Source organism: Acaryochloris thomasi RCC1774 (assembly GCF_003231495.1).
GTDB lineage: Bacteria > Cyanobacteriota > Cyanobacteriia > Thermosynechococcales > Thermosynechococcaceae > RCC1774.
Genome location: NZ_PQWO01000008.1, coordinates 115,343 through 226,419 on the forward strand (window position 1 = coordinate 115,343; position 111,077 = coordinate 226,419).

Sequence of the window (111,077 nt, forward strand, 5' to 3'; positions counted from 1 at the left end):
CTTGCTGCTTACCAAGCCGCTTTTTGGCTCTTTTGGCACCTCGGAGATCGGGCAAACGTAAAGTTTCGCCTAGGAAGACTCATGGTTTGCGGCGTCGGCGTTGTTTACGGCTGGAGTACTTTTCTTGGGTAGCAGATGTGCAAAATATTGAGGATAGAATTTCAAAATTTGACGGATTATAGGACAATGGGTTTACAGCACTTTAAAGCAGCTTTAATTGAGGACATCTAGGATGGATTTTCGTTTACTGATCGTTATAGCTCCAGTACTAATCGCCGTTAGCTGGGCCGTTTTCCGAATTTTGCCTGCTGCCCTCAATCAGATACAGGGTATGCTCGATAAGTAGAACTTCGACCCATCACTCCTAACATTTTCGGCTGCCTCAACCTTCAATGGGCAGCCATTTTTTTATGCCTGTGGCCTGGGTGAGGTTTCTTACTGCTCCCTCAAAACCGCAGGTAAGGTAGTAAGTCTTGAATCACTGGCCCCGGTAGAGCTAGGCGCTGCTGCAGGTCAGCGAGGTTTTGATAAGGGCCAGCGGAGATGCGATCGCGAGTCATGGCTTGGGCAACAGCAGTCGTGATAGCAGGAACCTGCTGAAGCTGCTCCACTGAGGCTGTATTAGGATTAATGCGCTGTGGTTCGTAGGCACTTTCAGCATCGTAAAAGCAAAACAGCAGTATCGGGGCTAAAGGCTGCAGTCGTGGGGGCGGCATTCCCAACGCCATCGCCAGATCTTCAATGGCATAAAACTGTACGCCACCTTGAGTCAGCTGCACGAGGGTTCGCGCTTGGTGAATAGAAAGGCCGGGGAGTCGCAGCCAATCATCGATCCCCGCCTTATTAACGTCAATACGGATGCCGAGTTCAGCAGCCAATTGGACTTCTGATAGAGAGCTAAACCGATAGTAGGGATCGATTAACTTCTGCTGCAGACGTTCGGCAGCAGTCGATGTGAAAGAAGAGGAAGAAAGCCGCTTGAGCATGATTGAAAAGTGACGGCAGGATTGTTCAGCAGTTTAACAGAAGGTCACTGGACTGTGGCCCAATACGGAAGCGGGTTCGCTCTACCCTAAAAGCTGCCGCCGCTGCTGTTCAAATTCATAGTCTGTGATCAGTCCTTCCTGTCGCAACCCGTCGAGCTGTCGGAGGGCAGTTGCGATCGCACCTATTTTCTCCGGTTCAGCACTCGACGTTCCGGCAACCGTTTGCCACTCAGGATTAAAGGCGGTATTGAAGCGATCCTCTCCCTGGGCAAAATAGAGCAGCGCATCACAGAGACTGGCAATCCTGACCAATAGGCCAATGGGGAACGTAGCCCATAGCAGTCCCGGGATGAAATACACGAGGCCCCAACGCACCTGCCCCAAGTAAAACTTGTGCAGCCCCGGCAGCATGACCCCAGCCAATGCCAAGATGCAGGCAATCATTCGATTCTTCGGCTGGCTCATAACAAGATCGAGAAAGGGGTGGCTTATTTGTAGCATATCGAGTTTGCTTGCAGTGGGCTGAAGCCCACTGCAAGCAGGGGCAGCATCACTGACTGCCCCTGCAAGGGATTGATTCTCGGCTGAGACAATTGCGATTGACTCTAGAGATTAGGAGCCAGGCGTCTTAGCCGCCGCCAAATTCACATCAGCCTGTGTCGTTAACACAAGTTGGGCCGGATCGAGAATGATCACGCTGTCTGTCGTGGTTGGCGCAGAGCCAGTGGTTCTCAATGATTGAGCACCCTGATTAAGCAAAACATTCGTCAGAATCGAAGTTGGATTCAAGCCCCCGCCCCCCAAGATGGAACCGAGCGCAGTTCTAGCAGCTGTCGTGGTCAAACTGTCTTGCACGGCAGTCGGCGTAACGCTTTGCCGAGCAGCTGGCACCACTGGATTCGAGATGGCACTGATGGGATAGCTGTTAGCGCCAACCTTCAGCGTTTGCGCCACAAACTGCGCCCCCGTTGTTGAATTAACGGTAAACGGAACAATTTGACCAGAGATAGTGCTGCCCTTCGGGATCAAAACAACATTCTGAGCATTGACCACATTGTTTGCCACGCCAAAGCTCACGGGCAGGGTCTCTCCGGGTGCGAGCACGAGCTTCGCTTTATCAGAGCCAATGTACTTGAGATTAATCTTCGTTCCGCTAGCCATCAGTCGTCCAGTCCCCTTCGCGACGGTGGCGGGAGTTGCCTGTGTCTTGGCCGTAGGCGTCGAAAGACCCTTAACAATAAAGCGATTGGCTCTGTCAGCTTTTGCAAGGGGTTCGAGTTGCTTCTGGTTGACCAAAGCCTGATAGACAAAGGCGGCAATGTCAGCACGGGTGGCATTATCGTTGGGGTTGAGAAATTTGACGTTGGGGTTATTAACCACGATTCCGGTTTCAGTGGCCGCGGCAATGCCCGACTTAGCATAGTCAGGAATCTGCGCAGCATCGCTGAAGACGCCCAAGCTCTCTGCAATCTGACCCTGTGGCTCTAGCTGCAGTCCACTGGCTAAAGCCACGAGTGCCTGTACCTTAGGAATTTGCTGTTTCGGCTGGAATTCATTGCCTGGGTATCCAGACAGGAAGCCTGTAGTGTAGGCCTGTGAGATGGCAGGTGTCGCCCAGAAATTAGCGTCAACATCACTGAAGCGATTCCCTCGACGGATTTTAGGTTGATCGAAGGCTTGGCGTACAATCGCAGCAAACTGGGCTCGCGTCACAGGCTCGTTGGGTTTAAATGAACCGTCGGGGAAGCCCTTAATAATATCTTTAGAGGCCAACTCTTCAATAAAGGGGCGCGCCCAGTAGTTGGCATTCACGTCTGAAAATTGGGCAGATGCTGCTGGCTGGTTAGGCTGGGCCACAGTGGTGGATGCGATCGCAAGTACCGAACATCCCAAAGCAGCCCCCACAAAACCGCTGGCAACCTGACGTGAATACTGGAACATGCTCAAACTCCTCTAAAACTTTGAAGTCAGTGAACAAAACTCACTGAACAGGTAGATTAATGCACCCTCAAACTACTACTGAGAGTTTCAGCAAGCCCTGAATCTTGCTGATTATTTAATAATGTCAAGCTTAATAGTGGCAATCAGAGAAAATCTTTATCTAAGAATTGAGCGCAAATGTCTCACTGAGCACCCAGCTTGATAAAGTCACCCCGCACCCAGCCTTGAACCTTAGCAACCGGGAACTTTACCTGATACCAGGTATAGCCCCCTTGCCCCGGCTGACTCTTTAGAATTTGAACCTGATCCCCAGCAATACCGGCATGAATCACATCAGACTGCAAATTATTGGCGGTCCTCACATTAACCTGAGCCTTGGGATCCTTGGTGATCAGCACGGCCTTTCTGGAGCCTGAGGATTTAGCCGTTGCTTTAGGCTGTGGTTTCGCCTGAGGCTGTGGTTTTGCTGCAGTAGGCTGGGGCTTTGGTTGAGGTTTTGGTTGGGGCTTAACAACAGGCTTGGGTTTAGCTATCACGGGTGCAGCAGCGGGCTGTGGAGAAGGCGCTGTCGGCGTCGGCTGTTGAGCACCACCAGACTGTTGCGGGGTTATGGTCGGTGGAGAGGCTGCAGAGGCAGGGGTAGGCAAGTCGATGGGGGTCGGTCGCTTCGAGGGAGGAGCAGCCGCAGTTTCTCCCTCTAGAACCATCACAGATTCTTCTGCAATCCAGTGGTCTCCCACTCTTAACCAGGCTTGCCCCTCAGGATTAAAAAGCCGCAAACGCGGCGATAGAACCACTCCCGCTCGATATTCACCAATGACTTGCGAGTTACTTTCGGGCTGGGTATAGATTTGCGCCCCGCCCCGCTCTACCTGAACCGTTTGCGGAGTTGTCTGAGCATAAAGCACTGGGGCGACAATCAGCTCTGCCCCATCTATCTCAGCAGGAAAAGCTAATTCCTGCTGACGACCTAGCGATACGCTAGCGGCCTTCACCTCGGATTCGATTGCCCTGACTTCAAATGCGGCACCAGCAAGAGCGCTGAGCATCAGACTAGCAATCAGCGTTGAGCGGAGCATGGCCATATCCCTCCTAAAGCCATCATTGGTGTTTGTCTAATCGTCGTTGTTGATGATGCTTTGTTCCCTTTGAAAAGATAGCTATCGTTCTGTAGCATACCGGGCAATCGGCAACAGTTATGAGCAGCGTCAGTCTTTTTTTGGTCCGCGTTAGGCTACCGCACTTTTTCGCAATTCAACCTTGTAGGGTCTGAATCCCTGACTTTTAGCCGCCTCACGCCCAAAGATTTTACCCGCTAGAGAAACCTAATCTTTAAGCTGATATTTCTACAAATTAAGCTGCAAAACGGAGGATAGCAGCAGCTCAGAGGGCACACTAATACTGTTATGGATTTACTTCACACACTTTTACGTAAGAAGCCAGCCGCTCCTAAGGCTCAAACAAGCCTGTGCGATCTGAAACCTGGGATGCTGCTCATCGATCGTTACCGTCTGACAGAAATGGTAGGCCAGGGATCAATGGGCAGTGTTTATCGTGCCGAAGACCAGCTCTTGGGCGGCGTTACTGTAGCCGTTAAGTTTCTGTCACAGACGCTACTCAGCGAAAAAATGGCGCAGCAGTTTGCTCAAGAAGCACGGGCCGGTGCGCTGTTAGGGCATCAAAGCTTACATATTGTTCGGGTACTTGACTATGGCCTGCACGAGGAGCAGATGCCGTTCTATGTGATGGAATGCATTGAAGGCATCAACCTTGAACAACTCTTGCAGGTGAAGTCGCTCTCATTAGCCCGATTTTTGAAATTGATGGGGCAAGTCTGTTCTGGCCTGCACTGTGCCCATCAAGGCATCAATGTAGATGGCAACCTCTATCAAGTCATTCATCGAGACATTAAGCCCAGCAACATTTTCGTCACCCACAACGAGAGCCTCGGGGAGCTGGCAAAACTCCTAGATTTTGGTATTGCTGATTTTCTGAATCAAACCCTTAAAGATGGCCCAACCCAGCCCTTCATGGGCACCCTCGCCTACGGTTCTCCCGAACAGATCTCAGGGCAGCAACCGGACTCACGCTCAGATATTTACAGCCTTGGCGTCACAATGTTTGAGTCGCTGACGGGAGACCTGCCCATCAAAGCAGAGGTGGACACCTTTGATCTATGGCACCGCGCCCATTGCCAGCAGCAGCCTCGCCGCTTTTCTCAGGCAGATCCCCACCTAGAAATTCCTGCGCCCCTAGAAGAAGTGATCATGGCTTGCTTAGCAAAGCAACCTGAGCAGCGTCCCCAGAACGTTGAAGAGATTCGAGAGGTCTTGAGAACAGTCAGTCAATCTGGCATTGCCAAACTGTCTCAACCAACAGATACCATCCCTGAGTTAGTCAAGATTGCAGCGCAGATAGAGCAGCAGCAGCAGTCGCCCGCCCATCAAACCCTGGTCACCTTTGAGTCAGCAGAGGATGTGGCTTGGCACTCAACTTGGCCCGAGAACATACCGCAGGCGAAGATCGCCTTCCCTCAGACGTTGAAGTGTGCACAACAAGATGCCGCAGCTTTATGGGTAATGCTTGCCCCAGAGGAAATTCAGCAGCGGATGCTGAATACTCGTCACTGCCATTTTTTATGTACGTTTGCGCCCCATCCCATGTTGCTGTGGATTACGTCTATCTTCAGCCGTGAGCAGGGGCCCAAATGGATGCCCTGTTATATCGATCTCAAAGATCAGCAGGGACGCTATATGACTCAGCTCTTGAGCTCTGCTGGCTACTATCATCTACTGATGTTTGGGCTGCAGTCACCCAGCCGCCCCGCTAATGTAGCAACGGTCAGTATCCCTGAGCCGCAGCGGAAGCATCTTTCTGATTGGCTGACAATGGCCCACGGCAAAACCTCAACGGGCACACCGGCCCAGAGCAAGCAGTTTTTGCGCGAGAAGTATCAAAGCGTCAAGGCAAAGATTCAGTCAAGGCTCTAGAGCCTTGCTCTTGGCGCTGTTTTTGAGGCCAGTTAGAAAAGCAATTCCTCGGCCAGAATAGCGGCGATCCGTTCTGATGCGCCGCTGCGCCCCATGCGTTGCAGGCCGTTTTCATACCACTGCTGCGGGTCTGCTTGGTCAATCTGCTGGAGAGCCTCAGGTACCTGGTGCGGATGCTCTAGGTTGAAGATGGAGTGGCCCAGCAATCGAGACTGCGCTTCGGCAAAGGCTGCGGTGAACTGCGGTCCTTTACCCGGTAGTGTAATCACAGGGATTCCCAGGCCAACGCATTGCTCAGTGGCGGTGCCAGCGGTTGCGATCGCAACTCCCACTCGCCCCAAACAATCATTAAAATGCTCGGTCAACACCAGCCTTGCCTCTTCCTGAATCCAAATATTCTCAGATAAGCAGTGCCAACCAGACTTCTCTAACATTTCTGCCAGTGGCGCTCGCTCTAACCCTGGCGCGACGGCTGCCAGGAAGAGCCGGTTTTGAAGAAGAGATGTAACAGCCTCTAAGATCAGCTCCCAGTTTTGATAAGCCTCCGGTGGACGAGAACCCGGCAGCAGCAGAATAGCCCGCTGCGGCTGATGCTTCACCGCACTTAAATCAAGCTGACCCGTGGGCTGCAGATTATCCATCATGGGATTGCCAGCATCGAACACCGATATCGGCCATTCTTGAAGGGTCTTAGCCGTTAACGAATCACGGGGGAACACAGCGCAAGCCTGCTGCATCAGCCAGCGCTCCCAAGGCAAATAAACTGAAGCGCTGAGCCACCAGGGATGTCCCACGTTTGGTAAAGGAGTACCTCGTTCATCGCGCAGATAATAATCAGATTTAGCGGTACCGACAAAGGCATAGGGTGCTCCGCTCCACCAAGCGAACAGCAGCGGAACAATGTCGCCCACCGCCAGGATTTTGCCCCCTTGTTTCGCCCACTGTCGGACTTCTCGAAGCTGTCTGCGCGTGAGCTGCCAGAGGCCACCCTGCAAATCACGGAGCGTTTGGCGGCCATCCATGTATATAAACCCACCAGACGGCATTATTTGAACAGCGTCTAACAGTTGAATATGCTGCCGCCGGTAGGCATACCCCTCCCCCACAATCGGCAATGCTTTGATCTCGAGAGAATGAGGGAGCTTTTTCAGAGACTGTACAATGCGAACAGCCACCTGATCCTCACCATGACCATTACTGAGAACCAGCAAATTTGAAGGTGTTCGGCTCAGCATAAAAAACTCATTACAGCAAACGTAGAAAGCACCTCAATCACAATATTGACACCGATCGCATGATTGAGAATCGATTCATCCTACATTGGTTCCGATCCACGATCCGAATCTAATTCATCGCTTGCCCATTAATCCCATGACCCAAGCAAAGAAACAGCATCAGACTCAAGCCCTTCACCCAGAGTCAGCTCACGCTATCGTCATCGGCGGCAGTATTGCAGGACTCCTGGCTGCGCGTGTGCTGACCGACCACTTTGAACGGGTCACTATCGTAGAACGCGATCCGCTCCCCAGTGAACCGCAGGCTCGTCCAGGGGTACCCCAATCTCAACATACCCATATCTTACTAACCCAGGGATATCACTCCTTAGAGACCCTATTCCCAGGAATTGGCGACTCTTTAGTGGCACAGGGGGCAACTCGCATAGATTGGTTAGCAGAGTGTCCCATTATGTTCCCCTCGGGCTGGGCACCTCGGTTTCCCTCTGAGATCAAAGCTCCCCTCTGTAGTCGCACCCTGCTAGAACAGGTAATCCGTCAGCAACTTGAGCGCAACGATCGGATACGCTGGGCAACGCCCTGCACCGTCACTCAATTCATCCCCCATCCGCAACGAGCAGCGCTGCATGCCGTTCAGATCAAAGATGCTCAGGGAAAGATCGCTGAGTTGTCCGCTCAGCTCATCGTTGATGCCAGCGGACGCAATTCTCATGCCCCTCAGTGGTTGCAACATCTCGGCTATGCACCGCCTCAAGAAACCATTATTGACTCTGGCCTCGGCTATGCTAGCCGTTGGTATCGGCGTCCGTGCGAATTCTTTGAAGACTGGAAAAGCATCTATGTCATGGCTCAGGCTCCAAACTATCCTTGTCTAGGAGCGCTATTTCAACTGGAAGACGATCGCTGGCTGGTCACCCTAATGGGCATCAATCACAATTATCCCTCTACAAATGAGGCCGGATTTCTCGACTTTGCCAGTCATCTCAGGAGTCCTGTTATTTATGAGGCCATCAAGGCTGCTGAACCTCTCTCTAAGATTTATTCTTATCGCGGGACAGCCAATCGCCAGCGGCACTATGAGAAGCTAACTCAGTTACCGGAAAATTTCATCAGCATCGGAGACGCCATATGCGCCTTCAACCCTGTTTACGGTCAGGGTGTGACTATTGCCGCAGAAAGCGCCATTGCCCTTGGCCAGTGCCTGCAGCATCAGCACAAACGATACGGCGCAGGCCAATGGACAGGGTTCTCTCGATATTTTCATCAGCAACTGGTCTCTGTGACCCGTACCCCTTGGCTGATGGCAACAGGGGAAGATCTGCGCTGGCCTCAGACCGTGGGGAATCAACCGGACCTCATTACAAAACTGTTGCAGTGGTACATGGATCAAGTGGTAAGTCTAATTAATGAGGAAGGTGATGTCTACCAAGCCTTTTTAGAAGTCGTACACCGACTGAAGGCCCCTACTTCTCTTTTGCATTCTCAGATTCTGAAGAAAGTAATTGCGAAACGAATTAGCCACCCATCAGGGGAAGTCTCCACCTCCTCGGTACGAGGTCAGCTTTAAGCATCATTTGCGTAACCAAAACCTGAGCGTCGTTTTCTATGTCAAAGGTGAGACATATGCGCTATGTCTGATGCAGTTCTCTCAAGCTCTTCAAGACGAGTACGGGCGGCTTGTAAATCGGGAGACTCCAATCCCTCAGTAAATCGGTCGTAAATCTCTGACAAGAACTGGTGTGCGTCTTGAGCTTTGCCTTGGCTTTGCCATAATCGAGTTAATCCCACTGCGGCTCTTAATTCCAGCATCAGAGCATTCTGCGTATGAGAGAGATCTAAAGCTTGCTGGAAAAGACTCTCCGCCTCTTGTAGAGCTGTAGATAGACTTAATGAAAAAGAAAGCTCACCAGCAACGCCTTCGGCTGTCATTGCTTCCGTCATTAGAATCTCAGCATTAAGACGATAAAGCTCTGGTTCCATATGGTGTTCTTGACGACGACTGGCCTCCTGCATCCCCTCATTCAAAATGTCGAGGGCTTCCTCTATGCGACCTGCTGTCCAGAAGGCTTCTGCCATCATCACCATAATGTGAGGCAAAGTGATGGAACTCCCTGTCTTCCGAAATAGAACGACGCCTTCCTCAATTTCTTTGATGCCAGCATCAATTTTCCCCTGGATTGTCAGCGACCAACCGTGATAGATGGCAGCGACTGCAACCCACAACAAGAATCCCTCCTCCCGTGCACTTTTGAGCAAAGCTTCTGTGTTCTCTCGGACCCACTTAGAATCCTGTGCGTAGTGGTAGAAGAAGCAACTTGTCCCTAGAAGCAGGGCACCACTGGCGGGATGGCTCAATTCTGCTGATCGTTTAAATCCAGTCTGGATTTGCGCTTCAGCCTGTTCTGGATATCCTTGCATCCACAGACTTCCTGCTAAAAAGATTCGGAACGCCAGAAAGGAAGCCATTTGAAAGGTGCGGATAATCTCCTGTTCGGTCTCTGGATCATAGAGTGCAAGTCCTTGTTCTGCATGGGCTTGGGCCTGGGAAAAGTTGCCTTGGTAAAAGGCTGTATACCCAAGAGCATGGTGTGCCAGGATCGCTAGCTTGGGGTCACCAGAGGATGTTGCCCTTCGTTGAACATCACGGGCAGTGTTGAGGGCTTTATCAAAGTCACCTCGCATAAAGTAATTTGTCCACAATCCCCAGAGAGCAGTGGCAAGGGTCTCACTATTGCTTAAAGTCTGACTGAGGGTACGGATGCGATCGCAAGTTTGTTCCACCTCTGTTGCCGCCCATCCTCTCGTTGCCATATAAGCCGGTGCGAGATAAATTTGTAGCTCTAGCTCCCGCTGATCACGATCAGGTGTGTATGGCAGCTTCTGCAATAACGTCAATCCCTGAGTGAGGTGACTAATGGCCTCCACGCAGGCAGACCGAAGAACAGCTCTTTTGCCAGCCTGCATGTAGTAGAGAACTGCCGAGTCGTCCCGACCGGCCTCCTCATAATGATGGGCCAATAATTCTAAACGCCCTTCAAGAGCATTCGGCAGCTGAGTTTCTAGCACCTCAGCAATATGGAGATGATAGCTTTGCCTACGACTTTTAAGTAAAGACTGGTAAGCCGCGTCCTGAATCAAAGCGTGCTTGAAGTGATACGACGCCTGAGGCGGTATTCCCTGCTGATAGAGCAAGCCAGCCTGAACCAACTGCTCTAAGCCATGACGTAAAGCACCCAAATCCCAAGAGGACGCCGCTGCAATCAGCTCGTAGTTGAACTCGCGCCCAATTGTTGCCCCTAGTTGGGCAATCTCCTTAACCCGCGAGAGACGATCGAGCCGCGCAATCAGAGAATCCTGTAACGTTGCAGGAATAGCCAACAAAGAACGTTCTGAAACCTCAACTTCACCGCTGTTTTCGCCCGGGAGGAAATTGAACTCTAGGACTGTTTTGGTCAGTTCTTCTAGATAAAGGGGGGTACCATCTGTCTTCGCCACAATTTGATCCACCACCTTGCCCGGCAAAACTTTTGATCCAGCCATCGTGCCCACTAGAGTTCCTGCCTGTACGGAGGTTAAGGGCATCAGAGGGATAGAAACAAGGCGAAGGGAATTCTCCCACGACGGCGTGAATTCAGGCCGAAAGGTAAGCAGGATTAAGATAGAATGCTGTGCTCCTTTATCGATCAGGTGATTCAGCATATTCAAGGTGGAAGCATCCATCCAGTGCAGATCTTCAATCACCAGCAGGACAGGCTGTTGTGCAGCCCGCAACAATAGCACCTGCACCATCAGTTTTATTGTTTCCTGCTTCTGTCGCTCGGGGGTGAGAGCTAAGGGTTCATAACTAGGCTGAAAAGGAACCGAAAGCAGCGAGGCCACTAGAGGAACGCCCTGCTCTAAAGGCAGCCCATACTGGGTCAAAAACCCTTCAATTTTAGCGAGCTTTGCCTGCGTATCTTCCTCTCGCCCAAATCGGAGCACAACCTGCTCTAGCTGCTCAATAATCGAGTAAAAAGAGCTATTGCGATAGTAGGGTAAACCGCGAAGCTCTGAAAGCCATGCATTGGACTCATCTGCGACCTGTTCTTTCAGAGCCCACACCAAGCGAGATTTACCGATCCCTGCATCTCCCCCAAGCTCAACGATACGTGAGTGTCCACGTTTAGCTTGCGCCCAGCAGTCCAATAGAAGTGCCAACTCTTTGTCTCGACCCACCAGCGGAGACAAACCAGATTGTTCAGCCACATCAAGCCGACTTTTAGCCGTACTCTCATGCGTAACTTGGTAGGTACTAATAGGTTTAGAAATTCCCTTCAGAATCGTTTCGCCCAGAAATTGGCACTCAAAGAAGCCCGCAATGAGTTGTTTCGTTGCCTTGCTAATCACCAACGTATTGGACTGAGCAACCTCCTGCAGCCGAGCGGAGATATTAGGCGCTTCTCCCACGATCGCCATAGGCTCGCGTAAATCTCGGTTGCCCATTTCTCCCGCAACAACCAACCCAGTATGAATACCGATCCGAACCGCTAATGTCGCTCCCCATCTATCCTCAAGCCGCCGATTTAACCGTTCAATCGCTTCCAGAATACCTAAGCCGCCTCGAACCGCGCGCTGAGCATCATCTTCATGGGCCTGAGGATAACCAAAATAAATTAAGAGTCCATCCCCCAAAAACTTAGCAATATGGCCCCCGAACAAAGCAGTTACCTTACCAATCGAATCCTGGTAAGCCAGAAAGATCTCACGGAGATCTTCAGGATCAAATTGTTCAGACAGAGACGTTGAATTGACCATGTCACAAAACATGACCGTAAGCTGGCGGCGCTCAGCAGCAGCACTTGGCGAACGCTCAATGGCTGAATAAAGATTCGCCGTCACCGGAACAGGCTGGAGCGACGGATGCACTTTTATCTCAGTCGCTCCAGAGCTATCGGCCTGTCCTTCCCAGATCAGCATGATGCCATCTTTATCCGCAGCAACCTCTAGAACCTGAACCAGCTCAAAGACTAAATCCGCGAGCCAATCATCATCTAGATCAAACTGACGTTTGAGTGCCCGGTAGGAGATTCGTTCTCGACGCTGAAGGAGCGCAAGGGTCTGATCTAATAATTCTTCAAAGGTCATACCGAATTACGCATTCATCCGTAGGGGAGACTATGGAATCACAATCTTCATGATACCGGTCGGATCTTCCCAAGTCTCTTCCCAAGTCAGACCTTTTTGGTAGCCCAGCTGATCGTAGAGACGTAAGGGAGCGAAAATCTTCGGCTCGCAAATATCCCAAATTCGGCAGGGTCTAGCGGTGGAACCTGAGCTCTTTAGAATAGCGTTGACGGCCCGACGGGCAGCCTCATTCGCGCCTTCCATTGTGGCCAAATCTGTATTGGTCTGGACGTAGTCTGAGGCGAGCAAGAGGTTAGGTATCTGCGTTGTAGCTTGAGGACGTAACTTCCACGTATCGACAAGATTGACCAACAGCGGTTCTAGATTGATTTTCAATTGATTTTCAGAGATTGGGAGCAAAAGGTTATAGGTCTTTTTGCCATTGTTATTAATAATCTCTTCAATAAATCCGAGTTCAACCAAAGCATCAAGTTCAGCACTAATTTCCTCTAAGCCCATGTCCGTCGCTTGAGCGATCTCCTCTGCTGTTTTATCTGCTTCAATCCAGCGATAAAGTTCTCGATCTAGATTAGGGCTAGGAAGCTGGCTCTTTTCAGGAAATAGCTCCCCATGAATGTCAACGATATCAGGATCTAGGAAGGTCAAATCATCGAGTAAATGCTCATCCTTAAGAACTTCGTAGCCCCCAACATTGAGACTTTGTTTTAACTGCTCCCAAACTTCTTCCTTAATCTCAGCATCTGTACAGTCTCGAGCGAACTTCTTAATTTTGATACCCTGGCTTTCTCCTCGATTCTCATCGAGGCCAGGGAATGGCCCCCAATCAGAGATATCGACGGAGAGAATTCCCTTGACCCGACCATCACCATATTGGCTAAGGTCAACATCAGGCCAAAATTGCTTTTGCGAAATAGCCGTCAGTGCCCAAGGTGTATCCACTAACAAGATATGGCCTTTAGCAATTCGTACATCTTCACTCAAATAGAACTGAATGCCGTTCATCCAAGCGACGCTCTCCGTTAGCTTAGTAATATTGGCAAGCGCTCTATCGTGTTGACCTAGGTTCGACTTAATGACGAGTTTGGCCATCACCTCCACGGGCAGGGCCGCAATGAAGTAATCAGCCTGCACCTCATATTTTTCGTTGGTCTCAATATCTTTGATCGTGGCGCTTTCGATCTTGCCTGCTGCATAGTTGAGGCTAGTCACCAGGTTATTAAGGTGATAATTCACGCCTAGAGACTGCAAATAACTCAGCCAAGGACTCAGCCATGTCTTGTTAGTTGGGCCCGACAATAAGCGATCAGTCGTGATTGTGGGGTTAGCGAGATCTAACAATAATTCCAGAAGAATATCCCCGACTGTTTTAGTACTCGCTAGTTTGGCTTTGGAAGCAACTAAAGATTCTGTTAGACCTTTGACCAATAGATTGACATACTCAGAGTCAGAAGACGCGAACTTGTCAGCTTCAAGGAAATTCCACCAGTCGATTTTTTCATATTCGGCTAGTCGCCGTTCTTTACAGCTCGTGATAATTTTCCACAGCTTTTGCGTAAAGAATGAAATCTCTTCTTCAGAGATCTGAATTTGAGTTTTGCCTTGGTTTGAGAGCAGTTGCAATAAGACATTCACAAGTAACCGTACATCTGTGAGGCTGGTGACAGACTTAGCAGGCATGACAATGGTCTCCTTGCCCAGCCTGGGAATGGAGATTTGAGTTGCATCAACTAAATTATCAAAGACTGACGACCCATTTATATAGGGAATCCGCTTCATCGTATCGGTCACGTGCTGATAAAAGCCAGGGAAAAAGCGGAACCCATGTTCTCCAGGTAAATCGAGCTTGCCATTTTTACCAGAATCTGGAACTGGGATACTTCTTGCTTTTCCTCCTGGAAGATCGCGGGCGTCATAGACTGCGACATCAAAGCCCCGTTCAGCTAATTCGTGAGCCGCGCTCATACCCGCAACTCCGCCGCCCAAGACAACAACTCTCTTTTTCATAAAAAATTCTGCCCCCAGGATGTGGAAAGTTTAATGCAACAAAGAAGGATTCGTTAGAGTCTTGGCTCATTGTAGAGACCCTGCCACTGAAAATCTACTCTAGGTAACGCTCAACCTTCCTTTGATCAACAGATTTGTCAACAAAGCTCAAAATTCGGCCCTGGTTAAATTTCACCGGCAAAGGCGGCACCAGGACTGTTCGAGAGAAAGGACCATCCATTGCCGTAGGCAACGACAATGAAAGTAAGGGAAATAGATAACAGGATCAGTGTCTGAACGTCTTAGCAAACTTATCAGGGTTCTAAACAAGTTATACGCAGACCTGATCGCTTTCTTTGATCTATGGGCACAATTACGTAGTAACACTACTTCTACAATTAGTGTTTCTAGCTAAGTGCTACCCAGGACTGTCATCAGCCTTCATTAGACAAATGAGCTGCGCTGATGAAGCATCCCCATCTTGCATTGAACCACTTCTTCGAACCGTCAGATCAATCTGTTGAGTGGTTTCCCCAACAAAATTCATCAGCAATCGCCAAAGAAATCCACAAGATTTTTGGCCAGATTTTCGTCTTTTTTCATAAGACATAAGGCACACCAAGTTGGTGCTGACTTCTTGCTGCTTCTGAATACTTACTGAGTCTCATTGAGACCGCATATTTTTTCATTTATTTAGATCGCTTAAATGCGTAGGTAAATTTTCCTATGATTATTCCGCACGTCAATCTCCTCGGTTTTCTAGCATTATGCTGCTATTTCCTAACACTTTTTCCTACGCTGGTTAAGATTATCATTCCTCGTTTCAAGCGAGAAAAACTAGTCCTTCTACTACAAAGATATCGACGACAGGTAGGCATACTTGTCTTCTTGCTATCGGTGGGGCATGGGTTATCTTGGCTGATAATGAACCATAAGGATATTTTTGAACCAAATTTTCTTTGGAATTGTTGGCACGGAATACTGTTATTGGTTATTTTTGGCCTGTTGGCGGCTACATCTAATAACTGGAGCATAAAGATCATGAAGAAAAACTGGAAGCGACTTCATGCATTGACGTATGTCGCGATGTTTGTGATGGGTCTACATGTCTGGGATAAAATGTCCATTCGCTGGAGCGTCTTAACACCATTTTCTTTTTGCCTTGTCTTGGCGAGTATCGGTCTGTTCGGAATACGTGTTTGGATTCAAAGAACAACCAAAAAGCTTAATGTGGATCCGGCCTCTTCCTCATCAGTGTAGTTTTCATTACGCCTTGCTCTCGTTTCCAATTTGGTAACTCCTGAGTAAACAAGATTGAGCGGGCTAGCATGAGGCAACCGAACTGGAACAGAACCATGATTTTTCCTCGCTTGTGCGCCAGCCTGATGGCTATCGCGCTCACTTTCCTATGGATTGCGCCTCCGGCCCAGGCATTCTGTGGATTTTATGTGGCAAAGGCCGATACCAGTCTCTATAACAAAGCTTCACAAGTTGCGATCGCACGTGACAACAACCGCACCGTCGTCACCATGGCCAACGACTTCCAGGGCGACATCCAAGACTTTGCGATCGTGGTGCCGGTGCCCACTGTTCTTCAAGAAGATCAGGTCAATGTGGGCGACCCAAAAATTCTAGAGAAGCTCGATGCCTTTAGCGCGCCTCGTCTTGTGGAGTATTTTGATGACGATCCCTGTCAAATCAGACCTGAGTTCGATGGTCGCTTGAGAGTACCCACTAGCGGCATTCAAGAATCTGCCGTGAGTGGTAATCGTTCAGATAAAAGCTTGGGAGTTACGGTTGAAGCCAAGTTCACGGTAGGTGAATACGACATTGTCGTTCTAGGAGCCAAGGAATCTAGCGGCTTAGAAACTTGGCTGAGGCGCAACGGCTACAAAATTCCGCAGGGCGCTCAGTCTTTATTACGGCCCTATATTCGCCAAAACATGAAGTTCTTTGTGGCGAAGGTCAATCTTGAGGAGTTTGCCAAATCAAAGACCCAATTCCTACGCCCTATCCAGATGGCCTACGAGTCACCGAAGTTCATGCTGCCGATTCGTTTAGGCATGATTAATTCTGAGGGTGAGCAAGACTTAGTGGTCTATATCCTTTCGCCCAAAGGCCAAGCAGAGCTGACCAATTACCGGACGGTTAATATCCCCACAGACAGCGAGATTCCGGTGTACGTCAAGGAAGAATTCAATGACTTCTACCCGGCAATGTTTAAGACGGCCTACGAACGCGAAGGCAAAAAGGTGGTTTTCCGTGAGTATGCCTGGGATATGGCAAACTGCGATCCCTGTTCATCGACACCCTTAACCCGTGAGGAACTGCGGCAGGCCGGTGTTTTCTGGCTCACGGAGCGCTCCCGCAATAGCTTAGTGGTGCCCCCTAGCTCTACCGGCGTGTTTATTACTCGTTTGCACGTTCGCTACAGCCGCAATCAGTTTCCTGAAGATCTGAAGTTTCAAGAGACAGCCAATCGTCAGCTTTTTCAGGGGCGTTATGTTCTGCGTCATCCCTTTGAAGGTGACGTTGATTGTGCTGAAGGACGAAGATATAAACGATCGCTCCCAGCCCGCTTTGAAAAAGAAGCCCAGACCCTGGCAAAGCTCACCGGCTGGAATATCTCTGACATCCGCAGCAAAATGGGCTTTGACCAGCCTCAACCGACCCGCTGGTGGAAAAATCTCTGGAACTTTGTGTTTGATCACCCTGTGGCGTAGTCTCTTCATGCACCTTAGTTTTGGGATTCTACACGCCTCATGCGATCGCAGTTTCTCTCGTCGCTTGGTTCATCGCTGCCAAAAATTGACTTCAACCCGTTAAGGTTGAGGTGAGTGTATTCTGCGTTGTGTCACCATGCGGATTGAGTCGCTAAGCGTCAAAAACTTCAAAGGCTTTGAGGAGCGATCGTTTGAGTTCCCGCATAGCTTCACACTAGTTGTAGGTGAAAATGCTTCTGGTAAGACTTCGATACTAGAAGCAACCACAGTTGCCTTGCAAAATATGTTCACAAAACTGCAAGGTGTTAATGCTTTGTCTGATAGTGAATTTGGTATTTCTGAAGAGCAGGTGCAGATTCGGAAGGAAGTCTATGGAAATTCTATTCGCTTTGAGCCTCAGCACCCTTCTTGGGTAGATGCTACCTTTAGTCATTTAGGGGAAAAACTTCAAAGCTATAGCAGTTTTAATACTACATCTAAGAATGAGTTCGATGTATATTTTAGCTATAACCACTCAGACAAAAAAATTGTTCATGCAATCGCTGAAGACTTAAGGAATAAAGGAGTTTCTGTATGGCTAGATGATTGGGAGATATTACCAGGAAGGCCATGGAAGCAGGCTATTAAAGGTGCAATAAAAACTACTAGAAGTGTTGCGGTTTGCATTGGAGAACGTAGTATTTTAGGATGGCAAGGGGAGGAGCTTCAGTTATTCATAGATGAGTTCTCAAGTCGGAACATACCTATTATTCCAATCTTGTTGCCAAGCGCTTCTGCAAAAGAAATTGATCTACCTTTATTTCTCAGGAACTTTGCTTGGGTAGATATGCGAAAAGAGGGATATACAACTGATATCCTGAGGCGAATTCATTTGGGTATCGTCGGTGAGCTAGACCTTAGAGAAAAGTTGCCATTAGCTGATTATCAGACTCAAAATGGAGAGGTTATCCCTTTAGCTGATATTTTTGAGCGAATAAGTCAGTTTCCCCGCATTCCAATGCCTGTCATCGCTTTCTATAACTCTAATCGTTTACCTCCGAATCAAAAAACTACCCTTTCAGTAAATCGTTCCAAAACAGATCTATCCCGACGCTATGGCTATCAGGATTGTCTGAAGGGTAAATTAGCTATTCCAGACATTTTTTCTTGGTTGCGTGACGAACAGTTTTCTGGCTTGCAAGAAAATACTGAAAGCCTCTTGTTCCAAACAGTGACTTATGCGATGTGTTCATGCATTCCAGGAGCAACGAGCATAGAGTATAGCATTCGGCAGTATGATCTGGTTGTTGAGTTTGATAATGGCGATATCAAGCCCTATGGAAGCCTAAGCGATGGTCAGCGCATTATGCTATCTCTTGTCGCTGATATTGCCTATCGTGCTGCCTGGATGAATCCCCACCTTGAAGATAAAGTGCTGCAGGAAACTGATGGTGTAATACTTATTGATGAACTTGATTTACATCTCCATCCAAAATGGCAGCGTCGTGTAGTTGACGACCTCAAGCGAACCTTTCCAAAAATTCAATTTATTGTCACCAGTCATTCCCCTTTTATCATTCAGTCTCTTGAGCCGGGAGAACTGATTGTCCTAGATGATGAACCGCAAATTGAATATGCTAATCGCGGCGTTGAAGAGATTGCCCGGTTTATCCAGGGAGTTGATCAACCTTATACTAGCCAGCGATATGTGGATCAAAAAGCAGCATCAAAACGTTATTTCTCCCTTCTCCGTGAAGGTCGTTCAGAAGATGACCCTGAACTACTGGAAGCGAAGCGAAAATTAGATGAGCTAACCGCTCATTACCCTGATAATCCTGCCTCCGATGCGTTTCTAGAAATACAGCGTCTAGCAGCACAGGGGAACAATCACAACGAATGAGGCCCGTTGAACGAGGTGATGCCCCTCAAACCTTCAGTGACTATAGAGCAGCTAAACCATTCCTGGTCAACCGTTTGGGAGACTATTGTAGCTATTGTGAACGCCCCATCAAGACAAATCTGGCTGTTGAACACGTTCGCCCCAAAAATCTCTACCCTGAGCTACGAGAAGACTGGGGTAACTTCTTGTTGGGGTGTGTAAACTGCAACTCGACAAAAAGCGATAAGGATGTTTCTCGCGACAAAGTTCTACTGCCCGATCAGGACAACACGTTCTTGGCCTACGTCTATACCCGCGAAGGTCAGGTACTACCTAACCCTCAATTGGGTGACGTGCTTCAAAAAAGGGCTGAAGCAACGCTTGCATTGACGGGTCTGGATAAATTTCCAGATGAGTTTGATACTGATGCTTCGGGTTCCGCTGCATTGGAAAGATGGCAACAGCGATCGCGAGCGTGGCAGGATGCACAGAATTGCTTTCATGCACTCTCTCAAAACGATTCAGAAGAGATACGCAAACTCATCATTGTTGCAGCCCGTAACACGGGTTTCTTTTCGGTATGGATGATCGTTTTCAAGAGTGATCCCATCATGCTTCAAGCCTTTATTCAAGAATTCCCTGGCACGTCACCCAAATGCTTTGACACAACTGGCAGTCCCATCAACCGTCCAGGCGGGCATCTCTAAAATTGCAGTGGAAAAGAGTGTTGCTGAGGAGAAAGTCACTATCCCTCATGAATCAGGCGCAGCAGCTCATCGGTAGAGATCTTGCCGCTCATCTCTGCTCCTTCCAATAAACTATCCGCCAGATCGCGTTTGTGCTGATGGAGATCGACGATTTGCTCTTCAATGGTGCCCTTAGCAACGAGGCGATAAATCGTTACCGGACGCTGTTGCCCAATGCGGTGTGCCCGATCTGATGCCTGATCTTCCACGGCTGGGTTCCACCAGGGGTCCATATGGATCACGTAATCAGCGGCGGTCAAATTTAGCCCGGTGCCCCCTGCTTTGAGGCTGATTAAAAAGACATCTCCCTCCCCGGCCTGGAAGGCATTGACGCGCTCCTGACGTTTTTTTGCGGGTGTACTGCCATCTAAATATTGGTAGGCAATCTTTTGTTTGTCTAAATACTGTCGCAGAATTTGGAGATGATCCACAAACTGGCTGAATACAAGGGCTTTGTGATGGTTGGCCAGCAGCTCTGCTAAGGTTTCGCTGAATAGCTGCAGCTTGGCACTCGGAGGTGGAGCTTTGGGGACAACAAGCTGAGGATTGCAGCAGGCGCGACGCAGCTTCATGATTTCAGCCAAAACCTGAAGATGCTTGGCTCCGGCTTCGGAATCGCTTTCGGTTAGCTTTGCGATCGCATCCCTCCTCAGCGCTTCATACAGCGCCATCTCTTCTTGACTCAGCTCCACCTGTAGCGTAATTTCCGTACGAGAGGGCAGCTCTTCTAAAACCTGATTTTTAGTTCGCCGCAACAAGAACGGCTGGATCAACTTTTTTAAGCGATGGCGAGCCTGGTGATCCTGATATTTCTCAATGGGTGTAGCAAACCGTTGATTGAAGCGATCCAGCGATCCCAATAGACCCGGATTAATAAATCGAAAGAGATTCCATAGCTCCCCGAGATGATTCTCAATCGGCGTGCCCGTGGTCAGAATCTTGAACCCAGCCTGGAGATTCATGGCCGCTTGCGATCGCTTTGTCGCCATATTCTTGATCGCCTGGGCCTCGTCCAGAACAGTGGTTTGCCATTCGACCTTAGCCAGCATCTGAGCCACGTCTTCCTGCTGCAGAAGACCATAGCTACACACCAATAAATCAAAGGGCTGGAGCTGATCCAATAGCTGCTGTCGGTCACTGTTCCCAAACTGCAGCGGCTTCAGCGTAGGCGCAAACCGCTGGGCCTCGCTGAGCCAGTTCATCCCCACAGATGTAGGTGCAATCACTAACGTGGGTCCCTGGGGTGCACGAGTGAGAATCACCGCCAGCGCCTGTAGCGTCTTACCTAAGCCCATATCATCAGCCAAGCAAGCCCCGACGCCCCAGTGAGAGAGTCGCGCTAGCCACTCAAATCCTTCTTCTTGATAATCTCGCAGCTCTGCCTGCAGCGTTGAGGGAAGTTTCGGCTGAAATTTTTTGACATCCTTCAGTTTTTTGACGTGGGCTTTCCAATGCTTGTCTGCCTTGAGTTGGCCCACATCATCGACCATATCCTCAAGAGCCACTGCCGTCAGGGGGTGAAAGCGGAGGCCATCCCCCTGTGTTTCAGAGTAGGCCCGCAGCTCATCGAGGCGCTTGCGAAATTCCTGGGTCAGGGCCACAAACTGGCCGTCGCCAAGGGGGATAAAGCGGCTGGGGGTTTGCTCTAGCAGCTTCAGCAGTGCCTGCATGTCTAGCACCTCATCGTCAGCAAGCTGCAGTTCACCGCTAGCGGCAAACCAGTCCCGCTGACGCTTGATCTGAAGCTGAAACTGACCGACATCGGCTCGGTGGCTGACGCGCAGCTTCTCGCCCTCTGGCCACTCCAGGACGATATGGTCACCTAAATCCTGCAGCTCTAGCAATAGCTCTAGACAGTTCTCGGGCTCTTCTAATAGCCACTCACTCTCTTGGCCCTCGTGTCGAAGCAGCGTCGGGCAGGCCGATATCGCAGTCTTAGACAATTTCCGTTCTTGTTTCAAATCGCGAGTGGTTTGCAGTCGCCGATCGCCAATTTCAGCAATGACGGTTTCGCCACCGCTGCCGGGTCGATAGTAGGGGCCTCCTTCAGGGAACGGGCGTGAAAAAACCGCCACCTTGAGACCTTCTCCAGCGGGCAATAGGTGAACATGGGGCGTTGCTTGAGACGGCACCTCTGTCGCACTAGCCACGCCGCCGCCGATATCAGACTGGACGGTGACCAGATTAGAGACGGCGTTAATGGCCGCGAGCACCTGCTCCTTCGCTCGTTCCGGCACTGTAAGGCGATTCTTCTGGCCCAGAATCGTGGCAATTTGATGATGGTCTGCCTGAATCTTAATCACCTTAAGCCGCGTCGGGGTTTCTTTAATCACTACAATTTCGTCATTTGACTTAAAGTTTGGCGTTAGAGTCAGCGCTAGTTGACCCGCTTTTTCTTTTTGAATCAGCAGTTCAGGTTCCCCTTTAACGACCTCAATAGGGATGGTAGGGGTCTCTTCCCAGAAAACATAGGGATGGCCGATGAGAGTTGCGATCGCACACTCTGCAAACCGATACTCAGTTCCGCTGTGGTAGCCATAGGTGGAGTAGGTTTCAATTTGATTGCAAATCCGCAAATCCTGAGCAGAGAGGTACTCCAACTCACCCGACGGATTCTTATAGAGACGCTTCATGGCAATGGGACGTCCCTTACTCCAGCCTCCCTTTGCACTCAGCTTTTGCTCACGGGGCTGCAGGGACCAGTTTTTGCCATATAGAGTGATAAACCAAGCCATCCTAAAATCTGAGGCTACGGGAGAGACTGGCTCTTGATGGAGCTTGGCCAACGCCTTGAGGCTCATCTCCCAAGGCTCCAGAGTGTGAATAATATTCACGAGCGGTTGAATGCCGCTGCCCTGTCGCAAAATCTCGGATTGGGTCTCATAAGTGGCGTCAGGCTCTAGCTTGGCCAGCAGTGACGCCACCTCCATCGCCACCCAGTGATATCCCGATCGCATGGCCTGTTGATAGAGGGGCATCAGTATGCGGGGCAGTTTTTTCTGGGCACGATCGGCATTGACCCAGTACTGACACAGCGAGCCAAAGAGAATATCTAGGCTATGGTGTCCCTCGTAGGGATGGATGTAGGCTCCTAGTAGAGAGGCTTTTGATGATAAATCACCCTGCTGGAGTTGTAGAAATTGATTGAGCCAGACATAGGTGGTTCGCAGCCAGTAGTGCTTGGGCTGACGAACCATCTGCTGGGTATAGCTCTGGGCTTCCTGGAGTCGTTCTGGAGAGCCGTCCTGGAGCAGCGCCAGAATAAAGAATAAACCACTGATGTTGCCAAAGTAGGCCTTACGTTTCTTTTTGACTGCCCGGAGGTGGGTCAGCGCCCGAGTGTAGTGGGCAATGGCCTTCGAGGTGTCTCCCTGTAAGAACGCCAGCCAGCCCCAATAGGTGGCTGCGCTGTCTTCTGAAAGCTGAGCGAGTGACTCCAGCACCGCAGGAACCTCTTCGACATCGCCACGCAACAGAAGCTGTTCCGCCAGCATCAGCTTTAAAGCCGCGGAACAGCGAGAATTCTCAGCCACAGACTCTTCCAGAAGCATCTCAAAGGCTTCTTCGCAGTTTGCCAACGTCAAGACAGAATGGTCGAAAATACCGTAGAGGCCAAGCTCATAGAAGTTCGGAGACAGCGATTGGAACCATTCAGCATCAAAGGGATTACTGCAAATCGTAGCGATCACCTCTGCCTGAGTCAGTTTGTCCTGAGGGTATTTAGCTTGGTGGTAGTCTTTGATCTGCGCTTCAAAAGAAGCGAAGTCCTGCCGATAAAAGTCAATACGGGCCTCACGAAGGAATTGTGCTTCACTCTTAAATCGCCGAGGAGCATTTTGATGAGGGTAGTAAATTGGGATTGCCTTTTGGACCACCCGGGCGTAGACAGCAAACCGCCCTGCCTTCACAGCATCACGAGTTGCGATCTCTGCAATGAATGGATGACACTGTGGTCCCTGACCACGCTCTTGCAACAATAATCCTGCATCGAGCAGCCCATCAATATACGGCTTCAGATTTTTACTAATAAAGGGGGCTTGATCAAGATCTCGAATCCCCAGCTTGTTAAGGCACTCCATGATGGTGGTGCGATTAACCGGTTCATAAACAACGGCAAGAAGCTGCACAATCTCTTGTGCAACAGCAGGGCAGGCATTGTAAAGATCTTGAAGCTGACTACGTTGCTTATCGATCTTGAGATCGGAATCGAACATGGCAAAGTCTTTGGCTAGCAGCGATGACGCATCTTAAAACCAGTATTGTCCAGAACCTCTATTTAAAGCGAGTTGACAAAAAAAAGCCGAAAGGATTCACGACAGGCACTTCTGGCTGACGACACAAAAAAGTAGAGTGAATCAAGACACCACCCTAAAATCGCCCGTCTAGAGTACAAAATAGAGATGGTTGTCCTGTAGGAGCATCCGAATCTTTGTCCAAGCAACGCCTTGACACTTTACTGGTTGAGCTAAATCTTTGTAATTCTCGTCAGCGTGCCCAGCGCCTGATTCGTGCGGGTGAAGTGAAAGTCAATCAGCAGCTGGTTGATAAACCGGGCACTCAAGTGCCCACTGATGCCAAAGTAACGGTCAAAGAACGGCCTCCTTACGTTTCGCGGGGCGGAGAAAAACTAGTTCAGGCTCTGCAAACGTTTCCAATTCAGGTTAAAGATCGTGTTGCTCTCGATGGCGGTATCTCCACAGGTGGCTTCACGGACTGTCTATTGCAGAACGGCGCCCAACAGGTCTACGGGGTTGATGTCGGCTACGGACAAGTGGCCTGGAAGCTGCGCACAGATCCCCGCGTCATTCTCAAAGAGCGCACGAATATTCGCTATCTGAAGCCGAATGATCTCTATGCTCCTGATGCCCAGGTTCCTGATTTGGGAGTGATGGATGTTTCGTTTATTTCGTTGACGAAGGTGCTGCCTGCTTTTTGGGCGCTGCTGCGGCCGCCCCGTGAAGTGGTGCTGCTGGTCAAGCCTCAGTTTGAGGTGGGTCAGGAGCGGATTGGGAAAAAAGGCGTGGTTAGGGATCCAGTAGCTCAAGGAGATGCGATCGCAACTGTCCTCACAGCAGCCGAGACCCTGGGCTGGCAGTACGCCGGTCTTACCTGGTCTCCCTGTCCTGGTCCTGCGGGCAATATTGAGTTTTTGCTCTGGATGCAGATGCAGCAGCAAGCAGACCGTCCTGAAGCAACAGATCTGATTCAGCTTGCCAAGACCGCACAGCAGCAGTTATTTAAGGCTTCCTAGCGACAATCGTCCGATGGCGCGGGTCGCTAGCCACCGTCACGACGGCTTCAAACCCCGTTGCTTCAAGAGCTGACTCCACATCAAAGGTGTAATAGTCATCACTCCAGGGCTCTGTACTCTTCATCAGAGTAAAAAGTGCGGGCGGTAAATTCTGAATCACGGGTGACTTTGGATTGTTGTCTACCAGGGCAATGCATCCCCCTGAGTTCAGCAGACGATAGACCTCTTGAAAGATCTCTGCGGTGGCCTGTCGTGGCAGCTCATGAATCACAAACTGAAGGGTAACCAAATCAAAGGACTGGCTCTCAAACCCAGTTTCCTCAGCCTTCGCATGTCGCCATTCAGCGATCTCCTGGTGCGTATCTCGAAGTTTCGCCACGCTCAACATATGGGGCGATAAATCGAGACCGATTGTTTTCGCCTGAGGATAAAAGCGTTGAAGCATCAGGGTCGAGACGCCCACAGAGCAACCAATATCAAGGATTCGCTCCACTTGACGAGGTCCATGCTCCGCTAAAACCTGATGGAAACTGGAGCGTAGGCGAGCCTGAGCATCTTCCCAGGTTAAGTCTTCTTGCGGCCACACTCGAAGCGCCATTGAATAGGTGGCAGACTCGGCTTCAAAGGCAGCGGGCCAACAGAGATTTCCCTCAGCGTAGGCATGGAAAGGCACTTGATAGTAGTCAGGATAGGTAACGGGCCGCTCTACGGTCTCCAAAAGCAATTTGACATTGGATGCCTCTAGCTGCTCATAGTTCTGACGCCAGGGGATGCCGTTCGTTTCAGCCGTTTTGATCAGCACCCGACGGGCCTGCTGCTTCATGACTGAATAGATAGGCTTCGTCTGGATTAACAGATTCACAAATCGGGAGAGCCAGTCGCCCCCCGCCCAGTCTGGCTTAATTTTATCGGTTGCGTCTAACGTAGATGTGCCCAAATCGACCTCGAATTGACGTCAATGTTCTCTATTTTAGGAGTTTCTGTATCTTCATTCACTTGTTGGAATGGCACGGGTTAAACAAGGGACAGCAACAACGGTCCCCGTGGCCTCTCCAATTTGAACCTTAAGGCCCGCTCCACCTGCTTTTGTTTTGATATAGCCCAACCCGAGGTAGCCATCAGCCGTCTGAACCTGGCTGGTGAGTATGCCAACTTTCCGATCTTCCAGCAGCAGGGAAGCACCGGGTTCAGCAGATTCTTCAAGCTGGATACCCCAAAGCTGCTGCTTCACGCCGTTGTAAGTGTTAAGACGGGCAATTGTCTCCTGGCCAATGTAGCAGCCTTTATCTAGAGAGATTGCGTGCCAAAGTCCAGCCTCTAGGGGGTTATAGTCTTCTGTGAGCTCGGCATCTGGGGAGGGTCGACCTTGCTGTACTCGAAGCTGCTCCCAGGCTTGAGTGCCCATCGGTACCGCTCCAGCTTGTCTGCACATCTGCCATAGCTCAGCAGCCTGTTCATACGAAACAAGTAGCGTATAACCCGGAGTCGAGAGTCCGCTGCCCACTGCAATCCGCAGAGTAATGTCCTCGACGGTGACGGTCTGATGTTGGTGCAGCTCGGTAGGTAAAGCTAATCCCCATTTCTCTAGCAGAGCCTGGGATTCAGGACCGAGAAGACTAAAGGTAGCTAGGGTATGGGTGAGATCGCAACATTCAACCTTGTCCCCAAAAAAAATATAGCGGTCAAACCACTGCAGCAGCTGCTCTCGGCGGCTAGGAGACACCAATAACAAAATCGAATCTTCAGTGACATAGGCACTCACCAAATCGATCGTGCGGGCTGTAGAGGTCAAAATCACGGTGTCGCAGCCCTGCCCAACCTTCAGAGCCTTCAAATCATTGGTGCTCTGGTTGTGCAAAAAGCTGAGACGGTCTGCTCCTTTGAGTTCTAGAAGACCCCAGTGGGTGCGATCGCAAATCGCTACGCCAGAGCTAGCTGCAATCACGGCCTCCTGATCTTGCCCAAAACTCTTCACCATCGACGGCTCGCCCTCCAACTGAGCGCCGTCTGTCTGCTGACTATCTCGCAACTTCTGAAGCATCATATTCACGGGTCTATTCAACAGTGCCTCAAACATCTTAGACCGACCTACTATTTTCTTGACACTTAAAAATCCGATCTTAGAAAACAAAAAGGGAGCCCATTTTTGTAAAGAAACAAGAAGAAAGATCCATCTGACTTAGCAATTCGTTGCAATTGACAGATGGCAACAAGTTGTATGCGATGATTTATGCGAGAGAAATCTAAAATTTTCACTGTCACCCCTGCTTTGAGACGACTGCGAGGGGCTGTCCGATTTGAGAGGAGAACAACTTCATGACAATGGATATGGTTCAAGCTGGTGGCGATCCCCAGGTGGGAAACCTCGCAACTCCAGTCAATTCTTCAGGTATTGTTAAAACTTTTATCAACAATCTACCTGCTTACCGCAAGGGACTTTCGGCCAACAGCCGCGGCCTAGAAGTGGGTATGGCTCACGGCTATTTTCTCTATGGTCCTTTTGCGATTTTGGGCCCCAACCGGGGTGCTGAGATCGGCGATATCGCAGGTGCTTTAGGGGCGGTTGGGTTAATCAGTGTATTGACCATCGCTTTGTCTCTTTACATCAGTGCGGGCGTCAGCCAACCTGCCGCAACCTGTACAACACCTAATCCTCCTTCAGAGTTAGGTACAAGCGAAGGCTGGAGTTCTTTCTCTAACGGGTTCTGGATTGGCGGCTGTGGCGGCGCTGTTTTTGCCTTCGCCATCTGTCAAATGCCTTTCCTAACTCCACTTCAGGACATCATCCGCGGCATCTGGCCTGCATAGGCTGACAGTCATAGCCCCTTCTCCAAGAGGCCTTCTCTGACTGAATCATGCTCTTCAAAAAAGCGTCCTTGCTGTAGCAGGGGCGCTTTTTTAGGGCCGAATTTCAGATTAAAGCGTTGACGGGCCAATCCCAGCGGCCATCGCTTGATTGCCAATCCCCCTGACTAATCGGTGATGCCTGTCTTTATCCGAGAAAAACTGTACCGTGAAAAGGGAGGCGTCCTGTACAGCCGGTGAGGGTGAGTTTAAGTTTGCGATCGCAAAAGAAACGTAGCCCCGAGCACAGGTATTACTCTGCGGGTCAAGCCTCTAAATCTAATCCACCCATGGAGGTGAACAACGTGAAAGCGCTCATGTTGCCCCTGACAACCTTACTCGCCCTTTCGACATTAGAAGCAGTTCAAGCTTCAGAAGGGCACCTGCTCAACGCATCGTTGAAAGTGCATTCGTCTCAACTTAGGGGGCGACGTCGGCACTCTTCTCCCCAACACTTTCATCGTTTTAGACCACATCCCTTCAAGCAACGTCGGCTGCGCCGAAAGTTCCCATTCAAGCGCAAACGAGTCTTTCTCCAGCCCCATCCAGGAATTCATTACCGGCAATATATTCGTCCATTCCCCTCCCTGAAAAATTCTCACCATTCTCATCGAGAGTTTTATCCACACGATTATCATCCTGTGCGCAGGAAAATTCGCATTCGTCCTGGCCGCGTCACCGTCAACCCAGAAGAAGCCAAGACTCCTCGGCGCATTTACGTTAACTCTGTTCCCGAACTAGAGCCAATCCATACCTTACCGGCTGAGTTTGTGGGGCCAGACGGCCAGTATGACCGGCAAGGATTGGCAAAGCAGATCACGCTCAAAATGGGGCAAGATCCTGAGCTAGAGCCGCTCTTGAAGACATTAGAGATCACTCAACAGGACAGTCGGGTCATCTTTAAAGGCCAGCTCCCCAACCAGACCGTGCTAGATAAGCTTGTCGCTATTTCCAAAGCAACGCGAGGCGTTCAGACTATCGAAACACAGCAAGTCGTTATCCTGGCTACCAACCAAAGCCAGCTAGAATAAAGGCTTTCTTGCGTGCAGGGAAAATTGAAATGCGCCACAATCTCCGGTTGACGGTCCCTTAGAAAAACGTTTTGATAACAACCATCGCCACCCAGAATTTCGGTCCCCGATGCATGTTAAGATACATATCGATTATACAAGCTGTGTTGGAAGGAAAATTCGATGGAAGCAGCCCTGCTGGTGGCAAAATTACCGGAAGCCTACTCCGCATTTTCTCCCGTAGTGGACGTAATGCCAGTCATTCCCGTGTTCTTTTTCTTGTTGGCCTTTGTCTGGCAAGCTGCGGTTGGTTTTAAATAAACCCTTAACCCAACGACCATTTACATTACATATTTCAAAGTTCAGGGAAACAAGCAATGCTTGTTTCCCTATTTAGTCTGTAAATCAACTCAACCAGAGCGGGTTGCTAGGGAAGAAGTACATCCCAACCAACCAACCACCGCTAAACGCTGTACTCGAGATAGATAAAAGAATCACAAGCGTCACGACACGACTAAATCCAGCCGTTTGAAACTCCAATCGGGCAAACAGCTGAGTCAAGACCAAAATGAGAACCTCAACAAACGCTGTTGGAGCAGAAGCCGCCAGAGTCAGCGACAAACTGAAAATGAGCATTGTAATCACACCCCGAGGACCAATCCGCATCATACGGCCCATCAGTCCGCCACCCCACATTAGGGCGATCGTAGAAGCGCAAATGCCAATGAGTGCCCCAACAGACCAGAGAATATTCTGTGCAGACAACTGCCAGCCGAGCAGACCGTAAGCCAAACTCACCGTCAACAGAGAGACCCATAGCGTTGGGCGAACATCAACCGTCATTCCAGATATCAAGCTCCCCAGAGAACCTCAGCTTCAGTGTGCTGGCTTATGTAATAGAAGTCCAGGGTAGCTCTTGCATTAGAATTCATTAGAAGCGGCAAAGCATCGCATAGGGCAATAGAGCACAGACGTGACAGACATTCAACCAGAAGGGTTAGAGACAGATATCGTCCCCCCCAAAGAGATACAGCAACATCAAAAGATGATGCAGCGCTGCCTAGCGCTTGCTCAACAAGCTGCAGGTCGCACCGCCCCCAATCCACTCGTTGGCTGCGTCATTGTTCGTGACGGAGAGATTGTCGGCGAAGGCTTTCATCCTCAAGCCGGAGAGCCCCATGCCGAGGTTTTTGCGCTACGGGCAGCAGGCAAGCAAGCCACTGGAGCCACCGCCTATGTCAGCCTAGAGCCATGCAACCATTTCGGACGCACGCCACCCTGCACCGAAGCTCTCATTAACGCTCAGGTCGCCCGAGTCGTTGTCGGCATGGTCGACCCCGACCCGCGAGTTTCAGGTCGCGGCATTGAACGGCTGCGGTCTGCCAATATCCGAGTGATCGTAGGTGTCGAAGAGCAAGCTTGCCAAGACGTTAACGAAGCATTCATCCACCGCACCCTGCATCAACGTCCTTTCGGTACCCTCAAATACGCCATGACCCTTGATGGTAAGATTGCCACCTCTCAAGGTCACAGCGCCTGGGTGACCCAAGAAGCCGCTCGCACCCACGTTCATCAACTCCGATCAACCTGTGACGCTGTCATTGTGGGCGGCAACACCGTACGCCACGACAACCCTCGCCTCACAAGTCACGTCGGTGGTAATTCCCCCAATCCCTTACGAGTGGTGATGACCCGCTCCCTCCAACTACCGAAAACAGCCCACCTTTGGGATCAAGAGGAAGCAGCGACTCTAGTCTTAACCGAAGGCAATCCCAACCCCCAGTTTCAAACCGAACTCATTGAGCAAGGCGTAGAAGTGGTCAATCTAGAGTCTCTAACTCCGCTTCACGCCATGAACTATCTCAATCAGCGAGACATCCTATCCGTTCTCTGGGAATGTGGAGGAACCCTAGCAGCCCCTGCAATCGCAGATGGTGTTGTACAAAAAGTCCTAGCATTTGTAGCTCCAAAAATTGTAGGCGGCCTCAGTGCTCCTTCTCCCGTTGGCGAGCTAAACCTCAACAAAATGACCAGCGCCATCACTCTAGAAAGAGTTCACTGGCGCACCCTAGGCCCTGATCTTTTGGTAGAAGGGTATCTCTCATCAGATTAGATGGCCCATCTTCAGATTTTCACATCAGACGACAGCACGTCTGATTGCCATACGCCTAAAAGAGGCCTCCAAGTTCATTGGCGTAATCGCCGCGGGCATACTATCAGTGTTCAAATCGTGAAGAAGATCACACATCCATTGACACAAAAATGATAGTGTGATTTCCTGAAGCCCAAGCACCCACCACTTTTGAAGCACAAGCTCCACAAAATCACGTGGCACCAGCTTCCAAAAGCGTCTCTGTTGCCGGCCTGTGCAATCCCACCCTAGACAAAAAACATGAGTTCAGCACTGACCCCGGATGTTTTTCTCACTGGTACAACTCTCCAGCAGGGTAAATACCGTCTAGATAGCATTCTGAGCCAGTCCGACAGCCTAATTATCTATCGTGCGACCCATCGTTGCTTAGACAAAACTGTTACTATTCAGACCCTCCGCAACCGCCCTGAATTAAACCCCAATCAGCCCAGGATAGTACAGCGATTCATCTCTGCGGCTCAGAGAGCGGCGCAAGCATCTCACCCTCATCTCATCCACATCAACGATTTGTTCGTGGAATTAGAGTTACCCTTCCTGGTCATGGATCATCTCGTTGGAGAATCTCTAGGGGAACTTACGGCGAAGCACTCCTTTTCAGAGGAAAAAGCGGTTGAATATATTTTTCAGGTTGCTCCCGCTCTAAGTGCCCTGCACCGGCAAAATTGTCTGCACGGATCTCTACAGCCCGAGCATCTGCTACTGCAGGCAGCAGACAACCGCATCGTTCTTACAGACCTCGGTCTGGAGAAGTCACTGATGTCAGGGTCGCTAAACTCAGGCTCAGCAGGTTACATCGCGCCTGAGCAATACTCCTCCAATCAGGGTTTAAGCCCCGCTACTGACGTCTACGCCCTTGCGGCCACTTTTTACACCCTATTAACCGGCCATCGGCCTGTGTGTGCAACATCAAGGCAGCAAACGTCACTGCCTTCACCTCGTCAATTTTATCCACAACTGAGCCATGCCAGTGAGCAGGCAGTCTTCACTGGCATGGCGCTGAGAGCTTCAGAGCGTCCTCAATCAATTGAGCAGTGGCTGGCGCTGTTGAGGCCAATGCCTCCATCTAAACCACCAAAGATCAAAGCAACCGTTACACACCTTCAGAAGACGACCCAGCTCCAGGGTGCTTCGACCGCAAAGCCCTCCTCTGCCCCCCTAAAGCCCCACAGACAAGTTCCTAACGCAACCGCCGAGGCTGAAGTGGCGGCATCTCTCCTAGTACCGCCGTCTACCCCCCTAAAAGACATGTCTACCCGTTCAAAGCCCCTGACTCATCCAAATCATCCAAAATTTCCGACACGCTTTCTTTGGCTCACTAGCGCCATTGCAGGCGTAATGGGACTAGGCTTCGGCTTTGTACTACGGTTTAACTACCTTTCTCAATTTTCAGCCCCCCAGGCTGTCAGTCCCAAAAGTACAAAAGTTCAAAAAGAATCTTTCCCTCCCAGACCAAAGGCTGAGAGTTCAGACCTTAACCCAACAAATAATGCAGTAGGCAATCTCGCTCCAGAACCAGGCCCTAGACCACAAGATTTTGCAAACGTTGAGGAACCTGTCAAAAGAGAGAACATCACAGGCACAGCAGGCAGACAGACTCTACGCTCAAGTCAGCCTGCCCCCAGAGACTCAATTGTAGAGTCTGAGATCGGTGAAATACCTCATGAGTTGACCCCTGCAGGACTAGCGATTCCTCAAGAAGATAACAGCCCTGCACTGAGTGACTGGGCTGACATCGTCCCCAGCCAGTCAGCTTATCAAACAACATCGCCGGTAGATGAAGAAGCAGACCGCCCCGCAGAGGTCTCACCCCTACCCGAAGACTTCGATCTGTCTGATGCCCCCGACCGCGAGTTTCTAACACCACAAATTTGATGGTTTGAGACAGCCGCCTCTGATAGGTTTGTTTTAAGAGCAGAACTGAGCAGTGCCTGATTGAATTAAGCACTCTTGGAAAACTTGGAGCGTAAGTTAGGTGGGGATAGGGAGCGAGCAAGCTATAATTTTTGTAAAGCCCAACCAAAATATTCCCCATGAGCAATCCTTTAATCCATGCTTTTTTCCTTGGCAGAGCCACGGCAGAAGTTTTCTATGAAGCGGTTGAGCAAACGCTAACAGAAACGGTGAGCAACGCTGGTAAATTTGATGCTGAGCAGCGAGAGCGCCTGCGACAGTTCACCAGCCAAGTTATGGAAAGAGCTCAGGCCGCCGAAGCAACCGCTGGGACTGGAGAAGCAACAACTGTCCATCAACCTGCAGATCTTCAGGAAACGATTGACGATCTACGAGCTGAGATTGCTCAGCTCCGTTCCGCTCTGCAAAAATATCGCAGCCATTCTGAGTAGCCTCAGTGTCAATTTTGTTGGCTTCTTTGGTGACCACGAAAGAACAACGTCACGCCTATCGTTGGAATCGAGAGCGATACTCCCACAGGCGGCGATTCATTGATATCTGGACCTTCGTGCTTCAGTTACTAGCCTCTCGCTGGTGGATGAATCGAAGCTGGAGCTACAGAGGCGAGAACCTCGAAGGGCAGAGGGCTCAGCGGCGTCGAGCTCAAGCCATTTGGATTCGAGAGACGCTGCTAGAGCTTGGCCCCACATTCATCAAGATCGGCCAACTGTTCTCGACCCGGGCCGATTTATTTCCGGCAGAATATGTCGAAGAATTAGCTAAGCTTCAAGACCGGGTCCCCGCCTTCGGGTACGAGCTAGTTGAAAAAATCATCTTGCAGGATTTTGGGAAGACCATTCCCCAACTTTTTAGCTCTTTTGATCCTGTACCGCTTGCCGCAGCTAGTCTAGGACAGGTGCATCGCGCCCAGTTGTCCTCAGGAGAGACAGTTGTTGTTAAGGTGCAACGACCAGGTCTCAAGAGATTGTTTTCGATTGACCTGCAGATCCTGAAGGGCATCACCCATTACTTTCAAAATCATCCTAAATGGGGGCCTGGGCGCGACTGGCTGGGTATCTATGAAGAATGCTGTCGCATTCTCTACGAAGAAATCGATTATCTCAACGAGGGGCGCAACGCTGATACCTTTCGGCGAAACTTTCGTGAATATGCCTGGGTCTATGTACCTCGTGTATTTTGGCGCTATTCCACGCCGCGGGCTTTGACCCTTGAGTATGTTCCTGGCATTAAGATTAGCGATTATGAAGCCCTTGAAGCGGCTGGCCTCGAGCGCAAGGTCATTGCTCAACTAGGGGCTAAAGCTTACTTCCATCAGCTGCTCGATCATGGCTTCTTTCATGCTGATCCCCATCCCGGCAACTTAGCCGTGAGTCCTGAAGGGGCCCTAATTTTTTATGACTTCGGCATGATGGGCCAGGTCGTTTCCGTCACCCGAGAGAAACTCTTAAATGTATTTTTTAGCATCACCAACAAGGACGCCAATCAACTGATCATTGCTCTGATAGACTTAGGGGCACTCTCACCTGTCGATGACATGGGTCCCATCCGCAGATCTATGCAGTATATGCTCAATAACTTCATTGATCAGCCCTTTGAAACCCAATCAGTCGCCCAGATCGGAGATGATCTATTTGAGATTGCCTATGACAAGCCCTTTCGGTTTCCTGCCACCTTCACCTTTGTGATGCGTGCATTTTCTACGATAGAAGGTGTGGGGAAAGGGCTAGACCCTGAATTTAACTTTATGGAGGTTGCACAACCGTTTGCGACAGAGCTTATGACACGTGGAAGCTTTTCTCAAGATCAACAAAGTGGCTTGTTGAACGAATTAAGTCGACAAGCAGCACAGGTCAGCAATACTGCAATCAATTTACCCCGTCGTGTGGAGCAAACCCTCGATAAGCTAGAGCAGGGCGATCTGCGCATGCGAGTCCGTTCTCAAGAAACAGATCGTATTCTTCGACGGCTCAGCTACACCGTGATGGGAACAAACTATGCTCTTCTGATGGGAGCATTCATTCTCTCAGCCACTATTTTATTAGTTAACAAATACCTCTGGTTGGCAGGAATTGCGATATTCTTCTCTGGGGTCATTGGGATTGGCTTTCTACGGATGATGAGACGTATTAACCGCTATGATCGCTACGAACGGATGCTCTAGATTTTGACTGTAGGCCACCACACTATCAATAATTTGATTCGGGTATGAAACGCCAATTTTTTGGATTAAGTGATCAGGGATTGGTGAGATCTGCCAATCAAGACTCTTACTACATAGATGATCCAGAGGGTCGCTTTTTTATCGTTGCTGATGGCATGGGCGGACATGCGGGAGGTGAGGAGGCCAGCCGGATTGCGACGGAGGCGATTCAGGATTACCTCTGTGCTCATTGGAGCACTCAGATTGAACCCACGACATTTCTCAGAGATATGCTTCTAGAAGCTAACCGGCATATCTTGGACAATCAGCAGGCTCATCCAGAACGCTCTGATATGGGCACAACAATTGTTGTCGTTATTTTTCCAGAGGCCGATCCGCCTTGGTGCGTCCATGTTGGCGACTCTCGGCTATATCGCCTTCGAGAGCAACAGCTTGAGCAAATTACAAAAGACCATACCTGGATTTCGCAGGCTGTAGGTTCAGGGTTATTAACGCCGGAGCAAGCCCGCGTCCATCCCTGGCGGCATGTGCTAGCCCAATGCTTGGGCCGTGAAGAACTCAATCAGATTGATATTCAACCTCTCGATGTGCAGCAAGGAGATCGACTGCTTTTATGTAGCGATGGTCTAACCGAAGAGTTATCAGATGACTTGATTTCGCCCTATCTCAGCAAAGACTATTCCTGCAGCCAAGCTGCTGAGGCACTGGTGGAGGCGGCAAAGGAAAAAGGAGGACAGGACAACATCACGGTCGTCATTGTTGAAATGGATGCATCTGTAGACGATTCTCCGTCAGACGAGGGCTAAAGGAACGTCAGTATGAGGGCCGTAATGATCAGAGGCGGGTTACCCCTTCGTTAAATCGTGGCTCGAAGGAGACCTTGATTGAGCTTGCCGCTGCGAAAGCCCTCTAAATCAAGAGTAACGTAGACAAAGCCATAGCTCTGTAGAGCTTGGACCAGAGCAGGTACGTCGGTCCCAGTGACAAAGTCTTGAATCTGCTCTGCCGGTAATTCAATGCGGGCGGTATCGCCATGAGAGCGAACCCGTAGCGTGCAGTGTCCCAAGTTGTGAAGATAGCGCTCTGCTTGCCCAACCCGCTGCAGCTTTTCTGCGGTGATCGTCTCACCATATGGAAATCGAGAGCTGAGACAGGGCTGTGCAGGCTTATCCCACCAAGGTAATTCAAGGAACCGAGCAAGTTGACGGACTTCTAGCTTTGTTAAGCCAACTTCAGCCAAGGGCGATCGCGTTCCTCGTTCCTTGGCTGCCTGGATTCCGGGCCGATAATCCTGCAGATCATCGGCGTTGACGCCATCAACCACATATTGATATCCCAACTGCTGCGCTAGGGGCTTTAGAGTATCGTACAGCTCACTTTTGCAAAAATAGCAGCGGTTGATCGGGTTAGCAGTGTAGTCGGGATTGTCCATTTCGTGGGTCTCGGTGACCCGGTGGAGAATGCCAATAGTTGCAGCCTGTGCTTTAGCGGCTTCAAGGTCTTCGGACAGCAGAGAAGGAGAAACAGCGGTGACGGCTAGAGCGCGGTCTCCCAAAACGTCGTGGGCGACTTTGGCCACTAAAGTACTGTCGATCCCTCCTGAGTATGCGACAAGGGCTCTGTCCATCTGAGAAAATATAGCCTGTAGCGGCTTGAGCTGCTGCATGAAAACGTGATTTTTTGAGCGACGATCCAACTACAGCCTAGCGAACTTTATGGCAGTTCATGTCTCACGGAGGTCTATGATAGAATCGGTGTTTGCAAATTCCACAAATAATCTATGGCACTGCTCCAAGCTCGTAAACAAGAAATCATCGAAGGCTACCAGATTCACGAGACCGATACCGGGTCAGCAGATGTTCAGGTGGCAATGCTGACCGACCGGATCAGCAAGCTCAGTGAACATCTAAAGGTCAATAAGAAGGATCACGCTTCTCGTCGTGGTCTCCTAAAGATGATTGGTAAGCGGAAACGCTTACTGGCCTATATCAACAAGCGCGATGCGGTTCATTATCGTGAACTCATCAAGCGTTTGGGTATTCGAGGATAACGAAGGGAAGGACTTCTCATGGCAGCTAACTCTAAAGACGATGGTAGTTCAGCAGCAGGTTTCGCCACAGATGCTGAGCCAACTGTTGCTGAGAAGAAAAAGAAGCCTCGCCTAGATGCTCCTAAGAAAGCGTCTAAGAAAAAGAAGGAAAAGAAAGCGCCGAGGCGTTTGCCCACGCGTAAAGCAGAAAATGCGCAGTCGGCAATCCCGAAAGTAGTCAGCGATCGCATGGTGAAGCGTGTGCTGGTCATCTCTGGCATCCCTTCTATTTTGGCGTTTGGCGTTTTCCCGTTTAGCTACTACGCATCCTTACAGGGCTGGGTTTCTCTGCCTCCCTTTGTGACACTTGCTGCCAGCGTTACCTGTCTGACGCTGGGGTTGGGTGGCATTAGCTATGGTGTTTTGTCGGCATCTTGGGACGAAGACATTGAAGGCAGTGCTGCGGGTCTGAAAGAATTTAAGCTCAATTTGGGTCGCTTGAAAGATTCACGAAAAGCCCAGAAAGGGTAATCGAGAGCCAGCGGGCGAAAGGATCGAAAAACTCTTAGACTGGGGAAGTAACCCCGAGTCATTGGAGCGATTTTCATGATCATTGTTATGAAATCCGGCACCCCTAAGCCAGAGATTCAACGCATTGACCAAGAAATGAAGGATCGGGGTCTTACGCCTGAGCCGATCATTGGTCGCCATAAAGTGGTGATTGGGTTAGTGGGTGAAACTCGGGAACTCGACCCAGATCATCTGCAGGATTTGAGTCCGTGGATTGAGAAGGTTCTCCGGGTAGAGAAGCCCTATAAGCGTGTCAGTCGTGAGTTTCGACACGGTGAGGCGAGTGAGGTTGCTGTACCGACACCCAACGGAACTGTTTATTTCGGAGAGCAGCACCCGCTGGTTCTGGTGGCGGGTCCCTGCTCGGTGGAAAATGAGGACATGATTGTGGAGGTGGCCCAGCGCGTCAAGGCTGCTGGGGCGTCTTTTCTGCGCGGTGGTGCCTACAAGCCTCGAACCTCTCCCTATTCTTTTCAGGGACATGGTGAGAGTGCGCTGGACCTATTGGCTGCAGCCCGAGAAAAAACGGGCTTAGGAATCATGACTGAGGTGATGGATACGGCCGATCTTGAGGTAGTGGCAGAGGTAGCAGATGTCGTGCAGGTGGGGGCGCGCAATATGCATAACTTTGCGCTGCTGAAAAAGGTCGGGGCACAGGATAAGCCTGTTTTACTGAAGCGGGGAATCTCAGCCACGATTGAGGAGTGGTTGATGGCGGCTGAGTATATTATGGCGGCGGGAAATCCCAATGTTATTCTCTGCGAGCGAGGTATTCGCTCTTTTGATCGTCAGTACACTCGCAATACACTTGATCTGGCGGTGGTACCAGTGTTGCGATCGCAAACCCATCTCCCGATCATGATTGACCCTAGCCACGGAACCGGCTGGGCAGACTTAGTCCCATCAATGGCGAAAGCCGCCATTGCCGCAGGAACAGACTCATTGATGATTGAAGTTCACCCAGACCCGGCAAAAGCATTATCTGATGGCCCTCAGTCCTTAACCCCAGATCAGTTCGACCAGCTAACACAGGAATTGAGCATACTGGGTAAAGTAATGAACCGCTGGCCTCAAGAGGCTATGGTTCAGCAGGCTTAGGCGTCTCGGGTGTCGCCTCTGGCCCACCAAAGTCCTGCTGCTGTTGCTGACGGAAAGCATCAACAGCTTCATTGAAGCTCTCGTTTTGCTCTTCAGCAAACTCACTGGCACTCCGACCACCCGCCTGCTGAAGGCGATTCATGAGATCCAGCAATGACGATCCGGTTGCCCGATCCGAGAACAAATCACTAGCGTCGTCGGAGTCGTTCTGCTCAAAAATCGGCCGCTGGGGCGACTGCAGATCGGTGGAGGTCTGAGCGATGGCCTGAGCGTCGATGACAGCGACCGTACAGCTACAGAATAAAGCGATTGAAAGAGCAGGTTGAAAGCGCATTACGATGTTCTCAAAAAGGTGGGGGTTGGACGATCTGCTGAAGTCAGAAAGCTCAAAGTCTCTATCTGAGGCAGTTCAGCGGTCAGTTCGTTGTCTGCGAGACGATTAGGCATGGAAAATTTGACTTTATTGTAAGCCAAAAAGTTTCTGCTGTTTCTAATCTGCTCGACAAAATGGCAGAGTTGCCCCTCAGATGGGGAGTCCTAAGAATACGGACAATTATCCCTGGGGGACACTATCATTAATGCAGTCACAACAACCTTTCATTCAGGACCCGCCTGTGGCAGATGTGCCTCATCAAGGTCCACGACGTTTTCTCCCTGGATTTGTTCGCCGTTTGTCTTCTTCAACTCAGTTAGAACTTACATCCCGGCAGCCGACACACTTTCGGAGTGACTTTGTCGGCTGTATGGACCTACATGCCAATCCACAAACAGTAGCTGAGTATCTAGATCAGCATCCTGAGTGGTTTGTGCGCTGTGCAGCTCCAATTCAGGCGATTCCTGAAGGTGATAGCGGTTATATTCTTTCGTTAGGGCGCTATGGTTCTTTTGGGTTTGAAGTTGAACCCAAGATTGGCCTTAACCTACTGCCTCAGGATGAGGGCATTTACCGGATTGAGACCATCACGCTACCGGATGAGGCAGAGCAAACCTATCTTGTAGATTTCCAGGCAGCACTGCAGCTCGTCGATACGCCTGAGGTCGCTAGCCCTCAGCAGGGGATTTTGACAAAGGTGGAGTGGGTACTAGATCTAGGGGTAACGCTGTTTTTCCCGCGCTTTATCCATCGACTCCCTGCACAGCTGATTCAGCGCACGGGTGATCGGCTGCTCAACCAGGTCGTCAAGAAGATTTCAACGTCCTTGACAGCCAAGGTTCAAGACGACTTCCATCAGTCCCACGGCATTATTCCTGCAAAGTAGGCAGTAGGCGAATGACTGTATCCCTACGATCTTGACGGCAGCGAGGAGGCTCGAAACGCTGGAGAGTGACAAGCTCTCGCCTCTGTAGGGATCAAGCAGCAGCCATGACCTCAAAGCCGATCTCCCTGTCGCTGCGGTTACGGGAACTTGCCCAGGTTTTTCTGAAGCTGGGAACCCTGGGTTTTGGCGGTCCGCAGGCCCATAGTGCCATGGCTAATGATGAAGCGGTGGTGCGGCGGCAGTGGCTGACAGCGGAGCAGTTCACGGAGGGATTGGCGGTCTGCGAGATTTTGCCGGGTCCGGCTTCGACGCAGATGGGTATCTATATTGGCTACGTACGAGCCGGACAGATAGGAGCTTTTGTGGCCGGTCTTTGCTTCATTGCCCCTGCTTTTCTGATTGTGGTGATGCTTTCCTGGGGCTATTTTCGCTTTCAGGGGGTACTGCAGCTAGATGATTTATTTCTGGGGATCTCCCCAGTGGTGACGGCGATTATTCTGGCTTTTTGCTGGAAGCTGGGTAAAAAGACGATTGAGGATGGTTGGCGGATGGGAGTTGCGATCGCAACTTTCCTGATCACCACCTTCACCTCCATCAACGTCCTGCTACAGTTCATCGGTGCAGGGTTATTGGGCCTGTGGATATTTCACCCTCCTGCACGCTCTCGACTGAGCCTAATCTTGCCACCCATCTGCCTGGAAACCTCGCCCACCACACCCCTTGCGCTCTCAAGCTTTTGGGGACTGGAGCGCATTGACGAATTAAACACCCACTTGGCAGCTCATTTTTGCAGGAGCAGCTCTCGGTCTTCTAGTAGGGATACTGCCCATTCGCTAACGGTCTGTTGGAACGCGCTATGATGCAGCTAAAATCGCTAGAGATTGGATTTTAGGAGCTGAGCGGTGGTCAAAATTGTCAGTCGCAAATCACTAGGGATACAGCCCGTCTACGACCTCGGACTGGCACAAGATCATAATTTTTTAATTGCAGATGGATGGCTAGCCTCTAACTGCTTTAACAAATCTCACTCCACCGCTTACGGCTACGTTACCTATCAGACCGCCTACCTAAAAGCTAATTATCCCGTTGAGTACATGGCAGCGCTGCTCACGGCCAACAGTGGCGATCAGGACAAGGTGCAGCGCTATATTGCCACCTGCATCAATATGGGGATTGAAGTGGAGCCTCCCGATATCAATCGCTCCGGTGTTGACTTCACCCCTCTAGAAAAAAATATCTTGTTCGGTCTTTCTGCCGTTCGCAATGTTGGCCAGGGGGCCATTGAGGCGCTTATTGAATCTCGGGAAGAGGGTGGCCCGTTTGTATCTTTAGCCGATATTTGCGATCGCATCGACTCCCGCGTCGTCAACCGCCGCGCCCTAGAAGCATTAATCCACAGCGGCGGCTTTGATGAACTAGAGCCAAATCGCCATCAGCTCGTCAAAGATTTAGAGCTAATTCTGGAATGGGCCCAGTCCCGCGCCAAGGATCGCGCCATTGGCCAAGGCAATCTGTTTGACGTCATGAGCAGCGTTGCGGAAGCCCCTGCAGCCTACGAATCTGCCCCCAAAGCGCCCCCCATCGAAGACTACCCAGAATCGGACAAGTTGCGCCTAGAGAAAGAAATCCTTGGCTTCTATATCTCAAACCATCCGCTGCGCGAAGTGGAGCGTCCCGCTCGCCTAATGGCCCCCATTAGTCTGGCGAACCTAGAAGAGCAACCCGAAAACACCACCGTCAGCGCCATTGTCCTGCTCACTGAAGTGAAGCCCATTATCACGAAGAAAGGCGATCGGATGGCCATTGTTCAGGCCGAAGACCTGACCGGCAAAGCTGAGGGAGTCGTTTTCCCCAAGAGCTTTGAGCGTATTGGAGAGCATATTGAAACCGACCTACGTCTAATGATTTGGGGTAAAGTAGACCGCCGGGATGACCGCATCCAGTTGATTATCGAAGATGCAGAACCCATTGAAGAAGTTCGGTTTGTGATGGTTGAGATCCCCGCCCAAGATGCAGGTAATATCCAGCGGCAGCAGCAACTACGCGACCTCCTGCGCCAGCAGTCCGGCGAAGGTTTCGGCGGCGCCAAGGTCTCTGTGGTTGCCAAAATTCAAGGACAGCACCAAAGTCAGTTAGTGCGCCTCGGCCCCCAGTTTCGCGTCCAAGATGAGCGAGCTGCCGTCCATGCTCTGTCCCAGGCCGGGTTCCAAGCCCAGTCTTCTGGGCTTCTAAACGCGACCGCATAGACCTGCGTCAAGCGCAGCGGGATAGCAGCAATGACAGCCCCCTAAGCCGGTAGGTATCCCAAGGCGTCTTTCACCTGCCGGAGCGTTTCATCAGCAACCGATTCAGCCTGTTCTTGCCCCTGCTTTAAGACAGTCTTGAGATGGGATTTATCTTGGGTTAGGTCTGCATATCGCTCTTGAATCGGACGGAGAGCCTCAATCGTCGTCTCAGTCAAAAGCGGCTTGAATTGTCCCCAGCCCATTTCAGCGCATTCGGTGGCAACGGTCTCCTTCGTTTGCCCAGAAAGAAGCTGATAGAGGGTCAGCAAGTTGTGACATTCTGGACGTTCCGGGTCATCAAAGGTCAACCCTCGAACCGGATCGGTTTTACATTTTTTGATCTTCTTCTTAATCTCGTCGGGGGAATCGAGCAGGTTGATGCGGCTCAGTTCTGACGGATCTGATTTGGACATTTTACGGGTGCCATCAGTTAGACTCATCACTCGTGCCCCAGAGGTTTGAATCAAGGGCTCTGGCACCTTAAGAATGGGATGATCTTCGCTGCCGTACTGAAAATTGACCCGAGCGGCAATATCTCGCGTCAGCTCTAAATGCTGCTTTTGATCTTCTCCCACCGGCACTAAATCAGCCTGGTAGAGCAGAATATCGGCAGCCTGCAGCACCGGGTAGTCTAAAAGTCCAATGCTGACGTTATCGCCTTGCTTGATCGCTTTTTCTTTGAACTGAATCATGCGCTCTAGCCAGTTGAGAGGCGTAAGGCAGTTCAGGAGCCAAGCTAATTCGGCATGGGCTTTAACGTGGGACTGAACAAAAATATGGGTGTGTTTTGAGTCCAAACCACACGACAAATAAAGCGCAGCCAGAGATTCTGTATTAGCAGCCAATACCTTTGGATCATGAGGAACGGTAATGGCGTGTAGATCAGCAATAAAAAAGAAGTTTTCATACTGCTGCTGTTGGTCGACCCAGTTTGCGATCGCACCTAAATAATTGCCTAAATGTGGCGTACCGGTGGGCTGCACCCCAGAAAGAACCCGTTGCTTACTCATGCCATCCCTAAGTTGCTACGTCAATTTTGAGTGATTAAACACACAGGCTATCTAGTGTAAGCCAGCACGGACAAGCCTTTTGAAGTGAGCCAGATATTTGCAATGGCTGCAACGCTCCGCATTTACACCTAAATAATCCTCTATGTCTACAGCGAACTTCAGCATATCCTCGGTTAAATCTTGCTATTTTGGCCGTTATTGTTGGGTTATTGGGCTGTCATACCCCCCGCATATAGCCCATACTAAGTCCCCGAAAGGGCAACTCGTTCCGAAAGGGCAAGGCGCAAACTAGCAGACCTAAAAACCATCTAGGGGTATGGATGCTGCTAGTTCCGAAGGGACTTTACTTACTACAGCAGTGACCTCTGTTCTACGAGCAGGGGTCATTTTGCTTTGTGGGAACTTTTATAAGTCTCTTCAGGCCTGGGACAGCTTTTGTAAAAAAATTATTAATTACCACCCCAAAACTACTGACCTTTGAGGGAAGAGTATGTTACGTTGTCGGCTAGCGGTGTCTTAATTTATCGAATATTTCACAATTCTCGATAGATCGCTTAAGATGTTGTGATATTTAAGTATTGTTGTGGGGGGAGTCTCTGGAGATTGATGGGTTCATGAGCATAATTAAAAAAACTGGTTCTGTTGCGGCATTGCTTGCCTGCCTTTCATACGGGAGCGTGAACTCAGTTTACGCAGCCCAGCTAGACTTCCAAGATCCTTTTCAAGGTGACGCTTCTGCCCAGCCCAGCCAGGCTGACATAGATGCTGACCTTTGCGAAGAAGATTTTTCGCCTGTGGAGTCAGAGCTAAATTCGTTAAATCTTGGTCCTAACCTTGTAGCGAGCGCAGTCGTATCTGACACCCCCCTCCTCATTGCTCAGGGTCCAATTTGCGACCTAGGCGGAGTAGCCCCTGAGGGTGGTGGTGCACTCGGTGCCGGAATTCCATTGCTTCCCGTCTTAGGTGGACTAGCTGGTGCCGGTGGTATCGCAGCGGTGGCGGCGACGGGTGGCGGTGACGGTGACGGTGACGCTCCGGCTCCTCCTACTCCTGCCGTGCCTGAGCCTGCAGAGCTAGCAACGGCTAGCCTATTTGCAACATTGGGTGTTGCTGGCGTTCTTCTACGCCGCAAGAAAAAGTCTGAAGATGTATAGAGCTGCTCTAAGTATGTAGTTCTAGAGATTCTTCAAGGTTCGATAGTATGCCGGTTCCGTTCACGCGGGGCCGGCATATTTGCTTAGAAAATATTATGTCGCCGTTCCGTAAGTCAGAATATTGCGTTTATGCAGGTCATTTGGATATCTGTAGTAGCTCGAATCCTTGAAAAGCTGCCAGGAGAAGAACTGACGACTCTGGATCAAGTCAGTCTACGATGAGCAGATGCTAAGTTCGTAAAATCGGCTAAAATGCTAGAATATCGCAGTGTTGTTGTGGAAAAAGTCCCTGGAGATTGATGGGTTCATGAGCATAATTAAAAAAACTGGTTCTATTACGGCATTGCTTGCCTGCCTATCATATGGAAGCGTGAATTCAGTTTACGCAGCCCAGCTCGACTTCCAAGATCCTTTTCAAGGTGATGCTTCAGACCAGCCCAGTCAGGCTGACATAGACACCGATCTCTGCGAGGAAGGTTCTTCCCCTGCAGAGTCAGAGCTAAACTCTTTAAATCTTGGTCCTAACCTTGTAGCGAGCACAGTCATATCTGACACACCTCTACTCATCGCTCAGGGTCCAATTTGTGACCTAGGCGGAGTAGCCCCTGAGGGTGGTGGTGCACTCGGTGCCGGAATTCCATTGCTTCCCATCTTAGGTGGACTAGCTGGCGCCGGTGGTATCGCAGCAGTGGCGGCGACGGGTGGTGGTGACGGTGACGCTCCGGCTCCCGCTGTACCTGAGCCTGCAGAGCTAGCAACGGCTAGCCTGTTTGCAACATTGGGTGTTGCTGGCGTTCTTCTACGCCGCAAGAAAAAGTCTGAAGATGTATAGAACTGCTCGAAGTACGTAGTTCTAGAGATTCTCTAAGTTCCAATCAAGATGCCGGTTCCATTTATGAGGGACCGGCATTCTTGTTTAAGACGATGTGCAATTTAATAGCTGAAACCCCTGTATTCTCGTTGTCTCTTGTCAAATAGGGTGATCAAGAAAAACGTAGTATCAAGCCTTTCAGAAAAGTCGCACACGGCCTTGTTTAGGCAAATTTTATCTCGTTATCCTGTAAGCGAGACTGCTTTATGTATGAGTGTAATTTAGATGTCCATAGTGAATCACATCCTCGGCAAGCTTCCGGGCGAATACCTAACAGCTCTAGAGCAAGCTGATCTGAAATGGGCAAATCTAAGGCAGGACTCTTCTCCAACGATTCCTCAGGTGGTCGTCCAAAGTCAGGCCCCGCTCAGCACTATAGCCTGGGACATCATTATTTGTGGGGGCACCCTAGGCATTATTATTGGAGCTGCCCTGGCTCAGCGGGGCTGGCGCGTCGCTTTGCTAGAGCGAGGTATTTTGCGCGGGCGCGACCAAGAGTGGAATGCTTCTCGCGCAGAGGTTAGTACATTAGTCGATCTGGGATTGCTCTCACCTGAACAACTTGAAGAGACAATTTCCACCGAATTCAATCCCCTGCGCCTCCGGTTTCATGGGGGTAAAGAGATTTGGGTCCGCGATGTTCTCAACCTGGGCATCAATCCTGTCATTCTTTTGGAATTTTTGAAGCAGCGATTCCTAGCAACCGGCGGCCGCTTGCTGGAGCAGGTGCCTTTCTCAGGTGTCGTCATCCATCCCGATGGCATTGAGGTAAAAAGACAGCAAGGACAGCCACACCTTACCGCACGCCTGCTGCTAGATGTTATGGGACATGGTTCCCCTATTGCAGCCCAAGCCCGCAACGGCCAGAAACCGGACGGCATTTGCCTCGTCGTTGGCACCTGCGCCCAGGGAATGGCCGAGAACCTTACAGGTGACTTACTAGTCTCCAATAGCCCAATTCAAAACCATAGCCAGTATTTTTGGGAAGCCTTCCCAGCCCGTGACGGTCGCACCACATATCTGTTTACCTATGCCGACCTCCAACCTCAACGCCCTAGCCTCAAACAACTCTTTGCAGACTATTTCCAAGAGTTGCCCAGCTATCAAGAGATTGAGCTCTCTCAACTGCAGATTCAGCGAGCCTTATTCGGCATGTTTCCGAGCTATCGCCAGAGCCCCCTAGCGCTGCCTTGGGACCGTCTCCTAGCTCTTGGAGACAGCAGCGGCAACCAGTCTCCCCTAAGCTTTGGAGGCTTTGGGGCCATGATGCGCCACCTCAGTCGCTTAGATGCGGGCATTCATGAAGCACTGACCTGTGACTGCCTCACCCAAAAAGATCTGGCCCAACTACAGCCCTACCAGCCCAATCTCTCATCGACATGGCTCTTTCAGAAATCAATGCGTGCCCCGATTAACAACATCGGAGACCCTAACGCCATTAATCACCTACTTTCTGTTGTATTTGAAGCGATGGAAGATCTAGGGGAGCCTGTTCTTAAACCATTCCTGCAGGATGTCGTTCAATTTGTGCCGCTCTCACAAGCCCTCCTTCAGGTCTCTGTGCGCCACCCTCAGCTCATACCCACGATCTTGGCACAGCTGGGACCTGTAGCGCTAGCACAGTGGCTACCACACTATCTCAGCTTAGGACTCTACAATGAATTAGATCGCTTACAGCCTTTAATTCGCCGCAGATGCAAGACTCTTTCCCCCCGTAAACAGTACCGCTGGCACCGACGCCTTGATCAATGGGCCTACGGAGCTGGGCATGATCATAGGAGCAACACCTAAGCACTTTTACTCGGAAACTTAATTGCGCCGCTTTATAAAATAAATGTTAAATTTGAGTAACGATATGTTAACGGCTGCTGGTCAGCTATGTCTATAAGCTCTATGCAACTTTTGGAACACCCCTGCATTGCTCACAAAGATTTGCGGTCTAGAAGGTCTCAGCTAACACTTTTTTGTGACCTCGACGGCCCGCTAATTGATGTTTCACAGCGTTACTATCAAACCTACCAAACAGCACTTACTCAGCTCCAGGGGCAGTATCGTAATCGAGGCTGTTCACTATTGTTAACGCCCCTCAGTGCTCGCCAGTTTTGGGAAATGAAGCAAGCACGCATTCCAGATATTGAGATTGCACGGCAGTCGGGCCTGCAGAACAAACAAATTGACGATTTCTTGCAGCATGTTAGGGCTATTGTTAATCATCCTCAAGTGTTAGGGCAAGACCGTGTCCAGCCAGGGGTCAGAGAGGCTCTAGCGCGCCTACATCGTTGGGGCGTTCAGCTCGCGGTCGTCACGCTACGTAGTCATGCTCAGGCGATTCAGATTTTGCATCAGTATGATTTGGCGCACTGGTTTAGCCATATTCAAGGAGCACAGGATCATCTCGCAGCCTATGACAACTATGCGGAGCATAAGCAAGCTTTGCTGGCGAAGACGATGAGCCAACCTGAATTTTCGAATCAAAATGAACGCTGGATGATTGGAGACACCGAAGCAGACATCTTGGCAGCTCAAGCCTTGGGCATGTCCTGTATTGCTGTGACCTGTGGCATGCGAAGTCATGATTATTTACAGCAGCTACAGCCCACGTCTATTCACGGTAGCTTTGCGATCGCAACTTCTTTCTTATTAGGTGTTGAAGCAGCGTAGACAGAGCATCCTGATAGTGACGACACATCGTGTTTGCGGACAACTGCCGATACGTAAAGTTCTTGACCTATTACGCGATTGAATAACCGATTGAGGCATCATTAATCGACTGAAGCTGATATTCTGTCAGTCGTAAACGGCTCTGGCCACACTCTACGAATCACGATGATGCAACAATGGTTCCGCAATCTCTTGTTAACGGTCTGCCTAGCCAGCTTTGCTCAGCCGTTGACTCTGGCACAGCAGCGACCGATTGACCAAAAGATTGCTTGCGAGATTCTAGTCGTAGGGGGAGGATTGTCAGGGGTTGCCACCGCCTATGAAGCGCTATTAGCAGGTCGCCAAGTCTGTCTGACAGAGTTGACCGATTGGATCGGCGGTCAGATCTCGGCGCAGGGGACTTCAGCCCTCGACGAGAAGGAAACGCAGAGAGAGCAACGCTTTTTTCCGCGAGGCTATCTGACGCTGCGGGATCGATTGATAAAGAATGCGAAGCGAGAGCGACCCGGGGATTGTTGGGTCAGCTTGGTTTGTTTTTTGCCTGAAGATGGAAATGAGATTCTGCAAGACATGCTGCAGGAAGCCGCAAAGCAAGGGAAGGGACAGCTCAAGTTTTTCCCGAATACGGTGGTTAAGTCTCTACAGATGGAAGGGCCAAAAGGGGAGATAATCCAGTCGGTGCGGGCCATCCAGCACCAGCCTGCACCTGGTGCACCGCCGCTCAATACGGAACCGCTGTCGCAAACGCTACAAGATAGCTACAGGGAGCAAGATTCAGAACGCTTTAGCAAAACGATACTTAGCTTTGGTCCTCCTGCTTCTGGGCAGTGGTACGTGGTCGAAGCGACGGAAACAGGTGAGCTTTTAGCACTGGCTGATTTGCCCTATCGAGTGGGTGTGGATGCAAGGTCCCATCTCAATCCCTCTTCTTCTAGCACAACGGCCTATCCTTATTGCACTCAGGCTTTTACGTATACGTTTGCAATGGAAGCAACTGAAGAAAAGCAAGAACACGAGCGTCCCTCTTTTTATACACAGATGGAGCCGTTCTATAGCTTTGATCAGCCTCGCTATGCTGAAACACCCAATCTTGTGTTCACCTACCGCAGAATCTTTAGTGCAGAGGAGGGGGCAAATGAGAAGACAGTAAATCCGGGTGATATTTCGATGCAGAACTGGGGAGGCGGCAACGACTATGGACCGGGTACGGCGGTGGACAATTTTATCTATACTCGTGACCAGCTCCGAGCGAATGGTCAACTAGAGCCTGGAGGCTGGCAGGGCGGCTTGAGAACATCTAGTTTGCAGGGTGGAGAACAACTTGCTCAGGGATATTTCTATTGGTGGGTTGCAGGCACAACGGACTCTAAACTAACCCCTGTCAATAAGCAACCCCAGCCCAACGTGAGGTATTTAAGGGGCTTAGAGTCACCAATGGGGACTGTACATGGATTGTCTAAATATCCATATATACGTGAAAGTCGGCGGCTAATTGGGCGGCCTAGCTATGGTTATCCTGAGGGTTTTACAATCCGTGAGACGGATGTATCTCGGCAAGATTTTCGCGATGATTATTACCGGGAAACGCTTACTAGCGGGGAGTATCGAGATTTAATTACGGCTAAGGCGGGGCTGAAGACGTTAGACGTGATCTTAGACCAGGTGCCCGTAGATGAGGTGGAGTTGAGGATGCGATCGCGTATCTATCCCGACAGTGTGGGCATTGGTCACTATCCCGTTGACTTTCACCCTTGCATGGCCGAAAGCCCCCCTGAGAAACCGGGCAATATGGAACGCTCAGGGGAACGTCAGGGGGCTAGCCAAACATTTCCCTATCAAATACCGCTGCGGGCGATGATTCCACCTCGGATTAATAATCTGTTGGTGACGGGCAAGAGTATTGCCACGAGTCACATTAGTGCCGCGACTTACCGAGTACATAGCTTTGAGTGGTCGGCAGGCGCGGCGGCGGGCATGGCAGCAGACTATGCCCTAGAAAAAGATTTAAGCCCCCATCAGCTTGTCGAAGATATGCCCCGCCATAATTCTCATTTGGCGGAGCTACAGAAGCGTCTCAATGCCAAACAGAACCCAACGGCATTTCCAGATACGTCAATCTTTAACCAGGATTGGGAAGATTGGTGAGCTGATTTAAAGAAACGCGTTCTCATATTTTGAGAAAAATTGTTCTTGGAAAGCGAATACTTCTTTGGCTCTACAGAAAGTCAAGCCGCAAGATGCATGGCTCAGAGTGCTGAGCAACGTGCTTGACTCTCTAGTTAACTGGAGAGTTTAGGATAACGGTATTACAGCCGGTAACCCACAATGAAAACAGCTCGCTTATATCTGCAGGGCATGAGTTGTGCGGCCTGCACTCAAACGGTTGAAGAGGTTGCTCGCAAAGTTCCTGGAGTTCTTGACTGTGCGGTCAACTTTGCCGCTGAACAAGCCACCGTTCGGTATACGCCACACGAGACATCGATTCAGGTGATTCAACAGGCGATTATCGATGCGGGCTACGGAGCAGCTCTTGCAGATGAAACCCAGAGAGAAGAACTTGAGGCGAAGGTCCAGCATCAGCTCATTAATCTGCGCCGGAAAGTTGCGGTGGGGCTTTGCCTCAGCAGCCTACTGGTGATTGGGTCACTCCCAGACATGCTAGGTGTAGAGCTGCCAGGGCTACACTGGCTCCATCATGCTTGGGTGCAGTTGCTAGTGACAACACCCGTTCTATTTTGGTGCGGTCAAGCTTTCTTCTTCGGAGCCTGGAAAGCTCTCCAGAGAAGAACGGCTGATATGAATACGCTGGTCGCATTGGGCACAGGTGCGGCTTATTTTTATTCGCTGTTCATAACCCTCTTCCCGAATATTTTGCGGGATCAGGGCTTACAGCCGCAGCTTTACTATGAACCGGCAGCAGTTATTATTTCTCTGATTCTGTTAGGGCGGTGGCTGGAGCGCCGTGCGAGACGGCAGACTTCTGAGGCGATTCGGCAACTGATGGGCCTACAGGCAAAAACGGCGCGGGTCATGCGCGATGGCCGCGAACTGGAATTACCGATTGCTGACGTTTGGGTGGGCGATCGCGTGGCGGTGCGTCCGGGTGAAAAGATTCCGGTGGATGGTGTGGTGGTGTCAGGTCGATCTGCAGTAGATGAGTCGATGGTGACGGGGGAATCAATGCCGGTCACGAAGGGAATGGGCGACTCAGTGATTGGCGCCACGATTAATCAGACGGGATTTTTCGAGTTCCGGGCCGATCGGGTCGGAAAAGATAGTGTGCTGGCCCAGATCGTTCAGCTTGTGGAAGCGGCTCAAAGCTCCAAAGCCCCGATTCAGAAGCTAGCCGATCAGATTACAGGATGGTTTGTGCCGGGGGTACTTGCGATCTCATCCACCACTTTCATCGTCTGGTTCACCCTCACAGGTAACTTTACGCTTTCGATGATCAGCACCATCGGTGTTCTCATCATCGCCTGTCCCTGCGCCTTGGGACTGGCAACCCCCACCTCAATCATGGTGGGCACCGGCAAAGGTGCTGAGCACGGCATTCTGATCAAGGGGGCCGATAGCTTGGAGCTAGCCCACAAAATTGATACCGTTATCCTCGACAAAACCGGAACGCTGACCCAGGGCAAACCCATGGTGACTCATTACGCCACGGTTGCAGGAACGGCTAACAGCCATGAACTGAAGCTGTTGCAGATGGCTGCAGCCCTAGAACGTCAGTCAGAACATCCGTTAGCAGCGGCAGTCGTCCGCTACGCCCACGCGCAAGGCGTTGAGCCAGCACTAGAGGTCGATCAGTTTGAAGCCGTTGCCGGTATGGGTGTGCAGGGAAAGATAGGAGAGCATCACCTCCACATCGGCACTCAGCAATGGATGCACGCTCTCAGTATTGAGACGGATTCATACCAAAACCACCTTCAGGAGACCACACTAACAACAGCCTGGATTGCCGTGGATGGGGAAATCGCGGGAATCATCGGCATTGCCGACGCTCTAAAGGAATCTTCTCCACAAGTCGTGAAGACGCTGCAAAAGATGGGTTTGGAGGTGGTGATGCTCACTGGAGACAATCAGCAGACGGCCATCGCCATTGCAGAGAAGGCGGGTATTGAACACGTTTTGGCAAACGTCCGCCCAGACCAGAAGGCGGCCCAGGTAAAGGCTCTACAGTCGGAGAGGAAAGTCATCGCAATGGTGGGAGATGGCATCAATGATGCGCCTGCGCTCGCTCAAGCTGATGTAGGGATTGCGATTGGGACCGGGACTGACGTTGCGATCGCAGCTAGTGACATCACGTTAATCTCTGGCGACCTCCAGGGAGTGGTCACCGCCATTCAACTCAGTCGCGCCACGATGCAAAACATCCGCCAAAATCTTTTCTTTGCCTTTATCTACAACGTCATTGGAATTCCGATTGCGGCAGGCGTTCTTTATCCAGCATTAGGGTGGTTACTCAATCCGATGATTGCAGGGGGAGCAATGGCTTTGAGTTCTGTCTCAGTGGTGTCGAACGCTCTGCGTCTGCGCCGCTTCCACCCAGCCAATTTTCGATAACAACTCATCCTTGCGACGGGAATAACCGCATAATCTATCCTCTAGTCAAAAGTAGAAGCTTGTCTAAACGCTACTGCCACCCAGATCTAACTTTCAACTGGATCTTCCTAATGCCCTTTCGAATATCACCCATCACCATTTTAGTTCTGAGGATAGCTTGTTCTCTTGGCCTCAGCATTCGTTCATTACGATTGAGATCATAGGAATAGCCAAGGCGTTTAAAATCTTCATCGTATATGTCTTCAACAACTCTCAACAGTTCAGGATCATAGTATTTCTTGTAGCTCTTTACCATGGGTTCTGACTCTTGCTCTGGAGACACCATATATCTGGGCAAGACACAAGTATTGATCTGTAAGCAAGAGCAAAGTTTTGCAAAGTCATCCTCTAAATTTTCAAACCGACCAATAAAATCACAAGTCATGTTTTGCTTCAATTCTCTTCCGAACATCTTAGTGTTGAAATCGGGGATGAATTTAATCTGTGGCAGCGAGTGATATTTATCAAATCCGCTGAGTCTCTTCAGGTCTCTCTCACGCACCAAATAAGCATATTCTTTCAAGCTAAGATTTTTCTCTTTTCGGTAGAAGTAACTTGATTCATCAGTGGAGTACGCTCTGATACTGTGCTTCCAGGCTGAGACAAATCTTTCATAGGGATTCCTAACGAACGTAAATATAAAATAATTCGGATATGCATTGAGCACTGCAACCAGTGCATGCCTTTTGAAAAAGTGCTCTAGTCCCTCTTCAGAATTAGCAGATGAGGCATCAGCATAATCCTTCAGAAAGACTTCCATCGAAGTCCCAGCACATTTAGGAATATGTATGAAAATCGCTTTATGTCTATGAGAGATCATCATGCAAGTTACTGACCAAGCATACGAAGAATGGCTGAGTCTATCGTGCAAATACTACCCCTTTTGGTCCGCTTTTGAATTAATTTAGATTAGCGAATCGTTACTTTAGACAGCAAAAGCATCTCCACAAATTTAGATTTTCTATCCAATTTTCATCCATTGCCAGCTCTAGCCAAGCAGCGCAAAAAACAGCCTGCTTAGAAAGCTGATAGAACCTAATATCCTCAGTCAAAAATTAGCCCCACTTCACACGACCCCAGATTCTCACTGACCGACAAATGGCCAGCGTACTATTGTTCTCACCAGCCCTGCTAACGCCATCTGAGCTTGCTGAGAACAAGCTCTTCAAGAACGACGCAGCCATTTGGGAATGAGACTGATCGACTACGCCTTAACTAGCCAGCTCTAGCTCAGCCAACCGAAATGTGACAATCTTCGTCCAGTTGCCTCCCTCAAAGGTGACCGCTGCGTGACCGTCGGTGATCCGCTGTACCTGACCTTCAAACCCATAGTAGGTATCAGCGGCATTCACCACACGCACGGCGGAACCAGGAAAGATAGTGAGAGCCATAGCAACCTATTACGTACTAAACACCCCTCATCTTACATGAGCCTATTTCCTGCAGCCAACTTAGTCTACCGGCGGCGGTACCGTCTCAGAGGCCTCTTTATCCGGTGGTGCAGTGGGAGACTTCACCTCTTGCGGATGGCTGGGCGGAATGCCGTCTATCGCAATGATTGCCTCAATCACCGCCTTCACAGCTGGCGCTGCAGTGGTGGAACCAAAGGCGTTGGCAGCCGTGGGTTCATCAATGACAGCCAGCACCACATATTGGGGTTTTTCTAACGGGAATAGAGAGACAAAGCTGGTTACCTTGCTATTGCGATAGCGTCCACCGCTCGCCTTCTGAGCTGTACCTGTCTTTCCCCCCAAGCGATAGCCAGGGATACGAGCTGATTTACCGGTGCCGTTGGCGACCACGCTGCCCATCATATTGCGGACCTGGTCGGCTGTTTCTTCAGAAAAGATACGTCGGGGTTGAATGAGATCAAGATTTTTGACAATTTTCCCTGAGTTATCCTCCAGGCCAGCGGTGAGGTGAGGGGTAACAAGCTTGCCACCATTTGCGATCGCACCATGTAGCTGAGCCAGTTGAATTGGGGTCACCGAAAAGCCCTGCCCAAAGGACGTAGTTGCAGGTTCAATGGCATAGTCGACAAACTGCTGCTTCCTTTTGAACTGTCCTGGCGTTTCAAAAGCCAAATCAGTACCGGTGATCTCACCAATGCCCATTTTTTTGAGCGACTCGTAGTAGGTAGAGCGCTGAACCCGCTCCATGATCCGAACCATGCCAACGTTGCTAGAGTTCTCTAGAACCTGGGTCACGCTGAGCACCCCCCGACCCCGACCGTCATAGTTGCCAATCGGCCAGCCACCAATGGAGATCTGGTCTGCATCTTGAACGCGATCGGTGGGCTTGATGGCCTCTGCATCTAAGGCGATGGCCACATTAATCGGCTTAAAGGTTGATCCTGGCTCGTATAAGTCAGACACCGCCCAATTCTTAAAGAGAGAGGAGTCCTTTTCTTCATAAAACCGTGCAGGGTCAAAGCTGGGTTCAGAGGCCAGCGCTCGTAGAGACCCATCCTGCACATCCATGACGATCACGGTGCCGCGACGGGCTCGAAATTTGGTTAACTGCTTCTTCAATGCCGCCCGCGCCGCCCGCTGTAGTCTCAGATCCACTGTGAGCTGGAGAGTGCGATCGCGGCTAGATAAAGGCTGAGCAGGAAAATAATCCGGCAGAAAAGACTGAGCCGCACTGTGAGAGACAATTTCTTCCGGCGGCTTCGCCAACAGCAGCGGCTGCTGACTATACTCAACGCCTGCCTGTCCCTGACCATCCGCATTCACATAGCCGACCAAATTCGAGACCAGATTCTGCTGCGGATAGATGCGCTGCCAGCCTGAGGTCAGCTCCACGCCATCAAGCCAGAGCTTTCGAACTTGAGTGGCCTGCTCCTCCGTGAGACCACGGGCGATCGAAATGCCGCTCTTTTGCTCTTTAAAGCTCTGCTGCAGGTCTGCGGGCGAACGATTGACGATCGGTGAGAGGGCTTTAGCAATCTCTGCGCCTGACTTCTTGAATAGAAAAGGATGGGCAAATAGACGGAAAACCGGTTCATCCTTCGCCAGCACCGTGCCATTGCGGTCAACAATAGGATGCCGACTAATATGAGCCGGCAGCTTCGTCATCTGCTGGGCCTTCGCCTTCGCCTTCAGACGAGGCCCCTGATCAACCTGCAGATAGACAAGACGGGCCGCCAAGCCCAAGATACTGAGCACCAAGACCGTCCAGACACAGAGCAGTCGTGCCTGATGTCGCTGCGGAGGCCGAGGCTGCTCAGACTGAATGCGGCTGTTGATAGCCTGACGGCGGGAGCGGATTTGGGCAGAGGAAGCACGCATGCTTAGTATCCAATCGGGGACATTTGAAGAGGAGCGGACGGCTCTTCATCAACCGGAGCAGCCTGAGGTATATGAGCCGGTTCAGGCTTAACAAAGAGAGTATTGTGCGGCCCCTTCGGCGTCAGACCAACAGGATTTTTTTCGGCATTCTCATTAATGTGATGCTGGCGCGTTTCATGCTGCAGCAATAGGTTGCGCTCATCTCGCTTGAGCTGCTCAAGCTGAGCATAGGTCTGCCCCCAGTTTCGCTGGGTTGAGACAGTCCAGCCGTACAGCGGCAGAATACTGAAGGTCAGCAACAGGACCAGCGGTGTAGAAACCTTACGCAGGGTCAGCAGCAGTAAGAACCAGGGCGAGGCTGACCGAGAGGGTGGCGCAACAACTTCAAGATGGGAGCGGTGCAGTTCTCGCGGTCGCAAAGCGACGGGCTTGCCTGCAGGTCGAGCGGTCACGGATTTCTTTTTAGCAGTCGCCAACATCTTGGAGCACTCCTCAACTTGTGGTTGCAACGGGGATAAACACAAGGAGTCTGCCCTGATTCCCCCTGTAAAATCTGGGCTAAACGTGTGTCACTCTGAACTATCAATGCATAAAAATAGACATTGTGCCAGTTTTCTTAGCCTTTTTTCACGCTATTCGTAGCTCTTTCATAACCCTACAGCGGGGCATTGTCCGATTCATCAGCACCAAGAGGGTCTATGGGTATACGCTGAGCCAACCTCAACTTAGCGGAGCGTGCGCGGGGATTTTCGCGGATTTCTTCTCGCGTGGCCACGATCGGTTTTTTAGTCAAAATCTTCAGGTGGGGTACGGCTCGTAACTGATGCTTGACGATCCGATCTTCGAGGCTATGAAAGCTAATCATGCCGATGATTCCCTCTGGTTTCAGCCAAGTTGGGGCTTGTTGAACAAAGGTTTCGATGCTGTTTAGTTCTTCGTTGACAGCAATGCGAAGAGCCTGAAATACGCGGGTGGCGGGATGAATACGGTGGCGGCGCGACTGCTTGGGCTTGGGCATGGCCCTTGCGATCGCATCTGCCAGTTCCCCCGTGGTACGAAAGGGGCGCTTGGCTACAACTTGGCGCGCAATTCGCCGAGAAAAGCGCTCTTCCCCGTAATGGAAGAACAGATCAGCCAGCGTTTTTTCTGATCGAGTATTGATGATGTCTGCCGCTGTCAGGTCTTGCCGCTGATCCATCCGCATATCGAGGGGCGCATCATAGCGAAAGCTAAACCCGCGCTCAGGGTGATCAAGCTGGGCAGAGCTGACGCCAAAATCAGCAATGATGCCATCAAACCTTGTGGTTCCCGGATCGTATTCCGCAAAGTTTTCTTGCTGGAACTGTACCCGGTCTAAGAATGGTGCTAGCGCCTCTCGGGCCGCAGCCAAAGCATGACTGTCGCGGTCAAGGGCCGTGATCTGTAAGGTGGGTAGTGCCGAGAGCAGCAGAGAACTATGGCCACCGCCGCCCACCGTAGCGTCTAAGTAATGGCCCTCACGGAGCTCAAGTCCCTGTAGCAGCTCTTGGCTGAGGACAGGGATATGGTAGGTCGAAGCATGGGTCACAGGATCATCGCGGGAAAGTTAGTGCAATAGGGAAAGTCGGTTTCCCAATGCTACTGTGTTTTCTCCTCAACGCGTTTGACTCAATTGAGGCGCACAATACTGCGACGATCTTGGTTGGCATTTTTGAAGATGATATTGAGCCGTGGGGACGGGGAAAGCTAGAGATAGGTCTTGAAAGAGTGTCTTATCTGCCGGAATATTGGATATGCCAACGGGAAAAAGGTTATTTCGCCTCAGGAAAAAGGGACAGCGGCACCGATTGAAGCCGCAGCTGTTGATGACGATGGTTGCGATCTCACTGTTACCCTGATCACGCTGCCGGCCTCTATTCAGCCCTCTGTGGCCCAAGTGAGTCCTGGCTGTGGCATACCCGGCAATGACGGCAATGGCACCCTGCTGACGGGAGTGGTCAATACTTACTTCCCCCCTAGCAGCTCAGGTACCCTCAGTCCTGGAGCCACCCAGATGCAGCTCGGACCGTTTGGGAGCGGCAGCAACACTCCTGTACAGACAGGTGATCTGCTCGTCATCATGCAAATGCAGGATGCCGCCATTAACAGCACAAATACAGGCGCTTACGGTGATGGGGTTGCCAACGATCCCGGTAGCGGGGCGAGCAACCTCAACAGTGCCGGACGATACGAATACATTGTGGCGACCAATGCAGTGCCGCTCACGGGTGGAACCCTGCAGTTCCAGGGAACAGGATCAGGTAATGGCTTAGTCAATACCCACACTCAAGCGAACTTTGGTACCCAGGGTCAGAGGCGCTATCAGGTGACTCGGACTCCTCAATATAATGAGGTGAGCTTAGCACCTGGGTTGACGGCTTCTGCATGGAATGGCTCCACGGGCGGTGTTCTAGCTCTGGATGCCAGTGGGCAGATTAATTTTAACGGCAGCACCATCGACGTCAGCGGTCGCGGCTTTCGCGGGGGCGGGGGCCGTCAGCTTACGGGCGGTACCGGGGGCGCAGATACCGACTATCGGAATCTCGCAACCCGAAATTTTCATAGTCCCAAAGCTGAAGGCATTGCGGGAACACCGCAGTTCCTGTACGACGGTAGCACTGCGCTGGTCAATACAGGCGTAGAGGGATATCCCGAAGGTAGTCACTGGCGCGGCGCTCCCGGTAATGCCGGGGGCGGCGGCAGCGACGGCAACATTGTCAGCAACGATCAAAACAGCGGCGGCGGGGGCGGCGGCAACGGCGGTAATGGCGGTCGCGGCGGCAATGCCTGGAATAGCCAAGAACCCTACGGTGGGTTTGGCGGTGCCCTCTTTCCGGGTGCGGCCCAGCAGGTTGTCTTAGGCGGCGGGGGCGGGGCCGGAACACGCAACAACAGCACAGGAATCCAAAGCAGCGGCGGTCGCGGCGGCGGGATTGTGCTGATTCGCGCCAATCGCCTCACGGGTACCGGAACGATTAATGCCAACGGGACGATGGGTCCTGCTCCCGCAAACGATGGGGCAGGCGGTGGCGGGGCGGGCGGCAGTATTGTCGTCACGACACAAGCAGGTGGATTGAGCACCCTCACCACTAATACCCAAGGCGCAGCGGGTGCAGATGCCTGGCCCACAACCACGGCAGAATTGAGTCGTGGTCATGGCTCTGGGGGGGCGGCGGAGGTGGCTTCGTGCTTTACTCAGCCCCCGATAGCGCTCCCATTATCAACGTTCAAGGTGGCGTCAACGGCACCACAACCTTGGGACAATTTCCCTTCGGAGCGCAGCCCGGTGCTGGGGGCCAAAGCCGCACCATTAATCCGGGCGATATTTCAGGAACCCAGCCTGGAGCCGTCTGTGCTGCACCCCAGGTGCTGCTTGTAAAGAGAATTACGGCCATCAATGGCAATCGCTCCGTCAATCCAAACGACAACACGCCGCTCAATACGGTGGTGGATGACAGTAGCCCGAACGATAATCATCCCAACTGGCCGAATGGATTACTCGTGGGTGCCACCGATGCAGGTCGCATCCAGCCCGGTGATGAATTGGAATACACCATTTATGCGCTATCTGCTGGGGGAGGTGCTGCCGGAAGCGTGACGATTTGCGATCGCATCCCCACTGCCCTCACCTTTAGGCCCACAGCTTTCAACACTGAGCCACCCGCCCCCGGCGGCACAGCAGGCGAACGCGGCATCCTGGCGTTTCTAAACCGCCCTGCTGACGCGAACGATAATGGACCGCTCGCCTACACCAACAGCGACGATGGCGATAGCGCTCGCTTCTTCTTAACCGGTGAGAGCTTGCCGTCCGCCTGCCAAGGGGCTAGTGACAATGGTGCGGTGGTCATTAATCTGAGTACAATGCCCAATGCCGTTACTCCAGAAAACCCCACAGACTCCTATGGCTGGGTCCGGTTCCGAGCGATCTCTGATTAACAGAGGCTGCAGACCAAGGGGGGTTTTGTTATAAATTCGAAGGAGATCTGCAGCGCTATCGTTATGAATCCTGAGAACCCTGTTCAAACGCCCCACAGCGGCTATCACTGGGACGGGAGCGATCGCCGTTTCTTCGAGGGCTGGTACTTTCGCATCACACTGCCCGAGCAGCGCCAAACCTTTGCATTTATGTACTCCATTGAAGACCCGGCGGGTGGGCAACCCCACAGTGGCGGTGGCGCTCAAATTCTTGGCCCTGACGATCAGTACCTCTGCCGCACGTTTCCAGACACCCGCTCCTTTTGGGCCTGGGGCGCTCCTAGCGGTATGGGACCGCTGGGCCTCGGCCACTGGGGTAAATCTTCCCTCACACAGCGCCCTGACCTGATCTCTGCCGAATTTTTCAAGAATTACATCAAAGAGGGCTATCAGGGTACAGCCACCCAGCACCAAGGTCGGCTCACCGATCCCAGCACGGGCGAAGTGGCCCAGTGGTATTACGAAACCCAGCCCGTCTATGGCTGGGGAGATGTCGGTCGTCCCCAAAAGTCGACGGCAGGCTTACTCTCATTCTTGCCTGTATTTGAACCGGGCTGGCAGGTGATGATGGCCCACGGACTCTCGACCGGCTGGGTGGATTGGAAGGGGCAACGCTACACCTTCGAGAATGCACCGGCCTACACCGAGAAAAACTGGGGGGGTGCTTTTCCGCAGAAGTGGTTTTGGCTCAACTGTAACTGTTTCGAGAATCAGCCCGATCTAGCACTCACGGCAGCAGCCGGTCAGCGCGGCGTCCTCTGGTGGATGGAGTCGGTGGGCATGATCGGTATTCATCATCAGGGTAAGTTCTATGAGTTTGCTCCCTGGAATTCTGAAATCTCTTGGCAGGTCGCCCCCTGGGGGTATTGGCAGATGGAAGCGCACAATGACCAGTATACGGTGGAGCTGGTGGGAAGATGCGATCGCAAAGGTACCCCACTGCGCGCCCCTACCCAAAACGGCCTCATTTACGTTTGCCGCGATACCATGCACGGCCAGCTTCATCTGCGACTCACCTCACGTCATCAGCAAGGTTCGACCGTCGTGATTGATGCCCACAGCAACCTTTGCGGCCTGGAAGTCGGCGGCGGAGAGCCTTGGGAGACCGCTTGGCAGCAGTCTCCCACACAGGTGGAACAAGCAGAAATGCTGGAGCCAGCGATAGCGTTATGATCTCCTCAATTCAGTCATAAAGATGGCTAGTGGGGGGATCTATGGGTGTATTACCTGCAAACACAAATCTTCGAGTTGTGAGACTGAGACCACAGAGAGCAGCGATCGAAAGTTGAAATAGACATGAATGATTATTCATATCGGCGTATTCTCCTACAGCCACCCCGATAGTTCTTAGTGTGTGGCTTTCGAGCCTCACATTGCTCAATACGATTCCCAGAGCATCTGCTGTCTGTAGATGCTCTTTACCTATACTGGAATTTTCAATAATTAAAGTAAGGCCATAGCTTGGCGTCAATCCAGGCGTGTAGATCAACGCATCAGGGACTATCCAAGGTCTGCATAGATAACACAACAAGGGGCAGGAGATACTTTTAGGAAGCGTAGAAAGTATATCAATAGTGCCATCCCTTGCTTCCCGTATGCGTATTAGGATTAGCTCACAGAGACGTGTATTCACTAGAACAGGGTCCATATCTCTTGAAACCTTTATCACACCTCCATAACACCTATGCTGAAGTCCTGGATGGTTATTGCTGTAGTCACCTTAGTGGTGGCCTTGGCAGCTAATATCTTCAGACCGAAAGACGTCAAATGGTTCAATCGCCAGCAGCGTCCGTCCTGGCTTACATTTGAGAAACTGATTCCCTTGATCTGGATCGTTATTTTCATCTGCGGGGGCTGGTCAGCCTACATCACTTGGGAGCAGAATCCAGGCAGTGGACATTCTTGGCTGCTCATGGCTTTTTACCTACTGCTAGAAGTGGCGACGGTCGCCTATACGCCTGCGACCCTCTGGTTTCAGAACCTTCGAGTAGGCACGTATGTGGGGGGTGTAGGTTTTGTTATGGGATTAATTTTGACTCTGCTTGTGCTGCAAATTTCGGGTTGGGCAGCCCTTTTACTCTTGCCATATCTGTTGTGGTCACCCATCGGCACCTACACCACCTGGACAATGGATCGCCTTAATTGAAAAGCTAAGTCTGTTTATCTTCAAAACCGCAGCGTTCCTCCATTATCGGAGTAAAGCCCCAATCACCGGACTTAGCGAACAAGTAGCGCTCATAGCAATAAGCGATGACTATGACCTACTGCTGCTATAAACGGCAAGGCTTTGCGCTACCCATCAGCGTAGCCCAGTACCATAGGCAACAATTTCGATTGATAGAATGCCTGAATCACCGCTGCGAGAGCCAATTGTGGCAGTTTCTAAGCGGACATTGATGACCTTTTTAGCACCCCACCGAATTGCATCTTCTTTCATTCGCAGCAGCGCTTCACGCCGCCCTCGATCTAAAAGACTCTCGTAGGCAAAAATCTGACCACCAACCAACTTACTCAAACTCGCCAAGAAGGCCTTAAAGTAATCTGACGAGATCACAACACTGCCGACAAAAAGCTGCGCCCCCTCGGCCTCAGGTAGAGGCTGTTTTGCCCCCATGTTGTAGACCGGTACGCTTACGGTTCGACGCTCCCGCTCTTTAATGCTGGCGTAGTGCTTTTGCTCAACAGCATTGCCTGCTAGGTAGCCCAGGGCCAACAAACCGAGAAAAACAAAAAGTTCCATCGTTAGTCCACCCTAACTGCAGTGCCGTAGGCAAATAGCTCAGCCGCGCCTTGGGCCACAGAGGAAGTCGCAAAGCGAACGTTCACGACAGCATTTGCCCCCATTTGCGCGGCCTGCTGCAGCATCCGATCTGTAGCTTCTTGGCGAGCTTCTTGGAGCAGTTCGGTATAGCCATGCAGTTCACCACCCACAAGGTTTTTGAAGCCAGCGGCGATATCACGCCCAATATGCTTGGCTCGAATGGTGCTGCCCTGAACAAGCCCAAAATGCTTCGTAATCGTCTGACCGGGGACGCCTTCGAGGGTCGTCAGAATAATGGAACCGCGCGGGGATGGGTAACGTGTCTGACTCATGACTTTTCCTTTAGCTCAGGTGTAATAACCACAACATTAAGTGTATTGAGTAGAACTTAGCGCGGTACTGATGCTCCGCAGACTATGGCTCTAAATCTATGCCTTCATAATGCCCATGATGTTGCTTCCCAATGCTTTGGGAGATAATTCGCAAGGTTTTTTGTGATCATGGCTGATAGGGACTTAGATTAGAGCAATGCAAGCAGCTTCTCAATCTCGGATTAAACTTTTAGCTATTTCAGGCAGTCTCCGTCAGACGTCTAGCAATACGACGCTGCTGCGGGCGGTTAGGCTTTTGACACCGGAGGATGTTGTGGTTGATATTTATGCTGGCCTCAATCAGCTTCCTCATTTCAATCCAGAGCTAGAAGATGCGGAATGTGCGGCGGTGGCCGATTATTGTAACCAGCTTCAGCAAGCAGATGGTCTGATCATCTCTAGCCCGGAGTACGCGCACGGGGTACCCGGAGTGCTGAAAAATGCTTTGGATTGGGTTGTAGGAAGCGGCGAACTGGTGGGTAAGCCGGTGGCGCTTTTGAACGCTTCACCTAGGGCAACTCATGCTCTAGCTTCACTACATGAAACCTTGACGGTGATGATGGCTAAGATTGTAGAGGAAGCATCGATTACGATTCCTCTAATGGGAACAAAGCTGGATCCAGCAGAAATAGCAGCTCATCCTGATTTCTCTGCGGTGCTCCAAATAGCTCTCACTAAACTCGTACAGGCTATTGATTCTAATAAATAACTCGATGCTGCTCGCTTTCTATGATTCGCAAAATTAGCTTTACCTTGCTCTGGGTCGCCTTTGTGGGCTATGCCTTTTTCTTCGCGCCTGCTGATCAGGGCAATACTCTACCTCTCATTCAGCAGCTCTCTACAGGCCAATGGGCAGGGATTAACCCCCTCATTATTGCTCTCTTCAATCTCATGGGAATTTGGCCCATGATCTACGGCAGCATCCTTTTTGCCGATGGCTGTAGCCAAAAGATTCCAGCATGGCCCTTTGCGGCAGCCTCTTTTGGGCTTGGGGCTTTTGCACTCTTGCCGTATTTGGCCTTGAGAGAGCCTGCACCAGAACTTTCAGGTAACCCGGATCGATTACTGAAGTTTTGGGATTCTCGATGGTTAGCGATCGCATTATCAGGGGGTGCGATCTCGCTTCTTGTATACGGTTTTATACAAGGAGACTGGAGCGATTTTATACAACAATGCCAGATCAACCGATTTATACATGTTATGAGTCTCGACTTCTGCATGCTGAGCCTGCTATTCCCCACCCTCATAGGCGATGACCTTGCTCGCCGCCACATGGATTCGCGCTGGTGGGTGATTTCAGTCGTGCCCTTGCTGGGTGCGATCGCCTATCTAATGCTGCGATCCCCGCTGCCATTCGCTTCTCCCCTAATCACCGAAAGCGAAGCCAATTGACCTTCAGTCAGAATCTTTTCCCAATAAAAAGCCCGCTGCTGACCAGCGGGCTATCGACCTAAAATTAAGTCCTTTATTTATTAGGCTGAGGCGTCATCCGCAGATAGGGCTTAATCTCCGTCACACCCTTCGGAAAGCGCTCTTTGGCTTCTTCGGTTGGAATCGTTGGAGCAACCACAACATCTTCGCCATCCTTCCAATTCACAGGCGTTGCAACGCTGTAGCCATCCGTGAGCTGCAGTGAATCAATCACCCGCAGAATTTCTAAAAAGTTCCGACCTGTGCTGGGAGGATAGGTAAAAGAAGTGCGTAGCTTCTTCGCCGGATCAATAATAAACACAGTGCGAACGGTAACCTTCGCATTGGCATTAGGGTGAATCATGCCGTAAAGATCTGAGACCTTCTTATCGGCATCCGCCAAGATAGGATAGTCAACCGTCGTGCATTGAGTTTCGTTGATATCACCAATCCAGCCTTGGTGAGAGGAACCATCATCAACGCTGAGGGCAATTGTTTTCACATTGCGCTTGTCAAACTCAGAGCGTAGCTTAGCAACTTCACCCAGCTCTGTGGTGCAGACAGGCGTGTAGTCAGCGGGATGGGAAAAAAGCACCACCCAGCTATCACCGGCCCACTCATGGAAGTTAATCGTGCCAGCCGTAGAATCTTGAGTAAAATCAGGGACCGTATCGCCCAGTTGCAAAGACATCGTGTATAGAACTCCTGTGATGAAATTTTGCCGACCCGCAACAGTCAATGCTTGACCTGCAGTGCCGAAGCTTATTATTGACAGCCTAACTGTATCTAGTTGGGCCATTTGCTTCTGCTTTGATCATGACATACCCCGTTCATTGTGAACGTACGGTATTCCGACCGAGATTAGGTTCTTTATATTTCGATAACGATTGCAGCGATGATGACTGTTGCAAGACCACTGCGAGATCAGCTCAACGTCCCTCTTTCAAGACACAAACCAAAGATTACACTAGCAAATACTGGTTATCGGGCCGCACCATGAAGATGCCCAGTAAAATACAGAGGCCACCCCTATCGTGACCGAAAGATCTAAAGCGTGATTCCTCAAGAATTCGTTGGGTTTATTCCCAGTCTGCAGCCCGTCGCGCAGACCATTGAAAACCACCAGCTCACCTACACCTTCACCTGGGAAGTGCAGCGGCGACAAGAGCATCAACAGCACTGCCAATGGTATGCAAAAGTTGCAGAGCAAAACCGCAGAGAGCTAGAGCAGATGAAGGGAGACATTGACATCTTGAGCTGGATCCGCCGCGACCGGCGTTGATTGAACCTTACAAACAGACTACTTATACTGAATTCTTGGATCTAGAAATGCGTAGGACAGATCAACCAGCAAATTGATAACAGTGTAGGTAACCGCCACAAAAATCACCCCGCCTAAAACAATGGGATAGTCACGATCCAAAATCCCCTCATAAATCCACAGCCCCAAACCCGGCCAGGCGAAGATTGTTTCCGTCAAGATTGCGCCACCCAGCAGCGTACCGAACTGTAGCCCCACAATTGTCATCACCGGTAGCAGTGCATTCTTAAGGCCGTGGGTCAAAACGACGCCAGCCTCCGGCACACCCTTAGCCCTAGCTGTCCGCATAAAATCCTGAGACAGCGTGCCGAGCATTGCACTGCGCGTAATCCGAGCCACAATTGCCAATGGAATAGAGCTGAGCGTTAAAGCAGGCAGCAGCAGATGGACTAGGGCACTGAGCAACATCTCTCCATCTAGCTGCACGATTGCATCCAACAGGTAGAATCCCGTCAGCGAGTGCCCAATGCCAATCCCTAGGCGACCACTCGGGGGCAGCCAGCCTAAGTTAACCGAGAACAAATACTTGAGCAATAAACCGAGCCAATAAACTGGCATAGAGACCCCGAGCAGTGAAGCCCCCAAAGTCAGCTTGTCTAGCCAGCGATGCTGACGAACAGCCGCCAAAATTCCTGCCGGGATGCCGAGCAAGAGGGCAATCAGAAGGGCGGCAGCGGCAAGCTCAAAGGTCGCGGGCCAGCGGGCAAAAATTTCCTGCCGCACCGGAACCCCTGAAATGATGCTGCGGCCAAAATCAAACCGTGCGAGCCGGCGCAGCAGCGCCAGATACTGCTGCGGTAGCGGCTGATCGAGTCCAAGCTGAACCTGAAGCGCTGCCACCTGCTCTGGAGAAGCACGCTCCCCTAAGATGGCCTGAGCCGGTCCTCCCGGCAGGTAATGCAAAAAAAGAAAAACCAGCAGCGTGATCCCAAACAGGACGGCGCATAGGCTTAAGAGTCTTTGAATGAGATAGCGCTGCATTAGCGTTCTACTGAATCACTCTCAGACACCTGCTCCAGGGATTCAATACCCAGGGGACTGGGAGACCAGCCCGTGACCGTTGAACGTTTAGCCAATAGCGGCTGGGAATGCACGATGGGAATTCTCACCAGTTCTTGGGACAGAATCTGATCAACTTGTTGATAAATTTGGACTCGTTCGGCAGGTTCTATGGCCCGACGACCTTGATCTAGCAGATCTAAGACCTGGTCATTCTGCCACAGACCTAAATCCGTTGTGGCTCCGGGACCAAAGTGAGGGTAGTAAAAGTTATCTGGATCGCTATAGTCCCCTGTCCAGCCCATCATGAAGGCTTGGAAGCCCGGTTGACGGTTGCGATCGGTCAGATAGGCAGACCAGTCCTTTGTTTTAAGACTCACGCTGATGCCAACTTTGCCCAAGTCAGAGGCAAAGGCTTCAGAGATCGGCTTGGGTGTGGGGTAGTAGGGACGGGAGACGGGCATGTACCACAGCTCTAGATCAAACCCATCGGGATATCCTGCCTCAGCTAGGAGCTGCTTGGCTTGAGCGGGATCATAGTCATAGGTTGCCAGGGTTTGAGCCTGAAACTCTGCTAGGGATGGCGGCGTAAAGTGTTCATCTGTGGTTGCCAGATCTTTCCAGAAGGCTTGAACGATAGCCTCGCGGTCGATGGCGTGGGCAATAGCCTGGCGGACTTGCAGCTTGGCGAGGGGTGAATAGCTAGGGTTTAAGGCGAGATAACCCACGTTAAAAGAGGGACGCAGAATCACGTCTAAAGCAGGATCGGCTTCAACCTCTGCCCGCTGGTCGGGGGATAGGTCAACGGTAAAATCAACGGTTCCGGCCCTGAGTTCAGCGAGGCGGCTGGCCGGTTCATCGATAAAGCGAATCACGAGCTGCTCTATTTTTGGTAAGTTCGGCTGCCAGTACTGGGAATTTCTCTGGAGCAAGATGCGATCGCCCGTCACCCACTCTTGAAAGACAAAGGGTCCGGTCCCCACGGCCATCGAGCCGATCAGCCCATAGTCAGCGCCAGCTTTGGCAACTGCGGCAGGACTGGCCATACCAAAGTATCCAGACGACAGCGCGGCCGGGAACCCCGCAAAGGGCTGCTTGATGATAAATTCCACCGTCAGATCATCAACCACGCTCACCCCCTGCAGCAAGGACGCCTCATCTCCCTTGAAGCCGCCAAACAGATTCGTCCAGATCTCAAAGGTCTTGCCCGCATCACGAAACCCTAGGGCATTTCCAGGATCCCACCAGCGTTCGACATTAACCTTAACGGCTTCAGCATTGAAGGGCGTGTTGTCATGAAATTTGACCCCAGATCGCAGCTTAAAGGTCCATATGAGGCCATCCTCTGAGGCGTTCCATTCAGTGGCAAGACCCGGTACCAAATCTGTTTTGCCCGACTCTACATGAACCAAGCGGTCATAGATTTGTTGCTGCACATAAATAGAGTTACCGTCTGTGATGTTTCCAGGCTCTAAACTCACGGGTTGACCGACTGACGCAAAGACAAGCGTGCCGTCAGGACGAGCCTGCGGGCTGCGTCCGCAGTTGGGTAGTACGACAATCAGTAAGGCAACGATAAACATCATCAGCCAGCGCTGCCGCATTTTGCTGACAGATAAGCAAAGGTCAATCATAGAGATGGGGAACGAGGGGATAGCACCATTCTCCCGATTGAATCAGCTTCTGCCGCTTTTGTCTTGTCCCGCCTTTCTTCAATCTCTAATTGTTTTGATGCCTGATCGGACAGGATTTGTGCTAGTTTAAGATCTGCCTAAACCTGCGGGTGTAGTTTAGTGGTAAAACCTTAGCCTTCCAAGCTAATGATGGGGGTTCGATTCCCCCCACCCGCTCTTTTTCTTAAAGTTGCAGTTTATACGGATGTGCGTTGATAGATTCGCTATGTTGTTCGCATCATCTGTTGCAGCAAGCTGCGGGGCTAAATCCAATGACCAACGTACCCATCTCTATCTGCGGAATGACGTTCTTTCCCGAGAACTTAAATGGTCAAGTGACGAAGGATCTTTTGCCGAGTGCTTCCGACCATCAGAAGGTATCTGCATTAAGAACTGAAAATATACCTATGCGGCCCAAGGCTGCAGCAAAGGCAACAGAGCAGCTCTTCCCGAAGGGTGGGCGCTTCTTAAAGCTAATGTCTCGATTCCCTTTTTATCAAGCTCGGATGCAGTCATTAGACGTTGATGCGCAATCGCAGGGTCAGGGAATAACTCAGGGATGCGTTAGCAATGATCGGATTCAGACGGTGGAGCAGAACCACGAGAGAAAGCTCGGACAATAACATCTAGCCGTTAGCTCTTCTCTTTGAGAGTTATGCAATCCATCAAAGATTCAGCTTATACCTCACAATTTTGCCTGCGATTAACTCCTACTATCTCAGCCTCATGGCTGAGTTTTTTTTGACTGTTCGCACAGATCTAAGCGCATTTCGTTCGATGGGATGAAACCCAGATGCTCATAAACAGGCTGGCCAGAGGGAGAAGCATGGAGAATAGCCCGGGTGCAGTGTTGCGATCGCAAATATTCCACCGCCATCTCAGTCAGCCGCGTCCCAATCCCCTGCCCCCGATAGTCCGGCTCCACATACACGCCCCAAATATAGCCGTATTTACGCTGTGTTTCTGCAAGAATCAACGGGTACAGGCCATCGAAGAGTTGGCAACCGACAGACCCTACCACTCGCCCTTCGACCTCAACCACAAAAGCTCGGTAGTTTAGAGTCTTGCGGGCATTGGCGATGAACTCAACCGTAACGGTTAACCAATCATCAATCAGGCCTTGTTCTGGCACCTGATTGTCACGCCAAAGCTGGTAGAAATGTAGAGCCAGCAGATGATCCTCTTGGGGGATAGCCTCTCGAACCAGCACTTTTAAACCTCCTGCTCAGCCGCCTTGCTCAGCCGCCTTTAGCATGTGGTAAGTCAGCATTAGCTGCGTTAGAGCTAGGGGATAGCTCTGTAGCGTTTCCCCCGTCGTGCCGACCAGCTTACCGATGTCTTCGTTACCCTGAAGGCTACAGAACTGTCCGAGGTAGGGAACTTCGTTGCAGAGGATGTGCTCCAGCTCGACGACCTGTTCCTTAGTGGCATGACCGTCGATTTCTAGTACATCGACAGGCTTACCCATATCTCGCTCAAGGTCTAAGCGAATCGCTTCCCCCAGATGACTCCCCTCAGGATTGAGAATTTCTGTCAGATTGGGATGGGGAATGGTCGGTCTCAGGGTCAATCTGACATTGAGTAACAGATCATTCTGTCCCGAACCTTCTTCAGGAGGGTAAAAGGAGACGATCATGTCAGACCACTGGCGCTGGGGACGAATATAGGCTTCTGAATCAAATTCGCGCATCTTCAGCTGTTCACGAACCTGTTCTTCGGTGTAGCCTCGTTTTCCTGTATCTCGTTTAATTTTCCAGGATGCTCGCAATGACTCTGGCGGTGCAAGGTAGGCCTTCACATCAAAGCTATCCCGAGCCGCACGGGTGGAGTAACCCAACAGCCCTTCCAGAATGACGTATTTCCGAGGTTCAATATATTCGGGCGCATCGAACCCACCCGTGGAGTGGTTGTAAATGGGCTTCAGAATCGGCTGCCCATCCCGCAGGAGCCGGAAGTGCTGCTCCATAATATCGACGTAATTGCACTCTGGCGCTAACGCAGAGATCTTCATCTCTGCTCGCTGCTTGCGATCGTAGCGATGATAGTCATCGGTGCAAATAACCGTGACGTCTTCTTCGCCGAGAATTTTAGCAATACCTCGGGTGAGGGTAGTTTTACCGGCGGCGCTATCCCCTACAATCCCGAGAATGATTGGACGGTTACTCATGAAGTCTCCTTAAAGCTTACAAATGGTCAACAAATTTGAGTGAGGTGCCCCATAGCTTCAGGACAGGGATAGAGCACGGCAATGCTTGAATTTTAAGGCACTGCAGCCCCCTTTATCTATCTCAGGTCTCATTGAGAAGAGGCATGAGTCTCTGGTAGCATCCCTCTAGGATTGGTTTCAGTGGCCGGAATGTCAGCGGGCCGACCATCCATTCACACCTCACGGAGAGCAACGAAAGATGGGACTTTTCGATCAAATTGTAAGCGCCATTGATAACCCCAACCTGCAGGCCAGTACTGGACAACTTGGCGGAATTCTCAACACAGTTCAGAGTTTGAGCAACGCTCAAGGAGCAAATCCTGAGTCAACCCAAACGGCTGTAGGTGTTGTCGGTAAACATGTGCGCTCGGCATTAAAGTCGCAGCCATCGGGTGGGCAGGCGCAAGCACTTGTCGATCAGTACAGCGGGACAGGGACCAACCCTGAGGCCGTAAACACACTGTTCTCTGAAGGACAGCAGCAGCAGATGGTACAGGAAATTTCTCAGAGAACGGGGCTAGATTCGAAGGCCATTGCGGGAATGTTGCCAATGCTAGTGCCCTTAGTCTTGAATCTGCTCAATAGCGGTAGCCAAAGCAAAGATCCACGACAGGGCGGCAATCCTGTTTTGAATAGCTTTTTAGATAGCAATGGCGATGGTGACGTCGATGTCTCTGACGCGATGAGGATGGCGGGTCAGTTTTTGAGTAAGCGCTAGCCCTTGAGCTTCTTGCTCAGCATTTGATTCGTGGCCTTGGGATCAGCTCGACCGCTGGTGCGCTTCATCACCTGCCCCATAAAGAACCCCTGCAGCTTTGTCTTGCCGTTACGGTACTGCTCTAGCTCGTTGGGGTTATCGGCAAGCACTGAATCAATCAGCTCCTCTAGCGCTGCAGTGTCGGTGATTTGGGTTAAACCCTTTTTCTCCACCAGCACTTTTGGGGAGCCTCCTTCCGTCAGCAGTTCCGGCAGGATCTCTTTAGCAATTTTGCCGCTGATGGTTTGGTCTTCGATTAAGCCGATCAGCTCCGCTAGATGCTTTGGCTTGAGGGCAATGTCGTCAATTTTGAGGTTGCCGTTGTTGAGGTAGCCGGTGATGTCTCCCATGAGCCAGTTGGCGGCCTGTTTAGCCGGGGTGGGGGTTGCGATCGCATCTTCAAAAAACCGAGTAATTCCGTGATCATCGGTGAGCACACGGGTATCGTAGGGCGACAAACCTAACTCCGTCTCATAGCGATGGCGCTTCGCCGCAGGCAGCTCCGGCAGTTCTCCTTGCCACTCTTTAAGCCGTTTAGCAGCCACCTCAATCGGCGTCAAATCAGGTTCCGGGAAGTAGCGATAGTCGCTGGCCCCTTCTTTCAAGCGCATACTCACGGTGCGCTGCTTGCCCTCTTCCCAGAGGCGCGTTTCTTGATAAAGCTGACCGCCCGACTCCAATTCATTAATCTGGCGTTCAATCTCGTAGTCAATGGCCCGGTGAATGGCGCTGAATGAGTTCATGTTTTTGATCTCGATCTTGGTGCCAAACTTCTCTTGGCCCACCGGACGCACCGAAATATTAACGTCACAGCGCAGGGAACCTTCCTGCATATTGCCGTCGCTAACGCCCAAATAGCGGACAATTCGACGGATCTCCTGTGCATACTCCGCCGCCTCTTGGCCGGATCGCATATCAGGCTCGGACACAATCTCAACCAGCGGCACACCTGTACGATTGAAGTCCACCAGTGAATGCGTCGAACCCGAGAGGCGCTCGCTGCCACCGTGGACCAGCTTGCCCGCGTCTTCTTCCATATGCAAACGGGTAACGCCAATCTTCTTGCGCGTCACCTCACCCGCTTCAGAAAGCATCTCGATCTCTAACCAGCCGTGCTCAGCAATCGGCAGATCGAACTGCGAAACTTGGTAATTCTTGGGCAGATCCGGGTAGAAATATTGCTTGCGGTCAAACTTGCTGTAGTCTGCGATCTTGCAGTTGAGGGCAAGGCCCGCCTTGACGGCGTATTCTAAAACCGTCTCGTTTAAGACCGGCAGCACACCCGGCATCCCCATGCAAACGGGGCAAACGTTGTGATTGGGGTCTGCGCCAAAGGTAGTGGAACACTTGCAGAAAATTTTTGTAGCTGTACTGAGCTGACAGTGGGTCTCTAGACCAATAACCGCTTCATACTCTGTCTTCACAGGAGCTTTAGTAACCATTCAGACTAGCCTTTGTGCAACGAACCTTGTCCCTATTCTAGGAGGTTTGCGCCCGTTCAGCCGTCTCTTTAAGAAGCCAAAATTGGGGTGGGGGCACCCCAGTCTCATTTAGATAAGCTTCACTGCTTTGAGGATGTAAAACAGCCCCACTGCGTTACCGATAAAGATACTAAGAAATAAGACGTAGGCAAATACACCAGCCATTGAGAGACCTCCAGGTTTAAAACTGCGGGGAATAGATTCCCTCTAAGTAGCTTAGGGGATTGCGATGGCCTTCGACTAGCTTTTTTTGTCGCTGCGGCTCTCTCAAGGGGCGCTTGAGAGCTAACCGTGCTGATCGAGATAGACATTTAAATCTTCAATCAAGCGCGTTAGCTCCACTTCACTCGTTAAGCGAATTTTGTCATCTCGAATCGTAGCCAGGACCTTAGCGGCAAAGGGACTGGGATAGATGTTGGGGTTACAGAAACACTCTAGGAAGATTTCTCCCGTGTACTGGTACTCCATTGGTTTTTGCGGCGTGATCTTACCACCACTCGCCGGTGTCGCTGCCGCTGACGCCTTCAGGGCTTTCATCAGCTCAGCAATGGCGGCTTTCAGATCTTGGGCGGCTTTAGGATCGAAGCTGAAAGTGACCGATCCCTCCGTCAACGTTAGCCGGAGTTGTGCATCAGACATGAATAACTACCAACAGGACAGTGTTTTCAATGGTACCTGCCCAAGGGCCTTCATGAGCAATCCTCACCCCATTAATCGGTACCGGCAGCCCGCCTCACACCTCAGCTTTAGCTACAGACGCTTAGAGAATTCGCTTACCCTGGGCTGCTGAGCGATACCCCGATGCTGGAGAGCGTTGCTCGCCTTGCGGCTTGTCATAGGCTTCCACCATAGGTAGCCTTGACCCAGATCACAGCCAAGGCCCAACAGCAGTCTGCGCTGAGCATCGGTCTCAATCCCTTCTGCGATTAGCTTGAGCTTGAGACCTTGGGCCAGCGAAACGATCGTTTTGATAATTTCCATACTCTGGGGGCTGTATTGCGCTTCATGCACGAAGGATTTATCTATTTTTAGCCCCTCTAACGGTAGACGATGCAAATAACTTAACGAAGAATGGCCGGTGCCGAAGTCATCTAATAGAATTTCAACGCCGCAGTCTTTGAGCTGCTTCAGCACCCTGGCAGTTGCCTCTGGATCCTTCATTAAGATGCTTTCGGTAATCTCAAGCTTCAGATTTTTGCCCGCCACCTGCGTCCTATCTAAGGTTTCCGTGACGGTCTCAACGAGATTGGCAAAAATGAAGTTAGCAGTGGACAGGTTAACGCTCATGGTAAGGTCGAGTTCGGGATGTTGGACTCGCCACTGATGAAGCTGCTGACAGGCGTTCTTCAAGACCCAGCGATCGAGGACAGAGATGATGCCCATTTCTTCGGCAATCGGGATGAAAACCGTGGGTGAGATGAGGCCATGGGTCGGATGCTGCCAGCGGAGCAGTGCTTCAAACCCTCGAATCTCTCCACTGCTGATGGCCACAATCGGCTGGAAAACCAAAAAGAACTCCTGCCGCTCTAAAGCCTGCCTCAGAGAGACCTCTAGCTCCATTCGCTGAAGGGTCGCGTTGGCAATGGATTGTTCAAATACAGCAAACAGGCCTTTTCCCTTTGATTTGGCCTGATACATGGCGATATCCGCATCCTGAATGAGTTTTTCAGGAGAACGCTGCGAGGCTCTGAGCACAATGCCTATGCTGGCACTGGTATTGACAACATGGGTTTCTAAAGTAATTGGCTCTTGAATTTCTCTCTGCAGTCTTTTGCAAAACGCTTCAATATCTTGTGGATGGGCGTTGGCAGCTAAAATCGCAAATTCATCGCCGCCAAACCGAGCAACGGTATCTTCGCTACGCAAGCAGCTCTGTAGTCGCTTGGCAACTTCAATCAGCACTTGGTCTCCAGCCAGGTGTCCGAGGGAATCATTGATGACTTTGAAGCGGTCAACATCAACAAAGGCAATGGCAATAGATTGGGTGGGGTTGCGATCGCAACGTTTAAGCGCCTGCCTCAGACGATCATAGAACAGCGTCCGATTCGGCAGCCCCGTGAGCGAATCGTAGAGCAGTGCCCCCTCTAAAAGCTGCTCTTGTAGCTGTCGAGATTGGGTAATATCTGAAATATTGAGGATGTACCCTAACAGCCTTTCTTGTCGTAGAATCGGGAACTGCTCAATCTGAAAGTATTGCTGAGACGACTTTACCTCTGTTTTTCCTTGAGTTCGTAACGCACTCCAGTCAGAGCCTTGTAAGCAGGTCACCAGTTCCTGTGCCGATACTCCAATCGTATTTTTGGTGCATCCGAGTAGGGCCTCAGCCGCAGCATTAAACTCAATTAATCGATAATCAAGATCTAGGACTAAGATTGAAGCTTTCAAACTGGTAAAAATCTGTTGGTAGGCCAACGGAGAGCGCTGCAAGATTTGGTACTGGGATAGGCCCCAGCAAAATAGCACCGTGCTGATCGCTAACCCAATCGGCGTTAGATCAAAAAACCTTGAAGAGTCATAGAGCGGCGACAGCGTTAGAAAATTCAAAAGAAGCGGAATCAAACCGCAACACAGCAGCAAAATCAAAGACCGCCTCTGCTTCCTGCGGCTTTGCCAGATGGCGCTAAAAAGATAGGCGTGCCCAACGGAAATAAGTGCATAACTGTAGGGCGTATGCACAAAAGTGAACCAAGGCCCCCGCTCATATTGGGCAATGGAAACTCCATATCGCCAGTCTGTCTGAGCAACCGTCCACATTAAAGAGGACCAATCAGGATTCCAGTAAACGATCAGCGTTGCTATTGGAACCAAGAGCAACACGACGGGAGAAGGGAGGCGATTGCCTGTGAGCTGGAGAATAAAGTAAAGCCACAAAACAGGAACAGTCACATAGGGCAGTGTCTGAATCCCGGTCCAAACCCAAAAATCGCCCGTAGTCTCGTTAAGGAAAAAGAGTCCAGATGTTGCACACCACAGCGCCGTCATCAGCGCAAAGAGTCGAAAGCCCCAATCAACCTGAGCAGTTTTCTGCGGTACAAGAAAAGCAACAGCCGTACAAACAACTGCAGCGAGGAAATTGACGCTGATATAGAAAATCAAAAACCACTGCATTAGGAAGCTATCGCCAGAATACTGACCTAGTAAAGAGAAAAATTAATTTCTGCTCCATTATCGGTCAAGTCAGACATCCTCCTCAAAAGGCAGCTAAAAAAATCTGGAAGAATCTGCTGGGCTCCTAAATTCCTCAAAGATAGAGTTTTCTATGCTCATACCTTTCTATCTAGGGAGCAGAAGCATCAATACAGCAGCTGACATCTAAAAATCGCTCGGTATCTCCGGCTCTGTTGCTGAACGGCGAGGGGACCGCAGCTCTGCGTCAAAGAAGGTGATTGTCCGCGCCATTACCTCATCAAACCAGGTTGGGAAATGCCAGAAAGCATGGGGCGCTCTGGGGATTTTGACCACTTCAGAGAAGATCCCAGCCCCTTCGTATCGCTGAGCGAGTTTGACCGACTGTTGATAGGGGACAATATCGTCCGAGTCACTGTGCAACAGCAACAGGGGCGGATCGGTCTGATCCACGTGGGAGATAGGTGAGGCCAAGATCCACGACTTTGGATCCTGCGCAGGAGAAACCGCCAGGAATTTTTGCACCACAGGCCGTTCAGTAAAATCAGTCAATGCGCTGGGGGTTGCCATGCCGACGGCAGCTTGAATTTGACTCGATATCTCTAAGCTTGGATCGGCTCCCTCAAGTTCAGGAATGCCGGAGCTTGTTGCCAGTAGGATCGCCAAGTGCGCGCCTGCCGAACCCCCAATTGCACCCAAAGCCGTGTCGTCAATTCCATACTGCTTAGCGTTGGCGCGCATCCATCGTACTGCCGCTTTGACATCGTGAACGGCAGCCGGGAAGGGCGCCTCTTGGGATGTTCTGTATTCTATGCTGGCGACAGCAAAGCCGTCTTCTGCCAGCCGAGAGGCAATCGGAGCAAAACCTTCTTTATCACCTTGATGCCATCCGCCACCGCGAATCGCAATGATGCCGGGGATGGTTTCTGTAGACCGATCTCGGGGTAGGTAAAGGTCAAGTTTCAGCGTGCGCCCCTGCTCGTGTTGAGCATAGACAAGATCCGAAATCACCTCCACGTTGTTAGTCGGTTCGTAGACAATGCGCGGTCCCCAGCGCTCTGCCTGGGGTGATGTCTGCGCTAATGCTTCCGGCGCTCCGACCAGCATGACGGCTGCGGTCAGTAGGTATATCCCATTAACTTTGAGATCTCTGATTAAATTCCACATCTCTGCTTGAACCTTCACTCCTCTAGCTCTCCTCTATCAATAAGGAGAAAGAAAGATAACAGAAGGATCTTGCTCCCCTCTACCAGTATTGGAAGAGGGGCTGGGGGTGAAGGCCGTGTAAAGCATTTGCCAATCAGCCGGACTAGGTGGGAATGAGTTCTCCAGGGCGCAGACGGGACCACTTACCGCTGTCTGCGGTGAAACTGGCACAGCCCACCACATCCCATTCCATTTCAATTTCATCGCTATGGCTGCGAATGTTGACGTTAATGGTGGGTTCTGTGGGTTCAAAGGTCGGCGTTTCAGTTAAATGCGGCTGTTGATGCTGGCCTTCTACGGCATGGTAGGTGAGGCAGTTATCGACGTAGTGACAGTTGACGCAGATACACATCTTCTGGCTCCTTTGCCACTCTTCGGGCATGAACTCAGGTCGCGCTTGATGCTGATACTCTAACTTATCTGACAAAGTGTCGGACACCATGTTGCCAGAACTTTGCCCTGAATAGATTGATTCAAAAGAGGCGTGTTTTCGCCCAAAGTGTGGAGGGTTTGGACATCTACAGTCCAGTTCTGTTGAGGGTCAAAAAGCACCATCTCTGCGGGCTGGTTAATCTCTAGAGTGGGCGGAGATTGAGCGAGACATTGAGCAGGCTGCTGACTCAGGACGCGCCACAGATCAAGAGCGCTCCAGCGTCCGGTCGCCACAAGTCGCTGCCAGAGCATCGGCAGGACCAGCTCTAAACCAATTGCTCCTGGGGGTGCCTGACCAAAAGAGACGGTTTTTTCCTCAAAGGTGTAGGAATGGTGATCGGTTGCGATCGCATCTAAAATCCCGTCCTGAAGCCCCTGAATCAGCGCCTCTTGATCCTCAGGATTACCCACCGGTGGATCAAGACGCAGACCTGTATCGTAGGACGCCAGATCCTTGCTGTTCCAAAGCAAATGCATCCAGGTGGCGCTAGCGGTGATCGGCAGGCCCGCCGCCTTCGCTGCGGCAATCAGGGCAACGCTCCGAGCCGTTGAGACCCGCATGATGTGGACTGGCGTTGGCACCATCACCACGATCTCTAAGAGTTCTGCCAGAGCTGCCGTTTCCGACACCGTAGGATTCTCCGGCAGTCCTAACCGCAGTGCCTGAATACCTTCACGAATGACGCCTTGATTGGCAAGGGCAGGCTGAACCGGCCATAGGGCAATGGGAACCTGCGAAGGCGACAGATATTCCAGCAGCCGTCGCACGAGGACCGGGTGGGTGAGGGGTGCGCCATCGCTGAAGCCCACAACGCCCGCAGCCTGTAGCTCCGATAGCTCAACGAGGTGCTGGCCTGCTAAATCTTGGGTAATCGCTCCCCAAGCCCGGAACTGCACCGGACTCTCTGGAGGGGCCTGCAGCCGCGTCAGGGCATCGGGGGTATCTAAAGGTGGCTGAGTATCAGGCAGCAGAGTGAGGCGCGTAAAGCCTCCGGCAGCAGCAGCCTCACCCAGGGACTGGAGGGTTTCACGGGCTTCAAATCCGGGAGTACCGGAATGGCAGTAGAGGTCCACTAAACCAGGACCGAGAATCAAACCCGAGCAGTCACGCCGCTGGGTATCGCTAGGCAAGTTCGTGATCGAGTCCTCAATGGCCTTGAGCTGGCCGTCGGAGATCAGGACATCTGAGATGCGATCCTGTTGGCTACTTGGATCTAAAAGGCGGACCTGGTGCAGCAACTCATGCGTCATCGAAAGCCCTCCTCATCAGCGTTTGCGTCATCCCTGGCTATAAAGCCCCGGCTGCAGTTTGATCAAGAACGCCACCAGCTAAGTGGGTGGTCATATTCATCGCCGCCAGCGTCGGCTTCCCGGCAGCGGTATAGTCAATAACGCTCACGGCTCCGTTACCCTGCTTAAAGGACCAAAACTGTTCCGGCCCTAAGCCCGCGAGATGGCACAAAATGACTTTATTGACAGCATCATGCGCAACAACAATTCCCACCTTGCCGCTGCCCAGATGGGCTTTCACGATGGCGTCCCAGGCTGCGATCGCCCGATCCCAAACCTGCTGGAGGTTTTCTCCCTCCGGCATCTGGACCTCTGCAGGGGTTGATTGCCAACGCTCTAGCTCACCGGGATAGCCGCTTTCAATCTCGTTCTCTAGGCATCCTTCCCATTTGCCGTGACTGATTTCTCGCAGTTGATCATCCACCGTCAAAGGCACCTGCGGGTGATGGGCCAAGATCAGTTCAGCCGTTTCTTTGGGACGCAGCATTGAGCTGCTCACGGCAAAGTCGATGTGGATATCTTTCAAAAAGTCAGCGGCCTGCTGTCCCTGCAGACGTCCGTTGTCATTCAGCGGCACGTCGATCTGGCCTTGAAATTTACCCTGCCGGTTCCAGTCTGTTTCACCGTGGCGCACTAAGAGCAGCCGCAGCGCCTCATAATTTTGCCGGGGAGACGAAACCTTTAGTCCTGTGTGATCGGTTAGATTGAGGGACTCTAGCTGCGTGGGCTGTCCTGGCACGAAATTGAGAATACTGATGTTGCAGTTGGCCTGCTGCAGCGAATGGTAGCGCTCAGGCGTCAGCCCCAAAGCGGTTCCTAACAAAGCCCGATTAATACCGCTGTGCCCTACAAGAAGAATGGTTTCTCCCTGATGCTGGGGGAGAAGCTGCTGCCAAACCTGCTGGGCCTGCTCATAGAGTGCAGGCACCGGGTAAAAAGATTCGAGGCCGTTGTCGCCCTCAACTTCCATACAGAGCTTTTCAGGGTAATGGTGCCAGTTTTCATAGCCCTGCGGATCTCGTTCTTTGACTTCAGAGAACAAGATACCTTCCCAAAGCGGCAGGCTGATTTCGATCAGGTTATCCAAAACCCGTGGCTGCACGGTGGTCTCAAGCTGCTGGCAAATATTTTCTGCGGTGTGGCGCGTCCGCATCAAGGGGCTATGGTAGATGGCGTCAAAGGGAATATCTTTTAGCGCTCGCCCCACACTCTGGGCGTCGGCGGTGCCTTGCTCGGTCAAGGTGGATTCGTCGAGATGACCTTGAATGCGACGTTCAACGTTGTAGGTGCTCTCGCCGTGACGAACGAGAATTACACGGGTAGCCAGGGCCTTGTCGTCCATAGGGAGATGCGATCGCAAATAAAGACTAGTTAAGTGGGCACACAGGCCACGAAAATTCTACCCTGTCCAGACAGTAGTTCTCAAACTTCTAGCTAAAGCCGACTCTTTAGAAATCAGGTAAGCAGGATTATGACGGAGGTGATTGCAGGTGTGACTACATATTGCCTTTAAAGTGAAGAATAACTCTCCCGACAGATTCCCTATAGCCACCCCTGAGACACTGCATGATCAAGGATCGCCAGCTTTATAAACTCATCCTCAGTATTCTGACCGTCATTGTGGTCGCCATGATTGGTCTCCAGCTCGTGAGTAGCTGGACACAACCTCAGGCCCAAAGCCAGCTCAATCTCTATGAAAGCGATCTACTGCTGCAGGCTTCGACCTGGCAAGAGACAAATGATGCTGAGCCAGGGACTTCGCCCCTATTAGAAAATCTGTGGGGCGATAGCGATCCGGTGCAGCAGGCGCTCAAGAACTATCAGAAAATTAAGACTTCTGCCACGCTCCAAAGCGGGCCAACAGACGATCCGGAAAAGAGAGCAGCCTCAGAAGCGTTTGTAAATGAATTGGATTTGCGGTTGGGCCTGCTGTACGCACGTTCAGGGCAAGTTGAAGATGCGATCGCAACCTGGACTCCCCTCGCAGAGGCTGCGCCTTCCCCCGGCAATCAGCGCGCTGTGACCGCCGCCATTCTTCAGGGCCTCTGGAGCGATCCGCCCCAGCTAAAGCCCCAGGCACAGCAGCAGTTAGAAAGTCAGCTCAAGGGCTGGTTTCGGTACCAGAGCCTATCACAGCTCTATCAGCTTCAGCAGCGTCAAGAAACCCTCACAACCCTCCGCAGCCAAGAGCATGCAGCAGCCGAAAAAGCCTTAACGCGATTGGCCGCAGTCCAAGTCTTCCCAGCCATCGGAGGACTCACGGGAGTCGGCATTCTGATCTTTTGGCTAATCCAATTTGCAGTTAAAAAACGTCAGAGTCTCCCCGAGGCGGCTAGCACAGCACCTACGATTGAGCCAATTGAAGCCCAAGCAGACCAGACGCCCAATACCCCTCAAGAACTAGCGGCAACGGTTCGGTGGCCCGTCACCACAATTTGGCAAGTGATGGTGGTCTGGTTTGCCGCTTTCTTTTGCGTCAGCTTTGTCTTGCCGGTCGTGCTGTACGTGGCCGGAGCCAAGCCCGAAACCTTTGGCGCGCGCGGGCAAGCCTATCTAGCGCTAATTCAGTACAGCCTATTGATGGGGGTCGGATTTTCGATTCTCTACCTCAGCCTTAAGCCCTTCTTATCTCAGCCCCTCAAGTGGCTACCGCTGCGCTGGCAAGGCTCTTGGTTTAGCTGGGGGTTAAGCGGATATCTGGCGGCGCTGCCCCTAGTGATTGTGATTTCGGTACTGAATCAAAAACTGCTACAAAATCAGGGGGGCGGCAATCCGCTGCTCGAAATTATTTTAAACAGCCACGACCGCTTCAGTATGGGACTGTTGCTGTTTATGGTGGCTGTGCTGGCACCGCTGTTTGAAGAAATCTTGTTTAGAGGCTTTTTCCTAACCTCTTTAACCCGCTATCTGCCGATGTGGAGTGCGATTGGGTTGAGTGGGTTGGTATTTGCGATCGCACATCTAAACCTGTCTGACATCTTGCCCTTAACGGTACTGGGCTGCATGCTGGGCTTCGTCTATACGCGATCTCAAAATTTACTGGCCTCCATGTTGCTGCATGGCTTGTGGAACAGTGGCTCCTTTATCGGACTGATTATATTAGGGAGCAGTGTCAGTTAGCAGTACTGACTCACGTCTTCGCCACACTGATCGGCTAGGTAACACATCGCTCGGAAGCGCAGCGCCACCACTTCTTCATATGCAGGGTTGAGCTTGCACAGGGGCGGAATATGAAAGATCGTCTTACCCCGGACCGAGATCGTGCGCTCAAACGGGCACTGAGCCGGAATCAGACGGCAGATGCGATGTGCCGTATCTGGATTATCGACATTAATCTTGTCAAAGAAAGGATTAACCAAACGGTGAAAGAATCGATTAAGTGAAGACATCTGACCAACTGTCCTAGGGATTGAAAACGTTAGCGGTAATCGAAGAGGCGTGAAAAAAAACTAGCTGTCTTGAAGCAGGAAGTAACAACCGAAAGCGCAGGAGATAGCCCAGAAGCTAAGCAGTTGTGTAATCAAGAATTCCAGCATGATTGGGGCTCCGGTACGAGAGGGGCGGCTACTGCCGTCAATCTCTAAGTCGTTATTGTTATTATTTCCAATTCGCCTTTGGTTTTCTTCGGAGCAAACACTGAACTTTTGCAATAGTCTTTTCCCGCAAAATTATCTAAATAAGTAATTATTCGGAGCTGTTTCAGGACACTCGTATATTTACGCAAGGCATTATGCATCCCACCAGCGCATATTTTTATGCTTTGAGATCTTGAAAGTCTGTATCGATTTCTACCCTTTGGATATTTTTAAGCCGATGGCTCCGTTGAGCAGCGAACCCCTAATCAAGACATTTCAATGGAGATCGGAGCGAATGCTTCCAGATCACCGACTGCTGCTAGCCACAGTCCCTGACATGATGGATGCAGTATCCTACTTACACGCTTCCATCTGCCCCTGAATTGAGATCTATGAACACTTCCCCTCGGCTGCAAGACCGGGTCGCCGTTGTCACCGGCAGTACCCAAGGTATCGGCCTGATTATTGCCCAAGCTTTAGCCGCAGCAGGAGCCAAAATTGTCATTTGCTCTCGGTCTGAGTCTGCGGTGGAGGCCGCCTGTTCGCAACTAGAAGCCGCAAAACACCAGGTCTTCGGCCTACCCTGCGATGTCGCCGATCCTGAGCAAGTGGAAAATTTAGCACAGCAAACCCTAGAAAGATTTGGCCAGATCGACGTTTGGTTCAACAATGCATCGGTTAATCGCTACTTCGGTCCAGCCCTCGACTTACCGATAGACCATTGGCACGAGGTCATTAACACCAACCTCAATGGTGCCTATTACGGCACGATGACGGCCCTTAGACACATGCTGCCTCGTGACCAGGGCAAAATCATCAACATGCTAGGAGCCGGGGCACAGGATAGTCCAGGGGACTCGTATTTGAGCGCCTATGCCACGTCAAAGGCTGCAGCCCGTCGCTTGACGCTAGTTGTCGCTGAAGACTACAAACAAACGGGTATTTCTGTTTTGGGAATGAATCCAGGCTTATTTTCCACTCAGCTCACCACCAAAATCCAGCCCTTAAATGATGAAGCGCACAGGCGGATGAAATTCCTAGACTTCGGTTTACGGTGGCTGGCGACCTCTCCTGAGACGATTGCCCAAACGGCTGTTCGAGTTGCCTCTGATGCGACCAATGGTCAGACAGGCAAAATATATCGATGCTGGCCAGGGTTCTCCAAAACGCTGCAGCGTGAATATCGGAGGATGCGCAAAGTTCAGCCATCTTGATCTTTGTTGCTTTGCTGTCCTTGATTTGTCTGAGAATGTGTCCCTTTACCTGACACACAAACCCAATGCTTATGGACGCAATACCTTGAGGAAGGGCGGCAAAGGACAGTTGAGGGCAATAACGATGGCCCTCAACAATTCAGCTTCCGTCAACGTGATAACACTGTCCACTAGAACGGTATAAGCACAGGCATCAACAATGACCTGCTTCAGTCTAGGGACGGATTGGGACAGCCGCTCAATGGCAAGCTCTAATGAAGCCAGTGTGAAATCAGGCACTTGCGTGGGCAAGGTCTGTTTTGAGGCTTCCGGTAATCGCTGTAGGCCGCTTTTTAAGGCCTGGAATTGCAATTCAGCGGTGGGATGTCCAACATGGGCTAAGGCAGACAGAAGCAAGACACAATCAGGCCATAGTGAATTCATCGTCGCCCGCTTGCTGATCCTCGGCGCAAGCTCAAAATAAGGCTGCAGGCGCTGTTTTAGAATCATGCGCAGACTATATTCTGCAAGCGAACATTGACCGTCACAGTTAATGAGGGCATCGACTTGCTCTAATAAAGTTCGAAATTGAGCCACAGAACTTTGCCGCAGGGCTGGAATAGTAAGGTCTAAGAGGGGCAACCGCATCCGCGGATCAAGACAGGTTAGTCGCTCATATATCTGTTGGGCAGCTTGCACTCGGTTGTTAGATTCGGTCGCCAGTAAAAATTCCAGTTGACGAGTCTGAATGGACTCTTGATGATCAAGCAAGAGGCCATAAATAATTGCGATCGCATCCTCTCTATACTGCAGAGATTGCTGCATTTCGTCAGGCAATTGAGCCAGAAGTAACTGGGTATAGGCAAGATGTTCGGGCGCAACGGTCCCCACGGTATTGACAATCAAGTCAGGCTCCATCCCGCTCTCCACAGAAGCGGAGCATTCCGAGGCTTCAGGCATTGACCCATTTGCAAGAGCAGTCATCCCCACCATGTTGAGGATATTCTGCGCTGCACTAACTGAACGTGTCTTCCGATCAAACTTCGGGTCAGGAACTTCAACCCCTAACTTTTCAATGCGCATTTCAATCGGTGGATGGGTTGCCCACCAATTTGCAGTTTTGGAGCGGAGTACATTGCCAAAAAATAGATGGCTAGCAGATTCAACCTCAGGGGTCTGAATCTGAGACCCTTGTTTCAAAACTTTTACTAATGCGTTAGCGAGTCCTTGGGGATCGCGGGTAAATTGCACCGCCGAAGCATCAGCAAGAAATTCCCTCTGACGGGACACCGCACTCTGGATTAGGCGGCCTACTAAAAGATTCAGTCGTCCGGTGATCGTCAGGGCAGAACCAAGACCCATTGCGTTGGATTCAGAGCGTAACCACCGACCCACAATAGAAATAATCAAAATTCCGTGAAGCCCTGAGATCAAGAGCATGTTCAGCCTCATATCTCCGTTGAGGATGTGGCTAAATTCATGACCAATCACTCCCTGTAATTCATCGCGCTTCAGATGCTTGAGGCAGCCCTGAGTCACACCAATCACAGCATCATTGACGGTAAATCCAGCAGCAAAGGCATTAATCTCTGCTTCATGGCGGAGCACGTACACCTCTGGGATAGGCATTCCTGAGGCGATAGCCATCTCCTCGACAACGTGACGTAATATTCTTTCATGTCGATCTTGAGTATCAGGGGGTACGAGCTGACCGCCGAGAGATTCTGCGACTGCTCTGCCGCCGCGATGAATTATCCGCCACTTGTAGAAACACCCACCTCCAATAATGAGCAGCGTCACTAGACTGACAATGATCAAGGTTCGAGGGGTCCACCAAACCCAGAAGGTCCAAAATATTTCTGGTTCAAACGTCCTTTCATCAGGCCCCATACCAATCATGGCGCGATGTGGAATCGTCAGTTGCCAAAGCAGATAAAGAGCAGGGACCGCGGTTGCGTACAACATCAGAATGATCATTGAAATCGCAATCACAAATGACCCCAAAATATATCGGGTCTTTTTACGAGCTTGATTTTGATGTTTGAAGTAATTCACAGCTTGTTTGGTAGCCTTGCTGTCAGGTTGCCCATCACAAAACAACCGCACACATCAACGGTCCCAACCTGTAGCTCTCCTCTAATCTGGGAATAAACATCATTACAGATGCTTCAGGAATCAATCCGTTTAGAACACTAGGCCTGCTTATAAATCGTATCTCGACAGGCTAAATAGGTCGCCTCAAGTAGTTCTTCATCCATAAAGTTTAGGGCTGCGACCGATTCTGGCGGGGCAATAATTTGCCGGAGCTGGCTGGCAAGGCCCACGGTTACTTTCTTTCTGATGGCGGGTTCAAGCTGGGTACGGTAGCCCAAAAAATCGCGCAAGGTCAGATACTGATCGGCGGTCAAAGCTTTGAGATTAGCTTCCTGGACTAGAGTTTGAGCTGTCGTTTGTGACCGCTCTCCAAAGCGCAACTGGACGGTGGGCTGGCGAACACCCTGTCGTTTCTCGTCCTGAACCACAAGGGTACCGGCAGCAAAATCGCCTAGACGCTTTTCTGACTTACCAAAGGCAACTAACACAACGCCCAGGAAGAAAAAGCCGAGATCAAGGGGACCGATAAGGCTGCGAATGGCGGCTTCTCGTAGGCCGACGAGCTGTCCGCTGTCTTGGATAACGCGGATTTTTGCCCAGCGTTTACCCGGTGTTTGTCCTTGCCAAAACGTCTCAAAAGCGATGTAGTAACCGTTGGAGAAAGCATAGGTGAGCAGAGATGCGATCGCAAACACCCAGAGATTCAAATCATCCAGAGCGATTGATGACGGCCCATCCACCACAGCAGGCACCACAACATAGGCGTAGAGAGCAGAACCCAACAGCCAAACAAGCGCCAAACTCAAAAACAACAGCGTTTGATCAGTGATCCAGGCCAGCGAGCGGCTCCCAAGCCCGCCGAGGGCAAAGTCCAGCTCAATACTTTCAGGGGTTTTCAGGGCCACGCGCCTCAAATACTGACGAGGACGAGCCGGCAGGGCTTCGAAGTCAAAAGATAGCCCCTCATTCCGCCGTCGTAGCTCGTAGTAATGCACCGCCTTCGCGGCCTGCCAAAAGGGAAAAACCACCACGCCCATCAGGATACCCACCACAGGCACAAAGGTATTGAGCAGCGAGGCCATAATCGTCGGGGGCGTCGTCACGATCGTTCCGACAAACAGAACCGTCATAGCGTTGAAGCCTTGGTTACGCGTAATCTGCCAGCTTCGCTGCACAGACTCCAAAGGCCCCACCTGGTTTTCTAAAGCCAAAATCGCGTCGCAGAACCACAGGCGGGACGTGACGTAATAAATCACAAGAAAAATAGCCAACAGCAGCAGCATGGCCAGCAGGAACAAACTCGTCCAGACAAAGGCGCTCACATCCGTATCCCCGCTTTCCCAAAGACGATTGAGAGAGAAAGCTGTAAACAAAGGGAAAAGACTAATCCACAGAACGTAGAGAGATCCTGCAATTCCGGCATAGACCAGCAGCAGGATTAGCCCTTGCCAAACACTCGCCCAAAAATAGCACCAGACGTTTGGATAAACTTGCGATCGCGTTGTTTCTAGAGATTCCTCTTGATGGGTTAGAAAGTTAAAAACCAGCCGTGAGATCAACGCCCCAGAGGCTAAATAACGTCCCCAAACAAAAGCGAACAGAGGCAGCATCACCAGCGCCCCTAACCCGATAACGCCAGCCGTAACAGCAGGATTATTATCTGCAGCCGCAAAGGCAATCGCGGCCATAACCCCTAGCCCTAAGGCAGCACCAAAAAAACCAAGATATAGCCACAGGTGCGCGAGCAGACTCGTCACAAAATAGTTGCCTCCATTGAGGCTGAAAAGTCTGGCCCCAATTGTCACAACATTACCCGGCGAGAGCGTGGGCAGCGTCTGATTGAGCTGAGAACCTTCTGACATAGGACGGGGGGAGAACGCGAGAGGTTACAGACTTAGAATGCCCGATTATTGGCTCGCTTGCCGTAGTTTCTCCTGGTGCCGACGGGCGCGGTCTTCTGCCTCACCCATCACCTGCTCTAGATTTTCAACAATTTCGCCTGGACGGTTCTCCAACACCTGCGTCGAGAGCGAAATGCGACCGCGCCCTGGGTCTAAGTCCAGCACAATTGCTTTAATGCTGTCACCGACGGTCAGTACCTTGGTCAAATCAGAAATATAGGTCTGACTGACCTGCTTGATATGAAGCAGACCAGAGACGCCCTGCAGATCAACGAAGGCACCAAAGGGCTTTAAATCTCGAACCGTACCGGATACCAATTGACCAATTTCAAGTTCACCAATACGTGTAGAGCGCATCGCCTGCCGGTTAGAGAGAACCAATTTATTGCGGTCTGGGTCCACCTCTAAAAAACCAGCGGTCAGGGTTTGCCCCTTAAGCGCTTCTAGGTTGTCTCGCTCAACGAGATGAGATCGAGGGATAAAGCCCCTCAAACCTTCCACATCAACCGTCACTCCGCCCTTATTCAGTCCTGTGACATAGACCTCAATCGTCTGACTGTCGGCCTCTAGCTCTGCCAAACGTCCCCAAAGGGCCTTGATTTCTAGACGACGAATGGAAAGGGTTACCTTACCCTCAGCATCTTCGCCCTTGACGATTAAAAACTCGCGGTCTTCATGTAAAGGGACAATGACCTCTAGATCAGGCTGGGCAAAGCGAGAGATCTCATCCGGAGGCAAAAAAGCCGTTGCTTTGCCGCCAATATCAACATAGACACCATCGTTATCGTGGCTTACGGGTTTCCCGTGGACCGTTTGCCCGACCTCAAAATTAAAGTCGTGCTGCGCGAGGGCCTGGGCAAAGTCATCAGCAGAGAATGTCAAAGGTTTGGTCCAGTAATGTGGGTAGTAGAGAGTCCGGTATCGATTTTATAGCACGCGCCAGATGGAAACAAACGATTCTGCAGTGAGCCGTCATATCGCAACTCAACACAGAAAAGTCGGTGGGACTTTAGCTCTCCCTGACTAAAATTCCATTAAATTTACGATCAGAATGTCCTCCACCCCGCGACCGTCCTTAGTGTCAATAGAATGCGTGCCGTCAATGATTGACAATATCTCAGGCGCTCATTGAAGAAAGTTCATAGCGGCTCCTTCTGGTTTCCGACCACAATGGGGGCCTCAAACTTTTTATACTGAGAGGAAGAACACCACTCAGATTTGACATTGAATCTATGACTACTGCTCCTGCTTCCACGACCAATCCCCTGCTGATCTGTCAGGGATTGCCCCCCTTCGATCAGATTGAGCCGCAGCATGTCGTACCGGCGATGACGCAGCTCTTGCAGGAGCTAGAACAAGAACTCTCAGCCTTAGAATCTCAAGTGCAGCCAACTTGGGCGGGGTTAGTGGAGCCACTAGAACAGCTTGAAGAGCGCCTCAGCTGGAGTTGGGGCATTGTCGGGCATCTCATGGGGGTGCAGAACAGCCCTGAATTACGCGAGGCTTACGAAGCGGTGCAGCCACAGTTGGTCACGTTCGTTAATCAGCTCAGCCAGAGTCAGCCGCTCTATGAGGGCTACAAAGCAATTCGAGCCTCTGAAGCCTGGTCAACGCTAGAAAGTGCCCAGCAGCGAGTGATTGAACGAGCCATTCAAGATGCAGAATTATCAGGTGTCGGGCTGACGGGAGAGAAGAAAGAGCGATTCAATGCCATTCAGCTTGAGTTAGCGGAGCTATCTACGCAGTTTTCAAATCATGTTTTAGATGCAACAAAGGCGTTCAATTTAATGCTGACGGAGCCAGCAGAGGTGGAGGGACTCCCCAAGAGCTTGCTGAGCTTGGCAGCTCAAAGCGCTCGTGCGGCGGGGAAAGAAGATGCAACACCCGAATCAGGTCCTTGGCAGATCACTTTAGATGCCCCTAGCTTTGGGCCTTTTTTGCAGCACAGCCGACGGCGTGATTTGCGGGAGCAGGTTTACCGAGCCTATATTTCCCGCGCCTCTAGTGGTGAACTCGACAATCGAGACATCATCGAACGAATCTTAGCGCTCCGGCAAGAAGAGTCACAGATGCTGGGCTATGAGACCTACGCAGAGGTCAGTTTGGCCAGTAAGATGGCGCCTTCGGTGGCTGAGGTTGAGGCGCTGTTAGAGCAATTACGTCAGTCTAGCTATGATGCCGCCCTTGATGAACTCCAAACGCTGCAGGCCTTTGCGAAGCAGCAGGATCCTGACGTACCTGAGCTGAAGCATTGGGATACAGGTTTTTGGTCTGAGCGCCAGCGAGAGGCGAAGTATGAGTTAACCGATGAGCAGCTGCGGCCCTATTTCCCTTTGCCTCAGGTTTTGGAGGGACTCTTTGGCTTAGTGAATCGTCTGTTTGGGGTTACGGTCACCGCTGCCGATGGTGAAGCACCCGTTTGGCACCCTGATGTGCGCTACTTTCAGGTGGCGAAGGCGGGTGAGGCGATGGCCGAAGGCCGGTCGGAGACCATTGCACACTTCTACCTCGACCCCTACAGCCGCCCTGCGGAAAAGCGAGGCGGTGCCTGGATGGATGATTGCTTGGGCCGAGTCAAGCGCGGCGGAACAACGCAACTCCCGGTGGCCTATTTGACCTGCAACCAAACGCCCCCAGTGGACGGTAGCCCCAGCTTGATGACGTTCCGAGAGGTGGAAACCCTGTTCCATGAGTTTGGTCATGGTTTACAGCACATGCTCACCCAGGTGGATTATGCGGGGGCGGCAGGCATTAACAACGTTGAGTGGGATGCGGTTGAATTACCCAGTCAGTTCATGGAGAACTGGTGCTATGACCGCAGTACGCTGATGGGGATGGCTCGCCACTACGAAACGGGTGAACCTTTACCAGAGGAGTATTTTCAGCGTCTTGTTGCGGCTCGCACCTATATGAGTGGTTCAATGACGCTGCGTCAGGTTCACTTTAGCTCAGTGGATCTTGCACTTCACTCTCGCTATCAGCCAGGAACTGGATCGAGCGCCCATGAACTTCGCAGCCAGATTGCAGAAAATACGACGGTACTTGCTCCGTTGCCCGAAGATTCATTCCTCTGTGCTTTTGGGCATATTTTTGCCGGAGGCTATGCAGCGGGTTACTACAGCTACAAGTGGGCTGAGGTGCTGAGTGCTGATGCTTTTGCGGCGTTTGAAGAGGCGGGGCTGGAAGATGGAGATGCGATCGCAACCACCGGCCAACGCTTCCGAGACACCATCTTAGCCCTTGGCGGCAGCCAACACCCCATGGAAATCTTCAAAGCATTCCGGGGCCGTGAACCCAGCTCTGAGGCATTGCTACGTCATAGCGGATTGCAGGCAGCGTAGCGCATTAAAACTTTACGGTGAACACTGCAATGTCTGGGACAATGTAATTTACTCGGGCTGGGGTTCAGCCCCACGCTTAAATCAGACTCTATATCCAATCGTCTGAACCGGAGCATTTTGCATTGTCCCATTAACCTGAATTCATGCCGGAAGAAAATCTGCTCGCCCTTGCCCAGACTGGGGATCTCGATGCCATCAAGCAGCTACTAAATCAGACCCTTCAACCCCATGCAAACCAGGTTCATGACATTTGCATCCGCAAAGACTGCCTACAAATCAGTATTGAATCTACCAACATTCCAAATCAATCGACCCTGGTTCCTTTGATACAGCAAACTATCAGTCAGCTGCAGGTTAGCCAGATCCACGCCCTCGAAGTCTATGGGCATACGGTCGGTGACGAACTTCCCCACTGGATGCAGCAGCTCGATTGTCTAGCATCGGCAGACACAACGGTTGCAGCAACCATCACTCAAACACCGTCTACAGAAGTAAGCCACCCGGAGACGAACCTCCCAAGCTCTCCCCCGCAGTCTGCTCCAATAGCACCTAGCACAACTGCAAATACGACAGCAGCAGACGGGCCATCCACGCCTCAAAGTCAAGCTCATAACACCATCCACTACAGCCCCGCAGTCGAAAAGATGGTTCAGGCCTATGGCTCCGGGAGTCGCGACTTCCAACAGTCCAACTTCAATGAAACAGACCTACAGGGCATCAATCTAACCCTGGCAAATTTACAAGAGTCGCAGCTCGTATGGGCAAATCTCAGCAACGCCAGCCTTGGTCACGCCAACTTAACCCACGCTCAACTGCGACACGCCAATCTCAGCAACGCTAACTTACAGGGCGCAAAGCTTCAAGGGGCCAATTTCATAGGTGCCAATCTCACGGGTGCTAATTTGAGCTGGGCTGAGCTAAGAGGGGCAAACTTTACCGATGCTGACCTCACAGACGCCAACTTACTCAACGCAAACCTAGAGCGAGTCACAATGCCAGACGGCACCTATTTAGACTAGTTCAGCAGCCTCAACCGCATGTACAGTCGCTTCTTCTTCTAAGTCTTCAATCGTCAAAGGATCATAGGGATCGTCATCAATAATGACGCGGCGAACCCAATCTTGGAAAGCTTGCTGAAGATTAACAAAAAACGGAGATGAAGGGGCAGTAGATTTCATGGAAGAGAGCATGTCAAGTACCTATTATCCAAGCCTTAGGGCCATTCGCTGACAGCCAGATCCCTTCCTGAGTGGGTTCAGGACTTCAGAAAAGATGACTGGCAAAGATCTTGGCGTGACGGTCAACATCTGTTCCCTGCACGAAATGACCAAGGCGAGATGGGGATTCTGCCATCATCATCATTGCCAGGAGCGTCAACACCATTGCATGACTGAAGATTAATGCCGGCTTGAAAGCTATCCCGTTCATCAATCTATCCTCACTGACTTATTGTGCCCACTCAGTATCTTGCTTCGACATCAGAGATACAGTGACGCTGCTCTCTGACTCTTGTGATGCCGGTCACGCGGCTCATTTGCTAAGATACGAATCCATTTGCAAATATACACATTGAAGTGATGAGACTTAAGTCTTGGGAGTCTCCCCGTCGAGGGAGGCAGCGAAACAAAAAGTCTCGGCAGGCAAGTGCCCGCCTGAGACAGCTAAAAAAACAGCGCCAGAAGTTACGTCAGCACCTTAAAGCCACAACGAAACAACAGCAGACCTCAGGAAAACCACCTGAGGTTTTTTATTACCTATGCAGCTTCAATATTTGCGCTCTTGCGGTTCAAACATATTGAGATTGACCGGCATATACTGCAAATCAATTCCAGCCGCAGAGTAATAGGCTAGCGTATGTTTTAGAAACCGTTCATCATTGCGCTGTGGAAAATCTTCCCGAGAATGAGCACCTCGACTTTCTTGACGCTGCAGTGCGCCCGTCATAATCACCTCGCCCACAATCAACAGACTCTGCAGCTCCAATGCTTCGATGATTTCAGTATTCCAGACCTTCTCATAGTCATCGAGCCGAATTTGGCTGCACCGCTGCTTTAAAGCCTGCAATTTTGCTAGCCCTTCGGAGATAATTTCATCGGTTCGGAAGATGCTACAGTGCTCGGCCATACAGTCCTGAACCTGCTGGCGAACCTCGTTAATCCGCACTGTTCCTTGCTGGTCTAGAAGGGCTTGAATTCTGTCATGAGCCTGCTGCAGATAGCTCGATTCATCAATTTCCGGTAGCTTTTGGTTCTGCACGAATCGGGCGATGGTGGCTCCTGTTCGGCGTCCATAGACAACACATTCTAAAAGCGAATTGCTGCCTAATCGATTGGCACCATGCACCGAGACACAGGCGCATTCACCAGCCGCAAAAAAATTATCAATAAACCCATCAGCGCTGCGGCGCACTTTGCCTTCTGTATCGACGGGGATGCCCCCCATTGAGTAATGAGCGGTGGGACGAACCGGAATCGGTTCAATCACAGCATCAACGCCAGCGAGCCGGTGAGATTCTTCCCAAGCAAACGGAACGCGACTCATGATTTTTTCGCGCCCCATGTGCCGCAAATCTAAATACACAAACGGTCCACCGGCACTGCCATCTGGATGGATGCCCCGACCGGCTCTAACTTCGGTGGTGATGGCGCGGGAGGTAATGTCGCGGGGGGCTAACTCCATTTGCTTGGGGGCATAGGTTTCCATAAATCTATGCCCTTCACTGTTGATTAAGTAAGCCCCTTCGCCTCTAACGGCTTCAGAGATGAGGACGCCTGCAGGATATAACCCTGTGGGGTGAAACTGCACAAACTCCATATCTTCTAGGGGAATGCCAGCCATTGCCGCCATCGACAAGCCATCTCCGGTCGAAGCAAAATCATTAGAGGTTGTATTGAAGACGCGCCCGTAACCCCCAGTGGCGAACATCACTGCCTTAGCTCTCAGAACTTTGATCTCGCCATCGAGCAGATGGTACATGACAATACCCTTGGCCTGATCGTCTTCCAGAATCAGATTGAGGACGTACCACTCGTCGTAGATCTGTACGCCGTGCTTAACGATATTGTTGTATAGCTCGTGAAGGATGGCATGTCCGGTCTTGTCAGCGGCGTAGCAGGTGCGCTTATGGCTGTGACCGCCAAAGGCACGTTGGGCAATGCGACCATCTTCTAGGCGAGAGAACAAGACACCGAGATGCTCTAGATCGATGACCACTTCAGGGGCTTCACGGGTGAGAACCTCGACAGCATCTTGATCGGCTAGGTAATCTGAGCCTTTAACCGTGTCGAAGGCATGGGCTTCCCAGCTATCTTGAATGTCAACATTCTTGAGCGTTGCGGCCATGCCTCCCTGAGCGGCGACGGAGTGTGACCGAATAGGATGGGTTTTGGCAACCATGGCAATGCTGATAGCCGAGTCGATGCGGGCAATTTCGAGGGCTGCTCGACAGCCTGCGAGTCCGCCGCCAACGATGACCACATCATGCTCAAACATAGAAATATCCTTTATCAGCTTGGGGGAATGAGATGCGAACGCAACTCGTATTCACCATTACCTTTCTCAGCAACGATCAGAGATAGCTTAATCCTAAAGGCTGCTCACGGGAGAACGGCACGTTGATCAAGTCGTCTTAAGCATTGAAGATCAAGTTCAGTATCAATCGCTGTGCACGGTATGGGCATCAGTCTTACAATCAAGAAATCAAGCAGGTCAGAGGGGAACTCGTTTTAGAAAGATCAGCTGTTTGAACCTGCGCTGAGACCTGCAGCGCTTCCCATGACTTCATTGAAATACCTGGGCAATTTCTAGTACTCTGGGAATCCCTGGACTTCTTGGGTTAGATAGACCTCACTCAGTTCAGCTTCACCTACTGCGTCACTAATATGAATAGCTATTCTCGTCCTTCTCAGCAAGGCCTCTACGATCCACAGTTTGAGCATGATGCCTGCGGATTGGGCTTCGTTGTCCACCAAAAAGGGAAGAAGTCCCACGAGATTATTGAACAGGCGCTAACAATTCTGGTAAACCTTGACCATCGAGGGGCCTGTGGGTGCGAGACCAATACAGGTGATGGCGCAGGTCTGTTAATGCAGCTGCCTCACAAATTTTTCTCTAAAGAAGCAGCGCGTCTGGGGTTTGAACTCCCCGAACCTGGGCAGTACGGCGTAGGCATGATCTACGCGTCCCCCGATTCACAGCAGCGTGAAGCCGGTCGGCGAGAATTTGAAAAAATAGCGACGGCAGAAGGGCATAGGGTGCTGGGGTGGCGCGATGTCCCGACAGATAACTCGTCTCTAGGGAATACGGCCAAGGCGAGTGAGCCGTTTATGGAGCAGGTCTTTATCCAGCGAGGTGCCGGTGTCGCTGACGATTTAGCCTTTGAGCGCAAGCTTTATGTGCTGCGGAAGCTCACTCACAATGCCATTAAGCTTTCTGGCATTGAGCCATATTGGTATGTCTCGACACTGTCTTGCCGCACCATTGTCTACAAAGGCATGTTGATGCCAATTCAAGTGGGCCAGTATTACCCCGATCTGCATGACCCAGAGATGGAAAGTGCGCTGGGGTTGGTTCATTCCCGCTTTAGCACCAACACCTTCCCGAGCTGGGACCGGGCGCATCCCTATCGCTACATTGCTCACAATGGTGAAATCAACACCATGCGCGGCAACATTAACTGGATGAATGCCCGTCAGTCGATGTTCAAGTCAGAACTATTTGGCGAGGACATGGCAAAGGTACAGCCCGTTATCAATGTTGAGGGTAGTGACTCCACAATTTTTGATAACACTTTAGAAATGCTGTTTTTAGCAGGGCGATCGCTTCCTCATTCTGTGATGATGATGATTCCCGAGCCGTGGACAGCCCACGAATCGATGAGCGCTCAGAAGAAGGCGTTTTATAAGTATCATTCTTGTCTAATGGAGCCTTGGGATGGGCCGGCTTCGATTTCTTTCACTGACGGCACGATGATCGGCGCGGTTTTGGACCGCAATGGTCTACGCCCTTCTCGCTATTACGTCACTAAAGATGACCTAGTGATTATGGCCTCTGAAGCCGGGGTGCTGCCCATTGAACCCGAGCGAGTGTTAAGCAAAGGTCGCCTCCAGCCCGGTCGGATGTTTGTCGTCGATATGGCCGAAGGTCGCATCATTGCAGACCAAGAGATTAAAGACAAAATCATCGCTGAGCATCCCTACGGAGACTGGCTTGATCAGCAGATGGTGGGCTTAAATCAGCTTCCGGTAGTGGCGGCTGCACCTGACTATGATGCTGAGACGGTTTTGCAGCGTCAGATGGCCTTTGGCTACACCTTTGAAGAACTACGGATGCTGATGGCTCCGATGGCGAATAACGGGGTGGAAGCGATTGGGGCGATGGGGACCGATACACCGCTGGCGGTGCTGTCGAATAAGCCCAAGCTGCTTTATAACTATTTTCAGCAGTTATTTGCTCAGGTAACGAACCCCCCGATTGACTCGATTCGAGAGGCGATTATTACCTCGGCTGAAACCACCATTGGTTCAGAGCGAAATTTGCTCCAGCCAGAACCAGAAAGCTGCAATTTAATTGAACTAAAGACGCCGATTCTGACCAATGATGACTTGGCAAAGCTAAAGGCATTGGACGGCGATCCATTTCAGTCTGTGACGCTGCCCATTCTGTTTGACCCTGATGCTGGGGTCAAGGGATTAGAGTCTGCAATGGATCAAGTTTGTCAGCAGGCTGATGAAGCTATTGCGGCTGGGGCAAGCTTGATTATTTTGAGCGATCGCAACCTCAACGCAACCAACGCTCCCATCCCAGCATTGCTTGCTGTCGCTGGCCTCCATCATCACTTGACTCGCGCAGGTACCCGCACTCGCGTCGGTCTTGTCTTGGAATCGGGCGAACCCCGAGAGGTCCACCACTATGCGGTGCTGATTGGCTACGGCTGTGGCGCGATTAATCCGTACATGGCCTTTGAAACCATCCACGACATGATTGCTCAGGGTCTGATGGTGAATATTGAACCCAAAGTGGCCTGCAAAAACTACATTAAGGCGGTAACGAAAGGCGTCACTAAAGTTGCCTCTAAAATTGGAATTTCAACAATCCAGAGCTATCGCGGCGCTCAGATCTTTGAAGCCATCGGCCTCAATAAGGCTGTGGTGGATAAATACTTTAGCTGGACTGCTTCCCGGATTGAGGGAGCTGACCTAGAAGTTCTGGCAGAAGAAGCGATTCAGCGCCATCGCCACGCCTTCCCAGATCGTGATGTGGAAGTGCATACTCTTGATGTGGGTGGCGAATACCAGTGGCGGAAGGAAGGGGAAGCCCATCTCTTTAGTCCACAGGTAATTCATACGCTGCAGCAGGCCACTCAAAAGGCTGATTTTGAGCTGTTTCAGAAATATTCTGCTCTTGTGAATGAGCAGAATGAGCAGTTGTTTACGCTGCGTGGGTTGTTGGGATTTAAAGATAGAGAGCCGATTCCTTTAGATGAGGTGGAGCCGATTGAGGAGATCACTCGACGCTTTAAAACTGGGGCGATGAGCTACGGCTCGATCTCGAAGGAGGCCCATGAGTCACTTGCGATCGCAATGAATCGAGTCGGCGGCAAATCCAATACGGGCGAAGGCGGCGAAGACCCCGAACGCTTCACTTGGACTAACGAACAGGGTGACTCCAAAAACAGCGCCATCAAGCAGGTGGCCTCCGGTCGCTTTGGCGTCACCAGTCTCTACCTATCTCAGGCTAAAGAAATTCAAATCAAAATGGCTCAGGGCGCGAAGCCCGGAGAAGGCGGTCAGCTTCCAGGACGAAAGGTTTACCCCTGGATTGCCAAAGTCCGTTACTCCACCCCTGGCGTCGGTCTAATTTCGCCCCCACCCCACCACGATATCTACTCAATCGAAGATCTAGCGGAACTGATTCACGACCTTAAAAACGCCAACCGTAACGCCCGCATCAACGTCAAGCTCGTCTCTGAAGTCGGTGTTGGCACCATTGCAGCAGGCGTTTCCAAAGCCCATGCCGACGTAGTTCTCGTCTCTGGCTTTGACGGCGGCACCGGAGCCTCGCCTCAAACCTCAATTAAACACGCTGGCTTACCTTGGGAACTCGGCATTGCTGAAACCCATCAAACCTTAGTTCTCAACAACCTCCGTAGCCGTATCGTCGTGGAAACTGATGGTCAGCTCAAAACAGGCCGGGATATTGTAATTGCGGCCCTTCTGGGAGCTGAAGAATTTGGCTTCTCCACTGCGCCGCTGGTTAGCCTCGGCTGCATTATGATGCGCGTTTGCCACATGAATACCTGTCCGGTAGGCGTCGCTACTCAAGATCCGCAGCTCCGCGAGAAATTTACGGGCGACCCAGAGCATACGGTCAACTTCATGAAGTTCATCGCCCAAGAAGTACGTGAACTGATGGCACAACTGGGCTTCCGCACCCTGAACGAAATGGTAGGGCGCTCCGATGTGCTGGAGCCGAAACGTGCGATCGACCACTGGAAAGCCAAAGGTCTGGATTTCTCTAACATTCTGCATCGGCCCGACGTGCCTGATGATGTGGGTCGCTACTGCCAGATTCCGCAAGATCACGGCTTAGAGAAGTCTTTAGATATGACGAAGCTGCTCGATCTGTGTCAGCCTGCAATTGAAAAAGGCGAAAAGGTCGAAGCCACGGTCCCTATCCAGAACATCAACCGCGCCGTCGGCACCATTCTCGGCAACGAGATCACCAAGCGCCATTGGGAAGGACTGCCGGAAGATACGGTGCACCTCCATTTCAACGGCAGCGCCGGACAGAGCTTTGGCGCTTTTGTGCCCAAGGGCGTGACGCTAGAGCTAGAGGGCGATGCTAACGACTACGTGGGCAAGGGCTTGAGCGGCGGCAAGATCATCCTCTATCCGCCTAAGGTTTCGACCTTTGTACCGGCAGAGAACATCATTATCGGCAACGTTGCCTTCTATGGAGCCACCAGTGGCGAAGCCTTTATTCGCGGCATGGCCGGGGAGCGGTTCTGCGTTCGCAATTCTGGGGTTCACACCGTTGTGGAAGCGATTGGCGATCACGGCTGTGAGTATATGACTGGCGGCAAGGTAGTAATTCTGGGTCCGACGGGGCGCAACTTTGCCGCTGGCATGAGCGGCGGCGTGGCCTACGTGTTGGATGAGGCGGGTGATTTTGCGACTCGCTGCAACACTGAAATGGTGGGGCTAGAGAAGCTTGAAGATCCTGAAGAGATCAATGATCTCAAGGAGATGATTCAGCGGCATATTGACTATACCGAGAGCAAGAGGGGCATTAAGGTTCTGGCAGATTGGGAGGGGATGCTGCCGAAGTTTGTGAAGGTAATGCCGCGTGATTATAAGCGAGTTTTGCAGGCGATTGAGAAGGCGATCGAGGATGGATTGAGTGGTGATGATGCGCTGTCGGCTGCTTTTGAGCAAAATGCTCGCGATGTCGCCCGAATTAGTGGTAGCTAGAACTCTACTCTCAGAATAAGACGGCACAAGTTGAACAGTGCCTTGGCGCACTTGCGACACAACCTTTCTGTCAGTCAAGAAGAAAATCTGGGTACCCTAGGACCTTAAAATACTTCCTCAGGTTCTCCTGTGAATGTTCGTGCTAAAGCGTTGTTGTTCAGTAATGCCAGCTTAATGCTGGTGTTACTGGGAATTTTTATTGGCATTCGTCAACCTCTTTTACAGCGGTTTTCTATCCTAGAGTAGAGCGGCAGATAATGGTGAAAAAGGTTTCCCGTGTTGTCGATGCCTTTTTGCTGCAGGCAGAACAGCTAGATGGCAACGCAAGATCTGAGGCAACTTGGACAGAAATGCATACCTACCTTGGTGGGGAGACCTCTACTTTTTACACTGATAATTAGTCGTCCCTGAAAAACCCCTTGCATTTTGAAGGTATTTTGCTGCGGCCCCTGTATATCAGAGCTTCTAGAGACCCGATTTGGAGCACATAGATTTGTGCAAACACATGGATTGGGGGCTTCAAGCAATTAAGAAAAGCGCCATTTCACCAGTTTTTGCAAGGGGCAGCGAATTGACTTGCAATTTAGATCCACATTTTAGTGCCTGAAAGGCTGGTGATATATGGGCTAATGAGGTTTTTCAGGGACGACTAGTTAGGTGCGTTAGCGGTGCGATCGCAACTCCAAACCATCGTGATCGACGGCCCTGCATTCCCAAGGTCAAACTCTAGCCCCGCCGCCTGCCACCCCAGTCTTTCATAGAACCCCCTGTCGCTCACCCTCGCAAAACACCAGATCGGCTTGAGCAGGCCGTCGCGCTCTAGAGATGCGATCTCAACTCTAGAGCTGTGGACCCATAAAGGGTTGAGACCTTTGCGGACTATCAATGAGGTTGGAGAAAATAACAAGCTCTATCTACGCAGGGGAGGGTATAACTTCAGAGCCAAGACACCGAGTAAGAGTAGAAGCTTCTCGTGCTTGCATTAGCCTTCTGTTCAGCACAAGGCTTTGTAGGTCAGGCATTTTTTGCCAACAGTGAGAACAAAACCAGTACGTCTTACCGTGGCCAAAATGTTTTGACATATCGTTGGAACAGATTGGGCAATCATTCATTGAAAAAACCGAATAATAAAAAGTGGTAAAGGGGAATTTATGTTTGTGTTATGTAGGTTCCACCGTAATGTCCGAATGTGAGGATGGTATGAGGTTCTGTGAATCATCTCGGGATTGATACAGCGGATCGTGGCTTGGTAGGACAAGGCTGAAGTGAAAAAGCCTTCAAGGGAAGGCTTTCCGCTATTGCAGGTGTCCTCTATCTAACTGAAAACCGCTGTAGTTCAAAACAACAACCCCCTGGATGCACTTCCAGAGGGTTGTTGTGACAAGCCAACCTATAAAGGGGTAGTCAGCAGTATTCACAGACAAATTTAAATACCAGCCTTATATATTGGTGGCCAGCAGTATTGATCCAATTACCTCTATCTTCGCTTAGGAGGGATGAAAGCAGTCAGGGTAGATATACCCGACAATTACGCTCTCAGCCTTTTCTTCCGCCCAAGAAACCGTTGTTTCTGACCTCATCATGTTCGCGGAGAACAGGACGAGGTAATCGTGTGCCCTTGCCGCAGTATCCGATGGCGAAGCTTCAGGATGCTGGCGACGGTAGTGCGGTGGTGGGCGATCGCTGGCTTAGGCATGGGTAAGATCGAGTCGTTGTAAGATCACTTCGAGAGTCTTACTGATGTCTCTGTCGCCTGAAATAATCAGATCTGCTTTGGATGCTCCTTGCTGGACTAGGGCTTGATGGGTTGGCATCACATTTTTGTGCCACTCTTGAATGATGCTGGTTTGCGATCTCAACTTTTCGGTAGAGTCCCTAACGAGCCTACGCTCTAGCCTGCTCTGGCTGGGAGTCTCTACAAAGATTTTGAAGTCTAAAGTGTTCAAGATTCCGGGCACAGTGAGAACGAAGATCCCCTCAACAAGGATAATTGGCTTTGGAATGACCCGCTCAGTCTCGGTTGTCTGGCAACTGTTGATCTCATCGTAAATGGGTAGCTCTGCTGGCTCACCAGATCGCAGCGTTTCCAGATGAGCGATCATCAAGCTTGTATTGAGTGCTTCCGGTTTATCGTAGTTACCGCAGGCCATGTGAAAGTAGTAGCGGTCATGGCTGATGAGTAGCGCACGGCTGTCCAGTCGATCTACGATCGCCCTAGCTAGAGTCGTTTTACCTGCGCCACTACCGCCGCCGATTCCAATGATGGTGGTGGGCGTCATCGTAACTTTGGCCTATGGAAACGATGGTACAGTTGCGATCGCAATGACTCTACTTCTACGAATCGTCTTCGGTAATTTGTACAAGGTGAATATGCTTATATCCGAGCTTAATTTCAAATTCATCACCGACCTGTAGGCCCATCTTTTCAGTGTAAGTAGATCCCAGTACAATTTGCCCATTCTTATGAACTTTGACCCGATAGCTGGCCTCTCGTCCCCTGCCGTCGCCGTTAGTGTCACCGTCTAGAGAAATGCCCTTCGCTTCAAGGATGGCGCTCATAAAACTGCTTAGGTTGACTCGGCCACCTATCTCATAGCCGCATTCCTTTGCTTTTTCACGTTTGGAAAGGTGAGATAAGTTCTTAACTTTTTTGAGTAGTTCTTTCCCAACTAAGGGCTGAATGTCTTGCTTCTTTGCTGCAGTTTTCTTCGCCATCAATGCTGAATGCCCTTGATTGAATTGAGTAAAAATTGATTGTAGGTCTAGCTGGAGCTACAGCTTAACAAAATCGTTAATTCTCTCTAGGTCTGGCCTTATTGACCTTGAGCGTTCGGCCCATCCATTCAGCTCCATCGAGTTCAGCGATCGCCTTTTCTTCTTCAGTGTCTGAACCCATGTCTATGAAGGCAAAGCCTCTGGGTTTTCCAGTTTCACGGTCAGTGTATGAAGAAATCATGGCGACATAGATGACCTTACCAAATTTAGAAAACAGGGTTGTTAGGTTGTCTCGCGTTGCTTCCCTGGGCAAATTCCCGACGTCAATCGTCATGGTTATGTTTAAGAGTAGAAGACTGAAGACATTTAGTTATCGAAAGTTATATTTCTCTAGAGAATAATACGATATCAGCAGTTTTTTGTCTTTACTTCTGGATTTAAGTACCGTAGATTTACTCAGGCGGAGTGCTAGCGCAAAAGTTAAGCTAATGAAAACCCCCAGCGGTGAGGCTAGGGGAGTCTAGTTATTTTGGGGAACGCTGAGATTTTGTCTGACTCAATTTCATCTTGATGGAGAAGGCTCCAGAAAGCGTTTGAGTTGTCCTTAAATCTGCGTTACAGCCTCAGTATTCCCATCTTGTTACCCGATCTGACAGGTCGGGTAAATTATTTTTTGTCGAGCGTGTGATTGCTGCCGCACGGTGAAGAGTAACCAATCATGACAGCGATCAACTTCTTGAGACGTGCCCTTCATGGGTGCTTCATGTTGCACGCTTATCTTGGCAATCAAGGCAGCGTTCCAACTGTCCTACTTCCGAGCGGTTAACTCCCCCTGGTGGATTTGTATACACTGGGGCTTTGTTTTTATTCGGGTGCTCAGGCTTTCACTTTCTCCTTGAATGCCTTCCCCGCGCTAAACGCTGGCACTGTCGCCGCCGGAATCTTGAGTGCCTTGCCAGTCTGAGGATTGCGCCCTTCTCTTTCCTTGCGATCTCGGGGTTCAAAGCTGCCAAAGTCAACGATTGTCACCTTGTCACCACCGGCTACAGTCTCCATGATGGTGTCTACAGTGGCCGTCAGAATTTCGTCAGCCTGCTTCTTGGTGACGTTGGCTTGAGTTGCGATCGCATCAACTAATTCACCTTTGTTCATGGGGAGTCCTCAAATGCAGATATCTGGAGGGATTGTAGCGAATTGTCATGGACAACGGTTAAACGTAAGGAAATTCTCAAGTCTTGATATAGTTTGAGAGTCCGGGTGAGAGAGGGACTCATGGCATATCGTCGGTCATCTCAGCAGCTATCCCAAAGAAGGCGGTCGCATCGCGGGCATTCGTTTCACTCTAGTAAACTGCAGCGCCATCGGCAGGCCAGCAGCATCGACTTGCTCAAGCAGTCTGTTCCCTCAGAGATAAGAGAGAAACGCTTGTCTCTGATGCTCTATGCCAATGGCGTCAAGCTCCCAGCTCAACGTATCGGTAGTCTTGCTGTCGTCTGGCGGGAGGACTGCGAGGGCTATCAGTTGTTCTCCTGGGAGTTGCGATCGCCCTTGTCATCGCTGCTGTTTGAGACGAGAGAGTACTGCTGTGAGGCTGCTGTAGAGCTAGGGCAGCGGTTCTCGATAGACCGACTTTTGCAAGAACAGTCGTTTGCGGTGAGGGAACAGGTGGATGCGATCGCTGAAGAGTTCCTGCTGAGGGAGCAGGTTGCGATGGCGCATGGTTGATCAGTACGATCCTCAGCTTAATATCACACGCCATGATGCTCTCCTGGATGGGCCGCGGTCTCATGTGATGAATACAGAACTGCCGTTCCCCGATAGCTGGCGGCCTTTTGTGGCAGCGGTTTGTTTGCTTGGCATCTTTGCGGTTGTCGTTTGGGTGTGGTGGGGTGATCATAGAGAAGGACGACCCTGCTTTACGTTGACGTGAAACAAGCTGACTCTAATTTCCTTCCCGCATCTGCCACAGAGATTCAGGATAGAGCAGCGCAAACCCTGCTCCAGCAGGTCCGGCGTCAAACCGTCGAAGTTTGCACAGACTTTGGGGAAGTCAATATTCCAACAGCCTTTGCCTGTATGGGGCCAGAGTCGATTCCAATTCCTCAACTCACAAGCCCCATGCTATGCCTGCCGGGATTCGATAGCTCTCTGCTGGAATATCGGTATCTTCTCCCGATACTGGCCGTCCAACAGAAATGCTGGGTGTTGGATTGGTATGGTTGTGGCTTTACAGCGTATTGCCCTCGACTCTCTGTCCATCCCGTTCACATCCGACAACACCTGTTGACTGTGATCAGCCGTTGGATTGGTCAGCCTGTCGTGCTAATTGGAGCTTCCCTTGGTGGGGCAGTGGCGCTTGACTTTGCCATGCATCACCCAGAGTGTGTGCGATCGCTTGTTGTTATTGACAGTGTGGGTTTCTCCGGTCATTTTCCATTGGGGCCATCCTGTCCTTTAGCGATATTGGAGATGGGTGCTGATTGGTTATGCCTACGCAAGCAAACGGCACTCGCTGCCGCTACCGCACTATCACTGCCGTCAACAGTAATTGAGCCATTGCGATGTTCGCAGCTTCATCAAGAGATGCCAGGGTGGAAAGCGACGATCACTACCTTTTGCCAGAGTGGTGGATATGCTGATCTCGGTCCTCGTATTACCGATGTGAGCCATCCGACCCTTGTTATGTGGGGGGTTTCTGATGATGTCCTTGGAACCGGAGATGCCCTACGTTTTAGACAGACAATATCCAATAGTCAACTGGTTTGGGTCTCTCAAGCTGGCCATGCCCCCCATATTGATCAACCCCACATTGTTGCCAAGCATTTACTCGCTTTTACAACAGAAGTTTCATGATGAGCCTCTGCTCCATCTCCCAGTGCTTCTCCTGTCGCTACCACGATCCCTTCGGCTATATTGTCTGTGCCCTTCACCCGTCTGGTTCCAGTAGTGATCGCTGTTCGGATTTTGTTGCGATCTCGGAAGTTGCCGAACATGGTCATTGTGCATCTGAAGGCTGGGCATTTGAGGGCGGGGAACTGGTGCGAGCGACAGCTCGGGATGTTGCGAAAGGTGCGGTAAGGAAGGCTCAAGGTTAAAGACGCCAAATCTAAAGATCCGTGGATGTACTCAGGGAAACTGAATATCCAAGCGTTATGCTAATAAAAACCCCCAGCGGTGAGGCTAGGGGAGTCTAGTTATTTTGGGGAACACAGAGATAATCTTACTCAATCGCCTATTCGAGAGAAGGTTCCAGAAAGCGTTGAGATGTCCTTAAATCTGTGAACAATCAAAGTATTCCCATCTTGTCGTCCGATCTGACAGATGGGATATTTTTTTATCTTGAATTTGAGTGACGCGAACCTTGGCAAACGCTTCCTTTCAGGGTGCTAATTGCGGCGGGGTCTAACCTTTTGTACCTTTAGCGATTTCCCCATCCACACCGTTCCATCTAGTTCAGCTATAGCCTTTTCTTCCTCCGCATTAGAACTCATGGTCACGTAGGCGCAGTTTCTAGGTTCTGACTCTTCCTCTTCATCTGCAGGAACACGGATGGTCATGATAGCTGTAGCTGTTCCATATTTAGCGAAGACAGTCTTCAGGTCATCTTGTGTGGCATTGTGGGGCAGGTTATCGATGAAAAGACTCATGCGAACTTACAAAGGACTTTAGAGAAAAGCATTGGTGGATAAGCCTCAGGTGCCCGTTCAAGCCGCTCTATTTCTGGATGATTGAATAGCTCTCGTGGACTGGCCCACCGAAAGTTGATTGTCGATTGGGATGCTTAACCCTTCACCCGTTCTTTAAAAGCTTTCCCCGCGCTAAACCCTGGCACTGTCGTCGCCGGAATCTTCAACACAGCCCCAGTCTTCGGATTACGCCCGTCTCTGGCAGCGCGATCTCTGGGTTCAAAGCTACCGAATCCCACCAGGGTTATTTTGTCACCACTGGCTACCGCTTCGATGATGGTGTCAGTCGTGGCCGTCAAGATGTCTTCAGCTTGCTTCTTGGTGATGCTGGTTTTGGTTGCGATCGCATCAACTAATTCACCCTTGTTCATTGGAAGTTCTCACTGATCAATATTGGGAGCATTGTATCGGTATTGGGGAGATTTGCCCTCTTACGGCTAATTTCCATCAATGCCTTTCCTAGGCAGCGTTATACATCTGAGTGAGCCGCTGCATTGCTTGGTGATAAATTTGCCGAGTTCTTTCGCGGGTAATCCCGAGCCGCTCACTGATGGCTTGGAAAGACTTTGCTTCCCCATCATCAAGCCCGAAGCGCTGGCTAACAATATACTGTTGTCTCTCCTTGAGAATTCCGAGCATTGCTCGAATCGACTCCTTTGTTGAAGCGATCTCTGCTCTCTCAGCAGGGTTGTCATTCCCCTTGATGAGATCTACCAGTCGGTCCTTCTCGCGCTTTTTCTCGCCCACCTCCATGTCAAGGGACGCCGGGACTTGCACATGCTGTAGCATTTTCCTGAGTTGTTCAACCGAAAGCTCCATCGCCTCCGCTAGCTCAGCGCTGGTAGGCGTCCGGCTCAGTTTATTAGATAGCTTTCGCTGTGTCTTCTGGAGTCGATTGTACTGCTCATAGATTTGACTAGGGAGTCGGATCGTTCTTGATTGCAGCATGACTGCACGGGTCATAGACTGCCGAATCCACCAGTAGGCATAGGTGCTGAACTTGCAGCCTTGGGCCAGATCGTACTTTTCAGCAGCCGTGTTTAATCCAAAACTGCCCTCCTGAATCAAATCGAGTAGAGGCACCCCACGGTTCTGGTACTTCTTGGCGATCGCCACCACAAGCCTGAGATTGGCCTGAATCATCTGCTGCTTGGCCTCAGCATCTCCTGCCTGAATTCGTTGAGCTAGTTCTACTTCCTGTTCAGCGGAGAGTAGCGGAATGCGACCAATTTCTTTGAGATAGAGTCCTAAGCTGTCACTTTCCATCAGATTTCCCTTCCACACCCATGCTCATTGATGTAGCGCGTAAGCTTATGCGAGGCAAGGACTGTAGACAAAACTTATAGTCAGTCACCCTGGCACAAAGCTAATCTGGCTTTAAGTAAGCCTCGCATAGCGTGTTCACCATTTGATAAACCTCAGGCTCGAAGAGCGTTGGATCCTGCCCCTGAAAGATATCGACACACTCTCGTAGGGGGCTGGCATACTCTAGCTTTTGCGCTGGAGACAAGAAGGGTTTGAACAAGGCATAGAGGGTGACCGCCTCGATCAGCCAGCCTGCAATCCACTCAAAGAGAGCATAGGTATCTTGTTCCTCACTGACATGATGGAACTCGTCGTAAAAACCATTGAGTACAGCTCCTGTGAGCTTTTGCCTATCTTGTTCCTGATAGGGCCGCAAATAGATCTCTAGCCAATGTCTAAGCTGGTGATGCTGTTCTTTCCATCCGATATCAGACGGTAAGTCACTGCCATCGGAGGACCATCCCAAGTTGGCGAGCTTCTGTTCCCAATCTAAGGTGAATATCTCTAGATGCTCTTCAAGCTGCTGGCTGTTGAGCAGGGAATACTTTCGTCGCTCGGTTGCCATAGAGTGCTTAAGCGATCGCTGCAGTTTCCATTATGCCTGAGGAGCAGGGGGTGCTGCGCCTCAGGTTTTGGCAAGCGGCTTCTCAGCGAGTTGCGATCGCTTCTGTGGTCGTGATGTGTCAACTTGGGTGTAAAAGTCTAGCTTTAGGGGTGAACCGATGATGTCCCCTAGCCCTGACAGCTCATACCATCGCAAGGTGTCCCGGTGCTGGGCGTATTTTGCGATCGACATCCCACAGCGGGAGAGGCCGTTTGGTTTGCTGGGTAAAATTCGGCCACGGAGCTTTTCGGTGGATAGAGGCATGATTGACCTCTGTGTACGCTGCTTACTCCCAGCCTAGCTGTGACTGAAATATTTCGCAGGGTAAACCAACACAAGTGATCAACGTCACGAGATACCTGTGTTTCTGTCACGGTGACTGAGGTTGAACTGTTGGAATATCAGTTTCAGATAACAGTCCACTCTAAATAGCAGATGGAGAAAGACTATGACTCTGAAATATCGCGGTACATCCTATGAAGCCTCTAATTCTGTGCGTTCTGGTTCGCTGGACCTCATCGAGGGCCGGTATCACGGCCTGAGCACTCAGATTTCTCTACCCCTCACCCGAGAAAGTGTTGATGCTTCTGTCAGCCTGATGGTTTATCGTGGTATCCAATTGGCTACGTGCAAGTCATAGCAACTATCCTCCGAAAAAAGTAAACTTTGTTGTCCCCTTGTCTGCCCCCCACATAAGTTGACAAGGGAATTTTATTGCTTTCGTCAGTATTAAAGCGCTTCCACAAGCATGACTCTAGGCGCAAGCTCAGACTGTCCAATGAAGTTGTAAGATTCTGGGCAGTTAACCTTTTTGATTTCTGTGGGAAGTAAAGATCTATATAAACTCCCCCACTGCTTCTGCTGTCAATCTTCCACTGTATTTAGTGTTCTTTGAGTAGTTGTCTTAAAGCTACTTCAGCACGGGCCATAGTGGCGTTGTGGTTGTTTTCTGTCAGTGCTTTAACCCATGGGAGGCGAGTCAGAAGACTGAACATGGGGTTGCTAACCCCGACATTCCATATATAGGTAACGGCGGTGCCATCATCTTCCTCTACAAGGATCCAGCATCCAGTTCCTTCAAGCTCCCCGCTGGCCTTGAGTTCCATTCTATGCGGTGCATCAATAAGGATCGGCATTAAGGTGAAATTAAACGAGTAGGGGAGATCGCCGCGATAGTTGATTTCAAATACTTTCTCACTGCTGACGGGGTGAGTTTTTACCGTTACACCCCGGAAGTCCTGAATCCATTGATACCAGTGCTCGCTGTCAATAATACGTTCCCATACCTGCTCGATAGGAGCATGAAAAAACCACTGAGTGACAAAGCGATACTGTACCATTCGCGGATCGTATCACCTTGAGCCGAGAAGGATCTAGAACAGCGCGGCTTATGACTAGGCTTGTTGCCGTGAAGGAGGCTCAAGTTTTAGCTACTCAAATGTAGCATCAGACGAATTGTGGCTTGATGACGGTCATTTGGTGGCTTTAATTTGCCCATACAACAGCTCATTTTCGCCTATAAAACAGTGCTGTTTGTAATAATGAGAACTGCTCTCGTCTATATGGCTCCCCTCAAAGGTAGGACGTTCTTATAGCCAAACTCCGCAAACTTCCCCAGTGCCTCTCCTGCCAGTACCATGACCAGACCAGTCATATTGTCTGCGCCATTCACCCATCCGGTCCCTCCGGAGATCGTTGTACTGATCATGTTGCGATCGCAGAAGTTACAGAGAAGGGGTTTTGGGCACCGGAAGGCTGGGCTTTTGATGGTGGGGAGCTGGTGCGGGTGGCCGCCAATGACTTGCTGCAGCATAACGATACCCATCCGATGCTAACCGGGCACTGTCCCCGGTGTGGGCACGGGTTTGACCTGGGGAATCCGCCCGTGGTGCATTGGGATTGCGGTGAATGTGGATGGAAGGATGATAGCGTATGAAAGTTCTGGCAATCACCGTCGCACTGCTTGGCGTTTTTGGAGCTGCAAGCTACGTCCGGGTCGCCCACCACAGAATCAAGATTTTTGATGTAGTGACGGAGAAACCCATCGAAGGGATCGAGCTTGCGTTCAGTTTCGCAGATCAATGCCATCAAACCGATGAATATAGGCTCGATTATGATTACAGCACGTGTGAAGGACGATACAAATCCATCGTGAATCGCACTAGCAATAGAGCTGGTGTTGTAGAGTTTTGGACCTTTCCTGGGATATTTCACCCCTCCTACTTCCGCTACTATGTCTTCAAGTCTCCTGGGTATATACGGACACGCAGCTATGGTTCCCTTAAGCATCAGAAAGTTTGGCTGGTTCCTGAAGATGCCCCCTTGCCCACAAAGAAAGCCGCAATTGAGTTCTTGGACAAGGAAGAACCCATTCAAAAGGTAATTGCTTTCTACAAGGGCAAAAAAATGAAAATAGAGTACCTGTATGCGGAAGAGGAAGCGTGGTACGGCGTGTGGCGGGTAACCATCAATATGCTTTACCCCAGGATAAGGGATGGGCAAAACCCTGAAATCATTGAGGGTCAATGGACTCACTATCCCAGTACCGTTATCTTGGTTCATCCCGGAACTGGTGAGTATGTCATTTGCAATCCCTGGGAGGATCGGGTGAGTCGTGGCATCCCTCTAATTGGTCTCAAGGAAGGAGAGGTCAGTGACCTTTTCAACCGTCTTGAGAATACACATGCATACCAGCAGGGGACTGAAGGATGTAGCGCAGCTTTGTTGCTTTCAGAGTAAGGCACAGCCATCTCAATCGCGCTCACTGCGGCTTGATAGATGACAGCATTTAGGGGAATGCTGGTAGAGGAGTCACTGTAAGGGTATCTGATGGTCAAGAACTTAATTCGTAGTCTGACCACTTCTGGCTTCTTGCTGGGTATTTTGCTCCCTAGCTCTGCGATCGCTCAAACCTCAGGCACAGTTGTTTCTGTGGGTGATGGCGATACAATTCGAGTTCGGAATCCTAGTGGAGAAACCAAGACAATCAGGCTGGCCTGCATTGATTCCGCCGAACTTAAGCAAGCCCCTCATGGTGAGCAAGCCCGACAGCGCCTGCAGCAGATTATCCCAGTGGGAACTAGCGTAAGTCTGAAGCCTCAGACGACTGACCGCTATGGTCGTACTGTTGCGGAAGTCTTCAAAGGTACCTTGAACGTGAACTTGGCACTCGTTCAAGAGGGTCGAGCAGTCGCTTACCGGCAGTATCTCGGCCAGTGTGATGCTGCAAGATATCTGGCGGTTGAAGATAGCGCTCGACAACGACGGTTAGCCTTCTGGTCTCAGGTTGACCCAATTATGCCGTGGGATTTTCGCAAAGGTATTCGAGCAAAGGTACAGCCGAAGCCAACCCTATCTGTTCCCAAAACTGCTACTCCTTCGCGGTCAGGATGCGATCGCTCTTATCCAGATGTTTGCATTCC

105 protein-coding genes, 1 tRNA gene and 1 riboswitch (1 of these 107 cut by a window edge) are annotated in these 111,077 nt (G+C 51.0%); of the genes, 52 read left to right on the plus strand and 54 right to left on the minus strand.

Going from position 1 to position 111,077, the window contains the following annotated elements:
* A protein-coding gene (locus C1752_RS14120) for a hypothetical protein (protein WP_110986718.1) crosses the window boundary here: on the plus strand, window positions 1–132 show its 3' portion. Its footprint begins 543 nt before the window's first position; the window shows 132 of its 675 coding nt (coding positions 544–675); its start codon lies off the left edge, out of view; the stop codon is at window positions 130–132.
* Window positions 133–232: 100 nt separating this feature from the next.
* Entirely contained in the window at window positions 233–346 is a 114-nt protein-coding gene (locus C1752_RS14125; protein WP_110986719.1) for a photosystem II protein Y, read from the plus strand.
* 100 nt (window positions 347–446) lie between these two features.
* On the opposite strand, the gene C1752_RS14130 is transcribed toward C1752_RS14125, so the two are convergent.
* From C1752_RS14130 to C1752_RS14145, 4 genes are all read right to left on the minus strand, one after another.
* Complete coding sequence (locus C1752_RS14130) at window positions 447–986, minus strand: ComEA family DNA-binding protein (protein WP_110986720.1); 540 nt, start codon at window positions 984–986, stop codon at window positions 447–449.
* A gap of 81 nt (window positions 987–1,067) precedes the next feature.
* Window positions 1,068–1,451 carry an SHOCT domain-containing protein gene (locus C1752_RS14135; RefSeq protein WP_199464399.1) on the minus strand — a complete coding sequence of 128 codons (384 nt, stop codon included), beginning with the start codon at window positions 1,449–1,451 and terminating at the stop codon, window positions 1,068–1,070.
* 147 nt (window positions 1,452–1,598) lie between these two features.
* On the minus strand, window positions 1,599–2,927 hold the full coding sequence (locus tag C1752_RS14140; protein WP_110986722.1) for an S-layer homology domain-containing protein: 1,329 nt from the start codon (window positions 2,925–2,927) through the stop codon (window positions 1,599–1,601).
* A gap of 182 nt (window positions 2,928–3,109) precedes the next feature.
* Window positions 3,110–4,006 carry an SH3 domain-containing protein gene (locus C1752_RS14145; protein WP_158535098.1) on the minus strand — a complete coding sequence of 299 codons (897 nt, stop codon included), beginning with the start codon at window positions 4,004–4,006 and terminating at the stop codon, window positions 3,110–3,112.
* A gap of 327 nt (window positions 4,007–4,333) precedes the next feature.
* Between C1752_RS14145 and C1752_RS14150 the strand changes: the two genes are divergently transcribed.
* Window positions 4,334–5,917, plus strand: a complete 1,584-nt coding sequence (locus tag C1752_RS14150) for a serine/threonine protein kinase (RefSeq protein ID WP_233501598.1) — start codon at window positions 4,334–4,336, stop codon at window positions 5,915–5,917.
* Between the two features lie 32 nt (window positions 5,918–5,949).
* Here C1752_RS14150 and C1752_RS14155 read toward each other — a convergent pair whose 3' ends face one another.
* Complete coding sequence (locus C1752_RS14155; RefSeq protein ID WP_110986725.1) at window positions 5,950–7,152, minus strand: lipid-A-disaccharide synthase-related protein; 1,203 nt, start codon at window positions 7,150–7,152, stop codon at window positions 5,950–5,952.
* 136 nt (window positions 7,153–7,288) lie between these two features.
* On the opposite strand from C1752_RS14155, the gene C1752_RS14160 reads away from it, so the two are divergent.
* On the plus strand, window positions 7,289–8,719 hold the full coding sequence (locus C1752_RS14160) for an NAD(P)/FAD-dependent oxidoreductase (RefSeq protein ID WP_110986816.1): 1,431 nt from the start codon (window positions 7,289–7,291) through the stop codon (window positions 8,717–8,719).
* 41 nt (window positions 8,720–8,760) lie between these two features.
* On the opposite strand, the gene C1752_RS14165 is transcribed toward C1752_RS14160, so the two are convergent.
* The 3 genes from C1752_RS14165 to C1752_RS29730 all read right to left on the minus strand — a co-directional run bounded on the left by C1752_RS14165 (window position 8,761) and on the right by C1752_RS29730 (window position 14,806).
* Window positions 8,761–12,276, minus strand: a complete 3,516-nt coding sequence (locus C1752_RS14165; protein WP_110986726.1) for an AAA family ATPase — start codon at window positions 12,274–12,276, stop codon at window positions 8,761–8,763.
* A 30-nt stretch (window positions 12,277–12,306) separates the two neighbouring features.
* Entirely contained in the window at window positions 12,307–14,280 is a 1,974-nt protein-coding gene (locus C1752_RS14170) for a hydroxysqualene dehydroxylase (protein WP_110986727.1), read from the minus strand.
* A gap of 397 nt (window positions 14,281–14,677) precedes the next feature.
* On the minus strand, window positions 14,678–14,806 hold the full coding sequence (locus tag C1752_RS29730; RefSeq protein ID WP_274704517.1) for a hypothetical protein: 129 nt from the start codon (window positions 14,804–14,806) through the stop codon (window positions 14,678–14,680).
* 179 nt (window positions 14,807–14,985) lie between these two features.
* Between C1752_RS29730 and C1752_RS30460 the strand changes: the two genes are divergently transcribed.
* From C1752_RS30460 to C1752_RS14190, 4 genes are all read left to right on the plus strand, one after another.
* On the plus strand, window positions 14,986–15,519 hold the full coding sequence (locus C1752_RS30460) for a ferric reductase-like transmembrane domain-containing protein (RefSeq protein ID WP_110986728.1): 534 nt from the start codon (window positions 14,986–14,988) through the stop codon (window positions 15,517–15,519).
* Window positions 15,520–15,614: 95 nt separating this feature from the next.
* Window positions 15,615–16,982 carry a DUF2330 domain-containing protein gene (locus C1752_RS14180; RefSeq protein ID WP_110986729.1) on the plus strand — a complete coding sequence of 456 codons (1,368 nt, stop codon included), beginning with the start codon at window positions 15,615–15,617 and terminating at the stop codon, window positions 16,980–16,982.
* A gap of 136 nt (window positions 16,983–17,118) precedes the next feature.
* Window positions 17,119–18,861 (plus strand): TIR domain-containing protein, encoded by a 1,743-nt coding sequence (locus C1752_RS14185; RefSeq protein ID WP_110986730.1) that lies wholly within the window; start codon window positions 17,119–17,121, stop codon window positions 18,859–18,861.
* Entirely contained in the window at window positions 18,858–19,547 is a 690-nt protein-coding gene (locus tag C1752_RS14190; protein ID WP_110986731.1) for an HNH endonuclease, read from the plus strand. The genes C1752_RS14185 and C1752_RS14190 overlap by 4 nt, the downstream gene beginning before the upstream one ends.
* 38 nt (window positions 19,548–19,585) lie before the next feature.
* Here the strand turns inward: C1752_RS14190 and C1752_RS14195 are convergent, their stop codons facing one another.
* Window positions 19,586–23,800: a DEAD/DEAH box helicase gene (locus tag C1752_RS14195; RefSeq protein WP_110986732.1), complete on the minus strand. Its 4,215-nt coding sequence runs from the start codon at window positions 23,798–23,800 to the stop codon at window positions 19,586–19,588.
* Between the two features lie 215 nt (window positions 23,801–24,015).
* Here C1752_RS14195 and C1752_RS14200 point away from each other — a divergent pair, with 215 nt between their 5' ends.
* A complete protein-coding gene (locus C1752_RS14200; protein WP_110986733.1) occupies window positions 24,016–24,837 on the plus strand; it encodes a TlyA family RNA methyltransferase in 822 nt (273 codons plus the stop codon).
* On the opposite strand, the gene C1752_RS14205 is transcribed toward C1752_RS14200, so the two are convergent.
* Together C1752_RS14205 and ygfZ are read right to left on the minus strand one after the other, a co-directional pair.
* Entirely contained in the window at window positions 24,824–25,774 is a 951-nt protein-coding gene (locus tag C1752_RS14205) for a class I SAM-dependent methyltransferase (RefSeq protein WP_110986734.1), read from the minus strand. The genes C1752_RS14200 and C1752_RS14205 overlap by 14 nt on opposite strands.
* 51 nt (window positions 25,775–25,825) lie before the next feature.
* Entirely contained in the window at window positions 25,826–26,878 is a 1,053-nt protein-coding gene (gene ygfZ, locus C1752_RS14210; protein ID WP_110986817.1) for a CAF17-like 4Fe-4S cluster assembly/insertion protein YgfZ, read from the minus strand.
* A 275-nt stretch (window positions 26,879–27,153) separates the two neighbouring features.
* On the opposite strand from ygfZ, the gene C1752_RS14215 reads away from it, so the two are divergent.
* From C1752_RS14215 to C1752_RS14225, 3 genes are all read left to right on the plus strand, one after another.
* Window positions 27,154–27,645, plus strand: coding sequence for a photosystem I reaction center subunit XI (locus tag C1752_RS14215; protein WP_110986735.1), 492 nt, complete (start codon window positions 27,154–27,156; stop codon window positions 27,643–27,645).
* Between the two features lie 239 nt (window positions 27,646–27,884).
* Window positions 27,885–28,712 (plus strand): hypothetical protein, encoded by an 828-nt coding sequence (locus C1752_RS14220; RefSeq protein ID WP_146242342.1) that lies wholly within the window; start codon window positions 27,885–27,887, stop codon window positions 28,710–28,712.
* Between the two features lie 162 nt (window positions 28,713–28,874).
* The gene (locus C1752_RS14225; protein ID WP_110986737.1) at window positions 28,875–29,012 is read left to right on the plus strand and encodes a photosystem II reaction center protein K; all 138 of its coding nucleotides are present in this window, start codon (window positions 28,875–28,877) and stop codon (window positions 29,010–29,012) included.
* Between the two features lie 84 nt (window positions 29,013–29,096).
* Here the strand turns inward: C1752_RS14225 and C1752_RS14230 are convergent, their stop codons facing one another.
* The gene (locus C1752_RS14230; protein WP_110986738.1) at window positions 29,097–29,534 is read right to left on the minus strand and encodes a hypothetical protein; all 438 of its coding nucleotides are present in this window, start codon (window positions 29,532–29,534) and stop codon (window positions 29,097–29,099) included.
* 139 nt (window positions 29,535–29,673) lie between these two features.
* Here C1752_RS14230 and ribD point away from each other — a divergent pair, with 139 nt between their 5' ends.
* The 5 genes from ribD to C1752_RS14255 all read left to right on the plus strand — a co-directional run bounded on the left by ribD (window position 29,674) and on the right by C1752_RS14255 (window position 35,721).
* On the plus strand, window positions 29,674–30,804 hold the full coding sequence (gene ribD / locus C1752_RS14235; protein ID WP_407061216.1) for a bifunctional diaminohydroxyphosphoribosylaminopyrimidine deaminase/5-amino-6-(5-phosphoribosylamino)uracil reductase RibD: 1,131 nt from the start codon (window positions 29,674–29,676) through the stop codon (window positions 30,802–30,804).
* A 279-nt stretch (window positions 30,805–31,083) separates the two neighbouring features.
* The gene (locus C1752_RS14240) at window positions 31,084–32,715 is read left to right on the plus strand and encodes a serine/threonine protein kinase (RefSeq protein ID WP_110986739.1); all 1,632 of its coding nucleotides are present in this window, start codon (window positions 31,084–31,086) and stop codon (window positions 32,713–32,715) included.
* A 158-nt stretch (window positions 32,716–32,873) separates the two neighbouring features.
* Window positions 32,874–33,185: a DUF6825 family protein gene (locus tag C1752_RS14245; RefSeq protein ID WP_110986740.1), complete on the plus strand. Its 312-nt coding sequence runs from the start codon at window positions 32,874–32,876 to the stop codon at window positions 33,183–33,185.
* 5 nt (window positions 33,186–33,190) lie between these two features.
* Window positions 33,191–34,915, plus strand: a complete 1,725-nt coding sequence (locus C1752_RS14250) for an ABC1 kinase family protein (protein ID WP_110986741.1) — start codon at window positions 33,191–33,193, stop codon at window positions 34,913–34,915.
* 44 nt (window positions 34,916–34,959) lie between these two features.
* Window positions 34,960–35,721 (plus strand): Stp1/IreP family PP2C-type Ser/Thr phosphatase, encoded by a 762-nt coding sequence (locus tag C1752_RS14255; protein WP_110986742.1) that lies wholly within the window; start codon window positions 34,960–34,962, stop codon window positions 35,719–35,721.
* A 50-nt stretch (window positions 35,722–35,771) separates the two neighbouring features.
* Here the strand turns inward: C1752_RS14255 and larE are convergent, their stop codons facing one another.
* Entirely contained in the window at window positions 35,772–36,581 is an 810-nt protein-coding gene (gene larE / locus C1752_RS14260; protein ID WP_110986743.1) for an ATP-dependent sacrificial sulfur transferase LarE, read from the minus strand.
* A gap of 114 nt (window positions 36,582–36,695) precedes the next feature.
* On the opposite strand from larE, the gene rpsO reads away from it, so the two are divergent.
* The 3 genes from rpsO (at window position 36,696) to aroF (ending at window position 38,612) form a co-directional block, all read left to right on the plus strand.
* Window positions 36,696–36,965: a 30S ribosomal protein S15 gene (rpsO, locus tag C1752_RS14265; RefSeq protein ID WP_110986744.1), complete on the plus strand. Its 270-nt coding sequence runs from the start codon at window positions 36,696–36,698 to the stop codon at window positions 36,963–36,965.
* Between the two features lie 18 nt (window positions 36,966–36,983).
* The gene (locus C1752_RS14270; RefSeq protein WP_110986745.1) at window positions 36,984–37,475 is read left to right on the plus strand and encodes a PAM68 family protein; all 492 of its coding nucleotides are present in this window, start codon (window positions 36,984–36,986) and stop codon (window positions 37,473–37,475) included.
* Between the two features lie 75 nt (window positions 37,476–37,550).
* Complete coding sequence (gene aroF / locus C1752_RS14275; RefSeq protein ID WP_110986746.1) at window positions 37,551–38,612, plus strand: 3-deoxy-7-phosphoheptulonate synthase; 1,062 nt, start codon at window positions 37,551–37,553, stop codon at window positions 38,610–38,612.
* Here the strand turns inward: aroF and C1752_RS14280 are convergent.
* A complete protein-coding gene (locus C1752_RS14280) occupies window positions 38,593–38,946 on the minus strand; it encodes a hypothetical protein (RefSeq protein WP_110986747.1) in 354 nt (117 codons plus the stop codon). The genes aroF and C1752_RS14280 overlap by 20 nt on opposite strands.
* Window positions 38,947–39,190: 244 nt before the next feature.
* Here C1752_RS14280 and C1752_RS14285 point away from each other — a divergent pair, with 244 nt between their 5' ends.
* The 3 genes from C1752_RS14285 (at window position 39,191) to C1752_RS14295 (ending at window position 42,117) form a co-directional block, all read left to right on the plus strand.
* Window positions 39,191–39,871, plus strand: a complete 681-nt coding sequence (locus tag C1752_RS14285) for a DUF1997 domain-containing protein (protein WP_158535099.1) — start codon at window positions 39,191–39,193, stop codon at window positions 39,869–39,871.
* A gap of 104 nt (window positions 39,872–39,975) precedes the next feature.
* On the plus strand, window positions 39,976–40,731 hold the full coding sequence (locus C1752_RS14290) for a chromate transporter (protein WP_110986749.1): 756 nt from the start codon (window positions 39,976–39,978) through the stop codon (window positions 40,729–40,731).
* Between the two features lie 42 nt (window positions 40,732–40,773).
* On the plus strand, window positions 40,774–42,117 hold the full coding sequence (locus tag C1752_RS14295) for a helix-hairpin-helix domain-containing protein (protein WP_110986750.1): 1,344 nt from the start codon (window positions 40,774–40,776) through the stop codon (window positions 42,115–42,117).
* 41 nt (window positions 42,118–42,158) lie between these two features.
* Here the strand turns inward: C1752_RS14295 and trpS are convergent, their stop codons facing one another.
* Window positions 42,159–43,166: a tryptophan--tRNA ligase gene (gene trpS / locus C1752_RS14300; RefSeq protein WP_110986751.1), complete on the minus strand. Its 1,008-nt coding sequence runs from the start codon at window positions 43,164–43,166 to the stop codon at window positions 42,159–42,161.
* 247 nt (window positions 43,167–43,413) lie between these two features.
* Window positions 43,414–43,503: riboswitch (cyclic di-GMP riboswitch) on the plus strand.
* A gap of 340 nt (window positions 43,504–43,843) precedes the next feature.
* Between trpS and C1752_RS14305 the strand changes: the two genes are divergently transcribed.
* The 6 genes from C1752_RS14305 (at window position 43,844) to C1752_RS14330 (ending at window position 52,415) form a co-directional block, all read left to right on the plus strand.
* Window positions 43,844–44,320 (plus strand): hypothetical protein, encoded by a 477-nt coding sequence (locus tag C1752_RS14305; protein ID WP_146242343.1) that lies wholly within the window; start codon window positions 43,844–43,846, stop codon window positions 44,318–44,320.
* A gap of 370 nt (window positions 44,321–44,690) precedes the next feature.
* Window positions 44,691–45,152: a hypothetical protein gene (locus tag C1752_RS14310; RefSeq protein ID WP_146242344.1), complete on the plus strand. Its 462-nt coding sequence runs from the start codon at window positions 44,691–44,693 to the stop codon at window positions 45,150–45,152.
* A gap of 264 nt (window positions 45,153–45,416) precedes the next feature.
* On the plus strand, window positions 45,417–46,982 hold the full coding sequence (locus C1752_RS14315) for an FAD-dependent oxidoreductase (RefSeq protein ID WP_110986754.1): 1,566 nt from the start codon (window positions 45,417–45,419) through the stop codon (window positions 46,980–46,982).
* A 102-nt stretch (window positions 46,983–47,084) separates the two neighbouring features.
* Window positions 47,085–47,852: an HAD family hydrolase gene (locus C1752_RS14320; RefSeq protein ID WP_199464400.1), complete on the plus strand. Its 768-nt coding sequence runs from the start codon at window positions 47,085–47,087 to the stop codon at window positions 47,850–47,852.
* A 165-nt stretch (window positions 47,853–48,017) separates the two neighbouring features.
* Window positions 48,018–49,997, plus strand: a complete 1,980-nt coding sequence (locus C1752_RS14325) for an FAD-dependent oxidoreductase (RefSeq protein ID WP_199464401.1) — start codon at window positions 48,018–48,020, stop codon at window positions 49,995–49,997.
* 180 nt (window positions 49,998–50,177) lie between these two features.
* Entirely contained in the window at window positions 50,178–52,415 is a 2,238-nt protein-coding gene (locus tag C1752_RS14330; protein ID WP_110986756.1) for a heavy metal translocating P-type ATPase, read from the plus strand.
* A gap of 70 nt (window positions 52,416–52,485) precedes the next feature.
* On the opposite strand, the gene C1752_RS14335 is transcribed toward C1752_RS14330, so the two are convergent.
* From C1752_RS14335 to rsmH, 5 genes are all read right to left on the minus strand, one after another.
* A complete protein-coding gene (locus tag C1752_RS14335; RefSeq protein ID WP_110986757.1) occupies window positions 52,486–53,277 on the minus strand; it encodes a sulfotransferase family 2 domain-containing protein in 792 nt (263 codons plus the stop codon).
* 388 nt (window positions 53,278–53,665) lie between these two features.
* The gene (locus C1752_RS14340) at window positions 53,666–53,845 is read right to left on the minus strand and encodes an NAD(P)H dehydrogenase subunit NdhS (RefSeq protein ID WP_110986758.1); all 180 of its coding nucleotides are present in this window, start codon (window positions 53,843–53,845) and stop codon (window positions 53,666–53,668) included.
* Window positions 53,846–53,905: 60 nt separating this feature from the next.
* Window positions 53,906–55,744, minus strand: a complete 1,839-nt coding sequence (locus C1752_RS14345; RefSeq protein WP_110986759.1) for a peptidoglycan D,D-transpeptidase FtsI family protein — start codon at window positions 55,742–55,744, stop codon at window positions 53,906–53,908.
* 2 nt (window positions 55,745–55,746) lie between these two features.
* Window positions 55,747–56,223, minus strand: coding sequence for a hypothetical protein (locus C1752_RS14350; protein WP_110986760.1), 477 nt, complete (start codon window positions 56,221–56,223; stop codon window positions 55,747–55,749).
* Between the two features lie 176 nt (window positions 56,224–56,399).
* Window positions 56,400–57,311 (minus strand): 16S rRNA (cytosine(1402)-N(4))-methyltransferase RsmH, encoded by a 912-nt coding sequence (gene rsmH, locus C1752_RS14355; RefSeq protein ID WP_110986761.1) that lies wholly within the window; start codon window positions 57,309–57,311, stop codon window positions 56,400–56,402.
* A 171-nt stretch (window positions 57,312–57,482) separates the two neighbouring features.
* Between rsmH and C1752_RS29735 the strand changes: the two genes are divergently transcribed.
* The 4 genes from C1752_RS29735 to C1752_RS14370 all read left to right on the plus strand — a co-directional run bounded on the left by C1752_RS29735 (window position 57,483) and on the right by C1752_RS14370 (window position 61,883).
* Window positions 57,483–59,141: a hypothetical protein gene (locus tag C1752_RS29735; RefSeq protein ID WP_158535100.1), complete on the plus strand. Its 1,659-nt coding sequence runs from the start codon at window positions 57,483–57,485 to the stop codon at window positions 59,139–59,141.
* Window positions 59,129–59,698, plus strand: a complete 570-nt coding sequence (locus C1752_RS14360; protein WP_158535101.1) for a hypothetical protein — start codon at window positions 59,129–59,131, stop codon at window positions 59,696–59,698. Before C1752_RS29735 ends, C1752_RS14360 begins: the two co-directional genes overlap by 13 nt.
* A 63-nt stretch (window positions 59,699–59,761) precedes the next feature.
* Window positions 59,762–60,910, plus strand: coding sequence for a tocopherol cyclase family protein (locus C1752_RS14365; RefSeq protein WP_110986763.1), 1,149 nt, complete (start codon window positions 59,762–59,764; stop codon window positions 60,908–60,910).
* Window positions 60,911–61,421: 511 nt separating this feature from the next.
* Entirely contained in the window at window positions 61,422–61,883 is a 462-nt protein-coding gene (locus C1752_RS14370; protein WP_110986764.1) for a TspO/MBR family protein, read from the plus strand.
* Between the two features lie 153 nt (window positions 61,884–62,036).
* Here the strand turns inward: C1752_RS14370 and C1752_RS14375 are convergent, their stop codons facing one another.
* Together C1752_RS14375 and C1752_RS14380 are read right to left on the minus strand one after the other, a co-directional pair.
* Window positions 62,037–62,477: a YbjQ family protein gene (locus C1752_RS14375; RefSeq protein WP_110986765.1), complete on the minus strand. Its 441-nt coding sequence runs from the start codon at window positions 62,475–62,477 to the stop codon at window positions 62,037–62,039.
* Window positions 62,478–62,479: 2 nt separating this feature from the next.
* On the minus strand, window positions 62,480–62,830 hold the full coding sequence (locus C1752_RS14380; protein WP_110986766.1) for a YbjQ family protein: 351 nt from the start codon (window positions 62,828–62,830) through the stop codon (window positions 62,480–62,482).
* 196 nt (window positions 62,831–63,026) lie between these two features.
* Here C1752_RS14380 and C1752_RS14385 point away from each other — a divergent pair, with 196 nt between their 5' ends.
* Together C1752_RS14385 and C1752_RS14390 are read left to right on the plus strand one after the other, a co-directional pair.
* Window positions 63,027–63,578, plus strand: a complete 552-nt coding sequence (locus tag C1752_RS14385) for an NADPH-dependent FMN reductase (RefSeq protein WP_110986767.1) — start codon at window positions 63,027–63,029, stop codon at window positions 63,576–63,578.
* A 20-nt stretch (window positions 63,579–63,598) separates the two neighbouring features.
* On the plus strand, window positions 63,599–64,261 hold the full coding sequence (locus tag C1752_RS14390) for a DUF2834 domain-containing protein (RefSeq protein ID WP_110986768.1): 663 nt from the start codon (window positions 63,599–63,601) through the stop codon (window positions 64,259–64,261).
* Window positions 64,262–64,334: 73 nt separating this feature from the next.
* Here the strand turns inward: C1752_RS14390 and C1752_RS14395 are convergent, their stop codons facing one another.
* Complete coding sequence (locus tag C1752_RS14395) at window positions 64,335–64,970, minus strand: peroxiredoxin (RefSeq protein ID WP_110986769.1); 636 nt, start codon at window positions 64,968–64,970, stop codon at window positions 64,335–64,337.
* Between the two features lie 363 nt (window positions 64,971–65,333).
* Here C1752_RS14395 and C1752_RS14400 point away from each other — a divergent pair, with 363 nt between their 5' ends.
* Window positions 65,334–65,561, plus strand: a complete 228-nt coding sequence (locus C1752_RS14400) for a hypothetical protein (protein ID WP_199464402.1) — start codon at window positions 65,334–65,336, stop codon at window positions 65,559–65,561.
* Between the two features lie 18 nt (window positions 65,562–65,579).
* Here the strand turns inward: C1752_RS14400 and C1752_RS14405 are convergent, their stop codons facing one another.
* Together C1752_RS14405 and C1752_RS14410 are read right to left on the minus strand one after the other, a co-directional pair.
* Complete coding sequence (locus tag C1752_RS14405) at window positions 65,580–66,581, minus strand: ABC transporter permease (RefSeq protein ID WP_110986770.1); 1,002 nt, start codon at window positions 66,579–66,581, stop codon at window positions 65,580–65,582.
* Entirely contained in the window at window positions 66,581–68,233 is a 1,653-nt protein-coding gene (locus C1752_RS14410) for an ABC transporter substrate-binding protein (protein WP_110986771.1), read from the minus strand. The genes C1752_RS14405 and C1752_RS14410 overlap by 1 nt, the downstream gene beginning before the upstream one ends.
* 145 nt (window positions 68,234–68,378) lie before the next feature.
* Between C1752_RS14410 and C1752_RS14415 the strand changes: the two genes are divergently transcribed.
* Together C1752_RS14415 and C1752_RS14420 are read left to right on the plus strand one after the other, a co-directional pair.
* Window positions 68,379–68,449, plus strand: a tRNA-Gly gene (locus C1752_RS14415).
* 95 nt (window positions 68,450–68,544) lie between these two features.
* Complete coding sequence (locus tag C1752_RS14420) at window positions 68,545–68,895, plus strand: hypothetical protein (protein ID WP_110986772.1); 351 nt, start codon at window positions 68,545–68,547, stop codon at window positions 68,893–68,895.
* 101 nt (window positions 68,896–68,996) lie between these two features.
* Here the strand turns inward: C1752_RS14420 and C1752_RS14425 are convergent, their stop codons facing one another.
* Complete coding sequence (locus tag C1752_RS14425) at window positions 68,997–69,479, minus strand: GNAT family N-acetyltransferase (protein WP_110986821.1); 483 nt, start codon at window positions 69,477–69,479, stop codon at window positions 68,997–68,999.
* Window positions 69,480–69,497: 18 nt separating this feature from the next.
* Window positions 69,498–70,439, minus strand: coding sequence for a phosphoribulokinase (locus C1752_RS14430; RefSeq protein ID WP_110986773.1), 942 nt, complete (start codon window positions 70,437–70,439; stop codon window positions 69,498–69,500).
* 238 nt (window positions 70,440–70,677) lie between these two features.
* On the opposite strand from C1752_RS14430, the gene C1752_RS14435 reads away from it, so the two are divergent.
* Window positions 70,678–71,196 (plus strand): DUF937 domain-containing protein, encoded by a 519-nt coding sequence (locus C1752_RS14435; RefSeq protein ID WP_110986774.1) that lies wholly within the window; start codon window positions 70,678–70,680, stop codon window positions 71,194–71,196.
* Here C1752_RS14435 and gatB read toward each other — a convergent pair.
* The 8 genes from gatB to C1752_RS14475 form a co-directional block, all read right to left on the minus strand.
* Complete coding sequence (gatB, locus tag C1752_RS14440) at window positions 71,193–72,677, minus strand: Asp-tRNA(Asn)/Glu-tRNA(Gln) amidotransferase subunit GatB (RefSeq protein ID WP_110986775.1); 1,485 nt, start codon at window positions 72,675–72,677, stop codon at window positions 71,193–71,195. The two genes, C1752_RS14435 and gatB, sit on opposite strands and share 4 nt — an antisense overlap.
* A 108-nt stretch (window positions 72,678–72,785) precedes the next feature.
* A complete protein-coding gene (petL, locus tag C1752_RS14445; RefSeq protein WP_110986776.1) occupies window positions 72,786–72,881 on the minus strand; it encodes a cytochrome b6-f complex subunit PetL in 96 nt (31 codons plus the stop codon).
* 120 nt (window positions 72,882–73,001) lie between these two features.
* The gene (locus C1752_RS14450; RefSeq protein WP_110986777.1) at window positions 73,002–73,355 is read right to left on the minus strand and encodes a hypothetical protein; all 354 of its coding nucleotides are present in this window, start codon (window positions 73,353–73,355) and stop codon (window positions 73,002–73,004) included.
* A 111-nt stretch (window positions 73,356–73,466) separates the two neighbouring features.
* On the minus strand, window positions 73,467–75,824 hold the full coding sequence (locus C1752_RS14455; protein ID WP_110986778.1) for an EAL domain-containing protein: 2,358 nt from the start codon (window positions 75,822–75,824) through the stop codon (window positions 73,467–73,469).
* A gap of 204 nt (window positions 75,825–76,028) precedes the next feature.
* Entirely contained in the window at window positions 76,029–77,027 is a 999-nt protein-coding gene (locus C1752_RS14460) for an alpha/beta hydrolase (protein WP_110986779.1), read from the minus strand.
* 124 nt (window positions 77,028–77,151) lie between these two features.
* Window positions 77,152–77,400 carry a Ycf34 family protein gene (locus C1752_RS14465; protein WP_110986822.1) on the minus strand — a complete coding sequence of 83 codons (249 nt, stop codon included), beginning with the start codon at window positions 77,398–77,400 and terminating at the stop codon, window positions 77,152–77,154.
* Between the two features lie 59 nt (window positions 77,401–77,459).
* The gene (locus tag C1752_RS14470) at window positions 77,460–78,731 is read right to left on the minus strand and encodes a dihydroorotase (protein ID WP_110986780.1); all 1,272 of its coding nucleotides are present in this window, start codon (window positions 78,729–78,731) and stop codon (window positions 77,460–77,462) included.
* Window positions 78,732–78,768: 37 nt separating this feature from the next.
* Window positions 78,769–80,112: a histidine phosphatase family protein gene (locus tag C1752_RS14475; RefSeq protein ID WP_110986781.1), complete on the minus strand. Its 1,344-nt coding sequence runs from the start codon at window positions 80,110–80,112 to the stop codon at window positions 78,769–78,771.
* Between the two features lie 224 nt (window positions 80,113–80,336).
* Here C1752_RS14475 and C1752_RS14480 point away from each other — a divergent pair, with 224 nt between their 5' ends.
* Window positions 80,337–81,890, plus strand: coding sequence for a CPBP family intramembrane glutamic endopeptidase (locus tag C1752_RS14480; protein ID WP_110986782.1), 1,554 nt, complete (start codon window positions 80,337–80,339; stop codon window positions 81,888–81,890).
* Here C1752_RS14480 and C1752_RS14485 read toward each other — a convergent pair.
* Window positions 81,887–82,159 (minus strand): Mo-dependent nitrogenase C-terminal domain-containing protein, encoded by a 273-nt coding sequence (locus tag C1752_RS14485; RefSeq protein ID WP_110986783.1) that lies wholly within the window; start codon window positions 82,157–82,159, stop codon window positions 81,887–81,889. The genes C1752_RS14480 and C1752_RS14485 overlap by 4 nt on opposite strands.
* 578 nt (window positions 82,160–82,737) lie before the next feature.
* Here C1752_RS14485 and C1752_RS14490 point away from each other — a divergent pair.
* Window positions 82,738–83,559, plus strand: coding sequence for an SDR family NAD(P)-dependent oxidoreductase (locus tag C1752_RS14490; protein WP_158535102.1), 822 nt, complete (start codon window positions 82,738–82,740; stop codon window positions 83,557–83,559).
* Window positions 83,560–83,628: 69 nt separating this feature from the next.
* Here C1752_RS14490 and C1752_RS14495 read toward each other — a convergent pair whose 3' ends face one another.
* From C1752_RS14495 to C1752_RS14505, 3 genes are all read right to left on the minus strand, one after another.
* Window positions 83,629–85,503: a M48 family metallopeptidase gene (locus C1752_RS14495; protein WP_158535103.1), complete on the minus strand. Its 1,875-nt coding sequence runs from the start codon at window positions 85,501–85,503 to the stop codon at window positions 83,629–83,631.
* Between the two features lie 227 nt (window positions 85,504–85,730).
* Window positions 85,731–87,494, minus strand: coding sequence for an RDD family protein (locus tag C1752_RS14500; protein ID WP_110986786.1), 1,764 nt, complete (start codon window positions 87,492–87,494; stop codon window positions 85,731–85,733).
* A 45-nt stretch (window positions 87,495–87,539) separates the two neighbouring features.
* Window positions 87,540–88,415, minus strand: a complete 876-nt coding sequence (locus C1752_RS14505) for a S1 RNA-binding domain-containing protein (RefSeq protein WP_110986787.1) — start codon at window positions 88,413–88,415, stop codon at window positions 87,540–87,542.
* A 350-nt stretch (window positions 88,416–88,765) separates the two neighbouring features.
* On the opposite strand from C1752_RS14505, the gene C1752_RS14510 reads away from it, so the two are divergent.
* Both C1752_RS14510 and C1752_RS28960 read left to right on the plus strand, forming a co-directional pair.
* The gene (locus C1752_RS14510) at window positions 88,766–90,874 is read left to right on the plus strand and encodes a M3 family metallopeptidase (RefSeq protein WP_110986788.1); all 2,109 of its coding nucleotides are present in this window, start codon (window positions 88,766–88,768) and stop codon (window positions 90,872–90,874) included.
* A 143-nt stretch (window positions 90,875–91,017) separates the two neighbouring features.
* On the plus strand, window positions 91,018–91,893 hold the full coding sequence (locus tag C1752_RS28960) for a pentapeptide repeat-containing protein (protein WP_199464404.1): 876 nt from the start codon (window positions 91,018–91,020) through the stop codon (window positions 91,891–91,893).
* On the opposite strand, the gene C1752_RS28465 is transcribed toward C1752_RS28960, so the two are convergent.
* The 3 genes from C1752_RS28465 to C1752_RS14530 form a co-directional block, all read right to left on the minus strand.
* On the minus strand, window positions 91,885–92,052 hold the full coding sequence (locus C1752_RS28465; protein WP_158535104.1) for a hypothetical protein: 168 nt from the start codon (window positions 92,050–92,052) through the stop codon (window positions 91,885–91,887). The genes C1752_RS28960 and C1752_RS28465 overlap by 9 nt on opposite strands.
* Before the next feature lie 85 nt (window positions 92,053–92,137).
* Entirely contained in the window at window positions 92,138–92,302 is a 165-nt protein-coding gene (locus C1752_RS28470; protein ID WP_158535105.1) for a hypothetical protein, read from the minus strand.
* A 336-nt stretch (window positions 92,303–92,638) separates the two neighbouring features.
* Window positions 92,639–94,366: a succinate dehydrogenase/fumarate reductase flavoprotein subunit gene (locus C1752_RS14530; RefSeq protein ID WP_110986791.1), complete on the minus strand. Its 1,728-nt coding sequence runs from the start codon at window positions 94,364–94,366 to the stop codon at window positions 92,639–92,641.
* Window positions 94,367–94,755: 389 nt separating this feature from the next.
* Here C1752_RS14530 and gltB point away from each other — a divergent pair, with 389 nt between their 5' ends.
* Window positions 94,756–99,345, plus strand: coding sequence for a glutamate synthase large subunit (gene gltB / locus C1752_RS14535; RefSeq protein WP_110986792.1), 4,590 nt, complete (start codon window positions 94,756–94,758; stop codon window positions 99,343–99,345).
* A gap of 257 nt (window positions 99,346–99,602) precedes the next feature.
* Entirely contained in the window at window positions 99,603–99,746 is a 144-nt protein-coding gene (locus C1752_RS28475; protein ID WP_158535106.1) for a hypothetical protein, read from the plus strand.
* Between the two features lie 248 nt (window positions 99,747–99,994).
* Here the strand turns inward: C1752_RS28475 and C1752_RS28080 are convergent, their stop codons facing one another.
* From C1752_RS28080 to C1752_RS14555, 5 genes are all read right to left on the minus strand, one after another.
* On the minus strand, window positions 99,995–100,231 hold the full coding sequence (locus tag C1752_RS28080; protein WP_158535107.1) for a GNAT family N-acetyltransferase: 237 nt from the start codon (window positions 100,229–100,231) through the stop codon (window positions 99,995–99,997).
* 802 nt (window positions 100,232–101,033) lie between these two features.
* On the minus strand, window positions 101,034–101,624 hold the full coding sequence (locus C1752_RS14540) for a uridine kinase family protein (RefSeq protein WP_110986793.1): 591 nt from the start codon (window positions 101,622–101,624) through the stop codon (window positions 101,034–101,036).
* 55 nt (window positions 101,625–101,679) lie between these two features.
* Window positions 101,680–102,060 (minus strand): AbrB/MazE/SpoVT family DNA-binding domain-containing protein, encoded by a 381-nt coding sequence (locus tag C1752_RS14545; protein ID WP_110986794.1) that lies wholly within the window; start codon window positions 102,058–102,060, stop codon window positions 101,680–101,682.
* Between the two features lie 76 nt (window positions 102,061–102,136).
* Window positions 102,137–102,394 (minus strand): RNA recognition motif domain-containing protein, encoded by a 258-nt coding sequence (locus C1752_RS14550; protein WP_110986795.1) that lies wholly within the window; start codon window positions 102,392–102,394, stop codon window positions 102,137–102,139.
* Between the two features lie 542 nt (window positions 102,395–102,936).
* Window positions 102,937–103,212, minus strand: a complete 276-nt coding sequence (locus C1752_RS14555; protein ID WP_110986796.1) for an HU family DNA-binding protein — start codon at window positions 103,210–103,212, stop codon at window positions 102,937–102,939.
* Window positions 103,213–103,332: 120 nt separating this feature from the next.
* Here C1752_RS14555 and C1752_RS14560 point away from each other — a divergent pair, with 120 nt between their 5' ends.
* From C1752_RS14560 to C1752_RS14575, 4 genes are read left to right on the plus strand one after another with little or no spacing between them, the layout of a single operon-like run.
* Window positions 103,333–103,785 carry a hypothetical protein gene (locus tag C1752_RS14560; RefSeq protein WP_110986797.1) on the plus strand — a complete coding sequence of 151 codons (453 nt, stop codon included), beginning with the start codon at window positions 103,333–103,335 and terminating at the stop codon, window positions 103,783–103,785.
* Window positions 103,778–103,990 (plus strand): hypothetical protein, encoded by a 213-nt coding sequence (locus C1752_RS14565; RefSeq protein WP_110986798.1) that lies wholly within the window; start codon window positions 103,778–103,780, stop codon window positions 103,988–103,990. Before C1752_RS14560 ends, C1752_RS14565 begins: the two co-directional genes overlap by 8 nt.
* Window positions 103,987–104,913 carry an alpha/beta fold hydrolase gene (locus C1752_RS14570; protein ID WP_110986799.1) on the plus strand — a complete coding sequence of 309 codons (927 nt, stop codon included), beginning with the start codon at window positions 103,987–103,989 and terminating at the stop codon, window positions 104,911–104,913. The genes C1752_RS14565 and C1752_RS14570 overlap by 4 nt, the downstream gene beginning before the upstream one ends.
* Entirely contained in the window at window positions 104,913–105,155 is a 243-nt protein-coding gene (locus C1752_RS14575; protein ID WP_110986800.1) for a hypothetical protein, read from the plus strand. Before C1752_RS14570 ends, C1752_RS14575 begins: the two co-directional genes overlap by 1 nt.
* Window positions 105,156–105,446: 291 nt before the next feature.
* Here the strand turns inward: C1752_RS14575 and C1752_RS14580 are convergent, their stop codons facing one another.
* From C1752_RS14580 to C1752_RS28085, 5 genes are all read right to left on the minus strand, one after another.
* Window positions 105,447–105,707 carry an RNA recognition motif domain-containing protein gene (locus C1752_RS14580; RefSeq protein WP_110986801.1) on the minus strand — a complete coding sequence of 87 codons (261 nt, stop codon included), beginning with the start codon at window positions 105,705–105,707 and terminating at the stop codon, window positions 105,447–105,449.
* Between the two features lie 134 nt (window positions 105,708–105,841).
* Window positions 105,842–106,117 (minus strand): HU family DNA-binding protein, encoded by a 276-nt coding sequence (locus tag C1752_RS14585; protein ID WP_110986802.1) that lies wholly within the window; start codon window positions 106,115–106,117, stop codon window positions 105,842–105,844.
* Window positions 106,118–106,205: 88 nt separating this feature from the next.
* On the minus strand, window positions 106,206–107,012 hold the full coding sequence (locus tag C1752_RS14590) for a sigma-70 family RNA polymerase sigma factor (RefSeq protein ID WP_233501600.1): 807 nt from the start codon (window positions 107,010–107,012) through the stop codon (window positions 106,206–106,208).
* A 100-nt stretch (window positions 107,013–107,112) separates the two neighbouring features.
* Window positions 107,113–107,616, minus strand: a complete 504-nt coding sequence (locus C1752_RS14595; protein WP_110986803.1) for a hypothetical protein — start codon at window positions 107,614–107,616, stop codon at window positions 107,113–107,115.
* 60 nt (window positions 107,617–107,676) lie between these two features.
* Entirely contained in the window at window positions 107,677–107,919 is a 243-nt protein-coding gene (locus C1752_RS28085; RefSeq protein ID WP_146242348.1) for a hypothetical protein, read from the minus strand.
* 184 nt (window positions 107,920–108,103) lie between these two features.
* Here C1752_RS28085 and C1752_RS14600 point away from each other — a divergent pair, with 184 nt between their 5' ends.
* Entirely contained in the window at window positions 108,104–108,295 is a 192-nt protein-coding gene (locus C1752_RS14600; protein ID WP_110986804.1) for a DUF4278 domain-containing protein, read from the plus strand.
* 241 nt (window positions 108,296–108,536) lie between these two features.
* Here the strand turns inward: C1752_RS14600 and C1752_RS14605 are convergent, their stop codons facing one another.
* Window positions 108,537–108,995 (minus strand): SRPBCC family protein, encoded by a 459-nt coding sequence (locus C1752_RS14605; protein WP_110986805.1) that lies wholly within the window; start codon window positions 108,993–108,995, stop codon window positions 108,537–108,539.
* A 218-nt stretch (window positions 108,996–109,213) separates the two neighbouring features.
* Window positions 109,214–109,468 carry a hypothetical protein gene (locus tag C1752_RS14610; protein ID WP_146242349.1) on the minus strand — a complete coding sequence of 85 codons (255 nt, stop codon included), beginning with the start codon at window positions 109,466–109,468 and terminating at the stop codon, window positions 109,214–109,216.
* A gap of 119 nt (window positions 109,469–109,587) precedes the next feature.
* Between C1752_RS14610 and C1752_RS14615 the strand changes: the two genes are divergently transcribed.
* Complete coding sequence (locus C1752_RS14615) at window positions 109,588–110,394, plus strand: hypothetical protein (RefSeq protein ID WP_110986807.1); 807 nt, start codon at window positions 109,588–109,590, stop codon at window positions 110,392–110,394.
* Between the two features lie 90 nt (window positions 110,395–110,484).
* The coding region (locus tag C1752_RS14620) for a thermonuclease family protein (protein WP_233501601.1) at window positions 110,485–111,077 on the plus strand (593 nt) is incomplete at its 3' end.

Bases quoted from the DNA above. Each gene is read 5' to 3' on its own strand.
- C1752_RS14470 (WP_110986780.1), bottom strand. From the start codon at position 78,731: ATGACGCATGAGTTGCTGCACCAGGTCCGCCTTTTAGATCCAAGTAGC.
- C1752_RS14565 (WP_110986798.1), top strand. From the start codon at position 103,778: ATGGTTGATCAGTACGATCCTCAGCTTAATATCACACGCCATGATGCT.
- C1752_RS14135 (WP_199464399.1), bottom strand. From the start codon at position 1,451: ATGAGCCAGCCGAAGAATCGAATGATTGCCTGCATCTTGGCATTGGCT.
- C1752_RS28960 (WP_199464404.1), top strand. From the start codon at position 91,018: ATGCCGGAAGAAAATCTGCTCGCCCTTGCCCAGACTGGGGATCTCGAT.
- C1752_RS14450 (WP_110986777.1), bottom strand. From the start codon at position 73,355: ATGTCTGATGCACAACTCCGGCTAACGTTGACGGAGGGATCGGTCACT.
- C1752_RS14480 (WP_110986782.1), top strand. From the start codon at position 80,337: ATGATCAAGGATCGCCAGCTTTATAAACTCATCCTCAGTATTCTGACC.
- C1752_RS14475 (WP_110986781.1), bottom strand. From the start codon at position 80,112: ATGGACGACAAGGCCCTGGCTACCCGTGTAATTCTCGTTCGTCACGGC.
- C1752_RS14225 (WP_110986737.1), top strand. From the start codon at position 28,875: ATGGAAGCAGCCCTGCTGGTGGCAAAATTACCGGAAGCCTACTCCGCA.
- C1752_RS14490 (WP_158535102.1), top strand. From the start codon at position 82,738: ATGAACACTTCCCCTCGGCTGCAAGACCGGGTCGCCGTTGTCACCGGC.
- C1752_RS14455 (WP_110986778.1), bottom strand. From the start codon at position 75,824: ATGCAGTGGTTTTTGATTTTCTATATCAGCGTCAATTTCCTCGCTGCA.
- C1752_RS14530 (WP_110986791.1), bottom strand. From the start codon at position 94,366: ATGTTTGAGCATGATGTGGTCATCGTTGGCGGCGGACTCGCAGGCTGT.
- C1752_RS14390 (WP_110986768.1), top strand. From the start codon at position 63,599: ATGATTCGCAAAATTAGCTTTACCTTGCTCTGGGTCGCCTTTGTGGGC.
- C1752_RS14540 (WP_110986793.1), bottom strand. From the start codon at position 101,624: ATGACGCCCACCACCATCATTGGAATCGGCGGCGGTAGTGGCGCAGGT.
- C1752_RS14605 (WP_110986805.1), bottom strand. From the start codon at position 108,995: ATGGTACAGTATCGCTTTGTCACTCAGTGGTTTTTTCATGCTCCTATC.
- C1752_RS14575 (WP_110986800.1), top strand. From the start codon at position 104,913: ATGAGCCTCTGCTCCATCTCCCAGTGCTTCTCCTGTCGCTACCACGAT.
- C1752_RS14130 (WP_110986720.1), bottom strand. From the start codon at position 986: ATGCTCAAGCGGCTTTCTTCCTCTTCTTTCACATCGACTGCTGCCGAA.
- C1752_RS14495 (WP_158535103.1), bottom strand. From the start codon at position 85,503: ATGTTGTACGCAACCGCGGTCCCTGCTCTTTATCTGCTTTGGCAACTG.
- C1752_RS14485 (WP_110986783.1), bottom strand. From the start codon at position 82,159: ATGTCTTCACTTAATCGATTCTTTCACCGTTTGGTTAATCCTTTCTTT.
- C1752_RS14550 (WP_110986795.1), bottom strand. From the start codon at position 102,394: ATGACGATTGACGTCGGGAATTTGCCCAGGGAAGCAACGCGAGACAAC.
- C1752_RS14240 (WP_110986739.1), top strand. From the start codon at position 31,084: ATGAGTTCAGCACTGACCCCGGATGTTTTTCTCACTGGTACAACTCTC.
- C1752_RS14580 (WP_110986801.1), bottom strand. From the start codon at position 105,707: ATGAGTCTTTTCATCGATAACCTGCCCCACAATGCCACACAAGATGAC.
- C1752_RS14465 (WP_110986822.1), bottom strand. From the start codon at position 77,400: ATGTGTATCTGCGTCAACTGTCACTACGTCGATAACTGCCTCACCTAC.
- C1752_RS14595 (WP_110986803.1), bottom strand. From the start codon at position 107,616: ATGGCAACCGAGCGACGAAAGTATTCCCTGCTCAACAGCCAGCAGCTT.
- trpS (WP_110986751.1), bottom strand. From the start codon at position 43,166: ATGAGTAAGCAACGGGTTCTTTCTGGGGTGCAGCCCACCGGTACGCCA.
- petL (WP_110986776.1), bottom strand. From the start codon at position 72,881: ATGGCTGGTGTATTTGCCTACGTCTTATTTCTTAGTATCTTTATCGGT.
- C1752_RS14125 (WP_110986719.1), top strand. From the start codon at position 233: ATGGATTTTCGTTTACTGATCGTTATAGCTCCAGTACTAATCGCCGTT.
- C1752_RS14335 (WP_110986757.1), bottom strand. From the start codon at position 53,277: ATGATGATCTCTCATAGACATAAAGCGATTTTCATACATATTCCTAAA.
- C1752_RS28470 (WP_158535105.1), bottom strand. From the start codon at position 92,302: ATGAACGGGATAGCTTTCAAGCCGGCATTAATCTTCAGTCATGCAATG.
- C1752_RS14410 (WP_110986771.1), bottom strand. From the start codon at position 68,233: ATGATTGACCTTTGCTTATCTGTCAGCAAAATGCGGCAGCGCTGGCTG.
- C1752_RS14190 (WP_110986731.1), top strand. From the start codon at position 18,858: ATGAGGCCCGTTGAACGAGGTGATGCCCCTCAAACCTTCAGTGACTAT.
- C1752_RS14590 (WP_233501600.1), bottom strand. From the start codon at position 107,012: ATGGAAAGTGACAGCTTAGGACTCTATCTCAAAGAAATTGGTCGCATT.
- C1752_RS14405 (WP_110986770.1), bottom strand. From the start codon at position 66,581: ATGCAGCGCTATCTCATTCAAAGACTCTTAAGCCTATGCGCCGTCCTG.
- C1752_RS14165 (WP_110986726.1), bottom strand. From the start codon at position 12,276: ATGACCTTTGAAGAATTATTAGATCAGACCCTTGCGCTCCTTCAGCGT.
- C1752_RS14340 (WP_110986758.1), bottom strand. From the start codon at position 53,845: ATGGCTCTCACTATCTTTCCTGGTTCCGCCGTGCGTGTGGTGAATGCC.
- C1752_RS14380 (WP_110986766.1), bottom strand. From the start codon at position 62,830: ATGAGTCAGACACGTTACCCATCCCCGCGCGGTTCCATTATTCTGACG.
- C1752_RS14230 (WP_110986738.1), bottom strand. From the start codon at position 29,534: ATGACGGTTGATGTTCGCCCAACGCTATGGGTCTCTCTGTTGACGGTG.
- rpsO (WP_110986744.1), top strand. From the start codon at position 36,696: ATGGCACTGCTCCAAGCTCGTAAACAAGAAATCATCGAAGGCTACCAG.
- C1752_RS14350 (WP_110986760.1), bottom strand. From the start codon at position 56,223: ATGTTGGCGACTGCTAAAAAGAAATCCGTGACCGCTCGACCTGCAGGC.
- C1752_RS14140 (WP_110986722.1), bottom strand. From the start codon at position 2,927: ATGTTCCAGTATTCACGTCAGGTTGCCAGCGGTTTTGTGGGGGCTGCT.
- C1752_RS14155 (WP_110986725.1), bottom strand. From the start codon at position 7,152: ATGCTGAGCCGAACACCTTCAAATTTGCTGGTTCTCAGTAATGGTCAT.
- C1752_RS14245 (WP_110986740.1), top strand. From the start codon at position 32,874: ATGAGCAATCCTTTAATCCATGCTTTTTTCCTTGGCAGAGCCACGGCA.
- C1752_RS14420 (WP_110986772.1), top strand. From the start codon at position 68,545: ATGACCAACGTACCCATCTCTATCTGCGGAATGACGTTCTTTCCCGAG.
- C1752_RS28475 (WP_158535106.1), top strand. From the start codon at position 99,603: ATGGTGAAAAAGGTTTCCCGTGTTGTCGATGCCTTTTTGCTGCAGGCA.
- C1752_RS14315 (WP_110986754.1), top strand. From the start codon at position 45,417: ATGTCCATAGTGAATCACATCCTCGGCAAGCTTCCGGGCGAATACCTA.
- C1752_RS14270 (WP_110986745.1), top strand. From the start codon at position 36,984: ATGGCAGCTAACTCTAAAGACGATGGTAGTTCAGCAGCAGGTTTCGCC.
- C1752_RS30460 (WP_110986728.1), top strand. From the start codon at position 14,986: ATGATTATTCCGCACGTCAATCTCCTCGGTTTTCTAGCATTATGCTGC.
- C1752_RS14370 (WP_110986764.1), top strand. From the start codon at position 61,422: ATGCTGAAGTCCTGGATGGTTATTGCTGTAGTCACCTTAGTGGTGGCC.
- C1752_RS14585 (WP_110986802.1), bottom strand. From the start codon at position 106,117: ATGAACAAGGGTGAATTAGTTGATGCGATCGCAACCAAAACCAGCATC.
- C1752_RS14195 (WP_110986732.1), bottom strand. From the start codon at position 23,800: ATGTTCGATTCCGATCTCAAGATCGATAAGCAACGTAGTCAGCTTCAA.
- C1752_RS14500 (WP_110986786.1), bottom strand. From the start codon at position 87,494: ATGTCAGAAGGTTCTCAGCTCAATCAGACGCTGCCCACGCTCTCGCCG.
- gltB (WP_110986792.1), top strand. From the start codon at position 94,756: ATGAATAGCTATTCTCGTCCTTCTCAGCAAGGCCTCTACGATCCACAG.
- C1752_RS14320 (WP_199464400.1), top strand. From the start codon at position 47,085: ATGCAACTTTTGGAACACCCCTGCATTGCTCACAAAGATTTGCGGTCT.
- C1752_RS14545 (WP_110986794.1), bottom strand. From the start codon at position 102,060: ATGGCGAAGAAAACTGCAGCAAAGAAGCAAGACATTCAGCCCTTAGTT.
- C1752_RS14555 (WP_110986796.1), bottom strand. From the start codon at position 103,212: ATGAACAAAGGTGAATTAGTTGATGCGATCGCAACTCAAGCCAACGTC.
- C1752_RS14385 (WP_110986767.1), top strand. From the start codon at position 63,027: ATGCAAGCAGCTTCTCAATCTCGGATTAAACTTTTAGCTATTTCAGGC.
- C1752_RS14615 (WP_110986807.1), top strand. From the start codon at position 109,588: ATGAAAGTTCTGGCAATCACCGTCGCACTGCTTGGCGTTTTTGGAGCT.
- C1752_RS14145 (WP_158535098.1), bottom strand. From the start codon at position 4,006: ATGCTCCGCTCAACGCTGATTGCTAGTCTGATGCTCAGCGCTCTTGCT.
- larE (WP_110986743.1), bottom strand. From the start codon at position 36,581: ATGCAGCAGCTCAAGCCGCTACAGGCTATATTTTCTCAGATGGACAGA.
- C1752_RS14365 (WP_110986763.1), top strand. From the start codon at position 59,762: ATGAATCCTGAGAACCCTGTTCAAACGCCCCACAGCGGCTATCACTGG.
- aroF (WP_110986746.1), top strand. From the start codon at position 37,551: ATGATCATTGTTATGAAATCCGGCACCCCTAAGCCAGAGATTCAACGC.
- C1752_RS14180 (WP_110986729.1), top strand. From the start codon at position 15,615: ATGATTTTTCCTCGCTTGTGCGCCAGCCTGATGGCTATCGCGCTCACT.
- C1752_RS14600 (WP_110986804.1), top strand. From the start codon at position 108,104: ATGACTCTGAAATATCGCGGTACATCCTATGAAGCCTCTAATTCTGTG.
- C1752_RS14330 (WP_110986756.1), top strand. From the start codon at position 50,178: ATGAAAACAGCTCGCTTATATCTGCAGGGCATGAGTTGTGCGGCCTGC.
- C1752_RS14285 (WP_158535099.1), top strand. From the start codon at position 39,191: ATGCAGTCACAACAACCTTTCATTCAGGACCCGCCTGTGGCAGATGTG.
- C1752_RS14345 (WP_110986759.1), bottom strand. From the start codon at position 55,744: ATGCGTGCTTCCTCTGCCCAAATCCGCTCCCGCCGTCAGGCTATCAAC.
- C1752_RS14435 (WP_110986774.1), top strand. From the start codon at position 70,678: ATGGGACTTTTCGATCAAATTGTAAGCGCCATTGATAACCCCAACCTG.
- C1752_RS14610 (WP_146242349.1), bottom strand. From the start codon at position 109,468: ATGCTGCAGCAAGTCATTGGCGGCCACCCGCACCAGCTCCCCACCATC.
- C1752_RS14395 (WP_110986769.1), bottom strand. From the start codon at position 64,970: ATGTCTTTGCAACTGGGCGATACGGTCCCTGATTTTACTCAAGATTCT.
- C1752_RS14255 (WP_110986742.1), top strand. From the start codon at position 34,960: ATGAAACGCCAATTTTTTGGATTAAGTGATCAGGGATTGGTGAGATCT.
- C1752_RS14150 (WP_233501598.1), top strand. From the start codon at position 4,334: ATGGATTTACTTCACACACTTTTACGTAAGAAGCCAGCCGCTCCTAAG.
- C1752_RS14185 (WP_110986730.1), top strand. From the start codon at position 17,119: ATGCGGATTGAGTCGCTAAGCGTCAAAAACTTCAAAGGCTTTGAGGAG.
- C1752_RS29730 (WP_274704517.1), bottom strand. From the start codon at position 14,806: ATGAATTTTGTTGGGGAAACCACTCAACAGATTGATCTGACGGTTCGA.
- C1752_RS14560 (WP_110986797.1), top strand. From the start codon at position 103,333: ATGGCATATCGTCGGTCATCTCAGCAGCTATCCCAAAGAAGGCGGTCG.
- ygfZ (WP_110986817.1), bottom strand. From the start codon at position 26,878: ATGCTTCAGAAGTTGCGAGATAGTCAGCAGACAGACGGCGCTCAGTTG.
- C1752_RS14325 (WP_199464401.1), top strand. From the start codon at position 48,018: ATGATGCAACAATGGTTCCGCAATCTCTTGTTAACGGTCTGCCTAGCC.
- gatB (WP_110986775.1), bottom strand. From the start codon at position 72,677: ATGGTTACTAAAGCTCCTGTGAAGACAGAGTATGAAGCGGTTATTGGT.
- C1752_RS14375 (WP_110986765.1), bottom strand. From the start codon at position 62,477: ATGGAACTTTTTGTTTTTCTCGGTTTGTTGGCCCTGGGCTACCTAGCA.
- C1752_RS14430 (WP_110986773.1), bottom strand. From the start codon at position 70,439: ATGAGTAACCGTCCAATCATTCTCGGGATTGTAGGGGATAGCGCCGCC.
- C1752_RS14280 (WP_110986747.1), bottom strand. From the start codon at position 38,946: ATGCGCTTTCAACCTGCTCTTTCAATCGCTTTATTCTGTAGCTGTACG.
- C1752_RS28085 (WP_146242348.1), bottom strand. From the start codon at position 107,919: ATGCCTCTATCCACCGAAAAGCTCCGTGGCCGAATTTTACCCAGCAAA.
- C1752_RS14160 (WP_110986816.1), top strand. From the start codon at position 7,289: ATGACCCAAGCAAAGAAACAGCATCAGACTCAAGCCCTTCACCCAGAG.
- C1752_RS14215 (WP_110986735.1), top strand. From the start codon at position 27,154: ATGACAATGGATATGGTTCAAGCTGGTGGCGATCCCCAGGTGGGAAAC.
- C1752_RS14510 (WP_110986788.1), top strand. From the start codon at position 88,766: ATGACTACTGCTCCTGCTTCCACGACCAATCCCCTGCTGATCTGTCAG.
- C1752_RS14290 (WP_110986749.1), top strand. From the start codon at position 39,976: ATGACCTCAAAGCCGATCTCCCTGTCGCTGCGGTTACGGGAACTTGCC.
- C1752_RS28465 (WP_158535104.1), bottom strand. From the start codon at position 92,052: ATGAAATCTACTGCCCCTTCATCTCCGTTTTTTGTTAATCTTCAGCAA.
- C1752_RS14170 (WP_110986727.1), bottom strand. From the start codon at position 14,280: ATGAAAAAGAGAGTTGTTGTCTTGGGCGGCGGAGTTGCGGGTATGAGC.